Here is a 115,343-nt window from a genome sequence, read left to right on the forward strand (position 1 = left end):
TCTCCGACGCCGTCGCCGCCGCCGAGCGTCTTTCCGTCCGAGCCGGCGAGGTCAGCGCCGAGGTCCGCGCCCACGGCGGTGTCGCGGCCGCCGCGGACGCGATCGAGCAGTTCCTGGCCTAGAAGCTCACCGTCGGCGGCGCCTGCTGGCKGTCMCCCGCCCGGCCAGGCGTCAGAAACTCACCGTCGGCGGCGCCTGCTGGCTGTCCCCCGCCCGGCCAGGCGTCAGAAACTCACCGTCGGCGGCGCCTGCTGGCCTTCGGGCGCCTTGTAGAACTCTCGGGTCGAGACCTTGGCGAAGCCGGCGAAGAACATCCACGGGATGGTCTGGACGAGAGTGTTCAGCGTGGTGACCGCGTCATTGTAGAACTGGCGGGCAAAGGAGATCTGGTTCTCGGTCTCGGCCAGCTGGCCCTGCAGATCGAGGAATCCCTGATTGGCCTTGAGATCGGGGTAGGCCTCGGCCACGGCCATCACGTCGACGAGCGCCTTGTTCAGCTGTGCATCGGCGGCGGCCTTCTCGGGCACCGCATCACCTTGCGCCGCGGCCGCGACCCGCGAACGCGCCTCGGTGACCGCCTCGAACACGCCCTTCTCATGGGCCGCATAACCCTTCACGGTGTTCACGAGGTTCGGGATGAGGTCGGCCCGTCGCGTCAGCTGGACGTCGATGCCACCGAGCGCCTCCTGGGCGCCGATGTCGGCCTTCTTCAGTTTGTTGAATCCGATGACACCGAACGCCACGGCGGCGACGATGAGCACCACGATCACGATGAGAGCGATGAGCACGAGGACCTTCCTTTTCTCGAAAGATATTGCTGGTTACCAGGACCCGCCGCCGCCACCGCCGCCTCCCCCACCACCGGAGAACCCGCCCCCGCCACTGCTGCTCGACGACTGTTGGGTGGCCTCGTAGGAGGAGATCGAAGAAGCGACCGACGAGGTGAAATCCGACGAGAAGGAGCTCATCGAGCCCAGTCCGTATCCGACGCCGAGTCCGTGACCGGTGTTGAGATATCCGGGCGTCGGCGGCTCCTGTCGGTTCGCGACGCGGTATTTCTCGGCCCACTCGTCGGCGACGTCGAACGCGACGGCCCAGGGGATGTACTTGGTGTAGAGCTCGTGGCGCCCGCTGAAGTCGAATCGCGCCTCGCTCGAGGGGGTGCCCAGCACCCTGCGGAATCCGCCCAGCTGCGACCACACGTCACGACCGCGCTTGGTGCGGAACGTCATCGCGCCGGGCGCCAGAACCGGCACCGCGACGACGGCGAAGACCGCGAACGGCAGACCGAACATCGACCGGTCGAACGGGTTGATGAAGTAGAACACCGCGGCGGCGATCACCCCGACGACCAACAACACGCGCCCGGCTCCGCCGAGGCCGGCACGTTCCATGAGCCCCGCGGTACGGGCCCACCCCGACACCGAACCGTCGAAAGCCCGTCGCGACTCGCGTAGTGACTTGCCGCCCTCGGCGTCGTCGGGATCGGCGACGAAGGTCTGCCCCGGCGCGATGCCGAGGGTCGACGCGGCCTGCCGGGTGACGGTGTCGAGTGCGTCCCAGTTCCCGTCCTTGCCGCTGATCCGCCAGGTGGTGCCGTCTTTCTCCAGCGTCGCGACCCCCGCCTCGCCGAGTTGCAACATGGTCGCCGCGAAGTGGTCGTCGGTGACCGTCTCGGTCAACAGGTAGGCGCCCTGCGCGGGTCCGATGCCCTCGGGAGGGCCGTACATCAGCGGGAAGGCCGGCGAACTCTCGTGGGTGGTGCGCACGATGAGCCACGCCGCGATGCCGGCCACCACAGCGAGCACGCCGATCACGACGACCAACCACACCGAGCGGCCGAGGACGGGATCGAGGGTCACCGACCAGGGCACGCTCACCCGCCCCGGTGCGGGTACGTCGAGCGAGGACTGCACGGTGACCGGCGTGTGCGGCTCGAGGGCACCGGTCACGACCATCAGCGACTTCCCGGTCGTGGTCGCCGTGCAACCGGTGTCGGACGCCGCGCCGACGGCACAGCGGGTGTCCTGCGGTGCGGCAGGCAGGTTCACCGTCAGCGCGCTGCGCTCGATCGGCATCTGCCAGCCACCGGGGATCAGATTCCAGTAGAACTGCGCGCCGTCCCGCCCGCTCAGCGGCGCCGACAGCGCACCGGGCACGGTGTAGGTGATGACGTAGACGTGCGAGCCGGTGATGGTCTCGTCGGCGTCGCCGATCTTCGCCACCACGTACCGTCCGCCGCTCTCGGTGCTCACGTCGAGGCCGTCGGGGCGTCCGTCGCGGGTCACCCCGATGTCCTTCGGGACCAGTCGCGCGTCGGGGTTATTCGGATCGACCACGTCGAAGAAGCGGAAGATGCCGTGGCGGTAGAGCGGGAAGTCGACGCGGAGGGTCTCGGTGGCGCGCAGCGTGCCATCGCGGGCGACGTCGAACTGGGCCTGGTAGTCGGTGATGGTGGCACTCTCGGTGCCCGACGCGGCGTCGTCGCTGGAGGCGAACACCACCGGGGCGAACATCGCGGCGAGTGCCACGATGAGCCCGACCAGCACCAACACCGCACGCCTCATGGCGCGGAGCCTACTGTGCCGAGGTGTTCATCCGCTCCATCTCGAGCGCGAACTCGGTGGCCATGCGCTCGGCGAGGGCGTTCGCCGCCGACAGCGGCCGCACCATGACGGTGAACTCCTCGATGAGGCCGTCCGCGTTCGTGTGCAGGATGTCGCACCCGTTCACGCTGCGGCCGTTGATCTCGGCCTCGAAGATGAGGACGTGGTCGTCGCCGTCGTCGATCTGCCGCACGTAGCGGAAGTCCTCGAACACCCGGAACACCGCACGTAGGATCCCTGCGGTCACCGGGCGACCGGAGTAGGGCTTGAACGCGACCGGCGACCGGAAGACGACGTCCTCGGCCAGCAATCGCTCCATGGCCTCGTGGTCGGCGGTCTCCACTGCGTCCCGAAATGCCTGCACGTCTGCTCCCTGCGTCGCGTAAAGGTGGTGAGTGAACGTCTTACCGGAATTCTATGCTCAGGTCCATAGCTCGTGAGCGAAAGGCATCCATGCCCGACTCCCCCGCACCTCTGCGCGGATACCTCAGCGACAACGCCGCCGGCGGGGCTCCGGAGATCCTGGCCGCGGTCACCGCGGCGTCGTCGGGACTCGCGGCTCCCTACGGCAACGACGAGCACTCGCGAGCACTGGTCGCGAAGGTCGCCGACGTGTTCGAGCGGCCGGCCGATGTGTTCGCCGTCGGCACCGGGTCGGCCGCGAACGGCATCGCCATCGCCGCGCTCACGCCGCCCTGGGGGTCGGTGCTCGGTCATCGCACCGCCCACATCGACACCGACGAGGCCGGAGCCCCGGAGTTCTTCGCCGACGGCGCGAAGATCGTGGGGCTCGACGGCGCGGACTCGCGCATCGACCCCGACGCCCTGCGCGCTGCGGTGGCTCGCCGACGCGGTGACGTCCACAGCGTGCAGCCCAGCGTCCTGAGCATCACCCAGGCCACCGAATCGGGCAGCGTCTACGGCCTCGACGAGATCCGGGAGCTGTCGCGTATCGCCCACGACGCCGGGCTGCGGGTGCACATGGACGGCGCGCGATTCGCCAATGCCCTGGTGGCGCTGGACGTCACCGCGGCGGAGATGACCTGGCGCAGCGGCATCGACGTCCTGTCGTTCGGTGCCACCAAGAACGGCGCGCTCACCGCCGACGCCATCATCTCGTTCGACCCGGCCCTGCGCACCGAGTTGTCCTACCGCCACAAGCGCGGTGGTCAGCTGACCTCGAAGATGCGGTTCCAGACCGCACAGCTGCACGCGTACCTCACCGACGATCTCTGGCTGCGCAATGCGCGCCACGCCAACGCGATGGCCGCACGCCTGCGCGAGGGACTCGCGCAGGCACCGGGGGTGCGGATCCTCGGCGACCTGGCGGCGAACATCCTGTTCTGCCACTTCCCCGAGGACCTCATCGCCGGCCTGCTCGACCGCGGCTACGGCTTCTATCACGATCGCTGGGCACCGGGCACGGTCCGTCTCGTGACCTCGTTCGTCCACCGCGAGAACGACATCGACGACCTCCTCGCCGCGGTCGCCGACCTCACGCGTCGCTGACGGACCCCTCGGCGGGACCGATCAATTCGGCGACGATCTTGCCCGAGAGCATCACGAGCGGTAGCCCGCCACCGGGATGCGAGGAGCCTCCGACGAGGTAGAGCCCCGGTATGCGGGATTCGTTGCCCGGGCGCAGGAACGCCGCGCGGGGACCGTTCGACGACGATCCGTAGATCGAGCCCCCCGGGGTCAGGGTGCGGCGTTCGAGTTCGGCCGGTGAGAGGATCTGCCGGTGGCGCACTCGCGCACGCACGTCGACGCCGCGGTCGGCCATGATCTCGAGGATCCGGTCCGCGTAGTCCTCGGCCAGACCGGGTGCATCCCAGTCCATTCCGGCCTCGGGGTCGTGTCGCGGCGCGTTGACGAGAACGAACCACGCACCGGCGTCCGGCCCGGGGACGATCGCGGGATCGTTCGGTGCGCTGATGTAGACCGTGGGTCGCTCGACCGGTCGGGGTCCACCGTTGCGGCCGAAGAGGGCGTCGAACTCGGCGTCGTAGTCCTCGGCGAACAGGATCTGATGGTGGGGTTGATCGACGGGCGGATCGTCGACCGCGAGCAGCAGCACGAATCCGGAGAACGACGGGGTCGGTGTCCGGACACGTTTCGCCATCCGAGTCGCGGTCGGCGTGCGGATGAGCTCGCCGTAGACGGTCCGTGCGTCGGCGTTGGCGACCACGGTGTCGGCGGAGATCCGGCGCCCGTCGGCAAGGCTGATCCCGTCGGCACGTCCCGTGGGGTCGGTGGTGATCGCGGTGACCTCGACGCCGAACTCGATACGTCCCCCGAGCGCGTCGAGCCGCTCCTGCAGTGCCGTGGCGATACGACCCAATCCGCCTGCCACATACCATGATCCGTAGGCCTGCTCCGACCACGGCACGGTCGCCAGCGCGGCCGGCGCGCGACGAGGGTCGGACCCGGTGTAGGTGGCGTACCGGTCGAGCAGCATGCGCAGCCGCTCGTCCTTCAGGTACCGACGACCCAACCCGCGCATGGAGCGCAGCGGCGAGATCGCAGCCAGGGCCGACAACGGCGGGGGCGGTCGCCGACGCATCGCGGAGACGGTGAGCGGCGACTCGAGGAACATCTCCCGCGAGAGATCCCACATCCGTTCGGCGCGGCGCAGGAACGCCGACCACTCGTCACCGCGACCGGCGCCGAGTGCTGCATCGATGGCAGCCGGGATCTGTGCGAGCTCACCCGGCATGTCGAGGACGGTGCCGTCGGGGAAGCGGTATTGCGCGGCGGTGTCGAGGCGCTGGAGGTCGAGGACGTCGTGCACCGACACCCCTGTCGCGGCGAACAGATCCTCGAGGATATCGGGGAGGGTCACCAGCGACGGCCCGGTGTCGAAGACGAACCCGTCACGCTCGATCACGCCGAGCTTGCCGCCCGCGGTCTGCGCCTGCTCGAACACGGTGACCCGATGCCCGGCCGCGGCCAGGCGCACAGCAGCGGAGAGACCGCCCACGCCGGCACCGATCACGACGATCTCGGTCACTCGCAGCACTCCACCCCCTCCATGGTGCCATCCGACGGGGATGGCACCCGGTCAGGCGGGTCGGTCGATCCGTTCGGCGGCCTGGTCTGCCCAGGCCTCGGCCAGGGTGTCTCGGCGTGTGTCGTGCCCCTGGATACCCACCACGCGCCACCCGTCGCCGAGCCGGGCGGTCTCGAAGTGGACTGCGAGTCGCTGGATCTCGAACTCGTTGGCGCGACGTCGCGACCAGATCGCCTCGATTGCAGCTCCCGAGGGGCTGTAGACGGTGACCTTCCGGTCGGGCACCACGGTGTGGTGGTAGTCGTTCTCGCGCAGAGGGCGGTGGGTCTCGGCGAGAAACGCCGACACGTCGGCCTCGGTACGGCACCAGAACGATGTCCCCGAGACGCTCACGTGCATCGGCGTGCCCCAGAAGCGGTGGATGAACGCAGGATCGGCGTCGCCCTGTGCGGCAGCCACCCACTGCGGGAAGTACTCCTCGAAGAACCAGGCGACGACCTCCGCCTCGACCGATACGGGGTTCTGTCCCGCGGTTTCGCTCATCGCCCCAGTCAAGTGGCAGAGCACTTTCGGCACAATGCCCGTCGGCCGGCCGGCCGTCCAGAATCGCCCCCCCGCATGGTGAACCCGAACAGCCGGATGGTGGTTCACTCGCTGAGCAGTGCGGCCTCCGCCAGCGCGACCCACGAGCCCAGGTGCGGATCGTCGGCCGGATCGCGTCGCTCTATCGCGTAGGTGAGCGCGACACCGCGCATGCTGGTGTTGAGCACCTCGCGCACCATCGGGTAGTCGGAATGGGCTGCGAGATCGTCGCCGAAGAAGGTGTCGGTCGACGCGCGCACCATCGCGCCCATCGAGCGTTCCTCCGGGAGCAGGGCCTCGCGCAATCCCTCATGCGACCGCGCGGCCACCCACAGTTCCACCGACGCCCAGAAATACGGTTGCGCGTACGTCGCCCACATCGTGGCGACGGCTTCGGCGATCCGGTCTCGCGGATCGTCCGGCCAGTCGGTGCGCGAGCCGAGATCCGCGACCCGCTCGGCCGCGAGGTGATGCACCGCGGCGACGAGCAACTCGTCACGTGAGGGGAAATGGTGCAGCAGCCCACCGCGTGAGACACCCGCCTCCTTCTGGATCCGCAGGGTGGTGGCGTGGGCGTACCCTTCGTCGACGAGTACGCGGACCGCGGCGTCGAGGATCCGACGCTTGGCCTGTCGGCTGCGTTCCTGCTCGGGGCGGGTGCTGGTGGTCATCGCCACCACTATCTCAGCCGGTGACGTCGCGACCGATGAGGTTGCGCGCGATCACCCACTGCTGCAACTCGTTCGCACCCTCGAAGATCTCGAGGATCTTCGCATCGCGATAGAGCTCCTCGAGGCGCACCGACTCCCCCGTCTCGGCGATCTGACGGGCGAACCCGAAGCCGCCGTGGATCTGCAACGAGTCACGGACGGTGTCGACGGCGACCCGCGTCCCGTAGGCCTTGGCCATCGCCGCTTCGGGTTCGGCGGCCCGGTCGCCGAGGTCGAGACGCATGGCCGCCTTCTGGTAGAGCGAACGCGCACATTCGATCTCGGTGGCGCGCTGGGCGAGGGTGAACTGCCAGTGCTGCATCCGCCCGAGCGGCCCTCCGAACACCTGTCGCGTACGCAGTCGGTGCACCGCGAGATCGAGCGCCGCCTGCGCCACACCGACACCGGCGGCGCCGATGCCGATCCTCCCGCGTGTGAGGCACGACAGCGCCACCGACAGGCCACCGCCCGGTGTGCCGAGCAGATGCTCACGGGGCACCACCACGTTGTCGAGGACGATGTCGGCGGTGATCTGCCCCCGGTGGCCCATCTTGAGGTCCGGCGCACCGACGCGCACACCGTCGGCGGTGAGGTCGATGAGCAGCATGTTCATCCGCTGCCCCGTCTTCACCAGCACCGCAGCCCATTTCGCGACCACACTGTTGGTGATCCACCGCTTGCGGCCGTTCACCACGAATCCGGTGTCGGTCTCGGTGGCGACGGTCTGCAACGTCTCGATCGACAGGTCGCTGCTCGCGTCGGGTTCGGTGGTGGCGAACGAGAAGGCCTGCTCACCGGAGATCAACCGCGGCAACAGCTGGGACTGCATGTACTCGGTCGCGAAACTCAGCGCCTGGGGTACGAGGATGCACTGTCCGTCGTAGACGCCGGCCATCGACGACGAATGGTAAGCGATCTCCTCGGTCACCGTGCAGGTGCCGAGCATGCGGTGGTGTAGTCCGCGTCCTAGGGGACCGTCGAAGGGCACCGCGAACATGCCGGCGTCGGCGAGACCTCTGAACGCATCCCACGGGAAGTTCTCGACCGACTCCTCCTGCGACCCGATCCGTCGCGCCACAGGGGCGACGGTCTCCTCGACGGCGCGGCGCGCGTCGGCTCGCAGCTCGGCGATCTCGGCGGGCAGCCAGATGTCGTGCGACATGGTGTCCTGCGTGCGCGGGACCTCGTGGGTGGTGAGGGTGCTCGTCATGGCCCTGCTCGATTCGATCGGGGTCGGCTGTCCGCACCACAGAAGCACCGATCCACCAAACAGTCAACACTGACTGTTTATCGAGAATGCGAAGGACATCGCCGACGACCATGACCGAATGGGGAGCGTCGCGAACCGCGCGAGATATGCGGAGAGGGGCGACCAGATACGAAGTAGAAGAGTGGAGCTAGGGAGAATCGAACTCCCGACCTTCTCGATGCGAACGAGACGCGCTACCAACTGCGCTATAGCCCCTGGTACAACTCGACAACTCTAGCAAAGGGTGGCGGCCCGGAAAAAACGCGAGGTCAGAGGCCGTCGAAACGAGCGACCATCGTCTTCGGGGCACGCCTGCGCCACGCGTCGGTGAGCAGGTCGAACACGACCTCCGGGTCGGCCTCGGCCAGCGTCACCGCGACGGCCGACGGCTTCGCGCCCCACATCACCGTTGTGCACCAGTCGAATTCGGCGACGGTCTCGTCGATCTGGTCCTCCGCCACCATGATTCGCACGACGACATCGTCGGGTCGGGTGGCGAGCACGTTCTTCCGGAAACGGATGGCACCCATTCCGTGGTGATCACCGATGGTGACCTCCGGGAGTTCGACGGCGCGGGCGCACAACGACTCCCAGCTCAGGGTCACTGCCCGACGACTCGCTGCAGATCGGAGTCCTCGCGCATCACGCGACGACGCTGGAAGGGCGGTAGGTGCTCGAAGACGGGGTGCTCGTCGTCGATCTCCAGCACGACGGCACCGGGGCGGCGCAGATGCAGCGGGATCTCGTCGTCGAGCGGGCCTCCGGCGTCATCGTGGTCGCGCACACCGGGTCGCATCTGACGGCCGGCCCGCGCGGCGCGAGCCGCCCGCTGCCGACGGATCCGCTCCTCGACGCGCACTGCGCGACGCAGGAAAGCCATGTAGCCGACGAGCAACGCCACGCCGACGCCGGTGACCGCCCAGCCGATCCCCCCGAGGAACACACCGACACCGATGCTCGCGACGGCGAGGACGGCGAGGACCATCACCACACGCTGACGGGAGCGGTAGCGGGTCTCGCTGCGACGGGAGTCCGCGTCGGCGTCGTATCCCCCACGACCGCGACGGGTCAGGGGTTCGGCGACGACCTCGTACTCGTCGGCGTCCTCGAGCTCGTCGTCAAGCTCGTCGACCTCGGAGTCGGACTCGTCGATCTCGTCGGCGACGTCCTCGATCTCGGCGTCCTCGGCCACGTCATCGGTCTCGGCGGTGACGGTGGTCTCGGACTCGCCGGTGATCGGGGTGTCCGTCGACACGGCCTCATCGGCCTCGACCGACTCGGCGTCGTCGATGACGTCGTCGATGACGTCGTCGGCCTCGACCTCGGCACGCGCATCGGCGTGATCGTCGGCGTCGTTGAGCAGTTCGCCGCGCTTGCGGTACTCGCGCGCCGGGGCGACCCACTCGGCGTCATGCGGGTGGCGGCCGCTGGCGACCTTGCTGGTGGCGCGGGCCATGGCCCGTCCGCCGCGGTTGATGACGCGCGTGGCCAACGTCGCCTCGGTGGTCTTGCGCACCTCGGGGCGCCCCTTGATCACCATCGGGACCAGCACGAACAGCCAGATCGCCACCAGACACACCCACAGAACCGAATTCGGCATGATCGGGGCTCTCCTCTCCGTGCGAACCGCTCGCGACACGTCACCGCAACCACATCAGTCACAGGCTCGAACTCAGGCTAAGGCGACACGGGCTCGGACCAGCGCAGACGCGCCGACGACGCGATGACTTCGGGACTGGGGAGTTCCAGGGGAAGACCTCAGGAGGGGAACGCGGCGCGACCGCTGCGCACGAGCGCCTCGGCGGCGCTGGATGAGATCTCCTCGACGGTGAGGCCGAACAGCAGGTGATCGCGCCACCCGCGGTCGACGTCCATGTACCGCTCGAGCAGGCCCTCGGTGCGGAACCCCACCTTGGTCAGCACCGCCCGCGACGCGAGATTGGTCGGCTGCACCGTCGCCTCGAGACGGTGCAGTCCGACGGCACCGAAGCAGTGGTCGACACCGAGAGCGACCGCGGCGGTCGCGACCCCCTGGTTGGCGAGGGCGTTGTCGATCCAGTAGCCGATCCACGCGTTGCGCAATGCGCCCCGCTGGATGTTGCCGATGGTGAGCTGGCCGGCGAACTGACCGTCGACCTCGATCACCAACGGCAGCATCGCCCCGGCCTTGGCCTCGCGGCGAAGAACGGAGTGCAGTGCCGGCCAGGAGGTGATGTGGTGGCGGTCGGCCCAGTCGCCCTGTCCGGTGGGTTCCCACGGCATGAGCGTGTTCTGGTTCGCGATGCGCAGATTGCTCCAGGGGCGGGCGTCGCGCATCCGCACCCCGCGCAGGGTCACGGCGCCGGCGCGGGTGACGAGCGGGCCCAACGCAGCAGGCCACCCGGGGTGCGAGGCACCGCTGCCACCGGTCAACCGTCGGATCACAGGGGGAACTGTATTACCCGCGCTGGGCGAGGAAGGCGACATCCACCTCGTCGCCGGTGCGCACCTCGTCGACGTCGGCGTCGACCATCACCAGACAGTTCGCCTCGGCCAGTCCGGCCAACAGGTGTGACGACCCGCTCTCCGAGGTGCCGATCACCTGCACGAGGTACTCGCCGGTCTGCTCGTCGCGCATCAGCTGACCCCGCAGGTAGCCCTTGCGGCCCTGCACCGAGGCGATCGGACCGACCGTGCGGGCGCGGATCACCCGGCGCATCGGCTTGCGCTTGCCGAGCGCGATGCGCACCAGCGGGCGGACCATCACCTCGAACGCCACCAACGCGCTCACGGGGTTCGACGGCAACAGGAACGTCGGGACCTCGTCGCGCCCTAGCTGGCCGAACCCCTGCACCGACGCCGGATGCATCGCGATCCGGCCGACGTCGATGTCGCCGAGGGGTCGCAGCGCATCGCGGATGTTGTCCGATGCGGTGCCGCCGAGCGGCGCGCAGATCACCACGATCTCCGAACGGATGAGCTGTCCCTCGACCACATCGCGCAGTTGCGACGCCTCGCGGCTCGCGATGCCGACCCGGTTGACGTCGGCACCGGCGTCGCGGGCGGCGGCAGCCAACGAGTAACTGTTGACGTCGAAGACCTGTCCGGCGCCGGGAGTCCGGTCGATGTCGACGAGTTCGCCACCGACCGAGATCACCGACAGGCGCGGGCGCGGATGCACCAGCACGCGCGTACGGCCCACGGCAGCAAGCAATCCCACCTGCGCGGCGCCGATGATGGTGCCGGCGCGGACGGCGACGTCGCCGGGCTGGACGTCGTCGCCGACCCGGCGCACGTAGTCGCCGCTCTCCACGGCGTGCCCGACTTTCACCTTCGACAGACCACCGTCGGTCCACCGCAGCGGCAGCACCGCGTCGGCGAGGGTCGGCAGCGGCGCACCGGTCTCGACGCGCACGGCCTGTCGGGGCTGCAGCCGGGTGGGGGTGCGGGCACCGGCGGCGACCTCACCGACCACGGGCAGCACCACCACGACGTGCTCACCGGGAGCCTCGGAATCGTCGGACGCGACGACCCCCGCCTCGGTCACGTCGACACTGCGCACGGCGTATCCGTCGATGGCCGCCTGGTCGAACCCGGGCAACGGGTTCTCGGTGACCACCTCTTCGGCGCACAACAGACCCTGGGCCTCGGAAATGGCCACACGCACCGGACGCGGCGCCACGGCAGCCGCCGTGACCCGGGTCAACTGATCTTCGACCGACCGCATCTCGCCTCCTGACGTCGTTTGACGTTAACCGGTCGGAGGCACCAAACCCGTGCGCGACGCGGTGTGGTGGCCGGGTCGGCGGTGATCGGTCAGTCCTGCTGGAGTCGCCATTCGAGGAACTCACGCAGGTCGGGACCGTAGTCGTCGCGGTCGAGCGCGAAGTCGACCGCCGCCTTGAGGTAGCCGCCCGGGTTGCCCAGGTCGTGTCGGGTGCCGTGGTGGATCACCACGTGCACCGGGTGGCCCTCGGCGATGAGCAGGGCGATGGCGTCGGTGAGCTGCAGTTCGCCACCGGCGCCGGGCTCGATGCGGCGCAGCGCGTCGAAGATCGCGCGGTCGAGGATGTAGCGACCCGCCGCGGCGAGGTTGCTCGGGGCGTCGGCCGCGTCGGGCTTCTCCACCATCCCCTTGAGGCGCATCACGTTCGGGTTGTGGGCGTCGGGGAGCTCCTCGACGTCGAACACGCCGTAGGCGCTGATCTTCTCCGGCGGGACCTCGATGGCGCACAGCACCGTGCCGCCGCGCCGCGCGCGGGTACGGGCCATCACCTCGAGCACACCACCGGGCAGCACCAGGTCGTCGGGCAACAGCACCGCGACGGCGTCCTCGTCGTCGGCGAGCAGCGGTTCGACACAGCCCACGGCGTGGCCCAGACCCAGCGGCTTGTCCTGGACGACGGAGGCGACCTCCATCAGCGACGGCGCGTTGCGCACCTTCGCCAGCATCGCGTTCTTGCCGCGCTTCTCCAGCGTCGACTCGAGCACCAGATCCTCGACGAAGTGCGCGACGACACCGTCTTTACCGGGCGAGGTGACGATCAGGAGTCGTTGCGCCCCGGCCGATTTCGCCTCCTCGGCGACCAGTTCGATCCCGGGGGTGTCGACCACCGGCAACAGTTCCTTGGGGACGGTCTTCGTCGCCGGGAGGAACCGTGTGCCGAGCCCGGCGGCGGGCACGATGGCCGTCCGCGGGAGCGGTGGTGTGTTCGGTACCGACTCGTACTCGACCCCTTGGGATCCCATTCCCTACCCTTCCGTCGCGCGAACACGCGTCCGCTCCGTCGTACCCATGGCTCGTGTCCGTGTGGCGGGCACGCAACCGTATGTTCCCGAACTGACGACCTACTGTGAATCTAACGGGTGGATGATGAACGTGAGGGGTGGAACCCATGGGCGGTGCGGTTGTTCACATGATCGGGTGGCGGAGCACCCTGCGGGTCCCGCGCCGGTGACCGACACCGTCGCCGACGCCAAAAGGGCCCTGCGCAGCAGGTTGGTGACCGCACGCACCGAGCGCGACCCCGACGTGCGCGCCGCCGACGGCGAGGCGCTCGCACGGTGGCTCGACGCGGCGCCGGTGCCGCTTCACACCGGCGACACCGTGGGCGCCTACGTCTCGATCGGTACCGAACCCGACACCTCCGCCCTGCTGTCCGCGCTGGCCGAGCGGGGGCTGCGGGTGCTGGTGCCCGTGACCGCCGACGGCCCGGCGACCGCACTGACCTGGGCGCGGTACACCAGCCGCGAGGATCTCGCGCCGGGCCGGTTCGGCCTGCGCGAGCCCACGGGCGAGCGCCTACCGACCGATGCGATCGACACCGCGTCGCTGGTCTTCGTGCCCGCACTGGCCGTCGACCGGGCGGGGACGCGGCTCGGGCGCGGCGCGGGGTACTACGACCGATCGCTGACGACCACGACCGCGGTCCTCGTCGCCGTGGTCCACGACGCCGAACTCCTCGCAGAGGTGCCCGGCGACGGTCACGACGTCCCGATGGGGTGGGCGCTGACGCCGCACGCGGGCTTCACCCGTCTGACCCGCCCCGGCGCAGTTGGCACTCAAACGCGGCGAGTGCCAGACCAGCGCTAGAATGAGGGCCGGCTCGCGGCGCGAGCACCCACGTTCTCGAACTCGTTCGACTCTCTCACCCTCGGAGGTACCCGGTGCCGACCTACTCGTACGCCTGCACGCAGTGCGACAACAAATTCGACATCGTCCAGTCGTTCACCGACGACTCGCTCACCGAGTGCCCCGTGTGCGGCGGTCGGCTGCGCAAGCTGTTCAACTCGGTCGGCATCGTGTTCAAGGGCAGCGGTTTCTACCGCACCGACAGCCGGTCGGGATCGACCGCGTCGGAGAGCGCGAGCAGCGACTCCTCGAGCTCGGACTCGTCCAAGTCGGATTCGTCGAGCAAGTCGGACTCGTCGAGCACCAAGAAGGACTCGAGCTCCACGACGTCGACGAGCTCATCGGGCGGTTCGGGGTCGGGCAGCTCCGGTTCGGGTAAGGGCTCGGGCTCGACCTCCTCGGCTGCCGCGTCCTGATCGGTCCACAGCTACCGGCGCTCCCCAGGGCCTGACCGCATCGGGTCGCCGGCGTCGTCGTCTGTCCCTAGCGTCGCCGCCATGGCCGAGCGCACCCGTCTGTCCCCCACCCTCACCGACCGCCTGCGCACCACGGCGCGGCCCGGCTGGGTCCGCACCCTGGCCGTACGCCGTGTCGCGGCGATCGTGCTGCTCACCGCCTCGATCGTGATGGCCGTGGTGGCCCACCGTGGCGAGCAGCTCGCGACGGTGCTGGTGGCCGCGCACGACCTCACCCCGGGCTCGGTTCTGGTGGCCGGCGACCTCGTCGACGCACAGGTCGCCCCGGGATCGGTCCCCGAGGGCGCCCTGCGCATGGACCGCGACGGGGTCGGCCGTACGGTCACGAGCCCGGTACGCGGCGGGGAGATCCTGACCGACTGGCGCCTGCTGTCGGCGCGGCTGCCCGCACAGCTCGTCGGCGACCCCGACGCACGACTGGTCCCCATCCGCCTCGCCGACGACGCCGTCATCGACCTGCTGCGATCGGGCGACGTGGTCGACGTCCTCACCGAGTCGGCGGACACCGACTCGCCCGGCCAGGGACGAGGCGGGCCGGGCGGGGGCCGCGTACTGGTGCGGGGCGCGGTGGTGGCGGTGGTGCCCGCGCACGATGCCCGCGATCGTGGGGGCCGGGCACCGGTGGTGATGCTCGCGATGCCCGAACGCGACGCCCACGCCGTCGCGGGCACCGCCTTGGCGGCGCCGGTGACCGTCGTGTTCCACTGATCGGACCGCACATCCGCACGGGTCCGAGGTCAGCTGGCTACGATGTGCCCACACACGATGTGACCGGGGCAGTGTCACATCGCACATCGGAGCGAGGAGGCATCCACATGATCAAGGGTTTCAAGGAATTCCTGTTGCGCGGCAACGTGATCGATCTGGCGGTCGCGGTGGTCGTCGGCGCGGCGTTCAGCGCGATCGTCAAGGCGTTCACCGACAGCATCATCCAGCCGCTCATCAACTCCGTCGGGGGCACCGATCAGGCCCAGGGCCTGGGTTTCCTGATCCGCGACGGGCAGGCCAACACTTTCGTCGACTTCGGCACGCTGATCACCGCTGCGCTGAACTTCCTCATCATCGCCGCGGTCGTCTACTTCGTCATCGTGATGCCGTTCGAGAAGCTGAAGGCGTTGCGCGCCAAGCAGGGTGATGACGCCGCTGCCCTCACCGAGGCCGAGCTGCTCACCGAGATCCGCGACCTCATCGCCCAGCAGGGTTCCGGCACCACCTCCCCGGCCCCCAAGCACGAGCAGTAGGGCCCGAGCGGCTCAGCCGACGCGCTGCGGGCGGCGGTCGTCGACGTCGGTCGCTGCGGTCGCTGCGGCCCGGTTTCCGACGGTGCGTCCCACCGCGATCGCCACCAGCAGCAGGGCCGGCGCGGCGATCGCGATCCGGATGGGGAGCTCGGTGCGCAGGTGCAGGGCCTCGATCACCGAGGTGTACACCGCACCGCTGGCCATCTGCAGGAAGAAGAACAGTCCGGCACCGACACCCTGTGCGGGGAGATCGAGGCCGATGAGGCCGTTCTGCGCGTGGGGAATCGCCGCGCCGACGCCGATGAACGTCACCGACAGCGGTATCACCAGCGCGAACACCGATCCCACACCCGCGATCGCGAGGACCACCAGCGCCGCGGCGCCGACACCGCCGATCATGCTGCCCACCAGGTGTGCGCGCGCGTGCGACCGCGACCGTCGGATCCCGATGCTCCCGGCGATGTAGCCGATCGCCGGGATCGTGAGCACCAGTCCGTAGTCGAGGGTCGACAGGCCATGGATGTCCTGCAGCAGGTACGCCGACTGTTCGATGAACAGGAAGTAGCTCATCCACGCCAGCGAGATCACCAGGGCGTTGATGCCGAACCCGCGCCGCCGCAGAGCGGTCGCGATCCCACGGGCCACGGTGCGGGGGCCGATCGGGGCGGGGATCTCGGGGCGCGCCGACGGGACGATCCGCGCGAACGCGACGGCGAGCGCCAGTCCGATCACCGCCAGCACCCCGAACAGCACACGCCACGAGGTGATCTCGATCAGCGAGGCCCCCACCAGCGGGGACAGGGCGGGGGTCGCGGCGATGACGATGGACAGCGAGGTGAGGATCTGCATCCGCGCCGACGACGGGAATCGACGCTGGATCACCAGGCGACACAGGACCGTCGCCGAGGTCCCGCCGATCGCCTGCACCACCCGGGCCGCGAACAACACACCGACGTTCGGGGCGAGCGCCGCGGCCACCCCTCCGACGGCGAACAGGACCAGCCCGACCGCCTGGAGGCGTCGCGCGTCGTATCGATCGGCGAGCACCCCGGCGGCGAACATCGAGATCGCGTATCCGGCCATGTACCCCGACAGTGTCAGCTGGATCGCCGAGACCGACGTCCCGAGGTCGGCGGCCATCGTCGGGATCGAGGGGTTGAGCAGGCTCAGCCCGAGCTGCGGCACCATCACGGCGACGAGCAGCATGACGCGCACCCGCGGGTCGGGTGCCACCGTGGTCTCAGACATGCGCCGACCCCGTCCGGGCCGGTCGCAGCGACTCGTCGACGATCTGGCGCGCCACCGAGCGTGCGCGGCGTCTGATCTTGCCCATGCTGCTGATGTAGTAGAGGTCGCCCGAGGCGATCTCACCGATCACGTACAGGCCCGGGACCGCTGTGCCGCTCCGATCGAGCAGGGCGTTGCTGATGATGTCGACGCGCAGCCCGCCGTACGGGTTCGCCTGCGCCAGGCCGCGATAGAGCAACGAGGAGACCAGCGCCCCGGCGGCGGGCGACGGGGCACCGGCCGCGGTGCGCGTGGCGTTGACCACGTGCGACACCGACGTACGACCACCGTCGCGGAAGTCGATGTCGAATCCACCTGCGGCGGGCTCGATCTCGGTGACCCCGGAGCGGATGCTCAGCCGACCGTCGGCGACCATGGCCCCCAGGGCCGCCGCACTCTTCGCCGGCAGCGGATTCGACAACGCCTGGAACGACGCGTGGGTGGTGGCGAGGAACTCCGCCCGCGCCCGCCGGGTCATGGCCGACCAGATCTCGTTGACGTAGTGCTGGGCGATGCCGATCACCAGACGCTGCACCGCGGCATCGACCGATCGCGTCGGGTCGGCGCCGTGCGCGAGGCGTTCGCCCGCGGGACGGGCGACGGCACCGAACGCGGCACGGACCTCGGAGCGCCGGATCCCCTCCCCCAGAGCGAGATAGTCCACGATCTGCAGGACGTCCTGCCATGCGAGTCCACCGCGCTTGCGGGTGACCCGCAGGATCATCGCCGAGATGTCGGGGTCGAAATCCAAGGGTGACACGATCGCTCGCGCATCGGGCACGATGCCGTTGCGGGAGCACATCGTGAAGTGACCCGCGAAGTCCCCACGGCCCAGCGCCAGCGCCACATCGACAGCACTCAGACCGGTACCGACGACCGCCGCCGCGTCGGCCGTGGCGACCTCGCCGAGCCACCCGTCGATCGGGTAGGGATCGCCGGTGTAGGACGGCAGTCCGGTGAGACGGTAGGGGTCGGCCGGCGGACTCGAGCCCAGTGCGAGGACGACCAGATCATGCGTGGCCTCGACGACCCCGCCGTCGGCCGATTCCACTGTGAGGCAGTAGGTCCCGGCGCGCAGTGCGATGTCGACGACACGGCCGGCCACGAAGGTGAGGTGGTCGCCGAGGTGCGCCTGGGCACTCTCGGCAGAGTCGGCGAGGTAGCGGCCGTAGAGCGCCCGCGGCACGAACGAGTGCTCGCCGTCGTCGAGATGTTCGGGTGCGTGGGCCGCGACCCACTCACAGAACTCGTCGGGCCACGCGTCCGACACCGACATCGCGAACACCTGGCGGTTGAGCAGCGCCGAGTCGGCGGGCTCGGAGTAGGCCCGCCCGGGGCCCGGCGGCCGGTCGGCGTAGACGACGACATCGAGACGATCCCCGTGGGGCAGTTGACGGATCAGGCTGATCGCCGCCGCACCACCGCCCACGATTCCGATCGAGATCACGCAGTGCTCCGCTTCTCTGGTCAAGTAGTTAGCCAGAGTAGTCAATCACCACGCGTCCGAATCGCACCAGATGTCGCGAAGGAGACCTTCGTTACGTTGCGCGCCAAACCCATTAGCGTGCAGGCATTTCCGATCACCGAGGTCCGAAGGGTGCCGTTCACCGGCCCGACACCCTCCGGCCACCGATCAGTGCGAGACGGCCTTCTCGACGCCGACGCCGGTCAGCGAGCGCACCTCCATCTCGGCCTGGCGCGCGGCGTTCTCGCGTCGACGGCCACCGATGTACGTACCGATCACGGCGAGCAGGAAGCCGGCCGGGATGGACACGATGCCCGGGTTCGACATCGGGAAGAGGTCGAAGTTCGCGTCGGGGAACATCGACGTCGGCTTACCCGACACCGCAGGCGAGATCACGATCAGTCCGATGCAGGTGATCAGACCGCCGTAGATGCTGAACAGCGCCCCGGTGGTGTTGAACCGCTTCCAGAAGAGCGAGAACAGCAGCGTCGGCAGGTTTGCCGACGCTGCGACGGCGAACGCCAGGGCCACGAGGAACGCGATGTTCTGACCCATCGCGAGGATGCCGAGGACGATGGCGACGACACCGATCACCACCACCGTGATCCGCGAGACGCGTACCTGCTGCTCCTCGGTGGCCGTGCCTCGCTTGATGACGCTGGCGTAGATGTCGTGGGCGAACGACGCCGACGCGGTGATCGCGAGACCGGCAACGACGGCGAGGATGGTCGCGAAGGCGACCGCCGAGATCACCGCCAGGAAGATCGTCCCACCGAGCTCGAAGGCCAACAGCGGCGCTGCGGCGTTCTCCTTGCCCGGGGCGGCCTGGATGACGTCGGGTCCGACCATGCGGGCGGCGCCGTAGCCGAGCACCAGCGTGAACAGGTAGAACGCACCGATCAGACCGATGGCCCAGGTGACCGAGCGTCGGGCCTCCTTGGCCGTGGGCACGGTGTAGAAGCGCATCAGCACATGCGGAAGGCCGGCGGTGCCCAGGACGAGGGCGATGCCGAGGGAGATGAAGTCCAGCCGCGACATCGCGCTGATGCCGTACTTGGCGCCCGGCGCGAGGATGTCCTTGCTCGAGTTGGCCTGTGCGTCGGCGAGCAGCGTCGAGAAGTTGCCCTTCACCGCGACGAGCACGAGGACGAACATGACGCCGGCACCGAGGATGAGCAGGACGGCCTTCACCATCTGCACGTAGGTGGTGCCCTTCATGCCGCCGATGAGCACATAGGCGATCATCAGCAGTCCGACGACCGCGACCACGACGCCCTGGCCGAACTTGCCGTCGATGTTGAGCAGCAGCGACACCAGTCCCCCGGCCCCGGCCATCTGCGCGAGCAGATAGAACAGCGACACCGCCAGGGTCGACAGCGCGGCGGCCATGCGGACCGGCCGCTCGGAGAGACGGAAGCTCAACACGTCGGCCATGGTGAAGCGACCGGTGTTGCGCAGCAGTTCGGCGACGAGCAGCAGGGCGACCAGCCAGGCGACCAGGAAGCCGATGGAATAGAGGAAGCCGTCGTAGCCGTACACCGCGATGGCGCCGGCGATGCCGAGGAACGATGCGGCCGAGAGGTAGTCACCGGCGATCGCGAACCCGTTCTGCGGTCCGGAGAACTGTCCGCCTCCGGTGTAGAAGTCCGACGCCTTCTTGGTGGTGCGGCTCGCGCGGATCACGATGGTCATGGTGACCACCACGAACGCGGCGAAGATGGCGATGTTGAGTGCGGGGTTGCCCACCGACGCACCCGCTGCGGCGAGAGTGCTCATGCGGCAGGTCCTTCCAGCTCGTCACGGATGGCTGCGGCCCGCGGGTCGAGCTCGCGGTTGGCGAAACGTACATAGATCGCGGTGATCACGAAGGTCGACACGAACTGCCCGAGGCCCAGGATGATGCCGAGGTTCACGTTGCCGAACACCTTCGTGGCCATGAAGTCCGCGGCGTAGGTCGCCAGCAGCACGTAGACCGCGTACCAGGCGAGAAAGAACCCGGTGATCGGGAAGACGAATGTGCGCAGACGCCGACGCAGCTCCTGGAACTCGGGGGTGGCCTGCATGTCGACGAAGGCCTGCGCGTCGGGGGTGCGCCGCGGCGCACCCGGGGCGTCGGACCCGTGGGGTTCGAGATCTGCTGCTGTCATGCGCAGACGGTAGCGAGACCCAGGTCACATCAGTGGGTTGTGGGCACCGTCACACGGCGAGGGGTCGGGCTGTGCGACGAACGGTCGCCCGGGCACGACGAACGGCGGTTCGGTCACCCCTCGCCCGGCGTCCCGTCTCGCAGTCCGACCTCGCGGTCGCGGCCGACTCCGAGTCGTTCGGGGGCGTGCAGTCGGGTGAAGATGCGCCCGACATCGGCGGGGATGCGGGTCGGTGTCGCACGGGACACGACGATCATGGTGGCGAACGCGAGCGGGACGCTCAGTGCCGCCGGGTACCCCGCCAGCACCGACGGCCACCCGCCGGCCACGGTGTCGTCGAATCCGCCGAACGTGGTGGCGACGACGGCGGCGCCGGCCACCGATGCACCGACGAGGAGCCCGCTCACCGCCCCGACCGCGGTGAGCCCGCGCCACCAGATGCCCAGCACCAGAAGAGGGCAGAGGGTCGACGCCGCGACGGCGAACACCAGACCGACCGTGCGCGACAGGTCGACCGACGTCACGCCGACGGCCATCACCACCGGCACCACCCCGGCCACGACCGACGCGATACGGAAGTCGCGCACGCGCCCGCCCAACACGTCGGTGCTCACCACCCCCGCGACGCTGACGAGCAGACCCGACGACGTCGCGAGAAACGCGGCGATGGCGCCGGCGGCGACGAGCGCCGCGAGCAGCTGACCACCGATCCCCGACAGCACCGACCCCGGGAGCAGCAGCACCGCGGCATCGGAGGTGCCGGTGATGAGCAGTTGCGGGACGTAGAGGCGCGCGAACGCGCCGAGCACCGTCGGGAACAGGTAGAAGGCCGCGAGAAGGCCGACGACCGCCATCGATGTCACACGCGCCGAGCGGCCGTCGCGATTGGTGTAGAACCGCACCAGCACGTGCGGTAACCCCATGGTGCCCAAAAAGATCCCGATGATGAGCGAGTAGACCTGGAACAGCGGATGGGGTCCGCCGAACCCCCACCCCGGGCGCATCCAGTCGGCGTGGGTGGTGGGCGCACCGGCCACCACCGGGACCGGCGATCCGGCGGCGAGGTCGAGCGAGGTGCCCGCCGACACCTCGTGCTCGCCGGGCTCGAGGAGTAGCGGCCCGGTCACCTCGGCACCGTCGATGCGGCCGTCGGCGCCGAGCTGTAGTGGCGTCGAGACCGTCACGCGGACGTCGGTGGTGACGTCGACCGTGGTCGCCGCGGTCACCACCGGCGGTGCCGCGGAGCCGAGATCTCCCGCTCGGCGGTCATCGGTGTAGAAGTGGATCGCGAGCGCCAGTGCCGGGATCGCGATGGCGGTCATCTTGAGCCAGTACTGGAACGCCTGCACGAAGGTGATCGAGCGCATGCCGCCACCGACGACGTTCGCGATGACGATGAGCCCGATCACGGTCGCCCCGATCCAGGGCGGTACCCCCAGCAGGATGTCGAGGGTGAGTCCGGCGCCCTGCAGCTGCGGCACGAGGTAGAGCACACAGATCAGCACCACCGATGCGGTGGCGACCGAGCGCAGTCGTCGTGAGCCGAGACGGAACTCGGCGAAGTCGGGGACGGTGTAGGCACCGGAACGGCGCAGGGGCGCCGCGACGAACAGGAGCAGACCGACGTAGCCCGCGGTGAACCCCACCGGATACCACAGCGCGTCGGCGCCGTACTTGGCGATCAGGCCCGCGACTCCGAGAAATGATGCCGCGGAAAGGTATTCACCCGAGATCGCCGCAGCGTTCCACCGTGACCCCACGCTGCGGGAGGCGACCAGGAAGTCACTGGTGGTCCGGGCAAGGCGCACGCCGTAGGCGCCGATCGCGACGGTCGCCACGGCGGCGGCGATCAGCGCGATCGCCGTCGCGACCGGTAGGGGGTGTCCGGCGATCGTCGTCATCGCCTCAGTCGTCGACGAGGTCGACGAACTCCTGCTCGTTGCGGTCGGCGCGTCGGACGTAGAAGCGGCACGCGGCGAACAACACCGGGTACACGGCCACACCGAGTATCAGCCAGGGCAACCCGATGCCGGCGAGGCTGATGTCGGCGATCGACGGCACGAGGAGGAACAGGACCGGCAGCGCGGCGAGTGCCGTCGCGGCCACGCCACCCACGCGCAGGGCGAGTCCGAGCTGCGCACGGATCAGGCCGCGGACGAACGCGTCGCCGATCTCGGTCTGCTCCTGCACCTCCACGCGACTACGGACCCGTCGCGCGCCCCGTCGTTGCGCGAGGACGACACGTTCCCGCGGCGGCGGGCGTCGATCGCGCGGCGTGGTCACCGCGGCCCCGGCGAGCGGCCGCCGACGAGTCGGTCCTTCAGTTCGCGCGTGTGTCGTCGGCTGACCGGGAGTTCGACGCCCGGTGCGTCGCCGACCGGCCGCAGGCAGACCACGGTCTGCGATCCGGCGGTGCGGATACCGGTCACCGAGGGCAGGTGCACGAGGTACGAGCGGTGGACGCGGACGAATCCGGCGTGTTGCCAGCGATTCTCGAGTGTCGACAACGGTGTGCGCACGAGGTGGGCGTCGCGATCGGTGTGCAACCGGGCGTAGTCGCCGACCGCCTCGACCCAGCGCACATCCGACCGCGGCACCAGGGTGGTGATGCCGGCGATCTCCACCGCCAGCACCTCGTCGGCGTCGCGCCCGTGCGCCGGACCGGGTGCCGCCGACGGCGTCGCGCGATGGTCCACGACACGCCCGACGGCCTCGGCGAGGCGTTCGGTGCGCAGCGGTTTGAGCAGGTAGTCGACCGCGCCGAGGTCGAAGGCCCGCACCGCGCGGTCGTCGTGCGCGGTCACGAACACCACCGACGGCGGATCGGCGAACGCGCCGAGCACCCGGGCGAGTTCGAGGCCGTCGAGTCCCGGCATGTTGATGTCGAGGAACACCGCGTCGATGGGTGTCGGGGAGTCGGTGATGAGCCGCAACGCGGTCGTGGCGTCGGAGGCGGTCAGCACCGTCGTCACCGGATCGGTCTGCATCAGCGCGAATTCGAGTTCGTCGAGTGCCGGGAGTTCGTCGTCGACGGCGAGGACGGTCAGGCCACGACGCGGTGGCGGTGCGGAGAATTCGGGAATCTGGGTCACGACGGGAGCCATGCTGCCATCACACGGTGATCCCGGGGCGGAACTTCGGCACACGCATGCTGACCTTCGTGCCCGCACCCGGCGCGGTCTCCACGACGAGACCGTAGTCGTCGCCGAACGCGGCGCGCAGCCGGTCGTCGACGTTGGCGAGTCCGACGTGTGCGGTCTCGGCGGCGCCGGAGCCGGCCGCGGTCACCCCGTCGAGTCCGGACCGCAGCAGTTCGGGATCCATCCCGACACCGTCGTCCTCGACGCTGATGACGCAGTCCGCGCCCTCGTCGTCGGCGACGATGGTCACCGTTCCCCCGGTGGACGTGCCCGAGATGCCGTGACGGACGGCATTTTCGACGAGCGGCTGGAGGGCGAGGAACGGCAACACGACATTGAGCACCTCGGGGGCCACCTGCAGGCGCACGTCGAGGCTCTCGCCGAACCGCGCTCGTTCGAGGGTGAGGTAGCGGTCGATGTTGCGCAGCTCGTCGGCGAGCAGGGTGTACTCCCCCGCCGCGCGGAACGAGTAGCGGGTGAAGTCGGCGAACTCGAGGATGAGTTCCCGCGCCCGCTCGGGATCGGTGCGGACGAACGACGCCACGGTGCTCAGCGCGTTGTAGATGAAGTGCGGACTGATCTGGGCACGCAGCGCGCGGACCTCGGCGCGGTCGAGTCGGGCGCGCGAGGCGTCGAGCTCGGCGAGCTGGATCTGACTGCCCGCGTACCTCGCGACGTCGGTGATCGCCGACAGTGCACCGGGCCCGGGCGTGGTGCGGCTGACGACCCCGAGCACGCCGAGGACCTCGGTACCGGTGAGGGGTTCGACGACGAGTGCCCGGACACCGCTGTCACCGAGCCCCGAGGTGATGAGGATGCGCCGGCCGTCGGCCACGCAGCGGACCGCGGCGTCGGCGAACCGTGCCGTGAGGCCCTCGTGCGGACCGTCCCACACCAGCACCGTGCCGTCGGCATCGGCGACACCGACCGCGTCGGCGGCGGTCAGCGCACGCAGGTGCGGCGCGGCCAGCCCCGCCGACTCGGCGGTCAGTCCCTCTCGGAGCGGTGCGGCTGCCAGCGACGCGGTGTGCAGGGTGGCGTGCACCGCGCGTTCGGTGGGCGTGGTGAGGGTGGGTCGGGTGCGGGTCCGCAACACCACGACCGCCGTCGACACGATCAGGACGGCGACGATGACCACCACCCACGCGAGGGTGGACATCAGTGGTGGTGCGCCGGTCCGGTCATCGGGCCATCATCGCAGGCCACCGCCGCGCGGCGGGAGAGAACGTCAGCTGGCGCGCGCGAGCCACAGACGCTTGCGGCACACCGCGCGCATCTGCTCGGCCACGCGCGGCGGCAGGGCATCGGTGTTGCCGGAGTCGAGCTGGGACCGCAGACGGGTGAAGAACTCGACATCACCGAAACCGAACTCGGCGCGGATCGCCTCGGTGGGACCGCCACCCCGCTGGAACCAGCCCAGCTCGAACTGCACCAATCGGTCATCGCTGAATTCGCCGGTCGCCCGGCCGATCTCGGTGTCAACAGTCATTGTCGGTCACCCCGTTTCTTCGCGTCGCAGAGAGTGTGTCGATGCCACGCCCCCGCGTGGACAACCAGATCATTGTGCATGCGAACGGTGAGCCGCGCCACCAATTCGCGCACCGGCGCGCCCAACTGTAGGGAACCCATGTGACACCGCACCGAACCCCGGGTGACGAATCGGCGCAGATGCCCCGAACACGACACAGGGGGAGCGGCCCGAAGGCCACTCCCCCTGTGGGAGAACTGTCAGATCAGCCGATCAGAACAGGCTGAACTGCTTGCCGTACAGGGTGACGACGCCATCGACGGCGTCGGTCGAGACGGTGACGACGATCTTCGGCTTGGCCGAGGCGTAGCCGGCGCACGCGTCGACCGAGAAGCGCTCGCCGCTGTAGGCGATACCGCCGCGCTTGCCCGCGATCGAGAACGAGTTGACCTTGTTGCCGTCGCTGTCGGTGGTGTCGACGATCGGCACGTAGGCCGCCTGGCCCGGAGCGATCGCGAAGCTGCCGCTGCCGCCGTTGGTCGAGTCGTCGTCCGGCACGATCGGAGTCGTCTGGTTGGTCAGATCGATGTCCGCGCCGCCGTCGATACCTCCGTTGGAGCTGAAGCTCAGCTGGCAACCGACGAGGTAACCGGCCAGCACGTTCGCGCCGACGGCCTTGCCGCCGATGGTCACGATGACCTGGCCCGAGACGGTGACGTTGCGGCTGGTCGGCAGTGCGACCGTCGATCGCTGGACGCCGTACGACTGGTTCTTGAGCTCGACGGTCACCTTGGTGCCGTCGACGAGGGTGGTGGAGGTGAAGGCACCCGGCAGCGAGGCCGCGGCGGCAGCGCCCGCGCCCATGCTGGCCAGGCCCACGGCCGTGACCGAGGCGATGCTCGCGGCCGCGGCCACGAAGCGCATCTTGGTGTTGTTCATGATTCCCCTTAGCGGAAGTCAGTCTGCTTGCGGCAGATAAAGAATGGAGAGTGTGGGCGGATTATCTGCTGCGTCAGCCGATGCTGAACACGTTGCCGTACAGGGTCGACTTGATGTAGTAGTCGCCGGTCAGCTGGACCTCGGTGTAGGCGCGTGCCGAGGCGTAGCCGCCGCACTGCTGGACCGAGATCTCGTAGCGCTTGTACTGGATCGCCGACACGCCCGACTTGATGTTCTTCACGCGGATGGGCGTCTTGGCGGCCTGGCCGGGCTTCAGCGGGACGCTGATGCTGCCGGCGACGGTGCCGCCACCGACGACGTTGAGGCTGCCCGACAGTCCGCCGGTGAGGCCGGTGATGTCGATCTGGCAACCCACGATGTAACCGGTGGTCAGGATGCCCGTCGCGTTGCCCTTGACGTTGGCGAACACGTTGGCCGAGACCTCGGCCGAACGGCCGGCACCGTTGTTGGCGACGGAGGCGACGGGGTACGCGCTCTCCGCGGTGCGGGAGATCTTGACCGAGGTGCCGTCGATGCCGACGGTGGTCTTGGTTCCTCCGGGAAGAGGGCCGGCAGCAGCGTTACCTGCGCCCATGCTGGCCAGACCGACGGCGGCAACCGCGGCGACGGCGCTCGCACCGATCACGCGGCGGAGGCCGGAGTTGCTCATCTTGCTCATTCGTTCCCTCTCAAGGAAGTGCGTTTATCCCGACGACATCGAAATGTTAGCCCGGAGTGACCTGACGGTTCTGCAGAATGGTGTCGCGGATCGTTAACAGGCAGATTGCGCGACGTTACCGATGGGTTAACTTCGCACGCTGCTCGCGCCGACCTGATCCACATATCTCCAGTACGACTCAGCACCCCCCGAGGCCGGCTCAGTGCTGTGTCAGGTGGGACGTTAGCGGTCGCGCCCCCACCCGACAACACATGGGCCCACTCGTGTCGGAAAGGGTCAGGTCACAATCGCGCATCCGAGGCGGCGAAGCGCCACGAATCGGGCATGCCGGACGTAGCGCACTTCGCGCCCACACAGCGCGGTGACGAGCGGTTATCCGTGGTGCGGCGGGCGGTTGTCGAGGAACCAGCGGTCGTCGGCCGATCGGGACCCGGAGTGATCTCGATCACGCATCGGTGTCGCCTCGTCGGTGGTGACGTCGGGCAGGTCGTCGCCGAACACGTCGGCGAGTCGCCGACGCCGTTCCCACTCGTCGCTGTCGGTCACGGGGGGTCTCAGAACTCGGTGATCGATTCGATGATGGCCTTGGCCAACGGGGTGACGGTGGCCATGCCGTCGCGGACCGCGGCACGCGAACTGGCCAGATTGACCACCAGGGTCTGCCCCGACATGCCCGCGACGCCGCGGGAGAGCCCGGCGTCGGCGGCACCGGCGGCGAGTCCAGAACTGCGGACCGCCTCCTCGATGCCGGGCAGCGTGCGATCGAGCAGGCCCGCGGTGGCCTCGGGCGTCACGTCGCGGGGACGCACGCCCACGCCACCGACCGACACCACCAGGTCGACACCGCCGATGACCGCGGTGTTCAGGGCGTTGCGGATCTCGACCTCGTCGGCCGCGACGGCGACCGTGGCGTCGACGTGGAAGCCCGCCTCGGTGAGCAGCTCACCGACGAGGGGGCCGATCAGGGTCTGGTCCTCGCCGTGGGCGGCGCGGTCGTCGACGACGACCACCAGCGCCCGACCGAGTTCCTGCGACTCCAGGCTCACCGCGTTCATCTTCTGTCCTCTCGCGTCGGCAGCCAGGCGTTCGGCTGCGACATCGGCGGCGGCGAGGTCGCGGCTGCTCACGCGACCGATCGACCCCGATTCGCCGGTCTCGTCGATGACAGTACTGCTGTGTACCGACGGCAGGATCCGCAGCACACCGCTGTCGGCGGGGGTGTCGGTGTCGATGGTGCTCATCAGCGGCCTCCGGTGTCGAGGGTGTCGAGGGTGACGGTGACCGTGCGGCTCGCGCCGTTGGCCGTGAACGTGATGGCGACCTGGTCGCCGGGTGCGTGCGACCGGATGGCCGCGACCAGGGCATCGCCGGAGGCGATGACGCGATCGTTGACCTTGGTGACCACCGCACCCGAGGGGATGCCGGCCTTCGCCGCCGCGCCGCCGGGGGTGACCGCGGAGAGCTGGGCGCCGGGGGTCTGTGCGTTGGCCGACGCCGACTGCACCGACACCCCGAGGCCGGCCTGTGTCGCGCGACCGGTCCGCTGGAGTTCCTGGGCGACCCGCATGGCCTGGTCGATCGGGATGGCGAAGCCGAGGCCGATGCTGCCCGCCTGCGCGCCTGCACTGTCGGACAGGCTGGCGATGGCGGTGTTGACGCCGATCAGCGCGCCGTTGGCGTTCACCAGCGCGCCACCGGAGTTACCCGGGTTGATGGCGGCGTCGGTCTGGATCGCGTCGATCACCGACGCGGTGCTGTTGTCCTCGCCCTGCGTGGACACCGGCCGGTTGAGCGAGCTGATGATGCCGGTCGTGACGGTGCCGGCGAGACCGAGCGGCGAGCCGACGGCGATCACGCTCTGGCCGACCGCGAGGTTGCCGGACTGTCCGAGGGTGATCGGGGTCAGTCCGGTCTTCGAGGCCTTGATGACGGCGATGTCGGAGATCGGGTCGGCACCGACGACGGTGGCCCCCGAGGTGGAGCCGTCGTTGTAGCTGACGGTGAGCTGGCCGGTACCCGACGACTCGGCGGTGACGACGTGGTTGTTGGTGAGGATGTAGCCGTCCTGGCTCAACACGATGCCCGAACCCTCACCCTCGCGGTTGCCGATGCGCACGTCGATCGAGACGACCGACGGCAGCACCTTGGCCGCCACCTCCTGCACCGAACCGGCTGCCGCCGCGGCGGGCTGCGAGTTGTCGCGGGGCCCGCTGACGACGCCACCCGAGACCGAGTTCGACGACGAGTTCTCCAGCCCGGCGCCGACGACCCCGCCGATTCCTCCGGCCAATGCGCACAGCACCACGACGAGGATCACCAGACCGACGCGCGAGCCGCCGCGCGTCGCCGTCTGCGTCGCGCCCGGGTACGACGAGCCGCCGTAGGACGCGGCGGGATAGTAGGCCGGACCGGCGCCCTGCTGGGAGTATCCGTGCTGACCCCCCTGCCCGTAGGACTGTCCGGAGCCGTACTCCTGACCCGATCCGTACTGGCCCGACCCGTATTGGCCCGATCCGTATTGGCTCGTGCCGTACTGATCCGACCCGAAGGGCTGGGTGCCGGCGGAGCCGGCCTCGTGCTGACCCGACCCGTAGTTCCCTGATCCGTACTGGCCCGATCCGTACTGATCGGATCCGTACTGGTCTGACGTGGGGCCGGTCGAACCGTGCTGGTCTGCAGAACCGGACTCGGATGCAGACCGGTCCCCCGGCGTCGATCCCTGTCCCGATTCCGACCCGTGCTGGCTGTCGGTCATGGCTTCGATGCCCCAATCATGGTCGTGTCGCCGTGTGGCTTCGCGCCGCGGAACGGACCCGTGTCCGTCGCGGCTGCGCGCGGTATCTGACTGCTTGACCCTAACGGTGCGCGACCGTCCTGAGAGGGGACTGAGACCCCAGCCCCCGGTTTCCTTTGAGAACCGGGCACGTACGACCGGGGCGAGACGCCCGGCGTGTCAGCGTGCCGGTTCGACCGGGGCGGTCTCCAGCGGTGTCGGACGGCCCGGGAGTTCCATGCGGATCAGGGCCCCACCCATGTCGGACTCGCCGGCCGCGACGGTGCCGCCATGTTTGCTGACCACCTGACGCACGATCGCGAGGCCGAGCCCGGAACCGGGCATCGAGCGGGCGGCGGTCGACCGGTAGAAACGGTCGAACACCAGCTCACGATCCTCCGGCGGGATACCCGGGCCGGCGTCGCCGACGGTCAGCTCCACGCGGTCGGGGCCGATCGGCCGCAGGGTCACGACCACCGGCCGGTCGCGGGGACTCCACTTGGCCGCGTTGTCGAGCACGTTGAGCACCGCGCGCGACAGGCCGTTGGACTCACCGAACACGAACCACGGCGTGATCGAGACCGCGAAGTCGACGTCGTTGCGCCGACGCCGGACCCGCTCCAGCGAACGCTCGAGGACCTCGGAGAGATCAACCTCCTCGTGCACCACCTGCGGTGCGTCGTCGCGCGCGAGATCGACGAGATCGCCGACCAGCGTGGACATCTCCTCGATCTGCGCCATCACGTCGGCACGCAGGTCGGCCATGTCGGCCTCGGGGAGCGCGCGGGCGCCCGGCGCGCTGCTCGCGATCAGCAACTCGAGGTTGGTGCGCAACGACGTGAGCGGGGTGCGCAGTTCGTGCCCTGCGTCGGCGACGAGTCGCGACTGTCGATCACGCGATTCGGCGAGGGCCCGCAGCATGAGGTTGAAACTCTGTGTGAGACGGGCGAGTTCGTCGCTACCGGTCACGGTGATGGGGTTGAGGTCGTCGGTGCGGGCGACCCGTTCGGCGGCCTGGGTGAGGCGGGCGACCGGACGCAGACCGGCGCGGGCGACGGTGGTGCCGGCGACGGCGGCGAGGATGACACCGCACCCGCCGACGATCGCGAGGACCCACGCGAGGCGGCCCAGCACCTTGTCCGTCGGGCCGAGGCTCTGCGACATGATCAGGGTGTTGCCGTCGACCAACTTGCGCGCCATCACGCGTTGGTTGTCGACGGTCCGCAGAGTCGAGGAGGCTCCGCCGTCACCGGCGACCACCGCCTTCTCCGTCGGGCCGTAGGGAACGTCACCGATCTGGAAGGCGCGCCCGTTGGGCAGCACCAGCGCGACCGACATGTCGGTCGAGAACAGCGTGCCGGCGACGAGACTCTCGGGCGAGTCGTCGAGCACGCCGTAGCGGGCGAGCTGGGTGATGCCGTCGGCACGGTTGAGCAACTGGGCGTCGACATCGGCGTACATGGCGCGGTACACCACGGCGTAGGCGCTGACCGCCATCACCGCGACGGCGATGCCGACGACGGTCGCGGCGAGCAGGGTGACCCGTAGTCGCAGCGAGATCGAGCGGGTGAGCGCGGTGGCGTCGCGCATCCGCCCGTGTCCGTAGGTCACCGATGCGCCCCGCTCACGGCGGTGTCTCACGCAGCACGTAGCCGATGCCGCGCACCGTGTGGATCAGACGCGATTCGCCGTCGGCCTCGGTCTTGCGCCGCAGATATCCGACGTAGACCTCGAGCGCATTGCCCGACGTCGGGAAGTCGTAACCCCACACCTCCTCGAGGATGCGACTGCGGGTGAGCACGCGACGCGGGTTGGCCATCAACATCTCCAGCAGCGCGAACTCGGTGCGGGTCAGGCTGATCGACCGCTCGCCACGGCTGACGTCGCGGGTCACCGGGTCCATGGTCAGGTCGGAGAAGGTCATGGCCTCGGAATCGGCGTCCACCTCGCCACCGGCGCGACGCATCAGCGCACGGAGCCGGGCGAGCAGTTCCTCGAGTGCGAACGGCTTCGGCAGATAGTCGTCGGCGCCGGCGTCGAGGCCCGACACCCGCTCGGAGACGCTGTCGCGGGCGGTGAGCACCAGGATCGGCAGATCGTCGCCGGTGCTGCGGAGCCGTCGGCACACCTCGAGGCCGTCGAGCCGGGGCATCATGACGTCGAGGACGACGGCGTCGGGACGGGTCGACGCGATCTGCTCGAGTGCCTCGACCCCGTCGCCGGCGGTCTCGACGGTGTAGCCGTTGAACGACAGGGATCGGCGAAGGGACTCCCGGACCGCGCGGTCGTCGTCCACCACCAGGATGCGCATACGCACCAGTGTGACGTGGACTGCTGAGACCTCGCTGAGACACGTCCGAACGGCGCCTCTTCGGTTACCCGAGACACGCAACTCGTTTCCGCCATCACCGAATGAGATGTTCTCAACACCTGTCATCGACGGCTCTGTGGAACCTCACAAACCTGGCCCAGTTCGGCCACGTTCGCCCCACCGAAGCCCCTAGCGTCGGCAGTCGTTCGAACAACGTCGGGAGAGAAGGGTCGGGGACACATGACAACAGGGGTGGGAAGTCAAGGGGAGTCGCTGCGTCCGATCTGGCCGCACGCCGACGCGTTGATCACCTCGGAATGCCGGGGACTGCGGTTCAACGGCAAGTACGCCGACGTCGTCGCGCTGAGCACAGGCGACCCGACCGCACTGCGGCCGACCATCGACGAGGAGACCCGTAAGCGCGTCGCCACGTTGCCCGCCCCGCGCCGCGACACCGCACTCATCCTCGGCGCCAACGGGTTCCTGGGAGCGCACCTCATCGGGACCCTCACGCGCGACCCGTCGATCACCCGCGTCTACGCGATGATCCGGCCGACCGACTCCCAGACCGTGGAGCAGCGACTGCAGGCGACGCTCGACCAGTACGAGATCTCGGTAAACACCGCAAAGGTCGTGTTCGTCGAGGGCAACGTCACCGAACGTCGCTTCGGCCTGAGCAAGGAGCGCTACCTCGACCTCGCCGACGAGGTCGGTCTGATCTACAACTGCGCGAGCTCCACCGACTACGTCTCGAGCTACCTCGACCTGCGTCAGGACTGGTTCATCAGCCTGCTGCGCACCCTCGAGTTCTCGATCACCCACACCCGCAAGCACGTGACCTACGTCGGCAGCATCGGCGCCCACCTCTACCAGCGGCCCGAGGACTTCCGTCGCGCCGACTCGTGGTGGTATTCCGGCTACGCCCAGATGAAGTGGGTCAACGCCGCACTGCTCGGCTGGCTGTCACAGTCCGACACCTACTCGGTCACGCTGTGCGAGGCGCCCTACATCCTCGGCAGCACCCAGCGAGGTCTCGACCCCGGTCGGGCATACAGCTTCTGGCGCATCGTCGAGGTCGCGATCGCCGTCGGCGCCATCTGGGACGGGCCGGGCATGAACTACGTGCCCGTCGACGTCATCTGCGAGGTGATGGCGCGCAACGCCACCTCCGAGCAGCCGATGACCCGGCTGCTGCCGAGCAACCCCGAGGACTACGACCACAGCCTCTACGCCGATCTGCTGGGGCTCGATCTCGTCACGTGGGACGAGTTCTTCGGCAAGGTCGCCGACCTCGTCGGCACGAAGTTCGCCCAGACGATGCTCGGTGACAACATCGACATCCTGATGCGCAAGGTGCACAAGCCCGAGGCGATCCTGCCCGCCGACCACGACGCGTCGTGGTGCGATCACCGTCGCCTGTTCGAGCTGTACTTCAGCACGGTCAAGCTCAAGGACATGGCCGCCTCGGCATGACCGCAACCGGGGGACGCACGCGGCGGGTCGAGCCCATCGCGGTGCGTCTGTCCGACACCCCACTCGCCGGGGAGCTCATCAACGCCACGTACTCGGTGGGTTTCTACCTCGCCTGCGCCGGCATCGGTCTGCTCCCCCGACGTGTGGGGTCTCCCCTGCTCGAAAGGTATGTGTCATGGGCAGCCTCGATGGACGAGGGCCGATCGCATTGACGTCCGCCCTGCGGTGGTGGCTCGTGGCCGCCGTGACGGCGGTGGGATCGTTCGTGGCCGCGGTCGTCTACTGGCGTCTGCGATTCTTCTTCCGTGACCCGCAACGCATCCCGCCGGCCGATCCACGCGCGGTGGTCGCGTCCGCCGACGGGTTCGTCACCTACGTCAAACGCGTCGAGGCCGGCCGCGTGCCCTTCGCGGTGAAGAAGGGCCGCACCATCCCGCTCTCGGAGTTCACCGACGTGGTGCACGCCGAGCCCGGATCACCCGATGCCAGTGGCTATCTCATCGGCATCTACATGTCGGAGTACTCGGTGCACCGCAATCGCTCGCCGATCGCGGGGTCGGTGGTGTTCCGCAGGCACCGCGGCGCCGACCCCTTCAACCGGTCGATGGCGAGGGTCGGGGCGAACCTCATCGCGCGGCACTCCCCCTACGACGAGGGATGCGACTACCTGCTCGCCAACGAACGACTCACCATCGGCGTCGAGCACGCGGGCGGTGCCGTCGCGACGGTCACCCAGATCGCCGACCTCTGGGTCGATCGGATCGTCGCGCACGTCGAGGTCGGCGACACCCTCGACCGCGGCGAGCAGTACGGCATGATCCGCTTCGGCTCGCAGTGCGACGTGTTCCTGCCGGACTCGCTCGTCTCCGAGATCACCGTGAGCCCGGGGCAGTACGTGTTCGCGGGCAAGACCACGGTCGCTCTCTCGCCGGTGTCGGTGGCGCAGTCGCCTCTCGCCGCTCGCCCCGCCTCGGCACGGGCACCGGAGGAGGTGCACTCGTGATCACCGTCCGCCCCGTCCAGTCCGCGCGCGACTGGGACGACTTCGCCGCGGTGTACCGGACCGTCTACCGCGACGACCCCCACGCCCTGCCCGACGAACCGATCGACCTGACGATCCTGCGTCGCCCGAACCCGGAACTGGCGCAGGAGCGGCGCTTCCAGGCGTTCGTGGCCCGCGACGGTGATCGACCCGTGGGCCGTGTCGTCGCGATCCACGACCTCGCCTTCACTCAGTACACCGGGGAGTCGTTGGGGTTCTTCGGTTTCTACGAGGCCATCGACGACCACGTCGTCGCGACCGACCTCCTCGACGCCGCCGCGGCGTGGGTGTCGGTGCGCGGGCTGGCCACCATGGCCGGACCGTTCAGCCCGTCGATGTTCTACAGCGCCGGCATCGTCGTCGACGCGCAGGCTCGCCTCCCGCTCATCGGTATGCCGCACAACCCGCTGTACTACGCCGAACAGTTCGAGAAGTGGGGACTGGTCAGCATGAAGGACTTCTACAGCTATCGCTTCGACGAGCCGTACCAGATGTTCTGCAGCGAGAAGTTCGCCCGCCACAAACAGCTCTACGAGCGGGTGAGCGCGCGGTCGGAGATCACCTTCCGGCGCATGCGCTATCGGACGCTGGCACGCGACACCGAGATCATCCGCGAGCTGTACAACACGACGTTCAAGGACTTCTGGGGTTTCTCGCCGCTGTCGCGACCCGAGATGCGGGATCTGCAGAAGATGATGCTGCCCATCCTCGACCCGCACCTGACGTTGTTGGCCGAGTACCAGGGCAAGCCGGTGGCCTTCTTCATGGGCATCCCCGATGCGAACCAGGCGATGGAGCGCGCGTCGAGGTTCCGGTTCCGCTGGGTCCGTGACGTCGCGACGCTCTGGTACGTCAAGGGCCCCAAGCGGACCCGCCTGATGGACGGCGTCCGCGTCGACATGATGCTCGTCGACTCGACCTGCCCGGACCGGTCGGTCGCCTCGCAGGTGATCGTCGAGATGTGGCGCCGCATCGAAGAACGCGGCTACACGCGGATGGAGGGCGCACCGGTCCTCGACGACAGCGAGTGGATGAAGGGTTCGGTGCTCTCGCGCGTCGAGATGGGCCCGTATCGGACATATCGGATCTACAGTCGGGATCTCGACCCGGCGTGATCGGGCGACACGACGCCCGCACGGCAGGAGACGATCTGGAGGTGGCGAGACGCCATGGTTGACACCGCACAGCAGCCCGAGGAACGACAGGGGCGCGCGTCGACCGGTCGGGCACCGATCGGTCAGCGGTGGGGCGAGTTCGTCGCACGACACCGCTACCGCGTCATCGTCGTCGGCCTCCTGCTCGCCCTCGGCTCGGCCGCGCTGTACCCGGCGCTGCAGTCGAAGTTGGTGGGCGTCGACTTCTCGGTGTCGGGCACCGACTCGAGCCGCTCGGATGCATTGCTCGCGAAGCACTTCGCCGACTACGGCACCGAGCAACTCGCGGTGACCTTCTCCTCGACCACCTCCACGACCGCGGACGCGGCCTTCCGGTCGCGGGTCACCGCCGTCGTCGACGATCTCCGCACCTCGACCGACGTCGTCAGCGTCGTCGACCCCTATCAGACACAGGGTTTCGCGCCGCAGATCTCCCGGGACAAGACCGCGGCGGTGGCCCTCGTCGGGGTCCGCGGTGACGCCAGCCAACGCATCGGTGTCGCCGAACGCCTGCAGGAACGGCTCGACGGAGCCTCCCGCGACGGCATCACGGTCGCGATGACGGGCTACTCCCCCATGACCGTCGACCTCACGCGGGTGGAGTCCGCCGACGCCACGCGCGCCGAGAGCGTCGGCATCCCGTTGGCGTTGCTGGTGTTGGTGTTGGCCCTCGGCGGTCTGGTCGCCGGCCTGATCCCGTTGATCTCCACCGGGTTCGGGCTGCTCATCGCCTTCGGCGTGATCGCGCTGTTGGCCAACGTCATGACCTTCGACATCCTCGTCACGACGGTCGCGTCGATGATCGGGCTCGGTCTCGGCATCGACTACTCGCTGTTCATCGTCAGCCGGTTCCGTGAGGAACTCGCGCGCCGGGGGGTCACCACCCGCGGCGACACCGAGGCCATCCGACGGTCGGTCGGTGTCGCGATGGCGACCGCCGGGCACACCATCGCCGTCTCGGGTCTGGTGGTGATGATCGCGTTGGCCTCGCTGACCATCGTCGACGTCCCCGCGGTGCGCACCATCTCCCTCGTCGTCGCGGTCACCATCGTGTGCGTCCTCGTGGTGGCGTGGACGATGCTGCCCGCGGCCCTGGCGGCGCTGGGTCCCGCGGTCGACCGCGTCGGACTGCCGGCCCGATACCGACCCGCCGACGCCCGTCCCACCGACGAGTCGTCGACGCGCGGCAGCTGGTGGGCCCGTTGGGCGCGCCACGTGATGCGCAACCCGTGGCGCTACGCGGTCGCCGGGGTGCTGCTGCTGGTGATCTGCATGATCCCGATCGGTTCGATCCGCTACGGCGTCGACATCGGGACCGCCGCGCTGCGCGACCAGCCGAGCGGCCCGGCCAACACGGTGCTGTCGCAGAAGTTCGCGGCGGGCACCATCTCGCCGATCACGACGGTGTTCACCGGCGGGTCGGACGGCGGGCAGCTCTCCGACAGCCAGGCCGAACGCGCGGTGGAGTTCGAGTACGGTCTGCGCACCGATCCGCGCGTGTCGTACACGTACTCCCAGAGCAACGACGGCCGGTCGCTGATGGTGGTGATACCCGCGGTCGCGATCGACTCGACCGACGCCATCGAGCTGGTGCAGAGCATCCGCGACAAGGCCGCGACGATGACGGCCGACGGTGGTCCCCGCGCCTATGTCGGGGGGACCACGGCGCTCGTCGTCGACGCGTCCGACGAGATCTCGGGGAAGATGCCGTGGGTCATCGTTCTCATCCTGGGGTTCTCGCTGCTGTATCTGGGGCTGGTGTTCCGCAGCGTCGTGATCCCGGTGAAGGCCGTGGTGATGAACGTCCTCGTCACCGGCGCCGCGCTGGGGCTGACCGTCGCGGTCTTCCAGTGGGGGTGGCTGCAGTCGGTGCTGGGGTTCACCTCGGCCGGCTACATCCAGGTGTACCTACCGGTCACGGTGTTCGCGGTCGTGTTCGGTCTGTCGATGGACTACGAGGTGTTCCTCATCGGGCGCATGCGAGAGGTGTTCCGTCGCGACGGCGACAGCGACGCCGCCGTGGTCGACGGCATCGAGCACACCGCCCGACCCATCACCGCCGCCGCGGCGATCATGGTCGTGGTGTTCGGCGCGTTCCTCAGCGCCGACGTCCTCGAGCTCAAACAGTTCGGTTTCGCACTCGCGGTCGCGGTCATCTTCGACGCGATCCTGGTCCGGATGATGCTCGTGCCCGCGATGATGACGCTGTTCGGCTCACGCAACTGGTGGCCGGGACACCGCTGACCCGGTCCGCTCAGGTCACAGCAAAGGGCCGGTCGCCGCGAATGCGACGACCAGCCCTGGTGCGGTGCTGTGCGAGAAGGGTCTAGCGACGATCGAGATCGATGATCCCGAGCTTCACTGCCTTCACGAGGCGACGCGGCACCCGCTGGCTCACGCCACCGGCCTTCACCTCTTGCAACGGCGGGTTCTCCGCCTTCCACTGCGAACGACGACTGCGGGTGTTGGACCGCGACATCCTGCGCTTCGGTACAGCCATGATCAAGCCCTTCTTCGAATCAGTTCTGGTGAGAACTACGTCTGCGTCGGACGCGCTCGGCGCCCGTATCGGCGCTCGAACTTCTCGACTCGTCCTGCCGTGTCCATCACGCGGGTCGCCCCGGTCCAGAAAGGGTGCGAGTCTGACGTGACATCGACAACCACAAGAGGGTACCGGTTACCGTCCTCCCACTCCAAAAGCACGTCGGAGGTCACGGTCGACCGGGTGAGAAAGGTCTTCCCTGTCGCGGAGTCGCGGAACAGCACGGGGTGGTAGTCGGGGTGGAGTCCTGGCTTCATGGTCGGTCTGCCTCTCGTGGGTGGTTGGCGGGGACGTCGGTGGATCCGGCATCGGCGTCGTCGAGCGGGTCGGCGTCGACACAGGGATCGCGATGGAAGGTGCCGAAGGGGTCGGGCCAGCGGTCCCAGGCGGCCTGGCCGGCCGCCATCTCGGTCTCGGTCAGGCAGGCCGCGCCGAGGGTCTCGACGATGTGTCGCGGGTCGGCGCGGTGGACGAGGACGACGATGCTGGTGTCGCGGTCGCCGAAGTCGGGGTGCCATCGCAGCGAGGCCATGGACACCCGCTCGGGCGCGCATCGGGCGACCTCGTCGGCGGTCATCGTGGCCAGCCACGGGCCGCCGGTCGCCACCCGCAGGCCACCGCCCGCGCTCTCGAGCCACAGCGCCTCGTCGGGTTGGGTCGCGACCCACAGCCGCCCGCGCGAGCACACGACACCGTCGAGCAGGCAGTCGATCGCGTCGTGCAGACGGCCCGGGTGCATCGGTCGGTCGGCGGTGAACTCGACGATCTGCACACCGCAGTCGTCGTCGAGCGGGGGTTGACCGGTCAGGAGCGGGTCGTGGGCACCGGTGCTGCGGCCTCGGCGCGCGTCGGGTGCGACGGCGGCGAGCAGGGCCTCGATCATCGCCGCCGATACCGGGCGCTGCGGTGTCTCGAGGAGGACCGGAGCCCGTGGCGCGAGTCGTGCCACCACCGCCCCGAATCGTGCGGCCTGCCATCCGTCGTCGGCGGCCCCGCCCACCACGAGGGCGTCGGCGAACTCGACGTGGCCGACCGCGACCTGCGCCATCGTCCGCTCGTCTTCGTCGTCCGGTGGGAGGAGTCCCGCCTCGGCGAGGGTGTCGTCGCCCGTCGCGTCGGCCAGCCAGGTGGCGCCGTCGACGCAGCCGATCACCGCGGCGATCTCCACGTCGCGACCGGCGGGACCGTCGATCTGCCCCGGCAGGTCGGCGACGACGACGTGCTCGATGGCCCAGCACAGCGGCTCGGGCTCGATGAGCGGGTCGAGGGCCAGCACGATCCGCTCCACCCGACCGCGACGGTGCAGTGACCGCAGCAGCGGCAGGAGGTCCTCCCGCAGCGCGCACGACACACATCCGTGCACGAGGTCGACCTGGGTGACGCGGGTGAGCGGTGCCCCGGTGGTGTCGTGGTCGTGCATCGTGCGGGTCATCGAGCCCTGCGACAGAGACGCGAGGTCGTGGTGGACCACCACGGTTCCGGGGACCGCCATGGCCGAGGCGACCGCATCGACGGCGAGGGGATCGAAACCGGTCACGACCACGACCGGAGTGCGGTTCACGGCCACGGCGGGCCGCCTTCGTTGTTGATAACCATTGTCATCATGGTGTTAGCCTAGCCCGTATCGACAATCGTTACCAACAAGCATCGGAGGGACCATGTCCGCCCACTGCCAGGTGACCGGGCGCGCGCCCGGTTTCGGCAAGCAGGTGTCGCACTCGCACGTGCGCACCAACCGCCGCTGGAACCCCAACATCCAACGACGCCGCTATTTCGTGCCGAGTGAGGGGCGCAGCATCACCCTGCGGGTGTCCACCAAGGGCATCAAGACGATCGACCGGGACGGCATCGACGCCGTCGTGGCCCGCATGCGCGCACGCGGGGAGACGTTCTGATGGCCGGCAAGAGCACCGACATCCGACCGATCGTGAAGCTGAAGTCGACGGCGGGCACGGGCTACACCTACGTGACACGCAAGAACCGCCGCAACGACCCCGACCGCCTGGTCATCCGCAAATACGACCCGGTGATCCGCGCGCACGTGGATTTCCGAGAGGAGCGCTGACATGGCCAAGAAGTCGAAGATCAACCGCAACGAGCACCGTCGCGAGGTCGTCGCACGACATGCGGCGCGCCGGGCCGAGCTCAAGGAGATCGTCCGCAGCCCCGGGTCGTCGGACGACGATCGCGCCGCCGCGCAACTGGCGCTGCAACGACTCCCCCGCGACGCCAGCCCCACCCGCGTGCGCAATCGCGATGCGGTCGACGGGCGTCCCCGTGGTTACATCGGTAAGGCAGGCATCTCCCGGGTGCGCTTTCGCGCGATGGCGCACAACGGTGAGCTGCCGGGTATCACGAAATCGAGCTGGTGACGCCGCGACGGGCCGCACCCTCGACGACCGTGGTCAAGAGCGGGTCAGATCTCGCGTAAGATGGACAATCGGCGATTGACCGAACGACAATGAACTGAGGAAGCGATCATGGCTGCCAAGCCCACCCGTAAGCGCAACGAGAAGCCGACGAAGGTCGCCGCGAAGCGCAACATCCTGCGCGAGCGCAAGATCGACCACATCGACTACAAGGACGTCGCCCTGCTGCGCACGTTCCTCTCCGACCGCGGCAAGATCCGCAGCCGTCGCGTCACCGGCCTCAACCCGCAGCAGCAGCGACAGGTCGCCACCGCGATCCGCAACGCACGTGAGATGGCCCTGCTGCCCTTCGTCACCACCGGTCGGTGATCGTCGGCCGACCGGCACGCCACCCCTCGCGATGGTGCACCGGTCGGTCACTCGTCCTGTGATCCCCAGTTCTGCCGACACCGCACGCTAGACGGCGCGGTGTCCGGAGTCGTCCAGGGTTTCACCGTCATCTTCATCGTGATCGCGGTGGGATACGTGCTCGGTCGCACCGAGGTCCTCGGACCCGACGCCCAGCAGGTGCTCGCCCGGCTGGTGTTCTTCGTCTTCACCCCGGCGTTGTTGTTCGATTCTCTCGCCACCACCGACATCTCGGTCATCTTCTCCTCGACCCTGGTGATCGCCGGGGGAAGCGCACTGCTGATCGGGCTGGCCTATTTCGTGCTCGCCCGCCTCGTGCTGCATCGCGAGATCCCCGAGGCCACGATCGGCGCGTTGGCGTCGTCGTATGTCAACAGCGCCAATCTCGGCATCCCCATCGCCATCTTCGTGTTGGACGACGCGTCGTTCGTGGCGCCGCTGCTGCTCTTCCAGATCATGATCTACTCGCCGATCGCGTTGACCGCCCTCGATCTGACCGCGCTGCGTGACGCACCCGGCCGGATCACCCTGCGCGACACCGTCATCGCGCCGCTCACGAACCCGATCGTGCTCGGCGGTGCTGCCGGCCTGGTGATCTCGCTCGCGGGGTGGCGGCTCCCGCACGCCGTCGCCGAACCGATCTCGATGCTCGGCAACGCCTCGGTGCCCGGCGCCCTCCTCGCGTTCGGGCTGTCGTTGACCGGAGTGTCGGTGCTCCGCAAAGGCGAGAGTCCGCGCCGCGACGTCGCACTGGCATCGGTGCTGAAGATGGTCGCGCAGCCTCTGCTGGTGTTCGCGCTGTCGTACTGGCTGTTCGGCGAACGCGGCCACCATCTGTTCGCCCAGGTCGTGATCGCCTCACTGCCCACCGCGCAGAACGTGCTGGTGTACGCGACCCGTTACCGACGCGGCGAGGTGCTCGCCCGCGACACGGCACTGGTCACCACGGTCGCGTCGATCCCCGTGATCGCGATCGTGGCCCTCCTGCTCGCCTGAGCAGATTCATGACATTTGTCGTAGCGGCGACGCCGAGGCGTTGGTTACCGTCGGTCACATGACCGAACCGTCGCCCTCGTTCGACAAACGTGCACGGCTGCGTGCCTCCGACGCCGACCGGGCCCTGGTGCACGACATCCTCGCCGCGGCCATGACCCAGGGCCACCTCTCCCCCGTCGAATACGAGACGCGGGCGTCGACGGCGGTGTCGGCGAGCACGTTCGGCGAACTCGACGCCCTCACCGACGACCTACCGGTCAACGACATCGCCGCACACGCGAGCGGGCTCTCCCTCACCAAATCCGCTGTGGCACCGGCCTACACGATGCGGTCGGGGCCCGATCCGGCCACCGTGCACACGAAGGTCGCGGTGATGAGCGGGACCGAACTGAAGGGCACCGTCCCCGTGGGCGACCGCCTCACTGTGGTCACGGTGATGGGCGGCGCCGAGATCGACCTGCGGCGCGTCGAGTTCACCGCACCCGTGCTGACCATCGCGGCCGTCGCCGTCATGGGCGGCATCGAGATCCTCGTCCCCGAGGACGCGACCGTGCAGGTCCGCGGGATCGGTGTGATGGGTGGCTTCCCGCATGACGCCGCGGGCCGCGGACGCCCCGGCGCACCCACCATCATCGTCAACGGACTCGCGCTCATGGGTGGTGTCGAGGTGTCGCGCAAACGTCCCTCGATCTCGCGGGGAGACAAGCGCTAGAGCGCCGATCAGGTGAGCCGGTCGAGCAGACCGCGGGCATCGACCGGTGCGCGGACCTTCTGATCGTTGTCGAAGTAGACGAAGACGTCGCCGTGGTGGGCTCGGTCGGCGCATCGGCTCGCCCACGTGTCGAGGGCGTCGTCGGTGTACCCGCTGACGTAGATCTCGGCGTCGCCGTGCAGACGGGCGTAGGAGAAGTCGGCGGTCAGCTCGTCGATCACGGGGAACTTCTCGGCCGAGTCGGCGAGCACCACCGCAACCCCCGCGCCCCGCAGCAGATCGATCAGGGTGTCGTCGACGAAGCTGGGGTGACGGACCTCGAGCGCGTGGCGCATCGGGCGATCGGTCTCGACCGACGTCCACGCCCGTCCGTCGAGGCGTGCGTCATGGCCGCGGGCGAGTTCGGCCGCCGCCGCTGTCGTCGCGGGCAATCGGTCCAGGAAGTCGCGGAGCACCGCGGCATCGAACCGCATGGTCGGCGGGAGTTGCCACAGCACCGGGCCGAGCTTGTGCTCGAGGGCGAGCATGCCCGAGGCGAAGAAGTTCGCCAGCGGCGTCTCGACGTCGACGAGCTTCTTCATGTGGGTGATGAAGCGCGGCCCCTTCATCGAGAACACGAAGTCGTCGGGTGTCGACTCCGCCCACCGACGGTAGCTCTCGGGCTTCTGCAGCGCGTAGAACGAGCCGTTGATCTCGACGGAGTTCAGTGTGTGCGAGAGGTGTTCGAGCTCGCGGCGCTGCGGCAGGCCCTTCGGATAGAAGGTTCCCCGCCACGGCGCGTACACCCACCCCGACGTGCCGACCCTGACGGTGCCCGCCGCGGTCACCGACGGCGGCCCCGGCGCGACCCGAGATAGTCGCCGACCACGGCAGCGCCGAGGCCGTCGAGATCGGGGGCCACGACGCGACCGCCGATCCGACGGGCCACCTGGTCGATGAACCGTTCCAGGCTCGGGTCGTCGCCGAGCCGGAAGATGGTGACCTGAGCGCCGAGTCGCGAGATGTTGTCGAGCTCGCGGACGGTGACCGCGAGCGTCGCGGGATGCGGCGGCCAGTCGAAGAAGGAGTGCCCGTCGGGTTCGAGATGCGACGTCGGTTCGCCGTCGGTGACGATGAGGACCACCGGCTGTGCGTTGGGGTGCTTGCGCAGGTGTCTGCCCGCCAACAGCAGTGCGTGGTGCAGATTGGTGCCCTGTTCGGCCACCGCCTGCAGCCCGGTCAGCTCGGCGATGTCGATGCTGCGTGCGTGCCGGCCGAACGCGATGATCTCGAGTTCGTCGCTGCGGAACCGTGTGCTGATGAGGTGGTTGAGTGCGACTGCGGTGCGCTTCATCGGCAACCAGCGACCCTGCATCTCCATCGAGAACGAGGTGTCGACCAGCAGGACGACCGCGGCCTGCGTGCGCGACTCGGTCTCCGAGACCTCCACGTCGCGCACGTCGATGCGCACACCGTGGCGCGCGAGATCTCCTGCGGCCAGCGACCTCTCGGGATCCTCGATGATGGTGCGCCGCACCGCGTTGCCGACGGTGGCGGTCACGTCCCACGGCTCGGTGTCGCCGAACTCCCATTCACGGGTGGCCCCGGTCGACTCACCGGTCGCGCCGGCACGACGCGTCTGGCGGTCACCCGAGCGGCCCGAGAGGCGGTCGGCGACGTCGCGGAAGATCGATTGACCCAACTGCCGCATCGCCTTCGGCGACAGGCGGAGGTTGCCGTCGGCGTCGCGATCGAACAGGCCCTGCTGGGCCAGCGCCTTCTCCAGCTCCGCCAGGGTGCGCGCGTCGACGGCGGCCTCGGGTCCGAGCTGGCGGGCCAGCGCCTCGAGGTCGATGTCGTCGAGCTGGGAGCCGTTGTACTGCTGCGAGAGCTGCTCGGACAACGACTCCAGTTCGGCGAGATCCTGCAGCGCGCCGACACCCTCGCCCATCCCCATACCCTGCTGGCCCTCGAAGTCCTGCGAGTCGCCCCACCCGAGGTCGGGACGGGCCTCGCGGAGCTGCGAGTCCATCTGACTCAACTGGTTCATCAGGTCGGGCGAACCGAAGGCCTGCTGCGACAACTGATCGAGCTCGGCCCTCTGCTCGGGCGAGAGCGAGTTGTAGAACGCCTGCGCCGCCGCGGCACGCTTGGCGAGAGAGTCGATGAGCTCCTCGGTCGACTGTGGGTTGTCGGGAAAGTGCTGACCGTGCTTGCCCATGAACTCGTCGAACGCCTCGGTGGTGTCCTCGCCCCGGTTGTGCTTGGTGAGAAGCTCGTTCAGGTCGGCGAGCATCTCGGTGATGGCCTGCCGATCCTCCTCGGTCGCGCCTTCGAGGGCCTGCTTCATGCCCTCGAAACGCTGATCGAGCATCTCCCGGCCGAGCAGATCCTTGATCTTGTCGTAGTCGGCTTTCGCCTCGGGGCTGCGGAACTCGTAGTGCGCGAGCTCCTGCACCGCTTGCGCGGTCGACGGCGACAGGTTCTCGATCTGCATCTCGGCGAACCGCGCGTCGTCGTCGAGATCGCGGGCGAGCTGCTTGCGTTCGGCGAGAACAGCGTTGTCGAGCAGCTCCTTCACCTCGGCGAACGTGCCGTCGAGGTTGCGCTTCTTCAGCAGCTCCTGGCGTTTGCGGTTGATCTCCTCGCGCAGCTTGTCCAGGCCCCGCATCTCCTGCGTACCGCGACGCAGGTATTCGCGCATCGCACGCTGCGGCGAGACACCGGCCATGACGTCGGCACCGATCTCGTCGAGCGCCTCGCGCAGGTCGACCGGTGGGGCCAGCGGGTCGGGTCCACCGGTGTAGCGGCGATACCGTGAGCGGTGGAATCTGTTGCGCGCCATCATCAGTCTCTGTCTGTGTGGTGTGTGTCAGCCGTAGATGGTCTGGCCGGAATCGTCGGCCTCCTTGCCGATCCGGCGGGCGAGGAACAACCCCTCGAGCGCGAGTTCCAGTGCGCTGGCGCGCTCCCCGTCGTCGGTCGCCTCCAGGCGCTCGGCGATGGTGTCGATGACCGGGCCGGTGGTGTCCGGTGCCGGGATCGACCCGAGGAGTTCCTTCGCCGTCACGCGGTCACCGGTGACCACAGGCTCGCCGGTCTCGAGTGCGGAGACCAACGGCGCCATGTCGATCCCGGCGAGGTGCTCGCGCACGGTGTCGGCGGTGGCCTTGCGCAGCAGGTGCTCGAGGATCTCCATCTCGCGACCCTCCTCGCCCGACTCGAACTCGACCTTGCCGCGCAGCACCTCGATCACCGATCCGAGGTCGACGACGCGTGCGGTCGCCGACTCCTCGCCGACGACCGTCGCCCGGTGCAGCGCCGCCGCGGCGACCGTCTCGGCGCCGGCTATGGCGAAACGCGCGGAGATGCCCGAGCGCTGGTCGACCGACGGGTGATCGCGCACGTAGCGGGTGAAGCGCGCGAGGATCTCGGTGACGAAGGTCGGCACGGTGGCGACGAGATCGGCCTCCTGCTCGATGACGGCGACCTCGTCGTCGAGTTCGAGCGGGTAGTGGGTGCGGATCTCGGCGCCGAAGCGGTCCTTGAGCGGGGTGATGATGCGACCGCGGTTGGTGTAGTCCTCGGGGTTGGCGCTGGCCATCAGCATCACGTCGAGCGGCAGGCGCAGCGAGTAGCCACGAACCTGGATGTCGCGTTCCTCCATCACGTTGAGCATGGAGACCTGGATGCGCTCGGCGAGGTCGGGGAGCTCGTTGATGGCGACGATGCCGCGGTGCGCGCGCGGGATGAGACCGAAGTGGATGGTCTCCGGGTCACCGAGGCTGCGGCCCTCGGCCACCTTCATGGGGTCGACGTCGCCGACGAGGTCGCCGACGGAGGTGTCGGGGGTGGCCAGCTTCTCGGCGTAGCGCTCGGAGCGGTGCTTCCACGCGATCGGCAGGTCGTCCTGCAGGTTGGCGGCCTTGCGGATCGAGGCCGGGGTGATCGGCTCGTAGGGGTGCTCGTTGAGCTCGGCGCCCTCGATGACCGGCGTCCACTCGTCGAGCAGGCCCACGAGGGTGCGCAGCAGTCGCGTCTTGCCCTGGCCACGCTCACCGAGCATGACCACGTCGTGACCGGCGAGCAGGGCACGCTCGAGCTGCGGGATCACGGTCGTCTCGAACCCGACGATGCCCGGCCACGGGTCGGCGCCGGTACGCAGGGCGGTCAGGAGGTTGTTGCGGATCTCGTCTTTGATCGATCGCTGGATGTGTCCGGAGGCGCGGAGTTCCCCGAGGGTGCGCGGCGTGGGATGAGCAGTTTGCTGAGACGTCACCACTCCACGCTACGAGCCTTTGGATGTCCGTGCACCGGACTGCCCCTGCCCGGTCGATTCTTCCCACGTCGCGACGCCCCGCGCGACGCCCCGCCGACCGTGCCAGAACTCCCCGCCGACCGTGCCGAAACGCCCCGCCGACCGTGCCGAAACGCCCCGCCGACCGTGCCGAAACGCCCCGCCGACCGTGCCGAAACTGCGCGCTGACCGTGCCATCTGACGCGGCGGCCAGCCGGATGGGCACGCTCGGCGGAGGGTATCGGCACGGTCGGCGGAAGGTTTCGGCACGGTGGGCGGGAGGTATCGGCACGGTGGGCGGAAGGTTTCGGCACGGTCGGCGGGTCGCGAGTCGCGGTCAGCGGACGGCCAGCCAGACGGCGAGGGCGACGCCGAGGACGCCGATGGTGATGCGCAGCGGGGTCTCGGGCAGCCGGGCGACGACGGGCGGCCCCGCGTATCCGCCGGCGAGGCAGCCGATACCCATCGCGACCGCGGCCACCCAGTGCACCGGACCGGTCGCGGCGAACACGATCGCGGCGACGAGGTTGCAGATGCCGAGCAGCGCCGACTTCAGCAGCGTGGCCCGCCACAGCGGGTGGGCGCTGGTGACCAACGCGAGGGCCAGGAAGATGGTGCCCGCACCGGCACCGAAGTAGCCGCCGTAGATCGAGACGATCGTGATGCCGACGGCGAACACCATCGGCAGTTCCCGATGCCCCGCCATCCGTCGCAGCCACGGCTGGGCGAGCACGGCCGCCGACGCGAGCGCGACGAGGTACGGCACCACGGTCTCGAACGAACCGGGCGACGACCGCAGCAGCAGGATCGCGCCGACCAGTCCACCGGCCGCCGACAGCACTCCGAGCGCGACCAGTCGCCGTGGTTCGTCGAGCAACTTGGTCCCCGACTGCGCGCTGCTGCCGACGCCGACCGACACCAGCGCGACGGTGTTGGTGACGTTGGCCGCGAGCGGCGGCAACCCGGCGAGCAGGAGTGCGGGATAGCTGACGATGGACGCCAGACCGGTGATGTAGCCGACCAGCCCCGCGCCGAATCCGGCTGCCACGAGCAGCACCAGGGTGAGGAACGTCATCAGAAGGCCATTGTGCGCGTCGACGGCCGACGTTTTCGCGCCCGGGGTGGCCGCGGGCCAGGTGATAGCACGAATCCTACGCTCGGGTAAAGGGTTCCGTGCCTCTGCCGAGGCCGGACCACGAATCACGCTGATTTGAACACTTGGGACTTCCGACCCCGGTCACCGATGATTCTCGGCGTGATCGAGATCCATGACCTGACCAAGACCTACGGCCGCGGCGCCAGTGCCGTGACCGTGCTCGACCGTGTCGACTTCACCGTCTCCGCCGGTGAGATCTTCGCCGTCGTGGGGCCGTCGGGCGCAGGCAAATCCACGCTGGCGCAATGCATCAACCTGCTCGAACGTCCGACGTCGGGAGAGGTGGTCGTCAACGGCGAGCGCCTGACCGATCTCGACGCTAAGGCACTGCGCGTCGCACGCCGCCGCATCGGCACCGTGTTCCAGTCGGCGAACCTGTTGAGCCGACGCACCGCCGCGCAGAACGTCGCGCTGCCCCTGGAGTACCTCGGGGTGACGACCGCGCAGACGAAGGCCCGTGTCGCCGAACTGCTCGACCGGGTCGGATTGACCGCGCACGCCGACAAATATCCGCACCAGCTCTCGGGCGGGCAGCGCCAGCGGGTCGGCATCGCCCGTGCCCTGGCCCTGCGACCGTCGGTGCTGCTCTCCGACGAGGCGACCTCCGGGCTCGATCCCGCCGCCACCGAATCGTTCCTCGACCTGCTCCGCGAGGTCCGCGACGACCTCGATCTCGCCGTGGTGTTCATCACCCACGAGATGGACACGATCGTGAAGATCGCCGACCGCGTCGGTCGACTCGATCACGGACGCATCGCCGAACAGGGCACCGTCGTCGACCTGCTCCTCGACCCCGAATCCGTTCTCGGGGAGGCCCTTCGACCGCAGAGCGCGGCATCGTCCGCCGCACCCGGACAGGTCGTCATCGAGGTGACCCACAACTCGGTCGCGGTCCCCGGCGACTGGATCGTGCGACTGTCGACCCAGATCGGTGCGCCGGTGTCGGTGCTCGGCGGTCATGTCGGCGACGTCGCCGGGGTGTCGGTGGGTCACTGGACCCTCGCCGTGGATGCCGCTGCCGCAGAGAAGGTCCCGGGCGCCGTCGGCGCCCTGGGCCTGGCGGTGCGCAACGACGTCGCGACTGCCTCGGTGGTCGCGGCATGAGCGCGACGACATCGGTCCTGGCGTCGATCACGGTTCCCACGAACGAGATCCCCGGCCTGTTGATCCCCGCGTTCCGGGACACGGTCATCATGGTCGGGATCGTGATGGTCATCGTGCTGCTCGTCGGCGTCCCGCTCGGTGCGATCGTCCACAACCTCGCGCCGGGCGGACTGTTCGAGAACCGTCGACTCCACACACCGCTGTCATGGATCATCAGCATCGGACGGTCGCTGCCCTTCCTGGTGCTGATGACGTCGATCATCCCGTTCACCCGGTTCGTCACCGGCACCAACATCGGTATCCCCGCCGCGGTCGTCCCGATGTCGATCGCCGGTATCGCGTTCTTCACCCGCATCGTCGAGAACTCGCTGCGGGCGGTGCCCACGTCGGTGGTGGCCGCGGCGACGGCATCGGGGGGATCGACCGTCCAGATCATCTGGACCGCACAGATCTCCGAGGCCCTGCCGAACATCGTCGGCGGTCTCACCATCAACACGATCGCGATGATCGAGTACTCGGCCATCGCGGGCACCATCGGCGCGGGCGGTCTCGGCTACATCGCGGTCACCTACGGCTACCAGCGTTTCGATCACCAGGTGATGATCGCGACCATCGTCACCCTCGTGATCACCGTCGCGGCCATCCAGCTCATCGGCGACGCCCTCGTCCGATTCCTCACCCCCGAGAAATCACGCCGATCAACCTCGCGCCGAACCGACACCGTTCCCGCCGCCGTCTGACACCACCGCCGCCTGACCCCACCGTTCGACCCGACACACCCGTGCACACGCCGACCCCGGCGTGCGCAGATTCTCTGCCCGGAAGAAGAGGACATGACCCAGACAAGCAACACGCCCGTGCGCGACGACAACTCGGGATTCGAGGTGAAGAACAACCGGCGCCGACCGCTGATCATCGGTGCCGTCGTGCTGGTGGTCGTCATCGTCGCCGCCGTGATCGGCTGGCGTATCGCGGGATCGGATGCCAAGTCCCCCAACGACACCGCCGGAGCGACCCTCACCGTGGTCACCGCGGAGGGCAACGCCAACGAGCAGGCACTCGTCGACTACATCGCGGCGAACGTGGCTCCCAAGTACGGCATCAAGATCAAGTTCAAGGGCCTCGCCGACAGCACCACGCTGAACCGTGCGGTCAGCGACGGCGAGGTCGCGGGCACGATCTACCAGCACAAGCGGTGGCTGTCCCAGGTTCTCGACGCCAACCCCGACTTCAAGGAGGTCGCCGCGACGCCGGTCTTCCGCTGGGGCTTCGGAGTCTGGTCGGACAAGTACACCGACGTCTCGCAGCTGCCCGACGGCGCGAAGGTCTCGCTCTACTCCGACCCGGCCAACGAGGCCCAGGGCCTGTGGCTGCTGGAGCGCGCCGGTCTGATCACGCTGAAGTCCGGGATCGACAAGTCGCGGGCCACCCAGAACGACATCGCCACCAACCCGAAGAACCTGCAGTTCACGCTGCTCGACTTCGCGGCCCAGTCGCGAGCGCTGCCCGACCTCGACGCCACTGTCGGCTACACCGAGTACTACCTCGCCGCGGGTATCCCGATCAGCAAGCAGATCTTCTCGCCGGCGGCCCCCGACGAGTTCGCCGGGCAGCTCACCATCGGCACCCGGTGGCAGAACGCCGACAACATCAAGAAGCTCGTCGCGGTGTTCAAGGATCCGGCCGTGCAGCAGTACCTGCGCACCGACCCGACCGTGAAGAACATCCTGTTGCCTCTCTGATCCGACGGTCACGGTGATCTGACGGCGATCGACGCCCGTCGACACCTCGGCCCCCGTTCGCGAGCAGATCGCGGACGGGGGCCGAGTGCGTTGTGGGGTTCCCTATTTCGTGGCGAGTGGTGCGACGCCTCCGCTGATGTCGGTGATGGCCCAGTTCTTGTTCTTGTCGACCGTGATCGGGTACAGCGCAGTGGTCTTGACCCCACCGGGTGACTGGACGTTGGTGACCTGCACGTCGACGAACACCTGCACCACGTAGACGCCGTTGTTCTGCGACTTGATGTCGCTGCCGACCAGCGTGCCCTTTGACACCCACTGCAGCTGCCCGAGGAGTTGTCGCAGAACGGGTTCGGTGTCGGCGAACTGTTTGATCATGGCGTCGTCGACGCCGGTCTTCAGCGCCGCGAACCAGGGATCGAAGTTGCGGTAGTCGATCTCGGCGGCTTTCACGGCGTAGTCGCTCGCGACGTCCTCGGCCCGCTGGGCCTGTGCGTTCTGCGACGTCAGGCCCTGGTAGTCGTCGCGGTAGCCCAGCGCGGAGACGATCGCGACCGTGGTGGCCACGGCCAGCACCACGACCAGTACGGCCGCGGTGATGAGCAGACCCCGACCGGGGCGCCGGGCCGCGTCGCCCGCGGTCGTCGAACGACTCTCGGCCGGCGTGCTCCCGGCCGTCGACTCGCCGGGCTCGGCAATCTCGGCGGGCGCGGTCACCGGGGTGGCCGCGACCGGTTCCGCGGGCGCGGCGGACTTCTCGGGCTGCTCCGGTTCCGGCGTGCGGGGTGAGCGCCCGTCGAGTCCGGAGAACTCCGAGGCAGACTTCTCCTCGTCCGGCTTGCCCGAATCAGACACTGGCAGTCAACTCCTTGTGCATGCGGCCGACGCTACTTGGTGGCCACGCGGAACCGTACGACGCCGTTCTCGTCGACGATCTGCAGGCCACGTTCGACGAACGACGCGATGTCGATGTTGGTGGCGGGGGCGATCTGGGAGATCAGGGGTAGCAGGACCCCGAGCGGTGGTGTCACCTTGGGCAGGATCCGTTGCAGGTACTCGCTGAGTTTGGTGACGAACGGGTTGATCACCTGATCCCACGCCACCGCACCGTTCGTCGCGCTCGCGAGCCCCGGGAACAGTCCGAACAATGCGGTGATCGAGGCCTGATTCGTCCCGAGGGCCCTCGATCCCGACGACAGCGGCGGGCCGATGCCGTCGGCCTTGCGGACGAATTCCTGTGCGGTGTCGAACAGATCCGAGAACTCGGTGCGCTGGGTGGTGACGGTGCGCGAGAACTGGTTGGAGAACTCGCCGAGTTTCGTGATGTCGTCCTCGCGGCCGATGTACCCGGCGTTGATGGTGTTCGCGATGCTCAGCAGCCGCTTCGGGTCGATCTGGCCGACCAATCGTTGCAGATTGGTCAGCGTCTCCCCGACCGTCGCCTGCGTGATCACGTTGCGGCTCAACACCGCTCCGTCACGCAGGTACGGACCGGTGGAGCGGGTGGAGCTGAAGTCGACGTACTGCTCGCCGACGAGCGACAGGTTCGCCACGGTCACCTCGGCGTCGGCGGGGATGTCGTAGCCGTCGTCGATCGACAGCGTCGCACGCAAGCCGTCGGGACGGACCGCGATGTCGGTGACGTGACCGACCTCGATGCCGTTGTAGAGCACCCGCGAACGGGGGAGGAGTCCACCCGACGACGCCATCTCCACGGTGACGGTCTCGGTGTCGGCGAACGGCTTCAGCTTGAGGATCCCGATCCCCAGGTATGCCGCCAACGCCACCGAGACGACCACCAGCAGCACCAGCGACGTGCGCACCCCGATCCTCATCGCCCCATCCTCATCGCATCGCCCCGATCATCCGCAGTGTCGATGCCACGGTGCGGATCTGATCGTTCGACGCGGTCGGGGTCGACAGGCCGCGCGGGGAGGTGATGTCGACGATGTTCACCGACGGGCTCGCGAGCAGCGGCAGGATCTTGTCGTTCACGAGCGAGTCGAGCCGTGCGATGTCCGACGGCGCCGAGGCGTCCAGCGACACCGCGAGATCGACCAACGGGTTGGCGGTGTCGATCAACCCGACCAGCTGCTGGTAGCGCGGACCGAACAACTTGGTGACGCTGGTCAGTTGGAAACCCAGGGAGGTCAACACCTTCGCGAACCCGACGAACGACACCAGGGCACCGCCGATGCGTTCGGGGCCAACGTCGAGCGCGAAGCCGAGCCCCGGTCCCTCGGCCTGCACCGAACGACCCAGCACGCCGAGCGAATCGAGGATCTCCCCCACCGACGAGGAGTTCTCGGCGATACGGGCGATCAGTTCGCGGGAGGTCTCGATGCCCTTGTCGCGTTCGCCCTTGTTCTCCGGGAACGCGGTGTTGGCCTTGTCGACGGTGCGCTGGATCTTCTCCAGTGTGCCGCCGTTGGCCAGGGCGGCGATGCCGCCCAGCAGGTCCTCGACGGCCGGGGTGACCGTGGTCTGCGACAGCGGGATCGTCGCCCCGTTCCCGAGTCGGACGCCGCCGCCGGAGGCGGGTGGGGTGAGCGAGATGTAGATGTCGCCGAGCAGCGTGGACTGTTGGAGCGCGGCGCGGGTGCCCTGCAGCACGTCGACGTCGGACGCGATGTCGACCGTGGCGACGGCCACCGGCGAGGTCGCCGATCCGCCGATACCGACCGACCGCAACACCCCGACCTTGGTCCCGTTGAGCAACACCTTGCTCCGGGCGGGCAGGTTCAACACGTTGCTGAACTCGATCTTCAACGCCCTGCTCTCCCCCGACACCCGTGTCCCGGGCAGCGGCAGGTCGGTCACCTGGATCCCGCAGGCCGCCGACATCCACGCGACGAGGAGTGTCGCGACCACCATCACGGTGCGCCGCACACGACGCCGGTCGCCGATCATCGGATGCCTCCCGATCCGAGGACGAGGGCGACGAGGTCGGTGTCGACCGACTCCCGCGCTCCCGGGGACGGACGGCACGATCCGGCCAGGGCGCGGTTGAGGGCGGCGCAGGTGACGCCGGCCGAGGCGACGGGAACCCGCACGCGCGGGGGCTTGATCGTGATCGCCAGACCGGCCTGCTTGTCCTGCGCCATCGCCTGCAGCGCCGACATGACCGGCGGCAGAGACTTGAGCAGCGCCACGATCTGGTCGGTCGGCAAGAGCTCCACCAGCGGTGTGATGAGGCCGAGCAGGGTGAACAGGATCGGGTCGAAACGCTGCAGGTTCGACGCCAACTTCGGCACCACCGACGTGAGCCGCACGAGTGCGGGGTTGAGTTCGCGCGTGAGGTCGCCCAGCGCCGTGGCGAACTTGCCGACGTTGTCGACCGCGAGTCGCACGTCGGGCCACCGCTGCACGAAGAAGTCGGCGAGCTGCTGGCCGTTGGTGATCAGCGACCGCAGCTGGGTGTCGCGCAGTTGCGGATCACCCAGTGCCGCACCGAGTCCCTGGACCGCCCGGTTGAAGTCCTCTGCGGTGCCCTTGAGGCTGTCGTCGACCGACGCCAGCGCGGTGCGCACCGCCTGCTGTTGCTCGGGCGAGCGGCCACCGGCGTCGGTCAGCTGCGCGGAGAGCTTGTCGAACGCCGAGAACGCCTCGCTGAGACTCTTCGGGGTGTGGGTGCGTTCGAGGGGGATGCAGTTCCTGGTGTCCCAGGTGGCCCCGCCGACATAGCTGGTCGGGATCTCCAGGCGCCGATCGGTGACGATGGAGTCCGAGGTCGTCACCGCCGACACGTCCGCGGGGAGCTTCGTGGCCGAGTCCATCGAGAAGCTGACGCGGACATGACCGTTCGACGGTGCCACGCCGGTCACCCTGCCGATGGTGACGCCGAGCAGGGTGAGATTGCTCCCGGGGTAGAGCCCGATCGAGTCGGACATGATCGCGCATCCCGAGGTGCTCGATGCGTCGTCGCTCGCCCGGACCGCGGCGACGCAACCGGCGATCACGGCCACGATGGCGACGACGATGACCGACCGGGTGGCCCAGCGGCGCAGGCCCGACGGGGCCTGCGGTGTCATGGAGGTGGTCATGTCAACACCGCCTATCCGGCATCGGGATGCACAGGGCCGGGGCGTCGGCGACGGTCTTCGACAGGTCGACGGTGGGTGTGCCCGACACCCCGAGCGCCGACCCGAGCTGATTGGCGATGGCGGTCAGCCTGTCGAGGATCGGACCCGAACCGGTGAGCGTGGTCCGCACCCGGTCGACGATGGCCTTGATCTTGTCGATCTGCGGATCGATCGTGCCCGAGAGGGCTTCCACCGGGGGCTGCAGGAAGGCGAACAGCGCATCGACCCCGCGCACGGTCTGCAGACCCTGCTCACGGAACTGGTAGAAGCGGTACCCGATGATGCCGACGAGGCGCAGCAGGTTCACGAGCTTCGCCCGACCGTTGTTCAGCGCGCCGAGGTATTCCTCGGTGACGGCGATGGCGCGATCGAGGTCCTGGTCGCGATCACCGAGGGTGGTCGTCACCTGCGCCACCTGGGAGACGATGTCGCGCACCGCATCCGACCGTCCTCGCAGGGCGAGGTTCACCTGCGAGAAGGTCTCCCGCGCGGTCTGCGCATCGAGCTTGTCGACCACGTCACCCGAGTCGCGGATGACGTCGGTCAGCTCATACGGCGTCGACGTCCGTTCACGGGGGATGTGACCGCGCAGCGGCGACGTGCCCTTCGGTGTCACCGCGAGGTAGTGCCCACCGATGGCCGTCGACAGGCGGATGTCGGCGGTGGACTCGTCGCGCAGGTTCACCGAGTCGTCCACGTCGAAGGAGATCTCGACGTGGTCGCCGACGACCTTCACCGTCCTGACCTCGCCGACCGGTATGCCGGCGACCCGCACCTCGTCCCCCGACCGTATCTGCCCGCTCGACGCGAAATCGGCGGTGACGTCCGACGATCCGAACGGCACCACGTAGAGCAGCCCGGCGACGACGGCGACGATCACGATGACCACCACTCCACCGAGACCGAAGAGCACCTGCCGGCGGCGCACGGCGGCGGCGTCGCGACGTCGGGTCAGTTGCGGGCTCATCGGCAGATCACCACCGGGGCGCCGGCGAGCAGCACGCTGGTGATCGGTCCGGGGACCGACTGACCGCGGCCGCAGCTGTAGGAGGCCTTCGTCGCCGAGTTCACCGACGCCAGCAGCGAATCGAGGACGCCGGGGATGCGCGCGAGCAGGTCGGAGGCGTCGTTGGTGGCCGGGATGTACTTGCGCAACAAGCGGTCGATGTCGGCGTAGTTGCCGTAGTAGACGCCGTTGAGGCTCTGCAGGACGAGACGCAGCGGGGTCAGCGCCTTGGCCGCGAGCGTCAGCGACCTCTCGGTGCCGTCGAGGTCGGAGGCCAACGCGCCCAACGCGTCTCCGGCGCGACTGATCAGTTCGTTGAGCCGCGGCGACTTGTACTGGATCTCCTTGGCGACCGACCCCAGGCCGGTCACGAACGCCGCCACCATGTCGGAGCGGTCGGCGACCACCGACGTCGCCTGGTTCAGCTTGTCGAGGATCGAGCCCAGATCCGGCCCCCGACCCTGGACCACGGCCAGGATGTTCTCGGTGAACTCGTTGATCTCGGCCGGGTCGAGCACCTTGAACACCGGCCGCAGACCGTTGAACAGCGCGGTGATGTCGAACGACGGGATCGTCCGCGCGGTCGGGATCACCGCGGAGGTGTCGGCGCGACCGCTGCCCGGACCGTCGGTGAACACGTCGAGATACCGCTCTCCCACCAGGTTCAGGTAACGGATCGCGATCTCGGTGTTGTCGAACAACGGCACCGTCTTCTGGATCCGGAACGTGACCCGGGCGATGTCGTCGTGCAGTTCCACCGACGTCACCCGTCCGACTCGCACACCCATCTGGCGGACATCGTTGCCCGACGACAGGCCCGAGGCATCGGAGAAGTCGGCGGTCACGGTGCGTTGGTCACCGGGGACCGAGGGCGACAGGGCGCCGACGACCACCCAGGTGGCACCGATCATCACCACCACGAACAGGGCCAGGTAGACCATCGACGAGCGACGGAGCGTCATCGTCCACCCGCCTTCGGGGCGGCCTTCGGCATGGCGGCACGTGGTGCGGGCGCGAGCATCTGCAGGAACGGCGCGAGCTGCGGCATCTGGGCGACGGTGAGGCCGACCTGGAGGGTGACCTTGCCGTTCTGGGTGGGCATCGACTTCTCCAGCCGGCCCAGCAGTTCCCGTGCGTCGCCGACCGCGGGCGGAATCGACCGCAGCGTCTGTCCCAGCGGCGATCCGGTGACGATCAGGAAGTCGAGCAGGGTGGCCAGTCCGTCGTAGTTGTCGCGCACGAGACCCCCGAGGCCGCCGACGGTGTTCACCAGTCCCGACAGCGAGTCCTTCACCGAGTTCACCACGCGGGGATCGGTGTAGGCGGCGGTCTGCCGGGTCAGGCTGATGAGCACCGAGTCGAACGGTCCCTCGAGGTCGGCGACGCCGCGCGTGACCGGACCCAGGATGCGGATGAACTCCGCGAGCGGCATCTGCTGACGCGATGCGGCGAGGTTGAGAAGGTCCAGGCCCGACCGCACGAGCGGCTGCACCGCGGTGACCAACCGGTCGGCGATGTCGATGGTGCGGCTGAACTCGTCGCCGGTGATGGTCGTCGAGATCTCGCCCACCTGGCGCAACAGGTCGGCCACCGACACGTTCGTCGAGTCCGCACCGATGGTGATCCGTTCACCGTCGCGCAGGCGACCCGCGCCCGGAGTCGACCCCGACGCGGTCGAGGTCGCCGCCTGCAGTTCGATCCCGGTGACGCCCAACAGGTTCGACGGCGCATAGGCGGCCGACACCCGGTCGGGGATGGACGACGCCTGGTCGGCGTCGATCGACATCGCGATCTCCTGGCGACCGTCGTCGGTGACGGTGACACCGTCGACCCGTCCGACGATGAGGCCGCGGTACTTCACGTCGCCGCCGGCCGCGAGACCGTCGCCCACGGAATCGGCCACCGCCGACACCCGCACGGTGCTGTCGAAGTCGCCGCGGGCGTACAGGGTGAGCGGGATCGCGAGGACCAGCACGACGACCAGGGTCGCCGCGCCGAGGGCCAGCAGTGCCGAGCGTGAGGGGCCGCGCCCGGACGGATCGTGGTACGCCATCAGCCGGAGAACCTGAATCCGACGTCCGAGCCGTAGAAGACGAGGGTGAGCAGCATGTCGAGGACGACGATGACGACGAAGCTGTTCTTGATCGCGCGGCCCGAGGCGACGCCGACACCCTCGGGTCCGCCGCTCGCGTAGAAGCCCTGATAGCAGTGGATGAGGATGACCGCGACGACGAAGACCACGGCCTTGATGACCGCGAACAGCATGTCGACGGGGGCGAGGAACGCGTTGAAGTAGTGGTAGTAGGTGCCCGGTGACTGCCCGTTGACGGTGTTCACGACGAAGGCGCACGACAGGTAGCTGAGGATCAGGGTGATGAGGAACAGCGGGATGATCGTCACGATCCCCGCGATCACCCGGGTGCTGACCACGAACGGGATGGGACGGATCGCCTGGGCCTCGAGGGCGTCGATCTCCTCGGAGATCCGCATCGACCCGATCTCGGCGGTCATACGACAGCCCGCCTGGGCGGCGAATCCGATCGCGACGACGATCGGACCCAGCTCGCGGGTGTTCACATACGCCGACAAGAAGCCGGTCAGCGGGCCGATGCCGAACAGTTTCAGCGTCGCGAACGACTCGATACCGATCGACCCACCCACCGACAGTCCCAGCACGACGAGCACCACGACCGAACCGCCACCGACGATGAGGCCACCCGATCCCCACATGAGGTCGGACAGGACCGCGCCGGTCTGGCGGCGGTAGACGCGCAGGGCGTGCGGGATGGAGCGCAGGACGTCGAACACGAAATGGACCTGGTGTCCGATGCGTTCGATCCCCGACACCGGGACGACCGCCGCGCGGCCGAGGTTCGTCGTCCACCTGCGCGACCTCGCGTAGGTCTGCAATCCGACCACGCGTCAACCCGCCTTCGTCGTCACGAACATCGTGACGAGCTGGGTGACGGCGAGATTGAGCAGGAACGACGCGACGACGCCGAGCACGACCGCGGCGTTGACCGCGTCGGCCACACCGCGCGGGCCGCCCCGGGCCTCGAGGCCGCGCTGGCAGGCGATCGCCACGACCACGATCCCGAACAGGATCGACTTCGCGATCGCGATGACGAGGTCACCGACACCGGCGAACTGCCCGAATCCGCCGAGGTAGCTGCCGGGTGCACCGCCCTGGAACGACACGTTGATGAAGTAGCCGGCGGTGACGCCGACGAAGATGATCTCCATACACACCAGCGGCGCGACGAAGACGACCGCGAGCAGTCGCGGAGCGACCACCCGGCGGGCCGGGTCGATACCCATGGTGCGCATCGCGTCGATCTCGTCGCGCACGGTGCGGGCACCGAGGTCGGCGGCGATGGCCGACCCGACGGCACCACCGATGAGCAGGGCCGAGGCGATCGGCGCACCCTGCTGCAGGATGCCGAGTGCGCCCGCCGCGCCGGCGAGCGAGGACGCGCCGAGCTGCTGGGTGAGGCTGCCGACCTGGACCGAGAGGATGACGCCGAAGGGGATGGCGACCAACACCGCGGGGATGCCGGCCACACCGGCGAAGAAGCTGGTCTGGGTGAGGGTGTCGCGCCATTTGTGGCGACCGGTCACGATGTCGCGAAGGAGATGCGCGAACGAGGTGACGGTGAGCTCGATGAGACGACCGAGGGTGGCGATCGCCGACAGCACGGCGTCCATCGCCCGCGACAGGGTCGACGAGCCGCGTCGGGTGACTCCCACCGAACCCGCCACCACTGCTCCCCTGCCCGCGCTTCCTCGCGACTCACCGTCGCCGTGATCGTGGTCACTGTAGTGGCTGCGATCTGAGTTTTGCTTCATTTGGCGGGGTTCGTTGGACGGCTGACCGGGAACCGTCCGGTCGATGGTGACGCTGTCCCACATGCACGCCGACCACGGTGCGCCCAGGGCGGGTGGCACCCTTGCACCATGACCGAATCGCACCGGCAGGACACACCTCCGACGCCCACCGGCCGCGGCGCACTCGACGGTGTCCGGGTCCTCGAACTCGGGACGCTGATCGCGGGCCCGTTCGGTGCCCGCCTGCTCGGCGACATGGGGGCCGACGTCATCAAGTTCGAGGCGCCGGGCTCCCCGGATCCGTTGCGCGGGTGGGGACAGGCCGAACGTGACGGCCACCGGTTCCTGTGGACGGTGCACGCGCGCAACAAGCGCGCGGTCACCCTCGATCTGCGCGACGACCGCGGCCGGGCGCTGTTCCTCGACATGGTGGCGACCGCGGACATCATCGTGGAGAACTTCCGGCCGGGGACGCTGGAACGGTTCGGCCTCGGCTACGACGTTCTGCGCGAACGCAATCGGGGCATCATCCTCGTGCGCGTCTCCGGTTACGGACAATCCGGACCCGATTCGGCGCGCACCGGATACGCATCGGTCGCCGAGGCGGTCAGCGGTCTGCGTCATCTCAACGGGTATCCGGGACAACGGCCGCCCCGCCTCGCGCTGTCCCTCGGTGACACCCTCGCCGGGATGTTCGCGGTCCAGGGCGCTCTGGCGGCGCTCTATCACCGCACGGTCACCGGCGAGGGACAGGTCGTCGACTGCGCGCTCACCGAATCCTGCCTGGCCGTGCAGGAGTCGACGATCCCCGACTACGACATGGGCGGAGTGGTCCGCGGTCCGTCGGGCACACGCCTCGAGGGCATCGCGCCGTCGAACATCTATCCGAGCGCCGACGGGTCACTCGTGGTGATCGGCGCCAACCAGGACACCCTGTTCCGGCGACTGTGCGCGGCGATGGGTCGTCCCGAACTGGCCGACGACGAGCGCTACGCGACCCACACCGCGCGCGGACGCAATCAGGACGAGCTCGACGCGGAGATCGAGGCGTGGACGTCCACCGTGCCGACCGAGGACCTCATCGAGACGCTCACCGCCGCCGGGGTGGTGGTGGGCCCGATCAACACCGTCGCCGAGGTCGTCACCGATCCGCAGATGCTCGCGCGCGACATGATCGTCGCCCACCACGACGAGCGGATCGGTGAGACGGTGTTGGGCCCCGGTGTCGTACCCAAGCTCCTGGGCACCCCGGGGTCGGTGCGCAGCGCCGGACCGGCCACCCCGGGACACCACAACGCGGAGGTCTACGCCGATTTCCTCGACGCGCAACAGTTGGCCGACCTACGCGCAGCGGGTGTCGTGTGACGGCGGGGCCACGGTGACGACCGCACCCGATCCCACCGCATCCGACCCCACCGGACCGGATGGCCCGGGGGCGGCGACGACCCCGAAGGGGCGCCGCACCGAGCGGGCACTGCTCGACGCGGCGCGGACCGTGTTCGCCGAGAAGGGTTATCTCACGGCGAAGATCTCCGACATCGCCTCGACCGCAGGGCGATCCACCGGCTCGTTCTACAACTACTACGACAGCAAACAGCAGCTCCTCGAGGCACTGCTCGGGGAGTTCGCGGCCCAGGTCCTCGACGAGACGCGCCGCAATCTGACGCCCGACCCGGCGGTGAACGTCGAGCAGGCCGTGCGCGCCTACTGGAGCTCCTACCGCGACTACCTGCCAGAGATGATCGGCGCGTTCCAGTTGTCGATGACCGATCCGCAGTTCGCGCAGTGGTGGCGCCACCGGCGATCCGAGGGCATCTCCGCCGTCCTGGCCGTCTTCCGTTCCGCCGAGGCGACCGGCGTGCGGATCGGGCTCGACAAGTACCTGTTCGCCTCGGCGATCGTGTCGATGCTCGAATCCTTTTGTTGGACATGGTTCGTCACCGGCGGCGACGAGGCCGTGGAGCGATCGGCGACGTCGGACTCCGGACGCGACGAGGAGAGCGCGATCATGACGCTCACCGAGATCTGGCGCCGCGGACTGATCAACCCGGCCGAGAACGATGCGTCACCACCGAATCCGTAGCGACACAAACTATGTCGGCGCGGCCGTCGCCCGCCGGGCCGCCATTGGACAAAAGCAGTGGGTGTGCCCACAATGGCGGGCGGGGAACACGCGGTACCGGCCGATCGGTCGACCGTAGGAGACATCCCGGCGGTCGCGAGACCACCGGATCGAGGGGGGAACCTCGTGAACGCACACCACGGAGCTCAACCGTGCCCGGAATCGGACGCGGGGTCGCCGGCGGCGACCCGTCCGACCACCGACGAGGTCGACCATGTCCTACGACGGGCGTGAGCGGGGCGGGGCCGACCTGCGCGAGGTCGGGTCCCCCGTCGAACCGGACGCCACCGCCCCGGACACCACCGACACCGCCGGTACCGACGTGGATGCCGACACCACCGCCGAGGTCGTCGCGAACCCCGTCGTCGATGCCGGTCCGTATCGCAGCCTGACCCCGTACTCCGAGGACGACGGCGACATCTTCTTCGGCCGCACCGACCTGTGGCGTCGGCTGCACGTCCGCGCCGTGCCCGGTGGTGGCCTGGTCACCGTCGTCGGTCCGACCGGAGCGGGCAAGACCTCACTGGTCCACGCCGGGCTCATCCCCGAGATCCGCCGCAGCGGTCTGCGACGCGACGGCGAGCGTGTCGCCGCCACCGTCGCCACCATGACCCCGGGCTCCGCGCCGATGGCTGCGCTCGACGCCGCCCGCGTGGCCGCCGATCCAAGCGAAGACCCCCACGCCACGGCGTGCCTGCTGGTGGTCGACCAGGCCGAGGAACTGTTCACCCTCTGCGACCGCTCCACGCGAGCGGAATTCCTCGCCGCGCTCGACCGTCTCGCCGCCGACCGACGTTTCGCGGTGGTCATCGTCCTGCGCGCCGACTTCTACGCCCGCGCGGTCGCCGAACCGGTACTCGTCGGCACCCTCGACGACCGCGCGGTCGTCGTGCGCACGATGAGCGACGACGAACTCCTCGCCGCCGTCGAATCGCCGGCCCGCACCCGTGGCGTCTCGGTCGAGGCGGGTCTCGGACCCCAGATCATCGCCGATCTCCACGCCGCCGAGTCCGGCGCGCCGGACCTCGTCGCGCTCGGCATGACGATGGACCACCTCTGGCGCACCCGCGCCGACGACACGCTGACCCTGGCCGCCTATCGCGCATCGGATCCCCTCCACTCGGTCGTCGCCGACACCGCCGAACGCGCCTGGACCCGCCTCGCCGAGGCGGATCGGCGCACGGCGCGGCTCGTCCTGCTCGCGACCGTGCGCGTCACCGCCGAGGGTGAGGTGGTCGCGGCCGACGTCGCACGGACCGATCTGCACACCCGGTTGGGTCGACAGCGCCGCCTCGACACCGTCATCGACCACCTGGTCGGTGCGAACATCGTCCGTGTCGTCGACGGTCGGCTCCGGCTGACCCACGACTCCCTGCTCACCGCATGGCCCCGGCTCGCCGACTGGGCCGCCGACCGTCGCGCCGGCGCCCCGATCCGTACCGCGGTGATCGCCGACGCCGTCCGCTGGGACGCCGGCGGCCATCCCGCCGACGAGCTGTACGACGATGTGCGACTGCAATCCGCCGACCACGCCGTCGAACCGGTCGACGTCCTCGGTGCACCCGCCGAGGCGTTCCTCGCCCGTTCCCGCGAGCGGGCGGCGTTGCGCCGATCCCGCCGTCGCGTGCTGCTCGGCGCGCTCGTGTTCGTCGCCGTCGTGTCCCTCGTCGTCGCGGTCACCTCGGTGATCCATGGCGACGACACCGCATCGCAGCGCGACGCCGCCCGCACCGACGCCGCCCTCGCACGGATCGGCGCGACGGCCGCCTCCGATCCGACCGCATCGGCGCGCCTGGCCCTGCAGGCCTTCCGTGCCGCCCCCGGCGATCCGCGCGCCGAGTCGGCGTTGCTCGCCACCCAGTCGACGCCGTTGGCACGTCCGATGTCGGCACTGCCGCCCTCGGTCGCGGTCGCGACCACCGGATCCGTCCGCTCAGACCGGGTGGCCCTCACCTCGGCCGACGGCACCGTCCGGATCACCGGCACCGGTCCGGACGCCGCGGTGACCGCCACCGTCGACGACGCGACCACCGCCCGCGGACCGCAGTCGGTCGCCCTCGACGCGGGGGCCACGCTGCTCGCCGCCGCCGGTGACGCCGGCGCAGTGCGCCTGTGGCCCGTCGACGCCGCGGGCGCGATCACCGGCGCACCCGTCGTGCTCGGCGACGGACCGGCACCGGTCGAGTCGCTGACGTTCGCACCGAACCGTCCCTGGCTCGCCGCCGTCGACGCAGCCGGTGCGGTACGCGTCATCGACGTCGCCGATCCGCGTCGGCCGGTCATCCTGTCGACGCTGCCCGGCGGATCCGCCGCGCGCACAGCGGTGTTCGCGCCCTCGACCACACCCGCAGCCGCGCCGACGCTGGTGGTCGGTTCGGCCGACCGCCGCGTCACCGCGTGGGATCTGTCCGATCCCCGCTCCCCCGTCGCCGACGACGCCCGGCTCGTGCTCGACAACCCGGTCGCGGCCGTCGCGGTGGCCGCGGGAGGCGACACCCTCGCCGCCGCCGACGCCGCGGGCGCGGTCACGCTCGCGTCGCTGTCGACGTCGGGACTCACGCGCGTCGGTCCCGGTCTCGGCCGGTCGGGCGCCGTCGACCCCGGTGTCGACGACACCGTCGTCGGGGTGTCGAGCCTGTCGTTCGCACCCACCGGACACCGGCTCGCGGTGACCTCGGCCGACGGCTCGACACGGGTCTGGGACGTCACGCACGCCGGTCTGCCCCGCGTGCTCACCGGTGACCTCCGGTCGGAGTCGACGACCATCGCCGCGGCACGGTTCACCGACTCCTCGACCCTGGTCACCACGGGCAGCGGTGTGCCGCATGTGTGGTCGCTGCCCGCCGGTCTGCTCGACGGCGGTTTCGGTGGCGTCGCGACCCCGGCCTGTTCGACGGCGCAAGCCGCGTGCGCGACGTCGTTCGTCGACGGACCGGTGCAAGTGTGGAACGCCGCGGACCCGTCGGCACCGTTGGGCGGGTTGGTCATCGACGCGCCCGATCACTTCGACGGTGCGGCGATGAGCCCCGATGGTCGCTGGATGATGACCGTCGACGCCGGGCACCTCGCCCAGCTGTGGGACGTGTCGGGTCCCGGCGCCCCGCTCGCGGTCGGTGCGCCCGTCGCACTCGGACCGCAGCCGGTGGGCACCATCCGGTTCAGCCCCACGTCGTCGGTCCTGGCGATGAGCCTGCGCGGCAACACCTCCGTGGGCGTCTACGGCGTCGATCGTCGCGGCCTCACCCCGGTCGCCGACCTCGATCTCGGTGGAGCACCGGCCGCCGCGGTGGCGTTCTCGGCCGACGCCGGGCAGATCGCGCTCGGCGGCTCCACCGGCGTCGTCCGCACCCGCCTCACCCCGTCGGGCACCGGTCAGGTCTCGGGTCGGCTGACCCCGGGCTCGCCGGTCACCGCGCTCGGCTACGTCGACGGCGACGTGGTCGTCGGCGACAGCACCGGCGGCATCACCCGCTACCGGGCCGACACCGGCGGTCAGGTCGGACCGCGGACCCCATTGGGTCGGTGGGCGGTCACCTCGATCGTCGCCCTGGGCACCACGACGGCGACGGCGTCGGCCGACGGCTCCGTGCACCGCATCGGCGCCGACGGTTCGGTGCGTCGGGTCGGCAACCTCTACGGCACCGCCGATCAGGGCCCCGCGCGGCTGACCGCACTCGGCGACGACACCGTCCTCGTCACCGGCGACGGCGGCGCGCAACAGTTCTGGTCGTTGCGCACCGACGACGTCGCCGCACAGGTGTGCCGCGCCACGGCGTCGGAGGGGTGCTGAACGTCCCGATCGCTCAGGCGGGTCGCCAGTTCGACGACAGCTCGACCGCCCGTGCCCACGTCGCGACCTGACGGTCCCGCTCATCGGCCGGCATCTGCGGCGACCATCGGGCCGCGGCCTGCCAGTTGCGGCGCAGCTGCGCGGTGTCGGTCCAGAACCCGGCGGTGAGACCGGCACCGTAGGCCGCACCGAGGGCGACGGCCTCGGCCATCCGCGGACGCACCACGGGCAGCCCGCAGATGTCGGCGATCATCTGCATCAAGAGGTTGTTGGCGGTCATCCCGCCGTCGACGACGAGCTCGGTCAGGCGGGTCGCGGCATCGGCGGCGGCGAGATCGTCGTTGACCGCCGCGATCATGGCCTGCGCCCCGAAGGCGTTGGTCTCCAACGCCGCCCGCGCGAGATGACCCCGGGTGACGTAGGCGGTGAGACCGACGATCAGTCCCCGACTGCCCGACACCCAGTGCGGCGCATGCAGACCCGAGAACGCCGGCACGATGTAGCAGCCGCCGTTGTCGTCGACGGTGCCCGCGAGGGTCTCGATCGCCGCGGCGGTCTCGATCAACCCGAGGTTCTCCTTGAGCCACTCCACCAGGGCGCCCGCCGTCGGGTTCGAGCCCTCCAGCGCGTAACACAGGGGTTCGCCGTCGATCTGGTAGGCGACGGTCGTGATCAGGCCGTTGCGCGAATGCACCAGCTCGGCACCGGTGTTGAACAGCAGGAAGCCACCCGTGCCGAGAGTGTACTTCGATTCGCCGCTCTCCAACGCCGTCTGCCCCACCAGCGCCGACTGCTGATCGCCGATCATCGTGGTGATCGCGACCCCCGCGACCGGTTCGGTGGTCACCCCCACCGCGCTCAGCGAGGGACGGATGTCGGGCAGCATCTGCTCGGGGATGTCGAACGCGGCCAACAGTTCCCGGTCCCACCGACCGGTCTCGATGTTCATCAGCATGGTGCGTCCGGCGTTGGTGGGGTCGGTGACGTGCAGACCGCCGTCGGGCCCGCCGGTCAGGTTCCACACCAGCCAGCTGTCCATGGTGCCGAACAGGACTCGTCCCGCCCTCGCCCCCTCGCGTGCCCCGGGGACCGTGTCGAGCAGCCACCGCAGCCGCGGCGCCGAGACGTAGTTCGACAGGGGCGCGCCGCTGCGACGATGGAGCTCGTCGGCGTGCCCCTGCGACCGGAGGTCCTCGACGAGGTCGGACGTGCGGGTGTCCTCCCAGACGATGGCCCGGTGCAGGGGGATGCCGGTCTCACGGTCCCAGATCACCGTCGTCTCACGCTGGTTCGTGATGCCCAGACCCACGATCTGCTCGGCCGTCGCGCCCGCCGACCGCAGCGCCTCGGGGATCAACAGACGCACCAGCGACCAGATCTCCGAGGCGTCGTGTTCGACCCAGCCCGGCCTGGGGAAGTACTGGCGGTGCCGGCGCTGGGCGACCGACACGAGCACACCCCCGCGGTCGTAGACGATGCAGCGGGTGGAGGTGGTGCCCTGGTCGATCGCGGCGACGTAGCGGGTGCTCACCGGGCCTGCCCTCCGGTCGCGACGCCGTGGCCCAGTTCCCGGGAGATCGCCCGCGCCGCGGCGATCACGTTGTCCACGATCGCGGTCCGCGGGAGCTCACCGCGACCGCAGATGTCGTCGACACCGCCCATCACACCCACCGCGGCCATCACCGTGCCGCCGGCGTCGCGGATCGGGGCGGCCACCGCCGCCTGATCATGGACGAGATCGCCCACCGCGACCGCCCATCCGGTGTCGCGGACGCGCGCGAGTTCGGCGACCAGGACCCCCGCGTCGACGATCGTGCGGTGGGTGTGGGCCACGAGGTCGGTCCGCAGCACCGACCGCGCGAGGTGCGCGTCGTACGCCAGGTGCACGCGCCCCAGTGCGCCGGCGTGTGCGGGCACCACCGAACCGGTCATCATCGGTCGGGCTCCGGCTCCGCGGGTCGCGAGGACGTCGTGCACCACCTGCACGGCGCCGCCGCGCACGACCGTCACCTGTGTGGCCATCGTCGACCGCGACGCCAACGCGTCGGTCCAGTTGAGGGCACGCGACCGGATCTCGTTGACGTCCCACACGTCGTGGCGCGGGCCGAACGGATCGTCGGCCAGGCGGTATCGACCGCTGCGTTCGTCCTGATCGACCACCCCGCCGGCCACCAAGGTGCGCACGAGGCCGTGCGCGGTGGACTTCACGACGCCGACCGCGGAGGCGATCTCGGCCAGGGTCATCGGCTCGTCGCGCGCGGCCAACAGATGCATCACCGCGGTGGCGCGTTCGACCGACTGGATGAGACCCGGCACATGGCCGACGCTACCCGCTGCAGGCCGTTCGACAATGCCGAACGCTGTCTCTCGTCACAACTCCTGCCGGTGCATACCGTCAGGGTCACGGTGAGATCCAGATCACCGGTTCTGAGTTTTCCCACACAGCGTTGTGACTGACGGAAAAGGACCCATGAGCAGCTACGTAGGCGCCATCGACCAGGGTACGACCAGTACCCGCTTCATGATCTTCGATCACAAGGGCGCCGAGGTCGCGCGCCACCAGCTCGAGCACGAACAGGTGATGCCGCAGGCCGGGTGGGTCGAGCACGATCCGATCGAGATCTGGGAGCGGACCTCGTCGGTGCTGCAGAACGGGTTGCGCAAGAAGAACCTCAAGGCCTCCGACCTCGCCGCGCTGGGCATCACCAACCAGCGCGAGACCACCGTCGTGTGGAACAAGAACACCGGTCGGCCGTACTACAACGCCATCGTCTGGCAGGACACCCGCACCGACAAGATCGCCTCGGCGCTCGAGCGCTCCGGCGCGGGCGACATCATCCGCGAGAAGGCGGGCATCCCGCCGGCCACCTACTTCGCCGCCGGCAAAGCGCAGTGGATCCTGGAGAACGTCGAGGGTGTGCGGGCCGACGCCGAGGCGGGCGACGCACTGTTCGGGACCATCGACACCTGGGTGATCTGGAACCTGACCGGCGGCGTCGACGGCGGTGTCCATGTCACCGACGTCACCAACGCCAGCCGCACCATGCTGATGAACCTCGAGACCCTCGACTGGGACGACGAGCTCATCGCCCTGTTCGACATCCCCAAGGCCATGCTGCCGACGATCGTGCCGTCGTCGCCGAGCAAGCCCTACGGTCACACCACCCGGACCGGTCCGTTGGCCGGCGAGGTCCCCATCGCCAGTGCGCTGGGCGACCAGCAGGCCGCCATGGTGGGCCAGGTGTGCTTCTCGCCGGGGCAGGCGAAGAACACGTACGGCACGGGAAACTTCCTGCTGCTCAACACCGGTGAGAAGCTGGTGCGGTCGAAGAACGGGTTGCTGACCACCGTCTGCTACCAGTTCGGTGACCAGCCGCCCGTGTACGCGCTGGAGGGGTCGATCGCGGTCACCGGTTCGGCCGTGCAGTGGCTGCGCGATCAGCTCGGCATCATCTCCGGTGCGGCACAGAGCGAATCGCTCGCCCGCGAGGTCCCCGACAACGGTGGCGTCTACTTCGTGCCCGCGTTCTCCGGGCTCTTCGCCCCCTACTGGCGGTCGGATGCCCGCGGCGCGATCGTCGGGCTGTCCCGCTTCAACAACAACGCCCACATCGCCCGGGCCACACTGGAATCCATCTGCTACCAGAGCCGCGACGTCGCCGACGCGATGGAGAAGGACTCCGGGGTGAAGCTCGAGGTGCTGCGCGTCGACGGCGGCGTCACCGCCAACTCGCTGTGCATGCAGATCCAGTCCGACGTGCTCGGCATCCCCGTGAGCCGCCCGGTGGTCGCCGAGACCACCGCGCTCGGCGCCGCCTACGCGGCCGGGCTGTCGGTCGGGTTCTGGGCGAACACCGACGAGCTCGAGACGCACTGGAAAGAGGACTCCCGCTGGGAGCCGCACTGGACCGAAGACGAACGCGCCGACTACTACGGCCGCTGGCAGAAGGCGGTCACCCGCACCCTCGACTGGGTCGACGTGTGACCGACATGCCCACGGCACCGTCACATCTCATCATCAGGAGAACACTCGCATGACCTTGCAACCCATAGCCCTCAACCCCGATTCACGCCGGTCCGCACTCGCATCGATGGCGGCGCAGGAACTCGACGTCCTCGTCATCGGAGGTGGTGTCGTCGGTGGCGGCGCCGCCCTCGACGCCGCCACCCGCGGTCTGCGCGTCGGCCTCGTGGAGGCCATCGACTACGGCGCCGGCACCTCGAGCCGGAGCTCGAAGCTGTTCCACGGGGGTCTGCGCTACCTCAAGCAGCTCAACTTCTCCCTCGTCTTCGAGGCGCTGCGCGAGCGCAAGCTGATGCTCAACACCGTCGCGCCGCATCTCGTGCGTCCGGTGGAGTTCATCTTCCCGCTCGTCACCCCCGTGTACGACCGTGCCTACGCCGGCGCCGGCATCGGCTTCTACGACATCCTCGGCGCGGGACGCGGTGTGCCCCATCACCTCCGGCACATCGGCAAGAAGAAGACGTTCTCGATCTTCCCCGGCGCCAAGCGCGGCACCATCCGCGGCGGCGTGCTGTTCTACGAGGGTCAGGTCGACGACGCCCGGCACACGATGATGTTGTCGCGCACCGCGGCGAGCTACGGCGCACTGTGTGCCTCGAGCGCCCGCGTGACCAGCTACCTGCGTGAGGGCGACCGCGTCGTCGGAGCCCGCATCGAGGATCTCGAGTCCGGTGAGCAGATCCAGGTCCGGGCGAAGCACGTGGTCAACGCCGCGGGTGTGTGGACCGACGAGCTGCAGGAGATGGTGGGCACCACCAGCGGCCTGCGCGTCAAGGCGTCGAAGGGCGTGCACATCGTGGTCCCGCGCGACCGCATCGACTCTGAGGTCGGCCTCATCACCGAGACCGAGAAGAGCCTCCTGTTCGTGATCCCGTGTCCGTGGAGCGACGACTTCTGGATCATCGGCACCACCGACACCGAGTGGAACCTCGATCTCGCACATCCCGCCGCGAGCAGCGCCGATCTCGACTACATCCTGGCCGAGGTCAACGTGATGCTGGAGAAGCCGCTGGTGCGCGACGACATCGTCGGCGTATACGCGGGCCTGCGGCCGCTGCTGGCCGGCGAGTCCGATCAGACCAGCAAGCTCTCGCGCGAGCACGCCGTGGTCCCGGCCGCGCCGGGTCTCACCGTGATCGCGGGCGGCAAGTACACCACCTACCGGGTGATGGCGGCCGACGCCATCGATGCCGCGGTCGAGGGTGTGCGCGGTGTCGAGCCGTCGCGGACCGACCGCGTCGCGCTCATCGGCGCCGACGGGTACGACGACCTGTGGGAGGCGCGGGTGCGTCTGGCCAACGAGCACGACCTGCCGGTGAAGACCGTCGAGCATCTCCTACACCGCTACGGCAGCGCGATCTCGGAGATCTTCGAGATCATCGCCGCCGAGCCCGAGTTGGCCCGGCCTGTTGCGGCGAGCGACAACCGGTACCTCGGTGCCGAGATCCGTTACGCGGTCACCCACGAGGGCGCCCTGCACCTCGTCGACATCCTCGCGCGGCGTACGCGTATGTCGATCGAGACCACCGACCGCGGTACCGATGCCGCGGTGGAGGTCGCCGACATCGTCGCCGGCCCGCTGGGATGGGACGCCGAGCAGCGCGCACGGGAGATCGAGAACTACCGTGCGCGTGTCGCGGCGGAGATCGAGTCGCAGCGCCAGCCCGATGACGCGACCGCCGACGCCGCCCGCATGGGCGCGCCGGGTGTTCGCGGCTCCGCCGCCGTCGCGGACGTCTCCGCGTGAGCGCCGTGAGCGACGGCCAGATCTGGCTGTGGGAGATCATCGGCACCGCGGTGCTGATCCTCCTCGGTGCCGGTGTGGTCGCGGGCAACAACCTGGTGAAGTCGGGCTTCCACAACAGTGGCGGCCTGTTCATCAACTTCGGTTGGGGCCTGGCGGTGTTCGCCGGTGCATCGATCGCGTGGCAGTCGGGTGCGCACCTGAACCCGGCGGTGACGCTCGGGCTGGCGATCGCGGACAAGACGCCGTGGTCGCAGGTGCCGATCTACATCGCCGCCCAGTTCATCGGCGCGTTCATCGGGGCGATGCTCTGTTATGCGGCGTACAAGAAGAACTTCGACGCCGATCCACACCCGGAGAACACCCGTGGCATCTTCTGCACGGGCCCGCAGGTGAAGAACTACTTCTGGAACACCGTCACCGAGGTGATCGGCACCTTCGTGCTGGTGTTCTGGATCCTGCGGTCGCCGGCGATCTCGCAGAACGGCGGCACGCTCGATCTGGGGAACTCCGGACTGGGTTACGCCGGAGTCGCTTTCGTGGTGCTCGTGATCGGCAACAGCCTCGGTGGTCCCACCGGGTACGCCATCAACCCGGCACGTGATCTCGCTCCGCGTATCGCGTACGCCCTGATGCCCATCAAGGGCAAGGGCAGCCTCGAGTGGAACTACGCGTGGGTTCCGGTGGTCGGGCCGATCATCGGTGGCGCACTGGCCGGTGGCCTGTTCCTGCTCACCCAGAACGTCTGAGGTTTCACACCCTCGTCGCCCGCCGGGACCGACACGACACATCCACCCGCCCCGAGCACAATGGGGCGGGTGGATGTGGATGTGATCGTTGTCGGCGCCGGGATCGCCGGTGTCTCGGCGGCCTACGAACTCTGTTCGGACCGTTCGGTGCTCGTGCTCGAGCAGGAGGCCACGCCGGCGTTCCACTCCACCGGCCGCTCGGCGGCACTGTTCCTGGAGTCCTACGGCAACACGCCGATCCGCGCGCTGACCACCGGTAGCCGCAGCGCGCTGGTCGACCCGCCCGACTGCTTCGACCGCCCCCTGCTGACGCCGCGACCGATGCTGCAGTTCGCGCGACCCGGACGCGGTGACGCCGTACGGGACATGTTCGCGGCGGTCCGCACACTGGCCCCCGACGTCGAACTGCTCTCTCCCACCGATGCCGTCGCGCTGTTCCCGGCGCTGCGTGTCGAGGCCGTCGAGACCGCACTCCACGAACCGGGGTCGATGGAGATCGATGTCCACGCCGTGCACCAGGGTTTCCTGCGCGGACTGCGGCAGCGGGGCGGGCACCTCCGCGCCTCGTCGGCGGTGTCGGCGATGACGCGCATCGGGGGCGTGTGGGAGGTGAGGACCACCGCAGGCGATGTCCACCGTGCACCGGAGGTGGTGAACGCCGCCGGGGCGTGGGCCGATGCGGTGGCCGTGATCGCCGGCGCGCAGCCGGTCGGGCTGAGTCCCCGTCGCCGCACGGTGTTCATGGTCGCCCGGCCCGACGACCTCACCGGCGAGACGCTCCCCACGGTCAGCGACATCGACGAGTCCTTCTACCTCAAACCCGACGGCGCGCAGTTGCTGTGCTCGCCGGCCGACGAGACCCCGGTCGATCCCCACGACGCACGCCCCGACGAGCTCGAGATCGCCCGCGCACTCGATGCCATCGACGAGTGCACCACGATCGGTGCGCGACACGTGCGGTCGTCGTGGGCCGGACTGCGCTCGTTCGTCGCCGATCGCACCCCGGTCGTCGGACCCGATCCGGACGTGGTCGGCCTGCACTGGTGCGCGGGACAGGGCGGGTACGGGATCCAGACCTGCGCGGCCATGGCACGGGTGACCGCCGCCGCGGTCCGCGGCGACGCCGTCCCCGCCGATCTGGCCGCGCTGGGGGTGTCGTTCGACGACCTGTCGCCGGCCCGCGACGGCCTGCGAACTCCGTGAACGCGACACGCGTGTAGGCGCATTGTCCGAAAGGTCGCGAAACCTGGGCACCTGACAGCTCTTTCACAGCAACCCGATATCCGATTGTCAGGACGACCGACCAGCGTGCAGTCGTGACCACCGACATCGCGCCTCCCGCGAGCCCGCCTGCAGAGACCAGCCCCTCGCCCGCGCAGCCCGCCCTGCCGCCCGCGCGACCCCTCGACCGGATCGCCGTCGGCGTGCTGCTGCTCGCCACCGCCGTGTTCTACCTGTGGAACATCACCGTCAACGGCAGCGCCAACGTGTTCTACGCGGGCGCGGCGTGGGCGGGGTCGCGGAACTGGGAGGCCCTGCTGTTCGGGTCGGTCGACCCGTCGAACTTCATCACCGTCGACAAACCGCCCGTCTCCCAGTGGGTGATGGGTCTGTCGGGGCAGATCTTCGGTTACTCGAGTGCGAGCATGCTGATCCCCGAGGCGCTCATGGGTGTCGCATCGGTGGCGCTGATGTACGCGGCGGGGACCCGGATCGCCGGTCGCCCTGCCGGTCTCGTCGCCGGTGCCGCCCTTGCACTCACCCCGGTCGCGGCCATGATGTTCCGGTTCAACAACCCCGACGCGGCGATGGTGCTGCTGATGACCGCGGGCGCGTACTGCGCCATCCGGGCCACCGCCGTCGCCTCGGCGCGCTGGCTCGCGCTCGCCGGGGTCGCGGTCGGGTTCGCGTTCCTGGCGAAGATGCTCGAGGGCCTCATGGTGCTGCCCGCACTCGGCCTCGTGTACCTCGTCGCGGCGCCGACCGGCTTCGGCAAGCGCAGCCGGGACCTGCTCATCGCGGCGGTCGCGATGATCGTCTCGGCCGGCTGGTACGTGCTGCTGACCCTGCTGTGGCCCGCGTCGTCGCGCCCATACCTGGCGGGGTCGACCGACAACAACTTCATGAACCTGGTGCTCGGTTACAACGGCCTCGCCCGTATCGAGGGCAAGCAGGGTGGCGGCGGCACGAGTCGATCGATCGCCGACTCACCGTTGGCGACGGAGTTGATGGAGCGGGTGCGCAGTCGTGCCGGTTCGCGCGGCGGTGGGTCGATGTTCGCCGACGGCCCCGGCATCACACGCCTGTTCACCGGCGAGTTCGGCATCGAGATCTCCTGGCTGCTCCCTGCCGCCCTCGTCGCCCTCGTCGCGGTGATCGCCCTGCGCGGACGGCTCCCCCGCACCGACATCGTGCGTGCCGGGGCCATCCTCTTCGGCGCGTGGCTCATCGTCGACGGACTCGTGCTGTCGTACATGAAGTCCAACCCGCACCCCTACTACTCGCTGGCCATCGCCCCGCCGATCGCCGGTCTCGTCGGCATCGGTGTCGTGGAGTGCTGGCGGCAGCGACACCGCGCGGCGGCCGTCGTCGGTCTCGCGGCGATCGTGGCCGCGGCCGGGGTCTGGGGCTTCGTCCTGATGGAGCGGCAGTCGAGGTGGCTGCCCGGCATCGCCTGGACGGCACTGGTCTTCACGGTGATCGCGGTCGTCGCCATCCTGGTGATCGGCCTGCGCGGTGACCGGCGACTCCTGGGACGTCGTGCGCTCATCGGCGTCGCGGCCGTCGCGGTGTTCGCCGCGCTCGCCGCACCCGCGGCCTACGCCGCCGAGGTCGTCGCGACACCGCACACCGGCGGCGGTCCGTCGGTGAGCCCGGCGTCGGAGGACCATCCCTCGAAGGGCGGCGGCGGGTTCGGGTCGTTCTTCGGGGGCGGTGGTGAGAAGTCGGCCGCGCTGACCTCGCTGCTCGACGCCACCACCTCGCGCTGGTCGGCGGCGGTCAGCCGGTCCTCGGCCGCCGCACAGATCGAACTCGACACCCGCACACCGGTGATGGCGATCGGCGGCTTCACCAACGACCCTGCGCCGACGCTCGCGCAGTTCCAGCAGTACGTCCGCAACGGCGACGTGACCTACTACCTGCTCTCGTCGTCGTCGAGCGGCCGGTCGGGGCGAACCTCGAGCCAGGCGACCCTCGGGCGCAGCCTCGGCCTCACCGCCCGCGAGACCTCGCAGGCGCAGGAACTGTTCTCCCGCTACACCTCCGGCTCGGTCACCGGCCAGATCCAGCAGTGGGTCCAGGCGCACTACCGCGCGGAGAAGGTCGGTGGCTACGAGGTCTACGACCTCCGCCAGCCGAAGGCCTGACGGTTCGCGCTCCACTTCTCCAGTCGCGCTCCACTTGCAAGTGGTGCGCAGCTCGGAAAGTGGAGCGCGAGGCCTCGATCCACAGATCGCAGGCCATGCACAGACGCGAACTGACCCGGACGCTGCGTGGATGATCGCCGGTCGCCGACTGGTCTCATGTGGCGATGCGAGAACTCACACCCGACTCGAGCGGACTCATACGACGCCGCGACGTCATCGCGGCCGGTGTCGTCGACGACTGGTCGCTCGCCGCCGCGACCCGAGACGGTGACCTCGACCGCCTCTACCGCGGGGTGTACGCCCTCTCGATGTCCGACAGCAGTCATGCCGCCCTCGACGAGCGGTACCTGTCGCGTGTGCACGCGGCGGTGTCGATGGGTGAACCCGGCAAGGTGGTCAGCCATCACTCGGCTGCGGCCCTGCACCGGTTGCCGACACTCGGCCGCACAGACGCACTGCACTTCAGCGTCAACCGTCGATCGGGTGGGCGTCGCAAGCAGCGCGCCTTCGTGCTGCACGCGACGCCATGGGAGCCCGATGAGGTCACCATGGTGGACGGGATTGCCGTCACCTCGATGGCGCGCACCGCCATCGACGTGTCGCGTTCGGGCACGTTCGTCGAAGCTGTGACCGTGCTCGACGGCACACTGCGACGGTCGGTGTCGCCCGAAGAACTGCTGGCGGTGTCCGATCGTGGGCGGCGCCGTGTCGGCGCACCGGTGGCCAGACGCGCGTTGGCGATCGCCGACGGCCGGTCGGAGAGTGTCGGGGAATCGGTGAGTCGGGCGCTGATGCGCGGGTTCACCGACGTGCCGGTGCCGGATCTGCAGGTCGACTACGTGATCGGGTTCGACGGACGCATCGCTCGCGTCGACTTCGACTGGGGCGGAGTCCTGGTGGGCGAATTCGACGGTCGGACGAAGTACGGCCGCGACGGCGATTCCGCCGACGACGTGTGGCGCGAGAAGGTGCGTGAGGACGCCCTGCGTGACCTCGGACTCGTCGTCATCCGATGGACCTGGGATGACCTCATGCACCCGGAGCGGTTCCACGCGCTGCTGCTCCGGGGCCTCAGACGCGCAGGACTCATCTGACCGTTCGGCATACGCTCCACTTCCACAACCGCGCTCCACGTACAAGTGGCGCGCGACTCGGAAAGTGGAGCGCGAAAGATCTCAGTGGGCGAAGTGCCGAGATCCGGTGAGGTAGAGGGTGACACCGGCCTCGGCGGCGGCGTCGATGACCTCGTTGTCGCGGATCGACCCGCCGGGCTGCACGATGGCGCGGACACCGGCGGCGGTCAGCACCTGCAGACCATCGGGGAACGGGAAGAACGCATCCGACGCACCGACGCTCCCCGCGGCACGGTCACCGGCGCGCTGGACGGCGAGGTGCGCGGAGTCGACGCGGTTGACCTGACCCATGCCGACGCCGACCGACGCACCATCCGAGGCCAGCAGGATGGCGTTGCTCTTCACTGAACGGCATGCACGCCAGGCGAACTGCAGATCGGCGAGGGTGGCGGCGTCGGCCGGTTCACCGGTGGCGAGCTGCCAGTTCTGCGGATCGTCGCCGTCGGCGTCGACGATGTCGCGCTGCTGCACCAGGAGGCCACCCGAGATGGGACGGAGCTCGTTGCCCGCCCGCTCCGGCGGGGTCGCCAGCAGGATCCGGATGTTCTTCTTCCGGGTCAGCACCCCGAGCGCGCCGTCGTCGAAGCCGGGCGCGACGAGGACCTCGGTGAAGATCTCGGCCACCTGCTCGGCCATCGCGACGCTCACCGAGGTGTTGGTCGCGATGACGCCGCCGTAGGCGCTCACGGGGTCACACTCGTGCGCCTTGCGGTGGGCCTCGGCGATGTCGCCGGCCTCGCCGGCTACGGCGATGCCACAGGGGTTGGCGTGCTTGATGATCGCGACCGCGGGGCGGTCGAAATCATGCGCGGCGCGCCAGGCGGCGTCGGCGTCGGTGTAGTTGTTGTAGCTCATCTCCTTGCCGTGCAGCTGCTCGGCGCGGGCGAGGCCACCGGTGCCGGTGCCGTCGACATAGAGGGCGGCGGATTGGTGCGGGTTCTCGCCGTACCGCAGGGGCGCAGAGAGGGTCCAGGAGCGGCCGGTCCACGCCGGTGCGGCATCGCCGGCGAGCTGCGCGGCCAACCAACCGGCCACCGCGACATCGTATTCTGCGGTGTGCGCGAACGCCTTCGCGGCCAGGGAGGTCCGCTCGGCGAGGGTGAAACCACCGTCGCCGACCGCCGCGATCACCTGCGCGTAGTCCGACGGGTCGACGACCACGGCCACCGAGGGGTGGTTCTTCGCCGCACCCCGCACCATCGACGGACCGCCGATGTCGATCTGCTCGACACACTCGTCGAACCCGGCGCCGGAGGCGACGGTCGCCGAGAACGGGTACAGGTTGCCCACGACGAGGTCGAACGGCGCGATCTCGAGGTCGGCGAGCTGATCGCGGTGCGACTGCTTGCGGGAGTCGGCGAGGATCCCCGCGTGCACCCGCGGGTGCAGGGTCTTCACGCGACCGTCGAGGCATTCCGGGAAGCCGGTGAGGTCGGACACCTCGATCACCGGGACACCCTCGGCGGCAATCGTCTTCGCCGTCGACCCGGTGGACACGATCTCCACCCCCGCACCGTGCAGCGCGGCGGCGAGGTCAGCGAGACCGGCCTTGTCGTACACGCTGATCAGCGCGCGACGGATGGGGATACGGGGGCCTTCACTCACGAGAAACGAACCTTTCGTCCTTCGGACACAACAGCTCTGGTCACAAACGAGGCGATGACCTGCACCAGCAGGACACGCTCGACGGTCTTGATGCGATCGTGCAGGGAGAACTCGTCGTCGGTGTCGTCGATCATCACCGGCGCCTGCGCGAGGATGGGGCCGGTGTCGACACCGTCGTCGACGAGGTGCACCGTCGCGCCGGTCACCTTCACGCCGTGCGCGAGCGCGTCGCGAACGGCATGCGCACCGGGGAACGACGGCAGCAACGCGGGATGGGAGTTGATGATCCGCCCGGCGAACCGCTCGAGGAACACCGCACCGAGGATCTTCATGAACCCCGCGGTGACGACCAGATCGGCGCCGAGGTCGGCGACGACGTCGGTGAGCGCGACGTCCCAGGCCGCGCGGTCGGCGTGATCGGCGACGACGCAGCGGCGCAGCTCGATTCCCGCCGCACCGGCGAGCTCGGCGGCACGGCAGTCACGATCGACGACGACGCCGGTGATCCGTGCGGGAAAGTTCGGGGCCGAGGTGGCGTCGATGATCGCCGCGAGCAGCGAACCCGTACCCGAGGCCAGCACGACCACCGCGGGGCGGCCGTCGGGTGACGTGGCGTTCAGGGTCGACTCCTCGCGATGGCGTGTCGAGTCCGTCCGCGATGCGGCGGTCGGAGCTCGTGGCGCTTCCGAGACTAGTGGGCTGTCCGGTCGGCGAATCCACCGGATGCCACCCCAGCCGGACGCGCGCCCGGAACCGCGTCAGCCGACGATCAGCCGCGACGGTCGGGGTCGGTGTACTGCACGCCGAACACCATCGACGCCGGTGCGCGTACCGGCTCGACCTCCACGGTCGGGTCGTCGTCACCCGGGAAGGCGTCGCGGCCTTCGGCGTCGAGGTCGACCGCCTCCGCCGCGACGGGGCTCACCACGTCGTGATCGTCGGTGTCGAGGTGATCCGGGTCGAGGTCGTCGGTGTCGAGGTCTCGGTCGTCGTACTCGAGGTCCTCGCCGTCGAGATCGGCATCCAGATCCGCGACCCCGTCATCGCCGGCGTACCAGGCGCGGCGTGCGGCGCGGGTCGACGGCAGGAGGCCGTGCACGAGGGTCACGACCATGCCGACGACGGCGAACCAGCCGAAGGTGAAGACACCGGTGGCGGGCACCGTCGCACCGGCGGAGCCCAGTTCACCGAGTTCGCCGCCACCGATCCAGGTGAGCAGCACCATCGCGACGGCGGCGAGACCGGCGGTCGCGGCGACGGTCCGGGTGGCGCGCATCGGGTCGACATGCGACGCCCGGCGGGCGGCGACGATCGCGACGATCGCGGTGAGGACCATCAGGCCGGGCGCGGGCGCCGACACCGTCGAGGGCAGGACGGCGGCGATCGGCAGCGGGGGCACCGACCCACCGTGCGCAGAGAACAGGTCGCCGCCGGCGGTACCGATGTGGGCGTCGGCGCCCACGAGGACCGCGGCCGCACCGATCACCATGTTGGGCAGGTAGAGGATCGACAGGACGGTGAGTCCGAGCGCCCCGGCGACACCGTTGCCCTGCGTGAGGACGTCGCCGACGACCGAGAACTGCCAGACCAGCCGCGCCACGAGCAGGAGTGCGCCCGCGCTCAGCAGGCCGATCACCGCGACCGCGGCGGCGCGCAGCGCGTTCGGCGCCCAGTCGGCGACACCGAGTCGTGCGCCGATCTCTGCCCACCGGCCGTGGCAGACACCGATGCCGGCGCCGACGCCGTGCACCGCGACGGTGCAGGTCAGCGCGAGGAGGACGTTCGGGCTCGCCACGGTGAGGACGGTGGAGCCGTCCATCACGAGGGCGAGGCTCAGGACGGTGATGAGGAGGGGTCCCGCGACGGCGGCGAGGAGGACCGCGGCGATCTCGGAGCGTCCGCGGCGAGATGCGGCGCCGGCGGTCACACGGGCGACGATCGCGACGATCGCCAGCGTCGGCAGCAGCGGGAGGATGCCGATGGTCACCTCGCTGATGGTCAGCGGGACCTGGTGGGCGGAGAGCCACATGGCGCCGGCGGCGGCGGTCAACCCGGTGAGTGAGCTGTCCGCGGCGAGCAGGGACGCGAGGGCGAGGACGACGATGAGCAGCATCGTCGCGGCGCCGACACCGAAGGCGACGACGACGAGTTCGCGCGTGGAACCGGCACTGTGCGCGTCGTGTCGACGTTGCGCACGGCGCAGTTCCCGCAGACGGGTGGACAGGGTGTCGCCGGTGGAGATGACCATCGACGATCAGGGTGTCACCGAAGGGCCCTGACCTGGGTCAGGCGCGCCGAGTCACCTCGACGCGCCCGACCGGGTGGATCAGCGTGCGTCCGACGACCCCGGGTGTTCCGGGCTCTGGAACGAGGTGGTGCGCTCGCCGTACGGCGAGGGACCGGGCTGCGTTCCCGCGGTGGGCAGCCCGCTCGCGGCGTCGCCGCCGGTCGCCGACGCGCCCGCGCCGGACTCGGTGGTGCCCGCCGACTGACCGTAGGTCGGCTGAGCGGTCTGCGACGGCTGCGCCTGGGCCGACTGCCCCTGCGCCGGGGTGGCGGCGGTCTGGCTCGCCGAACCGCCGGTGTGCCCGTCGGCGGAACCGGTCGACTGGCCTGTCGACTGGCCGTAGCCGTAGGCCGACGGGGTGACGGTGGTCTGCGCGGCCGAGTCGGCGGTGGTCGACTGGCGTCCGGTGTCGGCGGTGGTGTCGGCGCCCTGGCCGGCCGAGCCCTGCACGGGCGCGGTCTTGAGGACCTTCGCGTCGACGAGCAGGAGGACGACGGCCACGACGGCCTGGATGAGGCCGAACACCAGCAGCAGGATCGAGCCGATGCCTGCGCTGACGCCCTCGGGCAGGGTCACGATCTGGAAGAGCGCCATGAGAGCGGCGACCACCGACAGTGGCGCGACGACATGGGAGACCTTCGCGGTGATGTTCGGCAGCAAGGTGGTGCCGGCGATCAGACCGGCCCCGGCGAGCACGAGCAGCGGCACGCCGATGATCGACTGGAACAGCGTGCTGCTGCCGGCCGTGTCACCGAAGCTGATGCCGTTCGCGAAGCCGAGGAACAGGTTCACCAGGCCGAGCGCGGTCAGGATGTAGACGAGGTAGGTGCCGATCGCCGCGGGCAGGCCCTGGCTCGGTGTCTTCACCGGCGCGGGCTGACCCCACGGCTGCTGGCCGCCTTGGGCGCCCTGCCCCCAGGCCTGCTGGCCCCACGGCTGCTGGCCGTATCCCTGCTGACCGGCGCCCTGGTGGCCGGGCTGCTGGCCGTACCCCTGCTGACCGGCGCCCTGCTGTGCGGGCTGCTGGCCGTACCCCTGGTACCCCTGCTGGCCGGGCTGGCCGTAGGTCGGCTGCTGACCGTAGCCCTGCTGACCGGGCTGCTGCGGCTGTCCGTAACCCTGCTGACCGCCCCCCTGCGCGCCGGACTGCTGGCCGTAGCCCTGGTATCCCTGCTGACCGGGCTGGCCGTAGGTGGGCTGCCCCGTCTGCTGGCCGGGCTGCTGGCCGGGCTGCTGCCCGTAACCCTGGGGGTAGCCCTGCTGGCCCCACTGCTGGCCGTAGGAACCCGGGGTCCCGTACTCCGAGCCGCTCGCGGGTGTCGATCCCGAGCCTGGTCGGTCGTGGCCCCCGCCGGATTGATACGTCATGTGGTGTCTCCTCACCGGATTCGTTCGCGTGTGACCGCGTTGGTGCACTCGTGACCTCAGGCGACCGCGTTCCCGCGATCGGCCGGCGGTCGATCATCGCTGCCCACGCTAACGTACCGATGTCCGCGAGCAACCCCTCTGACATCGACGAAACCCGACACGACCGGCGGGTTCACCGGTCGTGTCGGGCGGACTGGGTCAGTGGTCGAGATGCGCCGGGTCTCAGCTGTACCAGGTCGGTTCGGGCAGTTCACCGATCAGCTGGTGACGACCGACCTCGCGACGCTTGTAGGCGACCGGGTCGTGGAGCGTGTGCGTCCGGACGTTGCGGAAGAACAGGTCGAGACCCACCTTCGACGAGGTCGACCGGGCACCGGTGACCTCGAAGATGCGCGTGGTGATCTCGAGTGCGACGTCGGTGGCGGCGGCCTTCGCGGCGGCGACCCGCACCTCGTGGGCGCCGCGCTCGGAGGCGGTGACGTCCCACGCGTTGTCGTGGATCTTCTGCTGCTCGACGGCCACGGCGTCGGCGAGCGCCTCGGCGGCCCACAGCTTCGTGGTCAGGTCGCCGTAGGTGTCGATGACGTACGGCTCGTCGACGGCGCGGTCGAATCCCCCGTGCAGCCACGGGCGGGTGGTGTCGCGGGTGTAGTCGGCGGCGGTCTGCAGGGCGCCGCGGGCGATGCCGAGGTAGAAGTTGATGAACACCAACTGGATGATCGGCACGTTGAGGGTGTTGTAGACGCGCGGCTGGAATTCCTTGTCCACGAACCCGGCCGCCGACGCCCACTCGGTGGTGACGTTGTCGATGGTGACGCTGCCGCTCTCGGTGAGGCGCTGGCCGAGGTTGTCCCAGTCGTGGTGGAAGGTGAGGCCCTCGCTGTTGCTGGGCACGATCGCGAAGATGTGGGCACCGGTGGTCTCGAGGACGCCCTCGAGGACGGTGACGTCGGAGACGTGCGAGCCGGTCGAGAACGACTTGCGGCCGGTGTAGCTGATGGTGTCGCCGTTGTCGGTGATCGTCACGTCGCTGTCGCGGGGGTTGACCGCGCCTCCGAAGAACCACTTGTTCTGGGTCGCCGCGGTTTCCACGGCCTCGATCTGCTCGCGTGTCCCGACGAGCCGCGCCGCCCAGAACCAGAGCAGGTGGTAGCCCAGGAGCTGGCCGATGGATCCGTCGCCGGCGGCGACGGCACGGATCACCTCGTAGGCGGTGACCCAGTTCTGGCCACCTCCGCCGTGCTCGACGGGGCCGAGGAGGGTGACCAGGCCCGACTCCTTGAGCAGGGCGACCTCGGCGTGCGGGGTCGCGCCGGCGCGGTCACGCTCGACGGCGTCGGCGGCGAGGATCGAGGCGACCTCGTGGGCGCGTCGGATCCAGCCGGCGGAGTCGCTCGGCGTCTCGGTCCAGGCGCTGCGGTCGGGGTGGACGGTGGTGTCACGGGAAAGGGTGGAAGTCATGGAGGACATGACAGCAACCGAACAGGCGTCTGTGACCCGTTGCGCGCGCGCTGAGTCCAACCCCGCTCACCAGCGGTGGGCGGTCCCCTGGGCGGTGAACCACTCCAGCAGTGACGGATCGTCCATCGACCGCGGGTCGATCGCGACGTCGGTGCGGCCGGCCAGGATCCCGGTGACCGGGACCTCGAGCTTCTTGCCGGTGCGGGTGTGCGGGATGCCGGGGGCCTCGATCACCTCGTCGGGGACGTGCCGCGGGGACAGGCGTGTGCGGACGTCGGAGGCGATGCGCGCGATGAGCGCGTCGTCGAGGACGGCGCCGTCGACGAGAGTGAGGAACAGCGGCATCCAGTAGGCGCCGTCGGGTCCGTCGACACCGAGGACGAAGGCCTCGGCGACCTCGGGGATGGCCTCGACGACCTCGTAGATGTCGGCCGATCCCATGCGGATGCCGTGGCGGTTGAGCGTCGCGTCGCTGCGTCCGTGGATCACGACCGACCCGCGGTCGGTCACCGTCACCCAGTCGCCGTGACGCCACACCCCCGGCGCCGGACCTTGATCCCACTCGTGCTCGAAATAGGCAGCGCGGTAGCGGCTGCCGTCGTCATCGGCCCAGAACGACACCGGCATCGACGGCATCGGGGTGGTGATGACCATCTCCCCGACCTCGTCGATGAGTTCGGTCCGGTCGGGCGCCCAGCTGTGCAGGGCCACACCGAGATAGCGCACCGAGAGTTCGCCGGGGACCACCGGCTCACCGACCGATCCCCCGGCGAAGGCGGTGACGACGTCGGTGCCGCCGCTGACCGACGACACCGCGACGTCGGCGCCGACGTTCTCGTCGACCCAGTCGAACAGGTCGGCGGCCAGCGTCGAGCCGGTGCTGCCCAGGGTCGCGAGGCGGTGCAGGTCGTGATCGGTGCCGGGGTGCAGTCCCGCCTTGCGGGAGGCCTGCAGCTGGCCGGGACTGGTCCCGAAGTAGGTGACGCCCTCGCGCTCCAGCAGCGACCACAGCCGGTCGGCGTCGGGATACAGCGGGGAGCCCGAATAGCAGATCACCGTTGCGCCGCAGAGCAATCCGGCGACCCGGTAGTTCCACATCATCCAGCTGAGCGCGGTCTGCCAGAAGAAGACGTCTCCCGGACCGAGGTCGGAGTGCAGGGAGATGACCTTGAGGTGTTCGAGCACGACGCCGCCGTGGCCGTGGACGATGCCCTTCGGGCGGCCGGTGGTCCCGGAGCTGAAGAGCACCCACAGCGGGTGGTCGAAGGCGACGTCGGTGACCTGCGGGGTGCGGGGCTCGGCGACGACGGCGGCGTGATCGACGACCGTGACCTCGCCCCATCCGCCGCTGGACAGTTCGGGGCCGCCCTCGATGTGCACGGTGACGATCGCGCGCAGCGTCGGCAGCGCGGCGACGAGTTCGTCGACGTGGGAACGTTTGTCGATCCACTTGCCGTTGTAGCGATAGCCGTTCGCGACGATCAGTGCGCTCGGATCGAGCTGGCCGAGACGGGCGGCGGCACCGTCGGGCGCGTAGTCGGCGCCGCAGCCCGACCAGATGGCGCCGAGCGACGCGGTCGCGAGGAAGACGGTCATGGCCTCGACGACGTCGGGCAAATAGCCGACGACCACGTCGCCGCGCCCCACGCCGGCATCGGCGAGTGCGGCGGCGAGAGCGCCGATCTGTCCGGGCAGGTCGGCGCGGTCGACGACCGTCCGCTCCCCTGCCTCGTCGATCCCGACGAGCGCGGGCCCGTTCGCGTCCCGGGCGTGCCGCAGGACCTCGTCGACGTAGTTCAGCTCGACGCCGGGGAACCATCGGGCCCCGGGCATCCCCGGGTCCGGGAGGACGGCGTCGGCATCGGAACCCAGTGGTGCGCCGCGGTTGTCGAGCTCGAAGAAATCCCAGAGCGCGCGCCAGAATCGTGCCGGCTCGTCGATCGACCACTGCCACATCGCGGCGTAGTCGCCCCCGACACCGTCGGGGAGCCGGGCGGCGAACCGTTCGATCGCCGTGGTCATCGAGCGCTCACCCCGAGCATCTGCGCGGCCTGCTCGCGCATCACCACCTTGCGCACCTTCCCGGTCACGGTCATGGGGAACTCCTCGACGACATGCACGTACCTCGGGATCTTGTGTTTCGCGATCACCCCGGACGCGAACTCCCGCAACGATTCCGCCGTCATCGCGGGCGCACCCTCACGCAGGCGGACCCACGCCATGATCTCCTCGCCGTAGCGCTCGTCGGGGACGCCGATCACCTGGGCGTCGAGGATGTCGGGGTGGGTGTAGAGGAATTCCTCGATCTCGCGGGGATAGATGTTCTCGCCGCCCCGGATCACCATGTCCTTGATCCGCCCGGTGATCTGCACGTAGCCGTCGTCGTCCATCACGGCGATGTCGCCGGTGTGCATCCACCCGTCGTCGCCGAGCACCTCGGCCGTCTTCGCCGGCTCGTCCCAGTAGCCGCTCATCACGCTGTACCCGCGGGTGCAGAACTCGCCGGCGACCCCACGGTCGACGATGGCGTCGTCGCCGTCGACGATCTTGATCTCGAGGTGCGGACCCACGCGCCCGACCGTGCCGACACGGCGGTCGAGGGAGTCGTCGGTGCGGGTCTGCGTCGAGACCGGCGACGTCTCGGTCATGCCGTAGCAGATCGACACCTCGTCCATGTTCATCCGCGTGACCACCTGGCGCATCACGTGTTCCGGACACGGCGATCCCGCCATGATCCCGGTGCGCAACGACGACAGGTCGTGGTCGTCGGCGTCTGGCGAATCGAGGAGGGCGAGCTCGGCGATGAACATGGTCGGCACACCGTACAGACTGGTACACCTGTGCTGCTCGACCGCACGCAGGGTCGCCGCCGGGTCGAAAGCCGGGGCGGGGATCACCATCGCGGCACCGTGACTCGTCGCCGCGAGATTGCCCATCACCATGCCGAAGCAGTGATAGAACGGCACCGGGATCGCAATCCGGTCGTCGGCGGTATACCCGCACAGCTCCCCGACGAGGTACCCGTTGTTGCCGATGTTCCGATGCGATAACGTCGCGCCCTTCGGGAAACCCGTTGTCCCCGACGTGTACTGGATGTTGATCGGGTCATCGGCCGAGAGCCCCGCCGTCACCTCGGCGACCGCCGCCGACGCCTCCGCCGTCGGTGTGGCGAGCAACTCGTCCCACTCCAGGTCACCCATCACGACGACCTCGCGCAGTTCCGGACACGACGCACGCGCGGTGGCGAGCATGGCGCGGTAGTCGGAATCCTTGAACGACGGCGCCGCGATGACCGTCGACGCCCCCGACTGGACGAGTGCGTACTCGATCTCGCGCTGCCGGTACGCGGGGTTGAGGTTGACGAGGATGACGCCGATCTCGGCGCACGCGTACTGGGTGACCACCCATTCCCACCGGTTCGGCGACCACAGTCCGAGGCGGTCGGCCGGGCGCAGGCCCTGCGCGTACAGGCCGGCGGCGAGGGCGTGCACGGTCGCGGCGAACTCGCGATAGGTCCACCGCCGATCGGCCGCGCAGTCGATGAGCGCGTCGTTGTCGGGGACGCGGGCGACCGTGGCGGCGAGGTTCGCGGGGATGGTCGTCTCGAGCAGAGGCGGTCGTGCCTCGCCGCGCGCGTATGAGGGCTCGGGGGCGGACGGGACGGAGGACTCGGTCATACCGACATGATGCATCCCGACGTGACACACGTCACGATCGCCGCCTACGGTGGTGTCACCAACACTCGGTGACTCACCGAACACAAAGGACGGCCGTCCCCACCACCCCCGGGGCCGCGGCCGGACACATACGCAAAGGCCCAGGTGACCCCTATGACCCTCGCAACCGACCGCCGCAACGACGGCCCGACCGACCCGCACCGCGACGGTGCGACCGCGTTCTCGCTCGACGACCGCTACACCCGCGAGTCCGGCACGATCTACCTCACCGGCATCCAGGCGCTGGTCCGCATGGTCGCAGACCGCTCCCGGCTCGATCGCCGCACCGGCCTCCACACCGCGTCGTTCATCTCCGGCTACGAGGGATCCCCACTTGCCGGCTACGACCTCGAGATCGCCCGCCGCCGCCGGCACCTCGAACCGTGGGACATCACCCACCGCCCGGCCCTGAACGAGGAACTCGCCGCGACCTCGGTGATGGGTTCACAGGTCGCCGCCCGGGTCGGCCACCTCGCCGCCGACGCCGGCGGCGATGTCCGCGACGGCGTCGTCGGGTACTGGTACGGCAAGGCACCCGGTCTCGACCGCGCGTCGGACGCACTACGTCACGCGAACCTCATCGGCACAGACCACCACGGGGGCGCAGTGGCTCTCGTCGGCGACGATCCGGGTGCGAAGAGCTCCACCGTCCCGTGCGCGTCGGAGATGGCGCTGGCCGATCTGTACATGCCGATCCTGTATCCCGCCGACTCGCAGGACATCCTCGACTTCGGCATCCACGCGGCGATGATGTCGCGGGTGTCGGGCCTGTGGACGTCGATGAAGATCTCCGCCCACGTCGCCGACGGCGCCTCGACCGCGGTCGTCGACCCCGACCGGATCGTGCCGGTGTACGGCGATCTGGGGACCAGCCCGCACATCCCGAGCGGCAAGCTGCTCGGCGCGAACCTGATGGAGCTCGAACAGAACCAACTGACCATCCGCAAGCCGCGCGCCGAGGAGTACGCGCGACTCAACCGGTTGAACCGGATCGTCGCGCGGACCGGCGACGACCGCATCGGCATCGTTGCCGCGGGCAAGACCTACCTCGACGTGCGGGAGGCGTTGCGACTCATCGGTGTCGGCGACGATGAGCTGGGCGCGCTGGGGATCCGGATCCTGAAGCTCGGCATGGTCTACCCGTTCGAGCGACAGATCCTCGACGAGTTCGTGGCCGGTCTCGACGAGGTGATCGTCGTGGAGGAGAAGCGCGATTTCATCGAGACGATGATGCGTGACATCCTCTTTCGCCAGGCGGACGCCCCGGCGATCGTCGGCAAGACGAACGAGGACGGGTCCACCCTGTTCTCGCGGTTCGGGGAACTCGACATCGACGCGGTGGTCCGCGGACTGGCATCGCGCCTCGCGCGACGCCACCACGTGCCCGCCGCGGTCGATTGGATCGACCGGCAGAGCCGCAAGCGCACCCGCATCGAACTGCCGCTCGCCGTCCGCAGCCCCTACTTCTGTTCGGGGTGCCCGCACAACAGCTCCACGAAGGTCTCCGACGACACCCTCGTCGGAGCCGGGATCGGTTGCCACGCCATGGTTCTGCTGATGGACCCGGCGCAGGTCGGTGACGTCACCGGCGTCACCCAGATGGGTGGGGAGGGCGCGCAGTGGTTGGGCATGGCGCCCTTCCTCACCGAACGCCACTTCGTGCAGAACGTCGGCGACGGCACATTCATGCACTCGGGGTCGCTCGCGCTGCGCTACGCCGTGGCCTCCGGCGAGAACATCACCTACAAGTTGCTCTACAACGGCACCGTCGCGATGACCGGCGGTCAGGACGCCGTCGGCGCGCAGGGACTGCCGCAACTGACGGCACTGCTGCTCGCCGAAGGGGTTCGCCGCGTCGTGGTCACCTCCGACGACCCGACCCGCACCCGCGCGCTGGGACTCCCGGTCGGGGTGACCGTCCGACACCGCGACGACATGCTCGAGGTGCAGAACGAGCTGGCCGCGGTCTCGGGCGTCACCGTTCTGGTGCACGATCAGCACTGCGCGGCCGAGAAGCGCCGAAAGCGCAAGCGCGGCACGGCGCCGGTCCCAACCCAGCGCGTGATGATCAACGAACGCATCTGCGAGGGATGCGGCGACTGCGGCGAGACGTCCAACTGCCTGTCGGTGCACCCGGTGGACACCGAGTTCGGGCGCAAGACCCACATCGACCAGAGCTCGTGCAACCTCGACTTCTCGTGCCTCAAAGGCGACTGCCCGTCGTTCGTGACCGTGACACCCGGAACCGCGCCGACCCGTCGCTCGGCCGTCGATGATCTCGCGGCCGACTCGGTGGCCGAACCGGCACACCGGCGCACCGCGACCGCCGGCTTCCGCCTGCGGGTGACGGGTATCGGCGGCACCGGTGTCGTCACGGTGTCGCAGGTGCTCGCCACCGCGGGTGTCCTCGACGGTCACGACGCACGCACCGTCGACATGACCGGTCTGGCCCAGAAGGGCGGCGCGGTGGTGAGCGACGTCAAGATCGGGCCCCCGACACCCGACGGCCCGATCGAGCAGGCGGCGAAGATCGCCTCCGGTGACTGCGACCTGTACCTGTCGTGTGATCCGCTCGTCGGCGCCGACCCCGTGAACCTGAAGGTGGCGAGTCCGGACCGGACGACAGCCGTCGTGTCCACCAGCGCGATCCCGACCGGCGCCATGGTCGTCGACACCTCCGTCGGCTTCCCCTCCGACCAGCAGATCCACGACGCGATCGACCGCGCGACCGGTCGGGCGGTGTACCTCGACCCCATGGCGTTGGCCACCGACCTGTTCGGCGACGAGCAGTACGCCAACATGCTGATGGTCGGGGCGGCGTACCAGACAGGCGCGCTGGCGATCTCGGCCGAGTCACTGGAACGGGCGATCGAGCTCAACGGTGTCGCGGTGGCCGCCAACCTGCAGGCGTTCCGACGCGGACGTCACGTGGTCGCCGAGCCTGACGCCGTGCGCGAGGCGATCGCGCAACGCCGCCCGAAGCCGGTCGTGGCGCAGCCCTCGGCCACCGCACGAGAGATGATCGCACCGCTGGGCGATCTCGACGACGAGGTGCGCGAACTCCTGCTCCGGAGGGTCGACGAGCTGATCGCATATCAGGATCGGCGCTACGCGCAGGCCTTCCTCGATGACGTCGAACGGGTCCGGGCGGCCGAGACAGCCCTGGGCTCTTCGCGTCTCACGGTCGCCGTCGTGCGCCACCTGTTCAAGCTGATGGCCTACAAGGACGAGTACGAGGTGGCTCGCCTCACGGCCGATGCCGCGTTCGCGGCCGAGGTCGCCGGCCAGTTCGGCGACGACGCCAAGGTCGCGGTGCGGTTGCACCCGCCGACGCTGCGGGCGATGGGCATGCGGAACAAGCTGTCGCTGGGCGGCTGGGCGCGACCGGCGCTCTCGGGTCTGGCGCGGGCGAAGAGGCTGCGGGGCACCCGACTCGACCCGTTCGGTCGGGCCGAGGTGCGCCGTACCGAGCGCGAGCTCATCGTCGAGTACCGGGAGGTCCTCGACGGGATGACCACGGCACTGCAGAGCGGGGCGATCGGCAGCGACCGCCTCGACGCCGCCGTGGCACTCGCCGAACTCCCCGACATGGTGCGCGGATACGAATCGATCAAGATGGCCAACGTCGAGCGCTATCGCGCGGAGCTGACGCGGCAGAGGAGTGCTCTGGGGGTCTGAACGTCAGCGGACCGGATGGGTGGTGAGCTCGGCACCGGTGTCGCGGTGGGTCCACGTGATCGACCGGTCGGGGTGCATGTGGGCATGCCAGAGCCCAACGGTCTTCACGTGGTGATGGAGCACGCACAGCAACGCGAGGTTGATCCTGATCGTCCACCCGCCGGCGGCCGGGTTCGTGTGGTCGAACGGGATCTGGTGGTCGATCTCGCAGGCACTGGGCGGTTGGTTGCAGTACGGGAACCGGCAGTGGTCGTCGTGTTCGTTGATCCAGTCCCGCAGCGACTGCGACGGCGCGTACGTCAGTGCACCCCGGGGCGGTCCGGGAGCCGGCGTGTGCCCGGCCGTCTGATGGTGGCCGGCGCGGATGCAGGCGAGAGTTCCTGCGGGCTGGAGCGGTCCCCGCCGGGCGCCTGAGGCCGGCGTCGGATTCTGCGCGGGGAGGGTGTCGTCGTGGAGCACCTGCCACGGCGCATCGGTCGACAGGGACCGTGCCAGCGCGGGGTCGATGGCGCCGTGCCCCTCGATCCACGGCGCCATCGAACCCTGCGCGCCGAGAACAGTGGCTACGTCGGTGTGCAGCACGACCATGGTCGGCGCCGGCAGCACTGCGGTCGAGGGATCTGCGGATGCACTCGGGCAGTGGTCTGCACCGCACCAACAGGACAGTGTGGTCGCGCCACGGCTCAGCGCGAGGAGTGCCGCGACTCGCTTCTGCCCGATCGATCGCGGATCACGTGGGCACAGTGTGGCGACGAGCGCAGCGATGCGCCCGTCGATCTCGACGCCATCCTGCGCGGGAACACATCCGGTGATCGCCGAGTGGCCGTGCCGGTCGGGCTTCACGCGGAAGTCCTGCTGCTCGGCGAAGTCCTGTCGATCGCGTGCGGCCTGCTCGGGATCGAGCTCGATGCACATCTCCTCGAGCCTGTCGCGGAGTTGTCGGTGCGACATCGCCGTGTCGGCGTCGAGCCGGATGGCCTCGGCCTCGAGCTGTTTGCGTACGAGCGGCTCGTGGCCGCTGATGGTGGTGGCGATCATGTTCACGCGATAGAAGTCCATGTCGCCGTGGAGAAATGCGGCGCGCAGGTCTGGGAGGTCGTCGAGCAGAATCGACAACCCGATGATCGTCGTGGCCTTCGACGTCGACACCCCGAGCGCGGTCGCCACCTCGACGGTGGCGCCCTTGTCGGCGATGTTGCCGAACTGCGGGCCCATCCCGTCCTCGCCCGCCGAGATCGCCGCGAACCTGATGGCATGCAGACGACCCGAGGCGATCACCTTTGCTGCGGCGCAACGGTTCTCCGACCGCTGAGCGTCCTGCGCGATCTGCGTCGCGATACGGACGGACGGCGAAGCCACCAGGTCGTCGACCCCCGTGACATCCACCCCCGCGAACATGACATCAGCGTAGGGGCACCCTCCGACAACCCACCTCGGACGACAACTGCCACGGCACTCTGTCCACAGGAGCACTTCGTCCACAGATCCGCATCGATTCGACGCACCGGGGCCATTTTCTGACAGTGGTGACAAATTATGAACATCACCGCTAAGTTCGAGCCGTGGCCACGACACCGACAGCCAAGCCGTCGACCTTCATCCAGGAGAAGCGACGTCAGCAGCTCGTCGACGCGACCATCACGGTGCTCGCCGAGACCGGTGTCGCAGGAGCCACCTTCGTCGCCATCGCCGCACGCGCGGGCGTGAGTCGCGGGGTCATCAACTACCACTTCGCCGATCGTGCGGCCCTTCTCGACGCGGTGGTGGTGCACGTCTACTCGCTCGGCCGCGACGAGGTCGAGTCGTCCGTCCAGAGCGCGAGCACACCGGCCGCCGCCATACGCGCGATGATCATCGGCAGCATCGCCTTCTACGCCCGGCACATCCACGAGATGACCGCGCTGTCGGCGATCTACCGCTCCGATGATGTCGACGCCGTCGGACGTGACGATCGTGGCGAGCACTCCGCCGAGATGGCGAAGCTGACGGTGATCCTGCGACGCGGGCAGCGCACACGCGAGTTCCGCCGGTTCGATGTGGACGTGATGGCCGCGTCGCTTCGTGCCGTTCTCGATTCGGCCATCGGCCAGTTGGCCGCCGGCGCCGATCCCACCCGCCTGGGTCGCGAGATCGGCAACCTGTTCGACTCAGCGACCCGATCGGAGACGTCATGAGAAAGACCCTCTGCACCCTCGCCGTCCTCGCAGTGATGGCCACCGCGGCATGCGGTGACGACGGCCGACCCGCTTCGGTCCCCACCGACGCACCGCTGCGCGTGGAGACCAGCAGCGGCGTGCTGCAGGGGAAAGCCGACTCGACCACCCGGCAGTTCCTCGGCGTCCGGTACGCGCAGCCGCCCACCGGCGCGAAGCGGTGGACGCTGCCCACATCGGTCGACACGCCCGACGCCCGCGTGGACGCGACGAGGTCGGGAGCGCCGTGCGAGCAGACCGCAGCGCTGCCGACACTCCCTGCGCCCGACGAGGACTGCCTGTCGCTGAACGTGACCACCCCCAGGAAGACGACGCCCGATCGTTCCCTGCCGGTGATGGTCTGGTGGCACGGCGGTGGGTACACGCGTGACGCGGGTTCGCCGTACGGCGCCCAGCGCCTCGCCGACATCGGCGACGTCATGGTGGTGACGATCAACTACCGTCTGGGGATCTTCGGATACCTCGGGTTGCCGAACCTGGCGGGCGGTGGCGATTTCGGGCTCGCCGACCAACTCGAGTCACTGCGGTGGGTACAGCGCAACGCCGCCGCGTTCGGCGGCGACCCCGACAACGTGACCTTGTTCGGCGAGTCCGCGGGCGGTATGTCCGCGTGTGCGGCGCTGACGTCCCCTTCGGCGCGGGGTCTGATCGACAAGGCGATCATCTCGTCGGGATCGTGCGCGCTCGAGTTCCCGACCGGATCCATCTACCCCGGCGTGCCCGTCGAACGGCCGTATGTCTCGGCGGCGGAATCGATCAAGACGGGGACCGAGGCCGCCCGCACCCTCGGATGCCTAAACGCCTCGACCGTCGACTGCCTGCGGGCGCTCCCCGCGGCGCGGCTGCTGACCCAGGACGAGAACTTCAGCAACACCCTCGCTTACGGGACCCCATTGCTTCCCCGCGACCCACGCGAGGCCGTCGCCTCGGGTGACACCTTGCGCGTACCGCTGATCTCGGGTGGCAACCGTGACGAGAACGACGCCTTCACCGCAGGTGCGCTCGCGGCGACGCCGACCGCGTACACCGCGGCGTCGTTCCCGAACGATCTCCGGGCCGCCTACGGCGCACGTGCCGACGATGTCGCGCAACGGTATCCGCTGTCGCGTTTCGCCGGCGCGCCGGCCGCGCTCGCCCGTACGTTCACCGATGCCGGTTGGGCCTGTCCGACAACACGGTCCGCACAGCAGTACGCGGCACACGCGCCGGTGTTCAGCTATGAGTTCTCCGACGAGACCGGACCCAACGTGAGCGGCGGCTCGTCACCGCAGATCCCGAAGGCGGCATTCCACGCGAACGATCTGCCCTATCTCTTAGACCTGTTCGGAAAGAACCTCGTGCCGAACGACCCGCAGGCCTCGTTGTCGCGCAGGATGATCGAGTACTGGACGTCGTTCGCGCACACGGGGACTCCCAGGGCCCAGAACGCGCCGTCCTGGCCGCGCACCACCACCGCGTCGGCACCCGTCCTCGGCTTCACCTCGTCGGGCGTTCGCCTCGTTGACCATGCCGCCGATCACCAATGTTCGTTCTGGGCGGGTATGGGTGTGCGCTGACACGTGAGCGATCAGCCGACGTAGCTGCTTCCGTTCCAGCGCAGGATCTTCGAGGTGACCGTGCCTCCCGCACACGACGGTTCGCAGTCGTTGCTCGACTCCTTGATCGCGTACGCACCCGACGCATCGGGGCCCTGGAGTTCGGCGTAGTAATACCGCAACGGGCCGGTCGCGTAATCCGCCCCGATCGGTGAGAAACCGTCGGCTGTGGGGTGCAGCACGATGATGCCGTCGTATCGACCCGGGTTGTACGTCACGAACATGTTGTTGTTCGAGTCCGGCGCCGATGCGGCCATCGCCCATCTGCTCTCGCCGTTGTTGTCGGCGAAACTCCAGCGGATCGTCCCGGTTCCGTCGACCGCGAGGATGCAGGCCGGCTGCGGACCGATTCCCTTCCCCAGAACCGTGAACACCCGCGTCGGCCCCCACGATGGATGCACGACATCGACGGTTCCGGTCACCTTCGTGTTCGCACACAGCGCCGGGGCGCCGTTCGTCGGAGGCTCCGCGGGCAGCGCGGCGGTGGCGGGCGCGGTGGCCGTGTCGGCGCCCGACGTCGTCGCGTCGGTGGTGGACTCCGCGGTCGGGTCGCCGCCCACCGAGCTGCCGGTCGAGGTCGACGCGGTCACCGTCACGGTGCGCGCAACTGTCGGACCGTCGTCGGATCCGCAGCCGGCGCACAGCGCGACCATCGCTCCCACCGCCGCCAGGGCTCCGAGAAGGCGGCCACCGCTGTTCACAGACATGTTCGTCACGGTAACGGCCCGGGCGTCCTCCGGCCCGGATTCGGTGAACTGTTCGCGCGAACGCAGTACCTCCCTGCCGTAGCGTCGGACCCATGTCGACACCCCAGAGTTCCGCCGCGATCGCCACGGGCGTCACCGACTCCGCGCTCGCCGGACTCCGGCGATGGAACATCGGCCTGACCGTGCTCCACGCCGCGCAGGCGGTGGCGATCCTGCTGCTGGGCAACGGCTTCGCCATCACCGTCAACTCGTCGTTCCCCACCGGGCCACCCGGCGCTGCCCAGCCGCCGCCGTCGTCGTTGGTCGACGTGTCGATCGGCGCCGCGATCGCGGTGTTCCTGTTCCTCGCGGCCGCCGACCACCTGCTCACCGCGACCGTTGTACGCGGGATCTACGAGTCGGATCTGCGTCGCGGCATCAACAGGTTCCGGTGGATCGAGTACTCGATCAGCGCGACCATCATGATCGTGCTGATCGGTTTCTACTTCGGTCTCACCGACATCGGCACCGTGATCGTCATGTGCGGCGCCAACATCGCGATGATCCTGTTCGGCTGGCTGCAGGAGCGCATGAACCCACCCGGCCGAGCGGACACCACGATGCTGCCGTTCTGGTTCGGATGCGTCGCGGGCGCGGCCCCCTGGGGCGCGATCGTCGTCAACTTCGTGGGCGCCGGCGACAAGGTGCCCGCGTTCGTGATCGGCATCTTCGTGTCGCTGCTCGTCTTCTTCTCCACCTTCGCGATCAACCAGTGGCTGCAATACCGCGAGATCGGCCCGTGGCGCAGCTACGCGTTCGGCGAGAAGACGTACCTCGTGCTGAGCCTCGTCGCCAAGTCACTCCTGGCCTGGCAGATCTTCGGTGGCTCACTGGCCGTGTGACAACTTTTTCCCCGTTCCGGAAATAGATGCAGTCTGCATATAGTTGGGCTATACATCTACCTATCCGACGACGAGGGGAACAGTCATGCTCAAGGCCCTGACCACGCGGTGGCGAAAGTTCTACGGCTCGCTGCCGCCCGCGCTGCAGATGATCGGGCTGCAACTGTGGTTGCCCGTCTTCTTCCTGTTCGCGTTCTGCTTCTGCTACCTGTGGGCGTTCCACTCGCCGCAGATCCACGACGCCCCGGTGGCCGTGGTCAACTCCCCCGCCGCCTCGACCTTCACCGATCAGTTCTCGAAGGCGCAGCCCGGCATGTTCGACTTCCGGCTCTATCAGACCGCCGACGAGGCCACCGAGGCCGTACGGGACGGCAGTGCTGCGGCGTCGCTGGCCCTGCCGTCACAGGCCGGCGGCAAGCCGGTCGTGACGATCGCCAGCGCGCACCAGTTCCAGGCCGCGCAGCTGATGAAGACCACCTTCACCCAGACCTTCGCGCAGAGCGGTGTCGCGCCCCAGGTGAACGACATCGCGCCGCTGCCCAAGGGCGACTCGTACGGACTCGGGGCGATGTACCTGATGCTGTCGTGGTGCATCGGCGGCTACATGGTCGCGATGTTCATCGGCATGATGGGCGCACCGCTGAGCCACCTCACCCGTGTCAGCATCCTGGCCGGTGGCGCTGCGGTCGCCGCGCTGATCACCAACCTCCTCGCGGGCCCGGTCATCGGTGTCTACGACGGCCACCTGCCGCAGATGATCGGCATCTCGTTCCTGTGGATCCTCGCGGTCGGCCTCGCGGTCAACGGTCTGTCGTACTTCTTCGGACGGTTCATCACGGCCGTCGCATTGCTGATGTTCGTGTTCCTCTCGATCCCGTCCTCCGGCGCGGCCTACCCGACGTGGATGGTGCCGCGCATCTTCGGCGACCTCAATCCGCTCGTCGTCGGCCACGGCATCACCGAGATGATCAAGCGCGTGCTGTACGGGGTCGGCGAACCGTACTGGCAGCCGTTCCTCCTGATGGGCGGGTACGCACTGCTCGGCATCGTCACGATGATCGTCGGCAAGCGCTGGCGTGAGAGCAAGGAGTTCGATCGGATCCTCGCGGGCAAGACGACCATGATGGCCGCCGCGCAGGGCGCGATGATGCGCAAGGGGATGGCCGACCGCGAGCGCATCCTCACCGCGCACGGTCTCGACTCCGACGCCAACCCGATCGAGGAGAGCCCGAAAGAGAAGGACCGCGTGACCGACGATCCCGACACCTCCGAGGGTGGCCACTACTCCGTCGACGACATGGAGACGCAGTTCCGCGGCGACCCGATGCTCAACGGCAACAACCTCGGTGGCGGCTTCGCCGACGAGGAGCGCGAGTACGAGATGCGCGAGGCGATCCGCCACCCGAAGCACGAAGCGCCGCGGTAGCCGGCTGACGTCGACAGACATCGTCCGCCTGGGGTCTCACCGTGGACACATCGCCCACGGTGGCCCTCAGGACGGACGATGTCGGTTCGTTCAGCGCCTCAACGCCCGCCGGGCAAGGGTGTTGCCCAGCCACTGACCGAGCTGCACCAGCACGACGAGGATGACGATGACGACGACGGTCAGCTTCGCGTCGAACTGCTGGTAGCCGTACTGCTGGGCGAAGTCGCCGAGACCACCGCCACCGACATAGCCCGCCATGGCCGACATGTCGACGATCGCGACGAAGACGAACGTGTAGCCGAGGATCAGCGGCGCGAGACCCTCGGGGACGACAACCGTTGCGAGCGTGCGCAGTCGGCTTGCCCCCATGGCGCGCGAGGCCTCGACCACACCGGGGTCCACGGCCACGAGATTCTGTTCGACCACACGCCCGATCACGAACGCCGCCATCACGGTCATCGGGAAGATCGCCGCCTCCGTCCCGATGCGGGTGCCCACGACCTCACGGGTCACCGGCGCCATCGCGGTGATGAAGATGATGAACGGGATCGGTCGAACGGTGTTCACCGCGACGTTGAGCACGGTGTAGATCACCGGGTTCGCGAGCAGGTTGGTCGGGCGCGTCGCGTACAGCAGAGCCCCGAGGGCCAGGCCGAGCACGCCGCCGATCACGAGGGTGACACCAACCAGTTGGAAGGTCTCGAGCAGCGCGTCCCAGAGCAGCGGACGCAGCTGCGGGGTGATGATGTCGCCGAGAAGCATCCTCAGACACCGACTTTCTCGTGCTCGATGACGTCGGTGACCGCGCGTAGACCGGCCACGGCGGTGTCGATCTGCTCGTCGGACCCCTGCAGAGCGACCGTGAACGCACCGAACGGACGCTGCGACAGTTCCACTATGCCGCCGTAGACGATCGACGCCTTGACCCCGGCGCGAGCGAAGTGGTCGGCGACGTCGATGGTGTTCGCACCGGTGTCGGCGTCGATCTCGGTCTCCCGGATGGCGACCGTGACGAACCGACCCTCGTGCCGTGTCCGCAGCCGTGCGAGCGTCTCGTCGGACGGCACGTCGCCGACGGCGCCACGGACGAGTCGCCGCGTGATCGCCGACTGCGGGCGGGCGAAGACGTCGTAGACGTCGCCCTGTTCGATGAGTCGCCCGCCGTCGAGAACGGCCACACGATCACAGATCTCGCGGATGACGTCCATCTCGTGGGTGATCACGACGATGGCCGTGCCGAGCTCGCGGTTGACGCGACGCAGCAACGCCAGGATCTCTGACGTGGTGTCGGGATCCAACGCGCTCGTCGCCTCGTCGGCCAGCAGGATCTTCGGCGAGGTCGCCAACGCACGGGCGATCCCGACGCGCTGCTTCTGTCCGCCGGAGAGCGCACGCGGGTACTGCGTCGCCTTGTCCGCGATACCCACGAACTCGAGGAGTTCGGTGACCCGCGCCGCACGCTCGTCCCTGGCGACACCCGCTATGCGCAGCGGGAACTCGACGTTGCGCGCCACGGTCCGCGACGAGAACAGGTTGAACTGCTGGAACACCATGCCGATCTCCCGGCGTACGCGGCGCAGCTGGTGCTCGCCCGCGGTGCTGATGTCCTCACCGTCGACGATGACCCGTCCCTCGTCGGGGCGCTCGAGCCCGTTGATGAGGCGCACGAGTGTGCTCTTGCCCGCGCCGGAATACCCGATCACACCGGTGATGGTGCCGGCCGCGATGTCGAGGTCGACACCGTCGACCGCCGCGGCGACCGGAGGCCTCGATCGACCCGTGCGACGCGGCGCATCGAATCGCCTCGTGGCCCCACGGAACGAGATCGCGGGGTGATCGGTGACCGCTGCCTCAGCCACCGTTGTTCGCGACCTGCTTCTGCAGGTCGACGGTCAGCTGCTGCAGTTCGGCGGGGTCGTTGTTCTTCAGGACCCCGTTGTCGCCCAACGACTTCTTGACGGCTGCCTCGACCTCGGGGTCGTGGTAGATCGACACGAGCTTCTTGTAGGTCGCGTTGTCCTTGTCCTGGTCACGGGCGACGAAGACGTTGATGTAGGGCTTCGCGATGTCGCTGTTGGGGTCGTCCTTCGCGATGATCTCGTCCTCGCCCAATTTCGCCGACGTCGCGTAGTTGTTGTTGACGATCGCGCCGTCGACGGAGTCGAGGCTCTGCGCGGTCTGTCCGGCGTCGACCGCGGTGACCTTGACCTTCGATGCGGCCTGGTCGATGTCGGCGATCGTCGAGAAGCCGTTGCCGCCGTTGCGGAGCGTGATGAGTCCGGCCTGCTGCAGGACGAGGAGCCCACGCGCCTGGTTGGTCGGGTCGTTCGGGATGACCACCGAGCCGCCCTGCGGGATCTGGCTGACCGAGGTGTGCTTGGTCGAGTACAGCGGCAGCGGGTAGACCGCGGTGGCGCCGATGGGGACCAGCTTCTGGTCGTTCTTCTGGTTGTAGGTCGCCAGGTAGAGCATGTGCTGGAACTCGTTGAGCTGCAGCTCGCCCTCGGCCAGTGCGGGATTGGGCTGGTTGTAGTCGGTGAAGTTCACGAGATCGACGGTGATGCCCTCGTCGGCGGCCTTCTTGGTGAAGACGGTCCAGTAGCTCTCCGCGGCGTCGGCGACGCCGATCTTCACGGTGTCCGAATCCGAGTCGGACCCACATGCGACCGCGCTCCCCATCACCGAGACCGCCGCGACGACCGCGACCGCCAGCTTTTTCCAACCCACTCTTCTCTGATGCACTGCCCTGTCCTTCTCCACGCCGGGATCGCCGACTCACGTGCGCACCGATGATCGCGGCGCGTCGACATGGTAGGCACGAACCGGACACGCATCCGACCACAATTGCGTTGTCCTACAGCGCAACACGGACGTGACCAGCCGAGACGACGGAGGGGCGGTTTCGATCCGCCGGATCGAAAAGCAGTGGGGAGCCGGGATCACCGAGGCGATCTCGTTGCGATCGGGAGGGCGGTCGGTGATGCTGGGGCGATGACGACGCCCACCTCGGATGGCTTCCGCCCCTACGTCGATCAGCTGATCGACCAGCACCGCGCGATCCTGCACGACAGTCTCGACGGCCTCACCGAGGACGAGGCCAGGCGTTCACTGGTCCCGTCGGCCACCACGCTGCTCGGGCTCCTCAAGCACGCCACGTTCGTCGAGAAGGTCTGGTTCGACCAGGACATCAGCGGTCGGTCACGACGCGAGATCGGGATCCCCGACGCCGCCGAGGACTCGTTCCTGCTCACGCCCGACGACACCATCGCATCGATACAGGCCGGACACCGTGTCGCGTGCGAACACTCGCGACAGGTGGCCGCCGCCCTCGACCTCGACACCGAGGTCACCGGCCGCCGACCGCACGCGCTGTGGGCGTCCTACATGCACGTCCTGCGCGAACTCGCCCACCACCGCGGGCACGCGGACATCCTGCGCGAACAGGTCCTCGCCGCACGTTGAGGGCGACCCGCCAGAACGCAATTCAGCCCCGACCGGACACCGGTCGGGGCTGAATCGAGAGCTGCTGTGACTAGAGGCCCTTGTAGATCTCGCGCGCGAGATCGGCGGTCTCGGACGGCGTCTTGCCGACCTTGACCCCTGCGGCCTCGAGTGCATCCTTCTTCGCCTGGGCGGTGCCCGAGCTGCCGGACACGATGGCGCCGGCGTGGCCCATCGTCTTGCCCTCGGGCGCGGTGAATCCTGCGACGTACCCGACGACCGGCTTGGTCACGTTGGCCTTGATGTAATCGGCGGCCCGCTCTTCGGCGTCGCCACCGATCTCACCGATCATCACGATCACCTTGGTCTCGGGATCGGCCTCGAACGCCGCGATGGCGTCGATGTGGGTGGTCCCGATGACGGGGTCGCCGCCGATGCCGATGGCGGTCGAGAAGCCGATGTCGCGCAGCTCGTACATCATCTGATAGGTCAGGGTGCCCGACTTCGACACCAGACCGATCTCACCCTTGCCCGCGATGTTGGCGGGCGTGATGCCCACCAGCGACTCGCCGGGGGTGATGATGCCGGGGCAGTTGGGCCCGATGATCCGGGTCTTCTCGCCCTTGGACTTGTTGTAGGCCCAGGCATACGCGCTGTCCTGCACCGGGATTCCCTCGGTGATGACGACCAGCAGCGGGATCTCCGCGTCGATCGCCTCGATGATGGCGTCCTTGGCGAACTTCGGCGGCACGAACGCGATGGAGACATCGGCGCCGGTCTCGGTGATCGCCTCGGCGACCGTGCCGAACACCGGCAGTTCCACGCCACCGTCATGGGACACGGTGGTGCCGGCCTTGCGCGCGTTGACGCCACCGACGACCTGGGTTCCGGCCTTGAGCATCAGGGCGGTGTGCTTGGTGCCCTCGCCGCCGGTGATGCCCTGGACGATGACCTTGGAGTCCTTGTTGAGGAAAATAGACATGAGTCAGCAGTCCTTTACTTGCTCGCCAGTTCGGCGGCCTTGTCGGCGCCGCTGTCCATGGTCTCGGCGAGCGTCACCAGCGGGTGGTTGGCGTCGGCGAGGATCGCACGGCCTTCGTCGACCTTGTTGCCGTCGAGACGGACGACGAGGGGCTTGTTCGCGTCGTCGCCCAGCTTCTTCAGCGCGCCGACGATGCCGTTGGCGACCGCGTCGCACGCGGTGATGCCACCGAAGACGTTGACGAAGACGCTCTTGACCTGATCGTCGCCGAGGATGACGTCGAGACCGGCGGCCATGACCTCGGCCGAGGCACCGCCACCGATGTCGAGGAAGTTGGCGGGCTTTACACCGCCGTGGGCCTCACCGGCGTACGCGACGACGTCGAGGGTCGACATGACCAGACCCGCGCCGTTGCCGATGATGCCGACCTGTCCGTCGAGCTTGACGTAGTTGAGGTCGTTCTCCTTGGCCTTCTGCTCCAGGGGATCGGTCGCGTCCTTGTCCTCGAACTCGGCGTGACCTTCCTGGCGGAAGTCGGCGTTCGCGTCGAGGGTGACCTTGCCGTCGAGCGCCAGGATCTGATCGTCGGGGGTGCGAACCAGCGGGTTCACCTCCACGAGGAGGGCGTCCTCCTTGATGAACACCTCCCAGAGCTTCTGGATGGTGTTCGCCGCGGCGTCGAGGACCTCGGCGGGCAGCTTGCCGGCCTCGGCGATCTCACGGGCGAAGGTGAGGTCGACACCCTTCACGGCGTCGACGGGGATGCGGGCGAGTGCGTCGGGGTTCTCCTCGGCGGTCACCTCGATCTCGACACCACCCTCCACCGAGCACATGGCGAGGTAGGTGCGGTTGGTGCGGTCGAGAAGGAAGGAGATGTAGTACTCCTCCGCGATGTCACTCGCCTCGGCCACGAGGAGCTTCTTGACGACGTGTCCCTTGATGTCGAGTCCCAGGATCGCCTCGGCGTTGGCGGTGGCCTCCGCGACGTCCTTGGAGTACTTCACTCCGCCTGCCTTGCCACGGCCACCGACCTTGACCTGAGCCTTGACCATGACGGGCTTGCCGATCTCCTCGGCGATCTGCGTCGCCCCGGCCACCGTGTCGGTAACACGTCCGGCCGATGTTGGGACTTCGTGCTTGGCGAAGAGTTCCTTCGCCTGGTATTCGAACAGATCCATTCAGCTCACCATCTCTAGTGTTTGCCCGCTCCTGATAGTTGTTCTCCCGCGAGGATCGTCTGCGGTCGCGAGCCCCAACGGACTGTATCGCCGCCGTCTGAACCGCTCGGGGACAGTCCCGACGCATGTGCCCCAGATCACTGGGTCAGCGTAGGAGAGGTACCGTACGAGCGATCGTTCGGGTCCGTTATCTCCCAATCACCCCTGACCAGCGCATCTTGTGATGCAGCTCACATCGATGACGAACTGTTCGCGCGCGGTTGCACACGCTGCAATCATTTCGTTACCGTCTCCAGGGCACGTGGTCACGACCACATCTCCCCCAGGGGAACGCCAACGGAACTCAACCGGGGGTCGTCGCCGAAAGGCGCAGCTCACGCACGTCATCGGGTCAGCCCGATGGTGTCGTGTGTCGAATCGGAAGGTGCAGTCTTGGCAGTACGGATGCGACCTGAGGAGATCACCTCGATCATCCCGATCGATTGGGATGACCTCGACGCCGAGTTCGCCGACCCGTCTCGAGCCGACGCCCATCCGTACACCGCGACGTCGAACCGCCGCACCGACGAGGCCTACGCCGATGTCCGCACCTCGGACATCACCGACCGCCCTGTGCGCGACACCCCGCGCCGGCGCTCGCTGCCCGCGGAGGTCACCCAGGACATCCTGATCGCCGAGATCGAATTCGACGAGACGGCCCACCACCATCCGTTCTCGGTCACCGGCGCGCGACAGGACGACTTCGACCCCGCCGAGGACGACCGCTCGTTCCGTCGCCTCCCGCAGACCCGCGCCCCGCGCTCGGGTGGCAAGCACCGCATCTCGGCACCGCCCACCGCCCTCAAGGGTCGCGCCGCGCTCCTCGCCGTCGCCGCCGGAGCGGCCGTGGTCGCCGTGAGCGGACAGATCGACACCGGCTCGACCACCGAGGCCCCGCAGAAGGCCGAGCCCGCGTCGGGTTCGGTCAACCGGGCGGCCGCGGTCACCCCGCTCGACCCGTCGGTCACCGGTGACGCCGCCGTCGCACCCGGCGCCGCGCCCACCGATCTCCACGACTTCACCGACCAGCTCGCCACCGGCGACAAGATGGCCCGCGACGCCAAGGCTGCCGACGCCGCCTCGCGCACCCCGCTCTACGCCTCGCCGGTCGACATGGGGCTCTACCAGTTCACCTCGGGCTTCGCCTACCGCTGGGGCGCCTTCCACGGCGGCATCGACTTCGCCGCCCCGCTGGGCACCCCGATCCACTCCGCCACCGACGGTGTCGTGGTGGAGGCCGGACCCGCCTCTGGCTTCGGCAACTGGATCCAGGTCAAGGCGTCCGACGGCAGCATCTTCATGTACGGCCACATGGCGTCGAGCGGCGTCCTCGTCACCAAGGGCGAGAAGGTGATGGCCGGACAGGTCATCGCCCGCGTCGGCAACGAGGGGTTCTCCACCGGACCGCACGTGCACGTCGAGCGCTGGGTGAACGGCATGAAGGTCGACCCGATGCCGTGGTTCCCCGAGCACGGGGTGCCGCTCTCCAACTACACCGGCTAGGTCGACCCGCCCGTTCGACGGGTCCCGACTAGAGCTTGTCCACGGGCAGACCGCCCAACGACATCAGCGTGATCCGGCCGCTGCTGCCGAAATCGAAGGTCACCCGCTCGGTGGCCCCCGATCCCTCTTTCGCGACGACCTTGCCCATGCCGTACTTGGCGTGGTTCACCCGGTCGCCGACAGCGACCGAGACCTGGTTGTTGCGTCCCCGCGTGGGACTGGCCGAATACGAGCTGCGACCACGGGCCGAACTGCGCTCGCCACCCCCGTTGCCGTTGCCGCCGGACCGGAACGAGTCGGAGCCGAAGAAGCCGCCGGAACTGCCGAACGACCGTTCGCGGCGTCGCGGCTCGGTGCGACGCCAGTCGATGAGATGCTGCGGGATCTCCTGCAGGAAGCGGGATTCCGGGTTCGACACGGGCTGCCCCCACGCCGAACGCACCATCGACCGGGTGACGTAGAGCCGCTTGCGGGCACGCGTGATGCCGACGTAGGCGAGTCGTCGCTCCTCGCTGAGCTCGGCCGGGTCGCCCAGGGCCCGCATGTGCGGGAACTGACCGTCCTCCCACCCGGTGACGAACACGACCGGGAACTCCAGTCCCTTCGCGGTGTGCAGCGTCATCATCGTCACCATGCCCGCGGCGCTGTCGGGCACCTGATCGGCGTCGGCGACCAGCGACACACGCTCGAGGAACGCCGCGAGCGAACCGGGCTCGGGGAGGCCCTCCTCCGGGTCGGGGCGGTCGGCCGGGTCGAGCGCGGCGGCATCGGCGCTGAATTCCCTTGCGACGGAGATCAACTCGTTGACGTTGTCGAGACGCGCGCCGTCCTGCGGGTCGCTCGAACCCTCCAGCTCGTCGCGATACCCCGAACGGTGGGCGATGGCCTCGACGAGCTCACCGATGTCGGCACTCTCCGACCCGGCGTCGATGGTGGTGGTGTCGGCGTCGGGGGTGTCGGACTCGCCGAACACCGCCAGGAAGTCGTTGCGCAACCCCTCGATGAGGTCGACGAAACCCGAGATCTGTTTGACGGCACGACTGTTGAGCAACGGCACGTTGCCCGCGGCGGCGTCGATCAGCGCCTGGTAGAAGCTCACCCCCGCGTTCTCGGAGTACACCGCGACACACGCCTGGGCGCGGTCGCCGATGGCACGCTTGGGCGTGTTGACGATGCGTCGCAGGCTCACGGTGTCGTCGGGATTGGCCACCACGCGCAGGTACGCGACGATGTCGCGCACCTCCTTGCGTTCGTAGAACCGCACGCCGCCGACGACCTTGTAGGCGATGCCGAGGCGGATGAAGATGTCCTCCAGCGACCGCGAACCGGTGTTGGTCCGGTAGAACACCGCGACGTCGGAGTACGTGAACTCGCCACTGTCGCAGAGGGAGTCGATCTCGCGGGCGATGAACGACGCCTCGTCGTGCTCGTTGTCGGCGACATAGCCGGCGATCAGCTCACCCTCGCCGGCGTCGGTCCACAGCTTCTTCTCGCGCCGGTTGGGGTTGCGCGCGATCACCGCGTTGGCCGCCGACAGGATCGTCTGTGTGGAGCGGTAGTTCTGTTCCAGCAGCACGGTCTCGGTGTCGGGGAAGTCTCGCTCGAACTCCTCGATGTTGCGGATCGTGGCGCCTCGGAACGCGTAGATCGACTGGTCGGCGTCGCCGACCACGCACAGTTCCGACGGCGTGACGGCCCCCTGACCCGTGCCCACCAGCTCACGCACCAGGACGTACTGGGCGTGGTTGGTGTCCTGGTACTCGTCGACCAGCACGTGCCGGAAGCGACGACGGTAGTACTCGGCGACCTCGGGGTGATTCTGCAGCAGCGCAACGGTTTCGCCGATGAGATCGTCGAAGTCGAAGGCGTTCGCCGCCCGCAGACGCGCCTGATACCGCGTGTAGATGTCGGCGAGTGTGGTGGCGGTGTCGTCGTCGGCCTCGGCGGCGGTGGCGGTCGCCGATTCGGGGCTGATGAGCTCGTTCTTCAGGTTCGAGATGTGGATGCCCGAGCCGCGCGGGCTGAACTTCTTCGGGTCGAGGTCGAGGTCGCGCACGATCATCGCCAGCAGTCGCTTGGAATCGTCGGCGTCGTAGATGGAGAAGTTCGAGTTGCGGCTCTCGATGAGCGCGGCCTGCGCGCGCAGGATCCGCACGCAGGTCGAGTGGAACGTCGAGACCCACATGCGGTTCGCGCGGGGACCGACGAGTTCGATCACCCGCTCGCGCATCTCGGCGGCGGCCTTGTTGGTGAACGTGATGGCGAGGACCTCGCCGGGCGAGACGTCACGCTGGGCGAGCAGGTAGGCGATGCGTCGGGTGAGCACCGAGGTCTTGCCGGATCCGGCGCCCGCGACGATCAGCAGGGGGCCGCCGGTGTGCATCACGGCGGCGCGTTGCTGCGGGTTGAGGCCCTCCAGGAGCTCGCGAGCGCGATCGGTGAGGGCGTCGCCGGACATGCCGGAGACCACGGGATCGCCCCTGGTGAGGCCGGGAAGAGAGGGCTGTGGTGCGCGTGTCATCAGGGAGCGATCCTACCCGCGCGGTCGGACACGACGCCCGCGCCATGCGCACAGGTGTTCTAGTGCTCCGTTCGCGAGCGTCAGCGGATCAACGCGGGGTCGTAGACCTCGCCGACCACGCCGGCGGCGAGGTGCAGCGCCAGCCCGGGCGTGCGGGGACGGATCGACACGGTCGTCCCGGTGCCCGAGGCCTGCACCCACAGACCGTGCAGACCCGCCTCGACCGGCGCGACCACCGGGCTGCTGTCCCCGATCCGCACCTCGACCTCGCCGGCGGCGTTCGCGCAGTAGGCGAACTGCACGGTCCACCGCCAGCGGATGAGCGGCCCGTCCAGATCGATCGCCGTCGGGCCGGTGACCTCGGGGCGGTCGCAGGCACCCGCACCGGCGGCGAATCCGCGCGCCCGGGTCACCGCGCCCGGGGTGATGGTGCCCTTCGGGCTCAGCACGCGCAGGTCGCCGGTCCAGTCACCGAACTCGGGCCGTGTCGGCAGCCCGGAGAAGACGTTCTCCACGAGGTTGTCCGGGTAGGCGACCGGGGTCAGCACCTCGAGCGGGACGGGTTGGGAGAACATCGGGGTGTCGGCCGCGGCGGCCAGCGACGCGCGTGCGGTGGTGACGTAGTCGCCGGTGGGGTCGTGGGACCACGATCCGGCGAAGGTCAGCGTCGAGACCACCGAGCCGATGGCCGAGAACGCGACCACCGCCGCCCCGACCAGCCGTGGGCCGCGACCCGGGTGTCCGCCCGGACGTGACGGCGCGGCGATGATCAGTGCGGCGGCCGCGACGAGCACGACGGCGGTGTCGGGGAGGTAGCGCAGTGTCTGCGACAGCTCGAGTGCGGTGGTGGTGCTGCTGCGGTTCCAGCTGACCAGTGCCTGCGCCACCACGATGTAGACGACCGTGCACACCACGACCGCGGTCGCGCCGCGTCGAGCGCGGATCGCCGCGACGACTGCCCCGGCGACGATGAGCCAGCCGACGATCTGCAGGCCGACGCCGGGAGTGCCGAACGGCGGGCTGGGTATCCAGCGGTCCCACGTCCAGGGCCCGCCCGCGACGGCGGGGACGATTCCCTCGGTCACCGAACGCCACACCAGCGCCGAGGTCTGCCCGAGGGAATGTTCGCCTGCGGTCGGGCGCCCGATGGTCAGGAAGGCCACCGCCCACACCGCGGCCACCGCCGACAGTGCGATCCACAGGCCGCGGGCTCGTCGCCACACCACCGGCAGCGCGCGGGTCGGTTCGCCCGGGTCGCGCCCGAGCTGCGACAGCCGCACCCCGAGCAGGGCGACCACGAACGCGACCGGCGCGATTAGCGCCGACTTCTCGAAGAACGCCAGCCCGACGGCGAACACCACCGCGGAGCGGATCACGATCGTCCGACTCTCGATGATCCGGGACCGCGGCCCTCCCGACGCGCCACCGGCGCGGTCGCGGGTCAGCAGGACGGCGTCGGCGACGACCCACGCCATCGTCGCCTGCATCGGGAGGTTGTTGAGCCCCGAGGCCCACCACGCGAAGGACGGCACGACCATCGGCGTCAGGAGATAGAAGGCGAGGGCGACCAGCGCGGCCGGTCGACGGCCGGCGATGACCACGACCATCCGGGCCACCGACGCGGACGCCACGAGCTGCCCGACGAGCAGGGTCGCCGCGGCCACCGGCCAGCTCAACGGGGCCACGGCGGTGACGGCGTCGATCACCGCCATCGCCGCCGGCATCAGGTGGCCGTCGTGGTCGTCGAACAGCAGCGACGGCGAGAAGAACCCGTGGGTGCCCGCGCGCGAGGTCAGGATCAGGTCGTCCCAGTAGAAGTTGCCCCGTACGAGCACGTAGGCGCGCACCACCACGTGGATGAGCAGCAGCAACCCGAGGCCGATCACCACCCCGCGACCCGCACGCGCCGGTGACCGGTGGGCGCGCACGACGTCCGTCACCGCCGAGGTCGTGCTGGTCGGGTGCGCCACCGCTCATTGGTACCAGTCGCCCGCCCCGGGATCGCACGACACTCGTGGCAAGATCGGTCGGATGAACGCCTCCGACGATGCGGCCGGCTCGCCGATCGACCTGAGCAGCTACGGACTCTCGTCCGACGTCGACGACCTCCCCGACGAGATCGACGAACTCCGCCTCGAGATCGACCGTCTCGACGCGATCATCCTCGGCGCCATCAAACGCCGGACCGCCATCTCGAAGAAGGTGGGACGCACCCGCATGGCGTCGGGCGGACCGCGCCTGGTGCACAGCCGCGAGATGAAGGTGCTGCAGCGGTTCTCCGAACTCGGCCAGGAGGGTCACACCCTCGCGATGATGCTGCTGCGTCTCGGCCGGGGTCCGCTGGGCCGGTGAGCCCCGCCCGCGACAGCGTCCTCTTCGTCCACTGGCACGATCTCGGACGCCATCTCGCCTGCTACGGCGCCGCCGGGGTGGTCAGCCCTCATCTCGACGCACTCGCCGCCGACGGTGTGCTGCTCACCGACGCCCATGCAGCCGCCCCCCTGTGCTCCCCCGCCCGCGGTGCGCTGTTCACGGGCCGGTACCCGCACTCGACGGGCCTGATCGGCCTGGCCCACCACGGTTTCGAGTACCACGATGACGTCGTGACGCTCCCGGCGATCCTGTCGCGCGAGGGATGGACCACCCAGCTGTTCGGCATGCAGCACGAGAGCTCCGACCCGGCACGGATCGGATTCGACGACTGGGACGTCTCGGACTCGCGTTGCGACCACGTCGTCGCACGCAGCCAGGAATGGCTGGCCGACCACGGCACCGACGGTCCGTTCCTGTTGACGGCGGGGTTCTTCGAGACCCATCGCCCCTACCCTGCCGACGAGTACCCGCCCGCCGATCCCGCCGGCGTCACGGTGCCGCCGTTTCTGCCCGACGCGCGTCCGGTGCGCGAGGACATCGCGGGCCTGCAGGCGTCGGTGACGAAAGCCGATGCGGCCGTGGGACGGTTGCTGCAGACGGTCACCGACCTCGGCCTCGACGAGAGCACGTGGATCGTGTTCATCACCGATCACGGCATCGCGTTCCCCCGCGCCAAATCCACCCTCTACGAGGCGGGAACGGGTGTCGCCTGCATCATCCGGCCGCCGACGTCACGGGATGTCACCGCACACCGCTACGACGACCTGTTCAGCGGCGTCGACCTGTCGCCGACCATCCTCGACGCGCTCGGGCTCGACGTGCCCGAGGACATGGAGGGCTTCTCCCACGCCGACGAGATGTTCGGCGGCACCCCGGACACCGCGGACACGGTGCGCTCGGAGGTGTTCACGGAGAAGACCTTCCACGACAGCTTCGACCCGATCCGGGCCGTGCGCACGTCCACGCACCGGTACATCGAGAACTACGCGCGACGTCCCGCGCTGAGCCTGCCGCTGGACATCCTCGACAGCCCGTCGGCGCTGGCGCTCGACGGATCGCAGGACCTCCCGCGTCCGGAGCGCGAGTTGTACGACCTGCGTGTCGATCCCCTCGAGCGGATCAACCTCGCCGAGGACCCGGCGCACGCCGACATCCGCGACGACCTCGCCGGGCGCCTGCGCGACTGGCGGACCGACACCGGCGACGAACTGCTCGACGAGGCGACCGGCACCGCGATCGCGGCGGAGTTCATGCGACGTCATCACGCGCAGCTCGACACCGAGGCCGCCCGCGCGACGGCCCGCAGCCTGCCGTCGCGCCGTCCGCTCGGCGACCAGCGACAGCTCCGGCGCACCGAGCGGGACTGACTACATCGCCTCGATCTTCGGCAGGATGTCGTTCTTGAGGCGCTTCATGTCGTCCATCGTCTTCGCGGTGGGCACATCGGCGAACGGCGGCCACACCAGCAGTTTCGTCAGCCCCGCCTCGCGATAGCGCTTGAGGATGTCGGTCACCTGACGTTCGGACCCGACGAGGAGATTGGATGCCTTGCCGGCCGGGGTGTCGTCCATGTCGACGTCGGTGATGACCGTCCAGATCATGCTGGCGATGTCGAGGTCGTCGATGGTCCGCGGGGTGTCGAGTTCGGCGAGTTCCGAGGCGATCCCGGCGCGCCAGGTCGCGATCTCCTCCGGCGAGTCCTGGATCCCGATCCACCCGTCGAGGCCGTACTTCGCGACCCGCTTGGCCGCGCGCTTGGCGTCCTTCAGTCCACTGAAGTACATCGGCGGCCGAGGGCTCTGCAGCGGCTTGGCCCCGAACCCGCTGGGGCCGAAATCGGCGAACTCCCCGTGGTATTCGAACACGTCGTTCGCCCAGATCCCCTGCATGATCTCGATCGACTCACGCAGGTGCTGATGGCGGCGCGGGAAGATGTGACCGGCGCTCGCGGCGGCGAACTCCTCGGGCATCCACCCCGATCCGACGGCCACGTTCAGCCGGCCGTTGCTCAGGTGGTCGATGGTCGCGAGCTCGGCGGCGAGCACACCCGGTGAGCGGTAGGGGGTGTCGATGATGCTCATCCCGATGCGGACCTTCGTCGTCTTCGCGGCGAGCCACGGGATCAGCGGGAACCCCTGCAGGAACTCCCCTCTCGACGACACGGGCAGCTGCTTGGGCAGCTCGTGCATCATGCCGAAGGCGAACTCCATCTCCGCACGATCCGACGACTCCGGGACGATGATGCGGTCGAGCGTCCAGACGGACTCGTACTCGAGTTCCTCGGCGAGGGCGGTGAGGTCCTCGAGTTCGGTGACGGTGATCTTCTCGCGGAAATTGGGCAGGTACAGGGCGAGTTCGAGCATGGGTCCTCCTCGGTGGGACGGGTGGGTCAATGGGCGGAGAGAGCGGAGCGGATGTAGGTCTTGAGGATCTTCCCGACGGTGGAGCGGGGCAGGTCGGGCCAGACCTCGATCTGTTTGGGCGCCTTGACCGATCCGATGCGCGTCTTGACGAACGCGGTCAGTTCCTCGGCCGTGGGAGCGGCGCCGTCGTGGAGCAGGACGACCGCGGTGACCCGTTCGCCCCACTTGTCGTCGGGCAGTCCGACGACGGCGCAGTCACGGACGGCGTCGTGCGCCATGAGCGCCTGCTCGACCTCCGCGGAATACACGTTGAAACCGCCGGTGATGATCATGTCCTTGGCGCGGTCGACGATGTGGAGCAGTCCGTCGTCGTCGAGGAACCCGATGTCGCCGGTGTGGTGCCACCCGTGGGTCGACGCGGCGGCGGTCGCCTCGGGGTTGCGGTAGTAGCCCGCCATCACCAGAGGCCCACGGACACACACCTCCCCGCGCTCGCCTGCGGGCACGGCGACCCCGTCCTCGTCGAGGATCGCGACGGTCACCAGCGGCGACGGGAAGCCGGCGGAGGCGAGCCGCTCGTGATGGATGCTCCCGTCGGGCCGACGATGCTCCGCCGGCGACAGGGTGGAGATCATCATCGGTGCCTCGGACTGCCCGAACAGTTGCGCCATCGGGCCGATCCGCCTCAGCGCCTCGGCGAGTCGACTGGTCGAGATCGGTGCCGCGCCGTACCAGAAGCATTGCAGGGACGACAGATCCGTCGCGTCGAGCGACTCGTGCGAGAGCACCATGTAGATCAGCGTCGGCGGCAGGAACGTGTGCGTGATCCCGTGCCGCGCGACGAGATCGAGGAACTCCCCGACGTCCGGGTGGTCCATCACGACGATCTCGCCGCCGAGCGCCATGATCGGGAAGCACAGGACCCCGGCCGCATGCGTCAACGGGGCCAGCGCGAGGTAGCGCGGCCTCCCCTCGAACGGGTAGCGCATCAGCACGACCGACGTCATCGTCTGTAGGTTGCGGTCGGTGAGCATCACCCCTTTCGGGCGCCCCGTCGTCCCGCCCGTACCGACGAGTGCGACGACGTCGTCGACGGGGCCGTCGTCCACCGGGTCGTCGTCGACAACCAGATCGTCATCGGTGACCAGGTCGTCGTCGGGGGCCGCGGCGAGCCAGTCGTCGAGACCGATCGCGGTGCCGTCGGACTCGCCGAGCCGGACGAGGGTGACCAACGACGGGAGCTGCGGCGCGATCTCGGCGACGAGGTCGTCGAACGCGGGTTGGAAGAGCAGCGTCGTGCAGTCGATGAGATCGAGGAGTTCGGCGTTCTCACCGGCCGCGTTGCGCGGGTTGACGGGACACCACACCGCGCCGGTCCGCGCGATGCCGAAGACGCAGGCGAACGAGGTGGGGTGGTTGGCCGAGAGGATGCCCACCTTGTCCCCCGGCGCGACACCCGACCGACGCAGCGCTCGCGCCACCGCGTGTGACAGGCCAACCACCTCGCCGTAGCTCATCGACTCCCCGCGCAGGGTGAGACACGGTGCGTCCGGGCCGAGCGATGCGCCCTTGTCGAGGTAGAAGGCCAGCGTCACAGCAGATCCCGGAGGTCGTCGACCGAGGTCGGGGACCTCACATCCCCATCCCGCCGTCGACCGGCAGCCCGGCCCCGGTGATGAACTTCGCGGCGTCCGACGACAGGAACACGACCGCATCGGCCATGTCGTCGACCTGCCCGAGACGCCCGAGCGGGGTGAGTTCGGCGACGGCGCCGGCCGCGGCCTCCGGCGACTCGAAGAGTCCGAGGCCGGCGGTCTCGACGGCGAGCTTGTTGCCCATGGCCGTCGGGGTGAGGCCGGGGTAGATGCAGTTGATCCGCACCCCGTACCCGAGCTTGCCGGACTCGGCGGCCGCGACGCGGGTGAGGCGGTCGATGGCCGACTTCGACGCGGAGTACAGGGCGATGCCGGGAAATGCGATGGTCGCGGCGACGGACGCGATGTTGACCACCGCGCCGCCGTCACCCGCCGCCCCGCCTGGACGCATCGTCCGGAAGGCGTGCTTGATACCGAGCGCGGTCCCGAGGACGTTGACCGACAGCAGGGTCGATGCGGCGTCGGCATCGAAGTCGATCAGCAGGTCGGTGACCTCCACGCCGGCGTTGTTGACGACGATGTCGAGACCGCCGAGTGCGGCGACCGCCGTCGCCATGGCCGACTCCCACTCCGCGTCGTGGCGGACGTCGAGGTGCACGAACTCCGCTTTCGCCCCGGCCGCTCGCAGGCTGTCGACCGTCTCGTGGCCGAGGTCGTCGTCGATGTCGGCGACGGCGACAGCCGCCCCGGCCTGCGCCAGCGCCGACGCCATACCGGCGCCGAGTCCCTGTGCAGCCCCGGTGACCAGCGCCTTCCGGCCGGCGAGGTTGTAACTCGTCATGCGTGTGCCCTTTCCTGGACGGACTCGACCCGGTCGGGAGACGTAGGCCACAGCCGTGGATGAATGCGGTGGCCATCACACTAAGAACGTCCTTTGACAGCTGTCAAGGATTTCTTGGGCAGTTGTCAAGAATCACGTGCTCTCGCACGGCGCGGCGCCGGTGAAGTGGGCTTTCGCTGCACGTTCCGGCCCGATCGCGCCGTACACTCGGTCGATGACCACCGCCACGCACCCCGACGCGCGGTCGGGGCAGCGAGGCCCGGACAAGTTCTCCGCACGGCGCAGGGAGCTCGCGACCGCGACGCTCAAGACACTCGCCGAGCTGGGCTATGCGCGCACCAGCCTGCGGGAGATCGCGCAGAACTCGGCGTTCTCGCACGGGGTCCTGCACTACTACTTCCGCGACAAGCTCGACCTCATCGCCGAGGCGGTCCGGATCTACGAGGACCTGTGCGTGACCCGGTACGACGAGGCGGTCGCGTCTGCGACGACGGCCGACGAGTTGCGGCGGGACTTCTCCTCGATGTTCGTGGCGACCCTGCGGGCCGACTCGTCACTGCACCGGCTCTGGTACGACCTCCGCAACCAGACCCGCTACGAGGAGTCGCTGCGCGACGAGGTCCGCGAGATCGAACTCCGCCGTACCGAGATGATCTGGAATGTGGTGCACCGCTTCTGCGAGCTGCGGGGGGCGCCGGCGCGCATGACCCGACAGCTCGTCTACGTCGCCTTCGACGGAATCTTCCAGCAGGGCCTCGACGACCTCCTCAACGGCGCCGACCCCGAGATGACCGGTGCGCGAGATCTTCTCGACGAGGTGTTCGCAGCCCTCTGACGTCAGGTCGAGGAGACGGTGCGGAAACCGATGTTGCCCGCCGACGACGCGGGGGTGGTGTGCGAGCGCGCCGCGACACGGTAGCGCCGGCAGTACGAGTCGTCGCACAGGTACGACCCCCCGCGCAGCACGCGGGTCGCTCCGCGGTCCGGGCCGGACGGGTCGGCGGTCGGACTGCGTCGATACCACCGCGGGTCGAAGCGGTCGGAGCACCACTCCCACACGTT

Annotated in this window: 105 protein-coding genes and 1 tRNA gene (2 of these 106 cut by a window edge); 39 read left to right on the forward strand and 67 right to left on the reverse strand. The window is 69.1% G+C overall.

Going from position 1 to position 115,343, the window contains the following annotated elements; all coding sequences use genetic code 11:
• Positions 1-122: the final stretch of a macrolide family glycosyltransferase gene (locus tag ASG12_RS16380; protein ID WP_055791846.1), read on the forward strand. Its footprint begins 1,027 nt before the window's first position; the window shows 122 of its 1,149 coding nt (coding positions 1,028-1,149); its start codon lies beyond the left edge, outside the window; its stop codon occupies positions 120-122.
• Between the two features lie 102 nt (positions 123-224).
• Here the strand turns inward: ASG12_RS16380 and ASG12_RS16385 are convergent, their stop codons facing one another.
• From ASG12_RS16385 to ASG12_RS16395, 3 genes are read right to left on the reverse strand one after another with little or no spacing between them, the layout of a single operon-like run.
• Positions 225-788 carry a LemA family protein gene (locus ASG12_RS16385; RefSeq protein ID WP_055791849.1) on the reverse strand — a complete coding sequence of 188 codons (564 nt, stop codon included), beginning with the start codon at positions 786-788 and terminating at the stop codon, positions 225-227.
• 33 nt (positions 789-821) lie between these two features.
• Positions 822-2,567, reverse strand: coding sequence for a DUF2207 domain-containing protein (locus ASG12_RS16390; RefSeq protein WP_082502071.1), 1,746 nt, complete (start codon positions 2,565-2,567; stop codon positions 822-824).
• 10 nt (positions 2,568-2,577) lie between these two features.
• Positions 2,578-2,970, reverse strand: a complete 393-nt coding sequence (locus ASG12_RS16395) for a nuclear transport factor 2 family protein (protein ID WP_082080368.1) — start codon at positions 2,968-2,970, stop codon at positions 2,578-2,580.
• Positions 2,971-3,059: 89 nt separating this feature from the next.
• On the opposite strand from ASG12_RS16395, the gene ASG12_RS16400 reads away from it, so the two are divergent.
• A complete protein-coding gene (locus tag ASG12_RS16400; RefSeq protein WP_055791853.1) occupies positions 3,060-4,115 on the forward strand; it encodes a threonine aldolase family protein in 1,056 nt (351 codons plus the stop codon).
• On the opposite strand, the gene ASG12_RS16405 is transcribed toward ASG12_RS16400, so the two are convergent.
• The 10 genes from ASG12_RS16405 to ASG12_RS16450 form a co-directional block, all read right to left on the reverse strand.
• Positions 4,102-5,616: a phytoene desaturase family protein gene (locus ASG12_RS16405; RefSeq protein WP_055791856.1), complete on the reverse strand. Its 1,515-nt coding sequence runs from the start codon at positions 5,614-5,616 to the stop codon at positions 4,102-4,104. The genes ASG12_RS16400 and ASG12_RS16405 overlap by 14 nt on opposite strands.
• A gap of 51 nt (positions 5,617-5,667) precedes the next feature.
• Positions 5,668-6,159: a DUF6841 family protein gene (locus ASG12_RS16410; RefSeq protein WP_055791859.1), complete on the reverse strand. Its 492-nt coding sequence runs from the start codon at positions 6,157-6,159 to the stop codon at positions 5,668-5,670.
• A 104-nt stretch (positions 6,160-6,263) separates the two neighbouring features.
• Positions 6,264-6,869 (reverse strand): TetR/AcrR family transcriptional regulator, encoded by a 606-nt coding sequence (locus ASG12_RS16415; RefSeq protein WP_055792247.1) that lies wholly within the window; start codon positions 6,867-6,869, stop codon positions 6,264-6,266.
• Between the two features lie 13 nt (positions 6,870-6,882).
• Positions 6,883-8,118 carry an acyl-CoA dehydrogenase family protein gene (locus tag ASG12_RS16420; protein WP_055792250.1) on the reverse strand — a complete coding sequence of 412 codons (1,236 nt, stop codon included), beginning with the start codon at positions 8,116-8,118 and terminating at the stop codon, positions 6,883-6,885.
• A gap of 182 nt (positions 8,119-8,300) precedes the next feature.
• Positions 8,301-8,373 (reverse strand) — tRNA-Ala (locus ASG12_RS16425).
• A 53-nt stretch (positions 8,374-8,426) separates the two neighbouring features.
• Complete coding sequence (locus ASG12_RS16430) at positions 8,427-8,762, reverse strand: hypothetical protein (RefSeq protein WP_055791862.1); 336 nt, start codon at positions 8,760-8,762, stop codon at positions 8,427-8,429.
• Positions 8,759-9,757: a divisome protein SepX/GlpR gene (sepX, locus tag ASG12_RS16435; RefSeq protein ID WP_055791866.1), complete on the reverse strand. Its 999-nt coding sequence runs from the start codon at positions 9,755-9,757 to the stop codon at positions 8,759-8,761. Before sepX ends, ASG12_RS16430 begins: the two co-directional genes overlap by 4 nt.
• A gap of 158 nt (positions 9,758-9,915) precedes the next feature.
• Positions 9,916-10,581: a GNAT family N-acetyltransferase gene (locus ASG12_RS16440; RefSeq protein WP_443089103.1), complete on the reverse strand. Its 666-nt coding sequence runs from the start codon at positions 10,579-10,581 to the stop codon at positions 9,916-9,918.
• 13 nt (positions 10,582-10,594) lie between these two features.
• Positions 10,595-11,863, reverse strand: a complete 1,269-nt coding sequence (glp, locus tag ASG12_RS16445; RefSeq protein WP_055791871.1) for a molybdotransferase-like divisome protein Glp — start codon at positions 11,861-11,863, stop codon at positions 10,595-10,597.
• A gap of 89 nt (positions 11,864-11,952) precedes the next feature.
• On the reverse strand, positions 11,953-12,885 hold the full coding sequence (locus ASG12_RS16450; RefSeq protein ID WP_045823980.1) for a UTP--glucose-1-phosphate uridylyltransferase: 933 nt from the start codon (positions 12,883-12,885) through the stop codon (positions 11,953-11,955).
• Between the two features lie 205 nt (positions 12,886-13,090).
• Here ASG12_RS16450 and ASG12_RS21345 point away from each other — a divergent pair, with 205 nt between their 5' ends.
• The 4 genes from ASG12_RS21345 (at position 13,091) to mscL (ending at position 15,485) form a co-directional block, all read left to right on the forward strand.
• Positions 13,091-13,729, forward strand: coding sequence for a 5-formyltetrahydrofolate cyclo-ligase (locus ASG12_RS21345; protein ID WP_055791874.1), 639 nt, complete (start codon positions 13,091-13,093; stop codon positions 13,727-13,729).
• A gap of 74 nt (positions 13,730-13,803) precedes the next feature.
• Positions 13,804-14,184 (forward strand): FmdB family zinc ribbon protein, encoded by a 381-nt coding sequence (locus tag ASG12_RS16460; RefSeq protein WP_055791877.1) that lies wholly within the window; start codon positions 13,804-13,806, stop codon positions 14,182-14,184.
• Positions 14,185-14,265: 81 nt separating this feature from the next.
• Entirely contained in the window at positions 14,266-14,952 is a 687-nt protein-coding gene (locus ASG12_RS16465; protein ID WP_055791880.1) for an SAF domain-containing protein, read from the forward strand.
• Between the two features lie 107 nt (positions 14,953-15,059).
• Positions 15,060-15,485 carry a large-conductance mechanosensitive channel protein MscL gene (mscL, locus tag ASG12_RS16470; protein WP_055792253.1) on the forward strand — a complete coding sequence of 142 codons (426 nt, stop codon included), beginning with the start codon at positions 15,060-15,062 and terminating at the stop codon, positions 15,483-15,485.
• A 12-nt stretch (positions 15,486-15,497) separates the two neighbouring features.
• Here the strand turns inward: mscL and ASG12_RS16475 are convergent, their stop codons facing one another.
• The 16 genes from ASG12_RS16475 to ASG12_RS16545 form a co-directional block, all read right to left on the reverse strand.
• On the reverse strand, positions 15,498-16,733 hold the full coding sequence (locus ASG12_RS16475; RefSeq protein ID WP_055791882.1) for an MFS transporter: 1,236 nt from the start codon (positions 16,731-16,733) through the stop codon (positions 15,498-15,500).
• Positions 16,726-18,219: an FAD/NAD(P)-binding protein gene (locus ASG12_RS16480; protein WP_055791885.1), complete on the reverse strand. Its 1,494-nt coding sequence runs from the start codon at positions 18,217-18,219 to the stop codon at positions 16,726-16,728. The genes ASG12_RS16475 and ASG12_RS16480 overlap by 8 nt, the downstream gene beginning before the upstream one ends.
• Before the next feature lie 186 nt (positions 18,220-18,405).
• Complete coding sequence (locus ASG12_RS16485) at positions 18,406-20,013, reverse strand: solute symporter family protein (protein WP_055791887.1); 1,608 nt, start codon at positions 20,011-20,013, stop codon at positions 18,406-18,408.
• A complete protein-coding gene (locus ASG12_RS16490) occupies positions 20,010-20,384 on the reverse strand; it encodes a DUF485 domain-containing protein (RefSeq protein WP_055791890.1) in 375 nt (124 codons plus the stop codon). The genes ASG12_RS16485 and ASG12_RS16490 overlap by 4 nt, the downstream gene beginning before the upstream one ends.
• A 113-nt stretch (positions 20,385-20,497) precedes the next feature.
• On the reverse strand, positions 20,498-22,285 hold the full coding sequence (locus ASG12_RS16495) for a sodium/solute symporter (RefSeq protein ID WP_055791893.1): 1,788 nt from the start codon (positions 22,283-22,285) through the stop codon (positions 20,498-20,500).
• A 4-nt stretch (positions 22,286-22,289) separates the two neighbouring features.
• Complete coding sequence (locus tag ASG12_RS16500; protein WP_055791895.1) at positions 22,290-22,667, reverse strand: hypothetical protein; 378 nt, start codon at positions 22,665-22,667, stop codon at positions 22,290-22,292.
• Entirely contained in the window at positions 22,664-23,488 is an 825-nt protein-coding gene (locus ASG12_RS16505) for a LytR/AlgR family response regulator transcription factor (RefSeq protein WP_055791898.1), read from the reverse strand. The genes ASG12_RS16500 and ASG12_RS16505 overlap by 4 nt, the downstream gene beginning before the upstream one ends.
• A 7-nt stretch (positions 23,489-23,495) precedes the next feature.
• Positions 23,496-24,683: a sensor histidine kinase gene (locus tag ASG12_RS16510; protein ID WP_055791900.1), complete on the reverse strand. Its 1,188-nt coding sequence runs from the start codon at positions 24,681-24,683 to the stop codon at positions 23,496-23,498.
• Positions 24,684-24,752: 69 nt separating this feature from the next.
• On the reverse strand, positions 24,753-25,013 hold the full coding sequence (locus ASG12_RS16515; RefSeq protein ID WP_045823990.1) for a hypothetical protein: 261 nt from the start codon (positions 25,011-25,013) through the stop codon (positions 24,753-24,755).
• A gap of 252 nt (positions 25,014-25,265) precedes the next feature.
• Entirely contained in the window at positions 25,266-25,931 is a 666-nt protein-coding gene (locus ASG12_RS16520) for an MspA family porin (protein ID WP_055791902.1), read from the reverse strand.
• A 73-nt stretch (positions 25,932-26,004) separates the two neighbouring features.
• The gene (locus ASG12_RS16525; RefSeq protein ID WP_055791905.1) at positions 26,005-26,610 is read right to left on the reverse strand and encodes an MspA family porin; all 606 of its coding nucleotides are present in this window, start codon (positions 26,608-26,610) and stop codon (positions 26,005-26,007) included.
• 372 nt (positions 26,611-26,982) lie between these two features.
• Positions 26,983-27,156, reverse strand: a complete 174-nt coding sequence (locus ASG12_RS21350; RefSeq protein WP_200932802.1) for a hypothetical protein — start codon at positions 27,154-27,156, stop codon at positions 26,983-26,985.
• An 8-nt stretch (positions 27,157-27,164) separates the two neighbouring features.
• Complete coding sequence (locus tag ASG12_RS16530) at positions 27,165-27,851, reverse strand: MogA/MoaB family molybdenum cofactor biosynthesis protein (protein ID WP_082502076.1); 687 nt, start codon at positions 27,849-27,851, stop codon at positions 27,165-27,167.
• Positions 27,851-29,365 carry a trypsin-like peptidase domain-containing protein gene (locus ASG12_RS16535; protein WP_055791907.1) on the reverse strand — a complete coding sequence of 505 codons (1,515 nt, stop codon included), beginning with the start codon at positions 29,363-29,365 and terminating at the stop codon, positions 27,851-27,853. Before ASG12_RS16535 ends, ASG12_RS16530 begins: the two co-directional genes overlap by 1 nt.
• Before the next feature lie 198 nt (positions 29,366-29,563).
• A complete protein-coding gene (locus ASG12_RS16540; protein WP_082502077.1) occupies positions 29,564-30,973 on the reverse strand; it encodes a HAMP domain-containing sensor histidine kinase in 1,410 nt (469 codons plus the stop codon).
• Positions 30,974-31,007: 34 nt separating this feature from the next.
• Positions 31,008-31,694, reverse strand: coding sequence for a response regulator transcription factor (locus ASG12_RS16545; RefSeq protein ID WP_055791912.1), 687 nt, complete (start codon positions 31,692-31,694; stop codon positions 31,008-31,010).
• 240 nt (positions 31,695-31,934) lie between these two features.
• On the opposite strand from ASG12_RS16545, the gene ASG12_RS16550 reads away from it, so the two are divergent.
• From ASG12_RS16550 to ASG12_RS16570, 5 genes are read left to right on the forward strand one after another with little or no spacing between them, the layout of a single operon-like run.
• Positions 31,935-33,167: an SDR family oxidoreductase gene (locus tag ASG12_RS16550; protein ID WP_055791914.1), complete on the forward strand. Its 1,233-nt coding sequence runs from the start codon at positions 31,935-31,937 to the stop codon at positions 33,165-33,167.
• The gene (locus tag ASG12_RS16555; protein ID WP_055791917.1) at positions 33,164-33,379 is read left to right on the forward strand and encodes a hypothetical protein; all 216 of its coding nucleotides are present in this window, start codon (positions 33,164-33,166) and stop codon (positions 33,377-33,379) included. Before ASG12_RS16550 ends, ASG12_RS16555 begins: the two co-directional genes overlap by 4 nt.
• Entirely contained in the window at positions 33,343-34,170 is an 828-nt protein-coding gene (locus tag ASG12_RS16560; RefSeq protein ID WP_055791919.1) for a phosphatidylserine decarboxylase, read from the forward strand. Before ASG12_RS16555 ends, ASG12_RS16560 begins: the two co-directional genes overlap by 37 nt.
• Entirely contained in the window at positions 34,167-35,324 is a 1,158-nt protein-coding gene (locus tag ASG12_RS16565; protein WP_055791922.1) for a hypothetical protein, read from the forward strand. The genes ASG12_RS16560 and ASG12_RS16565 overlap by 4 nt, the downstream gene beginning before the upstream one ends.
• A 54-nt stretch (positions 35,325-35,378) precedes the next feature.
• Positions 35,379-37,607, forward strand: coding sequence for an MMPL family transporter (locus tag ASG12_RS16570; protein WP_055791925.1), 2,229 nt, complete (start codon positions 35,379-35,381; stop codon positions 37,605-37,607).
• A gap of 82 nt (positions 37,608-37,689) precedes the next feature.
• On the opposite strand, the gene rpmF is transcribed toward ASG12_RS16570, so the two are convergent.
• The 3 genes from rpmF to mrf are packed head-to-tail and all read right to left on the reverse strand — an operon-like array spanning position 37,690 to position 39,472.
• Positions 37,690-37,863: a 50S ribosomal protein L32 gene (gene rpmF, locus ASG12_RS16575; protein WP_045824000.1), complete on the reverse strand. Its 174-nt coding sequence runs from the start codon at positions 37,861-37,863 to the stop codon at positions 37,690-37,692.
• 35 nt (positions 37,864-37,898) lie between these two features.
• The gene (locus ASG12_RS16580) at positions 37,899-38,162 is read right to left on the reverse strand and encodes a type B 50S ribosomal protein L31 (protein ID WP_055791927.1); all 264 of its coding nucleotides are present in this window, start codon (positions 38,160-38,162) and stop codon (positions 37,899-37,901) included.
• A complete protein-coding gene (mrf, locus tag ASG12_RS16585; protein ID WP_055791931.1) occupies positions 38,159-39,472 on the reverse strand; it encodes a ribosome hibernation factor-recruiting GTPase MRF in 1,314 nt (437 codons plus the stop codon). The genes ASG12_RS16580 and mrf overlap by 4 nt, the downstream gene beginning before the upstream one ends.
• Positions 39,473-39,563: 91 nt before the next feature.
• On the opposite strand from mrf, the gene rpmB reads away from it, so the two are divergent.
• The 6 genes from rpmB to ASG12_RS16615 all read left to right on the forward strand — a co-directional run bounded on the left by rpmB (position 39,564) and on the right by ASG12_RS16615 (position 42,390).
• Positions 39,564-39,800, forward strand: coding sequence for a 50S ribosomal protein L28 (rpmB, locus tag ASG12_RS16590; protein WP_055791933.1), 237 nt, complete (start codon positions 39,564-39,566; stop codon positions 39,798-39,800).
• Entirely contained in the window at positions 39,800-39,970 is a 171-nt protein-coding gene (rpmG, locus tag ASG12_RS16595; RefSeq protein ID WP_045824004.1) for a 50S ribosomal protein L33, read from the forward strand. Before rpmB ends, rpmG begins: the two co-directional genes overlap by 1 nt.
• 1 nt (position 39,971) lies before the next feature.
• Positions 39,972-40,277, forward strand: coding sequence for a 30S ribosomal protein S14 (gene rpsN, locus ASG12_RS16600; protein WP_055791936.1), 306 nt, complete (start codon positions 39,972-39,974; stop codon positions 40,275-40,277).
• A 108-nt stretch (positions 40,278-40,385) separates the two neighbouring features.
• Positions 40,386-40,643: a 30S ribosomal protein S18 gene (gene rpsR / locus ASG12_RS16605; RefSeq protein WP_045824006.1), complete on the forward strand. Its 258-nt coding sequence runs from the start codon at positions 40,386-40,388 to the stop codon at positions 40,641-40,643.
• Positions 40,644-40,742: 99 nt separating this feature from the next.
• Positions 40,743-41,678 carry an AEC family transporter gene (locus tag ASG12_RS16610; protein ID WP_055791937.1) on the forward strand — a complete coding sequence of 312 codons (936 nt, stop codon included), beginning with the start codon at positions 40,743-40,745 and terminating at the stop codon, positions 41,676-41,678.
• A gap of 58 nt (positions 41,679-41,736) precedes the next feature.
• Positions 41,737-42,390 (forward strand): DUF1707 SHOCT-like domain-containing protein, encoded by a 654-nt coding sequence (locus ASG12_RS16615; protein ID WP_055791939.1) that lies wholly within the window; start codon positions 41,737-41,739, stop codon positions 42,388-42,390.
• An 8-nt stretch (positions 42,391-42,398) separates the two neighbouring features.
• Here ASG12_RS16615 and ASG12_RS21985 read toward each other — a convergent pair whose 3' ends face one another.
• The 4 genes from ASG12_RS21985 to ASG12_RS16635 form a co-directional block, all read right to left on the reverse strand.
• Positions 42,399-43,217 carry a DUF72 domain-containing protein gene (locus tag ASG12_RS21985; RefSeq protein ID WP_055791941.1) on the reverse strand — a complete coding sequence of 273 codons (819 nt, stop codon included), beginning with the start codon at positions 43,215-43,217 and terminating at the stop codon, positions 42,399-42,401.
• Positions 43,214-45,214 (reverse strand): vWA domain-containing protein, encoded by a 2,001-nt coding sequence (locus tag ASG12_RS21990; protein ID WP_055792259.1) that lies wholly within the window; start codon positions 45,212-45,214, stop codon positions 43,214-43,216. Before ASG12_RS21990 ends, ASG12_RS21985 begins: the two co-directional genes overlap by 4 nt.
• Before the next feature lie 27 nt (positions 45,215-45,241).
• Entirely contained in the window at positions 45,242-46,648 is a 1,407-nt protein-coding gene (locus ASG12_RS16630; RefSeq protein WP_235457185.1) for a sigma 54-interacting transcriptional regulator, read from the reverse strand.
• Between the two features lie 355 nt (positions 46,649-47,003).
• On the reverse strand, positions 47,004-47,741 hold the full coding sequence (locus tag ASG12_RS16635) for a sulfite exporter TauE/SafE family protein (protein WP_055791946.1): 738 nt from the start codon (positions 47,739-47,741) through the stop codon (positions 47,004-47,006).
• Positions 47,742-47,921: 180 nt separating this feature from the next.
• Between ASG12_RS16635 and ASG12_RS16640 the strand changes: the two genes are divergently transcribed.
• The 3 genes from ASG12_RS16640 (at position 47,922) to ASG12_RS16650 (ending at position 50,668) form a co-directional block, all read left to right on the forward strand.
• Complete coding sequence (locus tag ASG12_RS16640) at positions 47,922-48,926, forward strand: methionine ABC transporter ATP-binding protein (RefSeq protein WP_055792262.1); 1,005 nt, start codon at positions 47,922-47,924, stop codon at positions 48,924-48,926.
• The gene (locus tag ASG12_RS16645; RefSeq protein ID WP_055791949.1) at positions 48,923-49,666 is read left to right on the forward strand and encodes a methionine ABC transporter permease; all 744 of its coding nucleotides are present in this window, start codon (positions 48,923-48,925) and stop codon (positions 49,664-49,666) included. Before ASG12_RS16640 ends, ASG12_RS16645 begins: the two co-directional genes overlap by 4 nt.
• A 93-nt stretch (positions 49,667-49,759) precedes the next feature.
• The gene (locus tag ASG12_RS16650) at positions 49,760-50,668 is read left to right on the forward strand and encodes a MetQ/NlpA family ABC transporter substrate-binding protein (protein WP_055791952.1); all 909 of its coding nucleotides are present in this window, start codon (positions 49,760-49,762) and stop codon (positions 50,666-50,668) included.
• Between the two features lie 102 nt (positions 50,669-50,770).
• Here the strand turns inward: ASG12_RS16650 and ASG12_RS16655 are convergent, their stop codons facing one another.
• The 9 genes from ASG12_RS16655 to ASG12_RS16695 all read right to left on the reverse strand — a co-directional run bounded on the left by ASG12_RS16655 (position 50,771) and on the right by ASG12_RS16695 (position 59,458).
• Positions 50,771-51,520 (reverse strand): hypothetical protein, encoded by a 750-nt coding sequence (locus ASG12_RS16655; RefSeq protein WP_235457187.1) that lies wholly within the window; start codon positions 51,518-51,520, stop codon positions 50,771-50,773.
• Positions 51,521-51,552: 32 nt separating this feature from the next.
• Positions 51,553-52,500, reverse strand: a complete 948-nt coding sequence (locus tag ASG12_RS16660; RefSeq protein ID WP_055791956.1) for an MlaD family protein — start codon at positions 52,498-52,500, stop codon at positions 51,553-51,555.
• A 10-nt stretch (positions 52,501-52,510) separates the two neighbouring features.
• Complete coding sequence (locus tag ASG12_RS16665) at positions 52,511-53,575, reverse strand: MlaD family protein (RefSeq protein ID WP_235457196.1); 1,065 nt, start codon at positions 53,573-53,575, stop codon at positions 52,511-52,513.
• Complete coding sequence (locus tag ASG12_RS16670) at positions 53,572-54,708, reverse strand: MlaD family protein (protein WP_055791959.1); 1,137 nt, start codon at positions 54,706-54,708, stop codon at positions 53,572-53,574. Before ASG12_RS16670 ends, ASG12_RS16665 begins: the two co-directional genes overlap by 4 nt.
• A gap of 1 nt (position 54,709) precedes the next feature.
• On the reverse strand, positions 54,710-55,714 hold the full coding sequence (locus ASG12_RS16675; protein WP_055791963.1) for an MlaD family protein: 1,005 nt from the start codon (positions 55,712-55,714) through the stop codon (positions 54,710-54,712).
• Complete coding sequence (locus ASG12_RS16680) at positions 55,711-56,715, reverse strand: MlaD family protein (protein ID WP_055791965.1); 1,005 nt, start codon at positions 56,713-56,715, stop codon at positions 55,711-55,713. The genes ASG12_RS16675 and ASG12_RS16680 overlap by 4 nt, the downstream gene beginning before the upstream one ends.
• Positions 56,712-57,806 (reverse strand): MlaD family protein, encoded by a 1,095-nt coding sequence (locus tag ASG12_RS16685; protein ID WP_055791967.1) that lies wholly within the window; start codon positions 57,804-57,806, stop codon positions 56,712-56,714. The genes ASG12_RS16680 and ASG12_RS16685 overlap by 4 nt, the downstream gene beginning before the upstream one ends.
• Positions 57,806-58,600, reverse strand: a complete 795-nt coding sequence (locus ASG12_RS16690; RefSeq protein WP_235457262.1) for an ABC transporter permease — start codon at positions 58,598-58,600, stop codon at positions 57,806-57,808. The genes ASG12_RS16685 and ASG12_RS16690 overlap by 1 nt, the downstream gene beginning before the upstream one ends.
• A gap of 75 nt (positions 58,601-58,675) precedes the next feature.
• Complete coding sequence (locus ASG12_RS16695) at positions 58,676-59,458, reverse strand: MlaE family ABC transporter permease (RefSeq protein ID WP_082502113.1); 783 nt, start codon at positions 59,456-59,458, stop codon at positions 58,676-58,678.
• A 249-nt stretch (positions 59,459-59,707) separates the two neighbouring features.
• Between ASG12_RS16695 and ASG12_RS16700 the strand changes: the two genes are divergently transcribed.
• From ASG12_RS16700 to ASG12_RS16710, 3 genes are all read left to right on the forward strand, one after another.
• Positions 59,708-60,943 carry a CaiB/BaiF CoA transferase family protein gene (locus ASG12_RS16700; RefSeq protein ID WP_055791973.1) on the forward strand — a complete coding sequence of 412 codons (1,236 nt, stop codon included), beginning with the start codon at positions 59,708-59,710 and terminating at the stop codon, positions 60,941-60,943.
• Positions 60,944-60,956: 13 nt separating this feature from the next.
• On the forward strand, positions 60,957-61,661 hold the full coding sequence (locus ASG12_RS16705) for a TetR/AcrR family transcriptional regulator (RefSeq protein WP_055792274.1): 705 nt from the start codon (positions 60,957-60,959) through the stop codon (positions 61,659-61,661).
• A 253-nt stretch (positions 61,662-61,914) separates the two neighbouring features.
• Positions 61,915-65,490, forward strand: a complete 3,576-nt coding sequence (locus tag ASG12_RS16710) for a WD40 repeat domain-containing protein (RefSeq protein WP_055791975.1) — start codon at positions 61,915-61,917, stop codon at positions 65,488-65,490.
• A 13-nt stretch (positions 65,491-65,503) separates the two neighbouring features.
• On the opposite strand, the gene glpK (ASG12_RS16715) is transcribed toward ASG12_RS16710, so the two are convergent.
• Both glpK (ASG12_RS16715) and ASG12_RS16720 read right to left on the reverse strand, forming a co-directional pair.
• Entirely contained in the window at positions 65,504-67,021 is a 1,518-nt protein-coding gene (glpK, locus tag ASG12_RS16715) for a glycerol kinase GlpK (protein WP_055791979.1), read from the reverse strand.
• Positions 67,018-67,806, reverse strand: coding sequence for an IclR family transcriptional regulator (locus ASG12_RS16720; protein ID WP_200932803.1), 789 nt, complete (start codon positions 67,804-67,806; stop codon positions 67,018-67,020). Before ASG12_RS16720 ends, glpK (ASG12_RS16715) begins: the two co-directional genes overlap by 4 nt.
• A gap of 154 nt (positions 67,807-67,960) precedes the next feature.
• Here ASG12_RS16720 and glpK (ASG12_RS16725) point away from each other — a divergent pair, with 154 nt between their 5' ends.
• From glpK (ASG12_RS16725) to ASG12_RS16750, 6 genes are all read left to right on the forward strand, one after another.
• Positions 67,961-69,475 carry a glycerol kinase GlpK gene (glpK, locus tag ASG12_RS16725; protein WP_055791982.1) on the forward strand — a complete coding sequence of 505 codons (1,515 nt, stop codon included), beginning with the start codon at positions 67,961-67,963 and terminating at the stop codon, positions 69,473-69,475.
• Positions 69,476-69,524: 49 nt separating this feature from the next.
• Complete coding sequence (locus ASG12_RS16730; RefSeq protein WP_055791985.1) at positions 69,525-71,261, forward strand: glycerol-3-phosphate dehydrogenase/oxidase; 1,737 nt, start codon at positions 69,525-69,527, stop codon at positions 71,259-71,261.
• 5 nt (positions 71,262-71,266) lie between these two features.
• Positions 71,267-72,007 carry an MIP/aquaporin family protein gene (locus ASG12_RS16735; protein ID WP_055792279.1) on the forward strand — a complete coding sequence of 247 codons (741 nt, stop codon included), beginning with the start codon at positions 71,267-71,269 and terminating at the stop codon, positions 72,005-72,007.
• A 60-nt stretch (positions 72,008-72,067) separates the two neighbouring features.
• Positions 72,068-73,210: an NAD(P)/FAD-dependent oxidoreductase gene (locus tag ASG12_RS16740; protein ID WP_055791987.1), complete on the forward strand. Its 1,143-nt coding sequence runs from the start codon at positions 72,068-72,070 to the stop codon at positions 73,208-73,210.
• Between the two features lie 113 nt (positions 73,211-73,323).
• A complete protein-coding gene (locus tag ASG12_RS16745; RefSeq protein ID WP_156378146.1) occupies positions 73,324-75,375 on the forward strand; it encodes an ArnT family glycosyltransferase in 2,052 nt (683 codons plus the stop codon).
• A 164-nt stretch (positions 75,376-75,539) separates the two neighbouring features.
• On the forward strand, positions 75,540-76,469 hold the full coding sequence (locus tag ASG12_RS16750; protein ID WP_156378147.1) for a type IV toxin-antitoxin system AbiEi family antitoxin domain-containing protein: 930 nt from the start codon (positions 75,540-75,542) through the stop codon (positions 76,467-76,469).
• An 81-nt stretch (positions 76,470-76,550) separates the two neighbouring features.
• Here ASG12_RS16750 and purH read toward each other — a convergent pair whose 3' ends face one another.
• From purH to ASG12_RS16785, 7 genes are all read right to left on the reverse strand, one after another.
• Positions 76,551-78,113, reverse strand: a complete 1,563-nt coding sequence (gene purH, locus ASG12_RS16755) for a bifunctional phosphoribosylaminoimidazolecarboxamide formyltransferase/IMP cyclohydrolase (protein ID WP_082502078.1) — start codon at positions 78,111-78,113, stop codon at positions 76,551-76,553.
• Positions 78,110-78,700, reverse strand: coding sequence for a phosphoribosylglycinamide formyltransferase (purN, locus tag ASG12_RS16760; RefSeq protein WP_443089104.1), 591 nt, complete (start codon positions 78,698-78,700; stop codon positions 78,110-78,112). The genes purH and purN overlap by 4 nt, the downstream gene beginning before the upstream one ends.
• Before the next feature lie 182 nt (positions 78,701-78,882).
• The gene (locus ASG12_RS16765) at positions 78,883-80,361 is read right to left on the reverse strand and encodes a cell division protein PerM (RefSeq protein ID WP_055791997.1); all 1,479 of its coding nucleotides are present in this window, start codon (positions 80,359-80,361) and stop codon (positions 78,883-78,885) included.
• Between the two features lie 78 nt (positions 80,362-80,439).
• The gene (locus ASG12_RS21995) at positions 80,440-81,768 is read right to left on the reverse strand and encodes a DUF5336 domain-containing protein (RefSeq protein WP_055792000.1); all 1,329 of its coding nucleotides are present in this window, start codon (positions 81,766-81,768) and stop codon (positions 80,440-80,442) included.
• A gap of 222 nt (positions 81,769-81,990) precedes the next feature.
• On the reverse strand, positions 81,991-83,229 hold the full coding sequence (locus ASG12_RS16775; RefSeq protein WP_055792003.1) for an acyl-CoA dehydrogenase family protein: 1,239 nt from the start codon (positions 83,227-83,229) through the stop codon (positions 81,991-81,993).
• A 66-nt stretch (positions 83,230-83,295) separates the two neighbouring features.
• Positions 83,296-85,251: an acetoacetate--CoA ligase gene (locus ASG12_RS16780; protein WP_055792007.1), complete on the reverse strand. Its 1,956-nt coding sequence runs from the start codon at positions 85,249-85,251 to the stop codon at positions 83,296-83,298.
• Positions 85,248-86,906, reverse strand: coding sequence for an AMP-binding protein (locus ASG12_RS16785; RefSeq protein WP_055792010.1), 1,659 nt, complete (start codon positions 86,904-86,906; stop codon positions 85,248-85,250). The genes ASG12_RS16780 and ASG12_RS16785 overlap by 4 nt, the downstream gene beginning before the upstream one ends.
• 153 nt (positions 86,907-87,059) lie before the next feature.
• Between ASG12_RS16785 and ASG12_RS16790 the strand changes: the two genes are divergently transcribed.
• A complete protein-coding gene (locus ASG12_RS16790) occupies positions 87,060-90,623 on the forward strand; it encodes an indolepyruvate ferredoxin oxidoreductase family protein (protein WP_055792013.1) in 3,564 nt (1,187 codons plus the stop codon).
• Between the two features lie 3 nt (positions 90,624-90,626).
• On the opposite strand, the gene ASG12_RS16795 is transcribed toward ASG12_RS16790, so the two are convergent.
• Positions 90,627-92,021, reverse strand: coding sequence for an HNH endonuclease signature motif containing protein (locus tag ASG12_RS16795; protein ID WP_055792016.1), 1,395 nt, complete (start codon positions 92,019-92,021; stop codon positions 90,627-90,629).
• A gap of 164 nt (positions 92,022-92,185) precedes the next feature.
• On the opposite strand from ASG12_RS16795, the gene ASG12_RS16800 reads away from it, so the two are divergent.
• Positions 92,186-92,797: a TetR/AcrR family transcriptional regulator gene (locus ASG12_RS16800; RefSeq protein WP_055792018.1), complete on the forward strand. Its 612-nt coding sequence runs from the start codon at positions 92,186-92,188 to the stop codon at positions 92,795-92,797.
• Positions 92,794-94,392 (forward strand): carboxylesterase/lipase family protein, encoded by a 1,599-nt coding sequence (locus tag ASG12_RS16805; protein ID WP_055792022.1) that lies wholly within the window; start codon positions 92,794-92,796, stop codon positions 94,390-94,392. The genes ASG12_RS16800 and ASG12_RS16805 overlap by 4 nt, the downstream gene beginning before the upstream one ends.
• Before the next feature lie 11 nt (positions 94,393-94,403).
• Here ASG12_RS16805 and ASG12_RS16810 read toward each other — a convergent pair whose 3' ends face one another.
• Positions 94,404-95,138, reverse strand: coding sequence for a hypothetical protein (locus ASG12_RS16810; protein WP_156378148.1), 735 nt, complete (start codon positions 95,136-95,138; stop codon positions 94,404-94,406).
• Between the two features lie 92 nt (positions 95,139-95,230).
• Between ASG12_RS16810 and heR the strand changes: the two genes are divergently transcribed.
• Positions 95,231-96,019, forward strand: a complete 789-nt coding sequence (gene heR / locus ASG12_RS16815; protein WP_055792026.1) for a heliorhodopsin HeR — start codon at positions 95,231-95,233, stop codon at positions 96,017-96,019.
• A gap of 85 nt (positions 96,020-96,104) precedes the next feature.
• Entirely contained in the window at positions 96,105-97,445 is a 1,341-nt protein-coding gene (locus tag ASG12_RS16820) for an ABC transporter permease (protein WP_055792029.1), read from the forward strand.
• A gap of 90 nt (positions 97,446-97,535) precedes the next feature.
• Here the strand turns inward: ASG12_RS16820 and ASG12_RS16825 are convergent, their stop codons facing one another.
• Genes ASG12_RS16825 through ASG12_RS16835 form a run of 3 tightly spaced genes read right to left on the reverse strand, consistent with a single transcriptional unit; the run spans position 97,536 to position 100,124 of the window.
• Positions 97,536-98,207, reverse strand: a complete 672-nt coding sequence (locus tag ASG12_RS16825; protein ID WP_055792031.1) for a methionine ABC transporter permease — start codon at positions 98,205-98,207, stop codon at positions 97,536-97,538.
• Positions 98,208-98,209: 2 nt separating this feature from the next.
• Complete coding sequence (locus tag ASG12_RS16830) at positions 98,210-99,304, reverse strand: methionine ABC transporter ATP-binding protein (protein ID WP_082502079.1); 1,095 nt, start codon at positions 99,302-99,304, stop codon at positions 98,210-98,212.
• The gene (locus ASG12_RS16835) at positions 99,297-100,124 is read right to left on the reverse strand and encodes a MetQ/NlpA family ABC transporter substrate-binding protein (RefSeq protein WP_055792288.1); all 828 of its coding nucleotides are present in this window, start codon (positions 100,122-100,124) and stop codon (positions 99,297-99,299) included. The genes ASG12_RS16830 and ASG12_RS16835 overlap by 8 nt, the downstream gene beginning before the upstream one ends.
• A gap of 312 nt (positions 100,125-100,436) precedes the next feature.
• Here ASG12_RS16835 and ASG12_RS16840 point away from each other — a divergent pair, with 312 nt between their 5' ends.
• The gene (locus tag ASG12_RS16840) at positions 100,437-100,907 is read left to right on the forward strand and encodes a DinB family protein (protein WP_055792034.1); all 471 of its coding nucleotides are present in this window, start codon (positions 100,437-100,439) and stop codon (positions 100,905-100,907) included.
• A gap of 70 nt (positions 100,908-100,977) precedes the next feature.
• On the opposite strand, the gene sucD is transcribed toward ASG12_RS16840, so the two are convergent.
• Positions 100,978-101,868, reverse strand: a complete 891-nt coding sequence (gene sucD / locus ASG12_RS16845) for a succinate--CoA ligase subunit alpha (RefSeq protein ID WP_055792037.1) — start codon at positions 101,866-101,868, stop codon at positions 100,978-100,980.
• A 14-nt stretch (positions 101,869-101,882) separates the two neighbouring features.
• The gene (gene sucC, locus ASG12_RS16850) at positions 101,883-103,046 is read right to left on the reverse strand and encodes an ADP-forming succinate--CoA ligase subunit beta (RefSeq protein ID WP_055792040.1); all 1,164 of its coding nucleotides are present in this window, start codon (positions 103,044-103,046) and stop codon (positions 101,883-101,885) included.
• A 432-nt stretch (positions 103,047-103,478) separates the two neighbouring features.
• Between sucC and ASG12_RS16855 the strand changes: the two genes are divergently transcribed.
• On the forward strand, positions 103,479-104,588 hold the full coding sequence (locus ASG12_RS16855) for a M23 family metallopeptidase (protein WP_235457215.1): 1,110 nt from the start codon (positions 103,479-103,481) through the stop codon (positions 104,586-104,588).
• A gap of 28 nt (positions 104,589-104,616) precedes the next feature.
• Here ASG12_RS16855 and ASG12_RS16860 read toward each other — a convergent pair whose 3' ends face one another.
• Together ASG12_RS16860 and ASG12_RS16865 are read right to left on the reverse strand one after the other, a co-directional pair.
• Positions 104,617-107,109, reverse strand: a complete 2,493-nt coding sequence (locus ASG12_RS16860) for a UvrD-helicase domain-containing protein (RefSeq protein WP_082502080.1) — start codon at positions 107,107-107,109, stop codon at positions 104,617-104,619.
• Between the two features lie 80 nt (positions 107,110-107,189).
• A complete protein-coding gene (locus tag ASG12_RS16865; protein ID WP_235457217.1) occupies positions 107,190-109,079 on the reverse strand; it encodes a hypothetical protein in 1,890 nt (629 codons plus the stop codon).
• A gap of 61 nt (positions 109,080-109,140) precedes the next feature.
• Between ASG12_RS16865 and ASG12_RS16870 the strand changes: the two genes are divergently transcribed.
• Both ASG12_RS16870 and ASG12_RS16875 read left to right on the forward strand, forming a co-directional pair.
• Complete coding sequence (locus ASG12_RS16870) at positions 109,141-109,461, forward strand: chorismate mutase (protein WP_045824084.1); 321 nt, start codon at positions 109,141-109,143, stop codon at positions 109,459-109,461.
• Positions 109,458-110,849: a sulfatase family protein gene (locus ASG12_RS16875; protein WP_055792048.1), complete on the forward strand. Its 1,392-nt coding sequence runs from the start codon at positions 109,458-109,460 to the stop codon at positions 110,847-110,849. Before ASG12_RS16870 ends, ASG12_RS16875 begins: the two co-directional genes overlap by 4 nt.
• On the opposite strand, the gene ASG12_RS16880 is transcribed toward ASG12_RS16875, so the two are convergent.
• Genes ASG12_RS16880 through ASG12_RS16890 form a run of 3 tightly spaced genes read right to left on the reverse strand, consistent with a single transcriptional unit; the run spans position 110,850 to position 114,281 of the window.
• Positions 110,850-111,845: an LLM class flavin-dependent oxidoreductase gene (locus tag ASG12_RS16880; RefSeq protein WP_055792051.1), complete on the reverse strand. Its 996-nt coding sequence runs from the start codon at positions 111,843-111,845 to the stop codon at positions 110,850-110,852.
• A gap of 26 nt (positions 111,846-111,871) precedes the next feature.
• Positions 111,872-113,440 (reverse strand): acyl-CoA synthetase, encoded by a 1,569-nt coding sequence (locus tag ASG12_RS16885; RefSeq protein WP_055792054.1) that lies wholly within the window; start codon positions 113,438-113,440, stop codon positions 111,872-111,874.
• Positions 113,441-113,477: 37 nt separating this feature from the next.
• Entirely contained in the window at positions 113,478-114,281 is an 804-nt protein-coding gene (locus tag ASG12_RS16890) for an SDR family NAD(P)-dependent oxidoreductase (protein WP_055792057.1), read from the reverse strand.
• 214 nt (positions 114,282-114,495) lie between these two features.
• Between ASG12_RS16890 and ASG12_RS16895 the strand changes: the two genes are divergently transcribed.
• Positions 114,496-115,116, forward strand: a complete 621-nt coding sequence (locus tag ASG12_RS16895; protein ID WP_055792295.1) for a TetR/AcrR family transcriptional regulator — start codon at positions 114,496-114,498, stop codon at positions 115,114-115,116.
• Between the two features lie 2 nt (positions 115,117-115,118).
• On the opposite strand, the gene ASG12_RS16900 is transcribed toward ASG12_RS16895, so the two are convergent.
• A protein-coding gene (locus ASG12_RS16900; RefSeq protein ID WP_055792298.1) for a formylglycine-generating enzyme family protein crosses the window boundary here: on the reverse strand, positions 115,119-115,343 show its 3' end. Its footprint extends 756 nt past the window's final position; only the last 225 of its 981 coding nucleotides appear in the window; its start codon lies beyond the right edge, outside the window; the stop codon is at positions 115,119-115,121.

Origin of the sequence: Williamsia sp. Leaf354 (assembly GCF_001424365.1) — a bacterium.
Classification (GTDB): domain Bacteria; phylum Actinomycetota; class Actinomycetes; order Mycobacteriales; family Mycobacteriaceae; genus Williamsia_A.

What these genes read in the sequence shown, in the direction of transcription:
- ASG12_RS16390 (WP_082502071.1), bottom strand. Translation starts at nt 2,567, where the DNA reads ATGAGGCGTGCGGTGTTGGTGCTGGTCGGGCTCATCGTGGCACTCGCC.
- ASG12_RS16400 (WP_055791853.1), top strand. Translation starts at nt 3,060, where the DNA reads ATGCCCGACTCCCCCGCACCTCTGCGCGGATACCTCAGCGACAACGCC.
- ASG12_RS16410 (WP_055791859.1), bottom strand. Translation starts at nt 6,159, where the DNA reads ATGAGCGAAACCGCGGGACAGAACCCCGTATCGGTCGAGGCGGAGGTC.
- ASG12_RS16415 (WP_055792247.1), bottom strand. Translation starts at nt 6,869, where the DNA reads ATGACCACCAGCACCCGCCCCGAGCAGGAACGCAGCCGACAGGCCAAG.
- ASG12_RS16420 (WP_055792250.1), bottom strand. Translation starts at nt 8,118, where the DNA reads ATGACGAGCACCCTCACCACCCACGAGGTCCCGCGCACGCAGGACACC.
- sepX (WP_055791866.1), bottom strand. Translation starts at nt 9,757, where the DNA reads ATGCCGAATTCGGTTCTGTGGGTGTGTCTGGTGGCGATCTGGCTGTTC.
- glp (WP_055791871.1), bottom strand. Translation starts at nt 11,863, where the DNA reads ATGCGGTCGGTCGAAGATCAGTTGACCCGGGTCACGGCGGCTGCCGTG.
- ASG12_RS16450 (WP_045823980.1), bottom strand. Translation starts at nt 12,885, where the DNA reads ATGGGATCCCAAGGGGTCGAGTACGAGTCGGTACCGAACACACCACCG.
- ASG12_RS16465 (WP_055791880.1), top strand. Translation starts at nt 14,266, where the DNA reads ATGGCCGAGCGCACCCGTCTGTCCCCCACCCTCACCGACCGCCTGCGC.
- mscL (WP_055792253.1), top strand. Translation starts at nt 15,060, where the DNA reads ATGATCAAGGGTTTCAAGGAATTCCTGTTGCGCGGCAACGTGATCGAT.
- ASG12_RS16475 (WP_055791882.1), bottom strand. Translation starts at nt 16,733, where the DNA reads ATGTCTGAGACCACGGTGGCACCCGACCCGCGGGTGCGCGTCATGCTG.
- ASG12_RS16485 (WP_055791887.1), bottom strand. Translation starts at nt 20,013, where the DNA reads ATGAGCACTCTCGCCGCAGCGGGTGCGTCGGTGGGCAACCCCGCACTC.
- ASG12_RS16490 (WP_055791890.1), bottom strand. Translation starts at nt 20,384, where the DNA reads ATGACAGCAGCAGATCTCGAACCCCACGGGTCCGACGCCCCGGGTGCG.
- ASG12_RS16495 (WP_055791893.1), bottom strand. Translation starts at nt 22,285, where the DNA reads ATGACGACGATCGCCGGACACCCCCTACCGGTCGCGACGGCGATCGCG.
- ASG12_RS16505 (WP_055791898.1), bottom strand. Translation starts at nt 23,488, where the DNA reads ATGGCTCCCGTCGTGACCCAGATTCCCGAATTCTCCGCACCGCCACCG.
- ASG12_RS16510 (WP_055791900.1), bottom strand. Translation starts at nt 24,683, where the DNA reads ATGTCCACCCTCGCGTGGGTGGTGGTCATCGTCGCCGTCCTGATCGTG.
- ASG12_RS16515 (WP_045823990.1), bottom strand. Translation starts at nt 25,013, where the DNA reads ATGACTGTTGACACCGAGATCGGCCGGGCGACCGGCGAATTCAGCGAT.
- ASG12_RS16520 (WP_055791902.1), bottom strand. Translation starts at nt 25,931, where the DNA reads ATGAACAACACCAAGATGCGCTTCGTGGCCGCGGCCGCGAGCATCGCC.
- ASG12_RS16525 (WP_055791905.1), bottom strand. Translation starts at nt 26,610, where the DNA reads ATGAGCAAGATGAGCAACTCCGGCCTCCGCCGCGTGATCGGTGCGAGC.
- ASG12_RS16530 (WP_082502076.1), bottom strand. Translation starts at nt 27,851, where the DNA reads ATGAGCACCATCGACACCGACACCCCCGCCGACAGCGGTGTGCTGCGG.
- ASG12_RS16535 (WP_055791907.1), bottom strand. Translation starts at nt 29,365, where the DNA reads ATGACCGACAGCCAGCACGGGTCGGAATCGGGACAGGGATCGACGCCG.
- ASG12_RS16540 (WP_082502077.1), bottom strand. Translation starts at nt 30,973, where the DNA reads ATGCGCGACGCCACCGCGCTCACCCGCTCGATCTCGCTGCGACTACGG.
- ASG12_RS16545 (WP_055791912.1), bottom strand. Translation starts at nt 31,694, where the DNA reads ATGCGCATCCTGGTGGTGGACGACGACCGCGCGGTCCGGGAGTCCCTT.
- ASG12_RS16550 (WP_055791914.1), top strand. Translation starts at nt 31,935, where the DNA reads ATGACAACAGGGGTGGGAAGTCAAGGGGAGTCGCTGCGTCCGATCTGG.
- ASG12_RS16555 (WP_055791917.1), top strand. Translation starts at nt 33,164, where the DNA reads ATGACCGCAACCGGGGGACGCACGCGGCGGGTCGAGCCCATCGCGGTG.
- ASG12_RS16560 (WP_055791919.1), top strand. Translation starts at nt 33,343, where the DNA reads ATGGGCAGCCTCGATGGACGAGGGCCGATCGCATTGACGTCCGCCCTG.
- ASG12_RS16570 (WP_055791925.1), top strand. Translation starts at nt 35,379, where the DNA reads ATGGTTGACACCGCACAGCAGCCCGAGGAACGACAGGGGCGCGCGTCG.
- rpmF (WP_045824000.1), bottom strand. Translation starts at nt 37,863, where the DNA reads ATGGCTGTACCGAAGCGCAGGATGTCGCGGTCCAACACCCGCAGTCGT.
- ASG12_RS16580 (WP_055791927.1), bottom strand. Translation starts at nt 38,162, where the DNA reads ATGAAGCCAGGACTCCACCCCGACTACCACCCCGTGCTGTTCCGCGAC.
- rpmB (WP_055791933.1), top strand. Translation starts at nt 39,564, where the DNA reads ATGTCCGCCCACTGCCAGGTGACCGGGCGCGCGCCCGGTTTCGGCAAG.
- rpmG (WP_045824004.1), top strand. Translation starts at nt 39,800, where the DNA reads ATGGCCGGCAAGAGCACCGACATCCGACCGATCGTGAAGCTGAAGTCG.
- rpsN (WP_055791936.1), top strand. Translation starts at nt 39,972, where the DNA reads ATGGCCAAGAAGTCGAAGATCAACCGCAACGAGCACCGTCGCGAGGTC.
- rpsR (WP_045824006.1), top strand. Translation starts at nt 40,386, where the DNA reads ATGGCTGCCAAGCCCACCCGTAAGCGCAACGAGAAGCCGACGAAGGTC.
- ASG12_RS16615 (WP_055791939.1), top strand. Translation starts at nt 41,737, where the DNA reads ATGACCGAACCGTCGCCCTCGTTCGACAAACGTGCACGGCTGCGTGCC.
- ASG12_RS21990 (WP_055792259.1), bottom strand. Translation starts at nt 45,214, where the DNA reads ATGGCGCGCAACAGATTCCACCGCTCACGGTATCGCCGCTACACCGGT.
- ASG12_RS16635 (WP_055791946.1), bottom strand. Translation starts at nt 47,741, where the DNA reads ATGACGTTCCTCACCCTGGTGCTGCTCGTGGCAGCCGGATTCGGCGCG.
- ASG12_RS16645 (WP_055791949.1), top strand. Translation starts at nt 48,923, where the DNA reads ATGAGCGCGACGACATCGGTCCTGGCGTCGATCACGGTTCCCACGAAC.
- ASG12_RS16650 (WP_055791952.1), top strand. Translation starts at nt 49,760, where the DNA reads ATGACCCAGACAAGCAACACGCCCGTGCGCGACGACAACTCGGGATTC.
- ASG12_RS16660 (WP_055791956.1), bottom strand. Translation starts at nt 52,500, where the DNA reads ATGAGGATCGGGGTGCGCACGTCGCTGGTGCTGCTGGTGGTCGTCTCG.
- ASG12_RS16665 (WP_235457196.1), bottom strand. Translation starts at nt 53,575, where the DNA reads ATGATCGGCGACCGGCGTCGTGTGCGGCGCACCGTGATGGTGGTCGCG.
- ASG12_RS16670 (WP_055791959.1), bottom strand. Translation starts at nt 54,708, where the DNA reads ATGACCACCTCCATGACACCGCAGGCCCCGTCGGGCCTGCGCCGCTGG.
- ASG12_RS16675 (WP_055791963.1), bottom strand. Translation starts at nt 55,714, where the DNA reads ATGAGCCCGCAACTGACCCGACGTCGCGACGCCGCCGCCGTGCGCCGC.
- ASG12_RS16680 (WP_055791965.1), bottom strand. Translation starts at nt 56,715, where the DNA reads ATGACGCTCCGTCGCTCGTCGATGGTCTACCTGGCCCTGTTCGTGGTG.
- ASG12_RS16685 (WP_055791967.1), bottom strand. Translation starts at nt 57,806, where the DNA reads ATGGCGTACCACGATCCGTCCGGGCGCGGCCCCTCACGCTCGGCACTG.
- ASG12_RS16695 (WP_082502113.1), bottom strand. Translation starts at nt 59,458, where the DNA reads ATGGACGCCGTGCTGTCGGCGATCGCCACCCTCGGTCGTCTCATCGAG.
- ASG12_RS16700 (WP_055791973.1), top strand. Translation starts at nt 59,708, where the DNA reads ATGACCGAATCGCACCGGCAGGACACACCTCCGACGCCCACCGGCCGC.
- ASG12_RS16710 (WP_055791975.1), top strand. Translation starts at nt 61,915, where the DNA reads ATGTCCTACGACGGGCGTGAGCGGGGCGGGGCCGACCTGCGCGAGGTC.
- glpK (WP_055791982.1), top strand. Translation starts at nt 67,961, where the DNA reads ATGAGCAGCTACGTAGGCGCCATCGACCAGGGTACGACCAGTACCCGC.
- ASG12_RS16730 (WP_055791985.1), top strand. Translation starts at nt 69,525, where the DNA reads ATGACCTTGCAACCCATAGCCCTCAACCCCGATTCACGCCGGTCCGCA.
- ASG12_RS16740 (WP_055791987.1), top strand. Translation starts at nt 72,068, where the DNA reads ATGGGGCGGGTGGATGTGGATGTGATCGTTGTCGGCGCCGGGATCGCC.
- ASG12_RS16750 (WP_156378147.1), top strand. Translation starts at nt 75,540, where the DNA reads ATGCGAGAACTCACACCCGACTCGAGCGGACTCATACGACGCCGCGAC.
- ASG12_RS16765 (WP_055791997.1), bottom strand. Translation starts at nt 80,361, where the DNA reads ATGGTCATCTCCACCGGCGACACCCTGTCCACCCGTCTGCGGGAACTG.
- ASG12_RS21995 (WP_055792000.1), bottom strand. Translation starts at nt 81,768, where the DNA reads ATGACGTATCAATCCGGCGGGGGCCACGACCGACCAGGCTCGGGATCG.
- ASG12_RS16775 (WP_055792003.1), bottom strand. Translation starts at nt 83,229, where the DNA reads ATGACTTCCACCCTTTCCCGTGACACCACCGTCCACCCCGACCGCAGC.
- ASG12_RS16780 (WP_055792007.1), bottom strand. Translation starts at nt 85,251, where the DNA reads ATGACCACGGCGATCGAACGGTTCGCCGCCCGGCTCCCCGACGGTGTC.
- ASG12_RS16785 (WP_055792010.1), bottom strand. Translation starts at nt 86,906, where the DNA reads ATGACCGAGTCCTCCGTCCCGTCCGCCCCCGAGCCCTCATACGCGCGC.
- ASG12_RS16790 (WP_055792013.1), top strand. Translation starts at nt 87,060, where the DNA reads ATGACCCTCGCAACCGACCGCCGCAACGACGGCCCGACCGACCCGCAC.
- ASG12_RS16795 (WP_055792016.1), bottom strand. Translation starts at nt 92,021, where the DNA reads ATGTTCGCGGGGGTGGATGTCACGGGGGTCGACGACCTGGTGGCTTCG.
- ASG12_RS16805 (WP_055792022.1), top strand. Translation starts at nt 92,794, where the DNA reads ATGAGAAAGACCCTCTGCACCCTCGCCGTCCTCGCAGTGATGGCCACC.
- ASG12_RS16810 (WP_156378148.1), bottom strand. Translation starts at nt 95,138, where the DNA reads ATGTCTGTGAACAGCGGTGGCCGCCTTCTCGGAGCCCTGGCGGCGGTG.
- heR (WP_055792026.1), top strand. Translation starts at nt 95,231, where the DNA reads ATGTCGACACCCCAGAGTTCCGCCGCGATCGCCACGGGCGTCACCGAC.
- ASG12_RS16820 (WP_055792029.1), top strand. Translation starts at nt 96,105, where the DNA reads ATGCTCAAGGCCCTGACCACGCGGTGGCGAAAGTTCTACGGCTCGCTG.
- ASG12_RS16825 (WP_055792031.1), bottom strand. Translation starts at nt 98,207, where the DNA reads ATGCTTCTCGGCGACATCATCACCCCGCAGCTGCGTCCGCTGCTCTGG.
- ASG12_RS16835 (WP_055792288.1), bottom strand. Translation starts at nt 100,124, where the DNA reads ATGGGGAGCGCGGTCGCATGTGGGTCCGACTCGGATTCGGACACCGTG.
- ASG12_RS16840 (WP_055792034.1), top strand. Translation starts at nt 100,437, where the DNA reads ATGACGACGCCCACCTCGGATGGCTTCCGCCCCTACGTCGATCAGCTG.
- sucD (WP_055792037.1), bottom strand. Translation starts at nt 101,868, where the DNA reads ATGTCTATTTTCCTCAACAAGGACTCCAAGGTCATCGTCCAGGGCATC.
- sucC (WP_055792040.1), bottom strand. Translation starts at nt 103,046, where the DNA reads ATGGATCTGTTCGAATACCAGGCGAAGGAACTCTTCGCCAAGCACGAA.
- ASG12_RS16860 (WP_082502080.1), bottom strand. Translation starts at nt 107,109, where the DNA reads ATGACACGCGCACCACAGCCCTCTCTTCCCGGCCTCACCAGGGGCGAT.
- ASG12_RS16870 (WP_045824084.1), top strand. Translation starts at nt 109,141, where the DNA reads ATGAACGCCTCCGACGATGCGGCCGGCTCGCCGATCGACCTGAGCAGC.
- ASG12_RS16880 (WP_055792051.1), bottom strand. Translation starts at nt 111,845, where the DNA reads ATGCTCGAACTCGCCCTGTACCTGCCCAATTTCCGCGAGAAGATCACC.
- ASG12_RS16890 (WP_055792057.1), bottom strand. Translation starts at nt 114,281, where the DNA reads ATGACGAGTTACAACCTCGCCGGCCGGAAGGCGCTGGTCACCGGGGCT.
- ASG12_RS16895 (WP_055792295.1), top strand. Translation starts at nt 114,496, where the DNA reads ATGACCACCGCCACGCACCCCGACGCGCGGTCGGGGCAGCGAGGCCCG.